Source organism: Pseudomonas sp. IT-P2 (assembly GCF_949767575.1).
Classification (GTDB): domain Bacteria; phylum Pseudomonadota; class Gammaproteobacteria; order Pseudomonadales; family Pseudomonadaceae; genus Aquipseudomonas; species Aquipseudomonas pharyngis.
Genome location: NZ_CATKQA010000044.1, coordinates 280583 through 394938 on the forward strand (window position 1 = coordinate 280583; position 114356 = coordinate 394938).

Genomic DNA, 114356 nt, shown 5'->3' on the forward strand with positions numbered 1-114356 from the left:
AGCACGGTATTCATCTGCTGGGTGTCGACCAGCGCGCCAACGTTGGTGGCCGGATCCAGCGGGTTGCCCGGTTTCCAGGTTTTCAGCGCCTCGATCACCATCGGCAGGAATTTGTCCTTGATCGAACGCTCGACCAGCAGACGGGAACCTGCGGTGCAGACTTCGCCCTGGTTGAAGGCGATGGCGCTGGCGGCGGATTCGGCAGCGGCTTGCAGATCCGGCGCATCGGCAAACACGATGTTCGGGCTCTTGCCGCCGGCTTCCAGCCAGACGCGCTTCATGTTCGATTCGCCGGAGTAGATCATCAGCTGCTTGGCGATCTTGGTCGAACCGGTGAACACCAGGGTATCGACGTCGTTATGCAGCGCGAGCGCCTTGCCGACGGTGTGACCGTAACCCGGCAGCACGTTCAGCACGCCCTTCGGAATGCCGGCCTCGACTGCCAGTTCGGCGATGCGGATGGCGGTCAGCGGGGATTTTTCCGACGGTTTGAGGATCACCGAGTTACCGGTCGACAACGCCGGCCCGAGTTTCCAGCAGGCCATCATCAGCGGGAAGTTCCACGGCACGATGGCCCCGACCACGCCCACTGGTTCGCGGGTTACCAGACCCAGTTGGTCGTGCGGGGTGGCGGCAACTTCGTCGTAGATCTTGTCGATCGCCTCACCGCTCCAGCTCAGCGCTTGCGCGGCACCCGGCACGTCGATGTACAGCGAATCGCTGATCGGTTTGCCCATGTCGAGGGTTTCGAGCAGGGCCAGTTCTTCGGCGTGCTGCTTGAGCAGGCCGGCGAAACGGATCATGGTGGCTTTGCGTTTGGTCGGCGCCAGGCGCGACCAGACGCCGGAGTTGAACGTGGCGCGGGCGTTTTCCACGGCGCGGTGGGCGTCTTCGGCATCACAGCTGGCAATCTTGCCCAGCAGACGGCCATCGACCGGGCTGATGCACTCGAAGGTCTCGCCGGAGACGGCATCGGTGTACTCGCCATTGAGGAAGGCGCGGCCTTCGATCTTCAGGTCGCGGGCGCGTTGTTCCCAGTCGGCACGAGTCAGGGTGGTCATTCGAGTGTCCTCCTCTTGTTCAATACGAGCGCCGCGATCGTCGCGGTCGTTCTCGGGGATACTGCCCGGCCAGCCTGCTTTTCGGCCCGAGGCATCCGCCACCCTAAACCAGCGGCCGGGGTTGTTTCAATATATTTGACATAAGGCGGTTATAGCGCCTTGCGGCGTTCAATTTAATCAACATAGACTTTGGCCCTTTCAAGCCACCGCGCCGTCATCACGGGAGAAAACAACAATGAACATCCAGAACGTCGTCGACATCAGCCTGACCACAACCGAAGCCGAACGCTATCGCCCGGACCCGGCCAAAGTGCTCAAGGGCGATCCCGAGCAGTTGGTGTTCAATCAGTACGACAGCCCTTGCGGGCAAATGGGTGTCGGCGTGTGGGAAGGTGCGGTCGGGCAGTGGACGGTGAATTACACCGAGCACGAATACTGCGAAATCCTGCAGGGCGTTTCGGTATTGCGTGACAACGATGGGAACGCCAAGACTCTGCGTGTCGGCGACCGCTTCGTGATTCCGGCCGGTTTCCGTGGCACCTGGGAAGTGCTGGAGGCTTGTCGCAAGGTCTATGTGATCTTCGAAGCAAAAAAATAACTAAGTAGTGCATGACCAGGCGTTGAGGGATTGAAAATCGGGTCGTCCATAAGGACGTCTCAATCATGCATAAGGAGATGCAGCGTGATCCACATTGAAATCTTCAACAAAATTCACCACTTGATCGGCACGCCGTACGTGGAGTCGGTAGAAGTCTACATCGCCGAGCTGACCGGCTTTCGTGTCGAAAAGCAAAGGTTAGTAGACAATGCCATGAAGAAGTATCAGCTCGTGCAAATCGTCACTCGTGACGACAAGATCGTGTGGTTTGAAATCTTCAAATGATGATCAGAGGTTGAAGCCCCCCCCTGCAACAAGGCCTGCACAGCAATGTGGGGGCCTTGTTGCACATAAATATATACCGCACCGGGCACCTGCCCAGACGGAGTACTGAATGGCCCGGACGGACTCGACATTCAATCAAAAGGATTAAAGAACATGACCAATGAACAGGTCCTGCAACAAATTCGACATTTGGCAGGCAGCCGCTATGTAGTGAGCGTCAAACGTTACATCACCGAGTTGACCGGCCGCATGCAAGTGATTGGCCCCAGGGATCTGATGAGTCGCGAGTTGAATCCTGAGCGTATAGTCATCAGGGTCAATAAGGCAGGCAATATCGAATCATTCAGCTTTGGCTAAACGGCTGGCAAATCTATATTCGAAGGCACAAAAAAGGCCCGTATCGTGAGATACGGGCCTTTTTCGTAAGTCGGGAAAAATCAATTACTTGATTTTGCCTTCCTTGTAGATCACGTGCTTGCGAACAACCGGATCATATTTCTTGATCTCGATTTTGTCCGGAGTAGTGCGCTTGTTCTTGTCGGTAGTGTAGAAGTGACCAGTACCGGCGCTCGAAATCAAACGAATCAATTCACGCATGATTAGCTCCCTTAGATCTTGCCAGCTTTGCGGAGTTCGGCCAGCACGACAGTGATGCCACGCTTGTCGATGATACGCATGCCTTTGGCAGATACGCGCAGACGCACGAAACGTTTCTCTTCTTCAACCCAGAAGCGGTGATGCTGCAGGTTCGGCAGGAAACGACGACGGGTTTTGTTGTTTGCGTGGGAAATGTTGTTCCCAGTCACCGGACCCTTACCGGTAACTTGACATACTCTAGACATGCCTCAGCCCTCTAAAACCACATGCCCAACCCGGCATGGGTTGGCCGCTTAATCTCTAGTCATTGTGGCGCCAGGCGCCGCGATTCTTTAGAGGTCTTACCGGCTACACCTACAAGCGAAGGAACCGGGCCCCTAGAAAAGAGCGCTGCTTTATACCAGAAAGACCACGGAGCAACAACTTTCCGTGCGCAAAGAATGGCTAAAAAGCCGCTTTTCCCGGCCGCAAGCGCCTTGGGCAAAGGCTGCCGGCAATTTTTACCATTCGTCGAAGAAAATCGGCCATGCCCGCAATCGAGACTTTTCCTACCGTCTGTTCCGACAAATCCTCAGCCGCGCAGCTCCGAAAATGCAAAAAGGGGATAGTCATTTGCAATCGCGACCACTAGGGTAGGCCTTTTCCAGACTGCACTTGCAGATGGGCCTTCGATCTGTAAAGGAAGCCGACCATGCGCCTCGCTGCCCTCCCCCTGCTCTTCGCCCCGCTGTTACTGAGTCCACTGGCCCAGGCCGCCGCCCTGAGCGTCTGCACCGAGGCCAGCCCCGAGGGCTTCGACGTGGTGCAGTACAACTCGCTGACCACCACCAACGCATCGGCCGACGTGCTGATGAATCGCCTGGTGGACTTCGACACCGCCAGCGGCAAGGTGGTCCCGAGCCTGGCCGCCAGCTGGGAAGTCAGCACCGACGGCCTGACCTACGTCTTCAAGCTGCACCCGCAGGTGAAGTTCCACACCACCGACTACTTCAAGCCGACCCGCGAGCTGACTGCCGAAGACGTCAAATTCAGTTTCGACCGCATGCTCGACCCGGCCAACCCGTGGCACAAAGTCGCCCAGAGCGGCTTCCCACACGCCCAGTCGATGCAGTTGCCGAGCCTGATCAAGAAGATCGACGCACTGGATCCGCTGACCGTGCGCTTCACTCTCGATCATCCGGACTCGACGTTCCTCGCGACCCTGAGCATGGGCTTCGCCTCGATTTATTCTGCTGAATACGCCGACAAGCTGTTGAAGGCCGGCGCCACCGACAAGCTCAACAGCCAGCCGGTCGGCACCGGGCCGTTCGTCTTCACCCGGTTCCAGAAAGACGCCTCGATCCGCTACAAGGCCAACCCGGATTACTTCCGCGGCAAACCTGCGGTGGACCCACTGATCTTCGCCATCACCCCGGACGCCAACGTGCGGCTGCAAAAGCTGCGGCGCAACGAGTGCCAGATTGCCCTGTCGCCAAAACCACTGGACGTACAGGCTGCCAAGCAAGAGCCGACGCTGAAAGTCGAAAAGACTGACGCGTTCATGACTGCTTTCGTAGGCATCAACAGCCAGCATCCGCCCTTGGACAAAGCGGAAGTGCGTCAGGCGATCAACCTCGCCTTCGACAAGGCCAACTACCTGAAAGCCGTGTTCGAGGACACCGCCGAAGCCGCCAACGGCCCGTACCCGCCGAACACCTGGAGCTACGCGAAGAACCTGCCGGGTTACGCCCACGACGTGAACAAGGCCAAGGCCCTGCTGGCCAAGGCCGGATTGAAGGACGGTTTCCAGACCACCATCTGGACGCGCCCGTCCGGCAGCCTGCTCAACCCGAACCCGAGCCTCGGCGCGCAGCTCCTGCAATCGGATCTGGCAGAAATCGGCATTCAAGCGGAAATCCGCGTGATCGAATGGGGCGAACTGATCCGTCGCGCCAAGGCTGGCGAACATGACTTGCTGTTCATGGGCTGGGCCGGCGACAACGGTGACCCGGACAACTTCCTCACGCCGCAGTTTTCCTGCGCGGCGGTCAAATCCGGCACCAACTTCGCCCGCTACTGCAATGCCGACCTGGACAAGCTGATCAGCGCCGGCAAGACCACCAGCGAACAAGGCGTACGCACCAAGCTGTATGAGCAGGCGCAGGCGCAGATCCAGCAGCAGGCGCTGTGGCTGCCGCTGGCTCATCCGACGGCATATGCGCTGACGCGTAAGGACGTGCAGGGTTACTCGGTGAGCCCGTTTGGGCGGCAGGATTACTCCAGGGTCACCCTGAAGTAATCCGCCACAACACAAAACCTGTGGGAGCTGGCTTGCCAGCGATAGCGGACTGACAGACAACATTGTGCTGAATGTGCCGCCGTCATCGCTTGCAAGCCAGCTCCCACAGGGTTTTGCATTCTCCCTTCGGAGCTACATCCAGCCGCACTCAGCCATCGACAACGGCTCGCCATCGCCAACGATGAAGTGATCCAGCACCCGCACGTCGATCAGCTCCAAAGCCTTCTGCAAACGCTTGGTCAATAATCGATCAGCCTGACTCGGATCGCTGTTCCCCGACGGATGGTTGTGGCACAGGATCACCGCCGCCGCGTTGTTGGCCAGCGAACGCTTCACGACTTCCCGGGGGTGCACGGCCGTGTTGTCGATGGAGCCGCGAAACAGCGTCTCGAAGGTCAGCACCTGATGTTTGGAATCCAGAAACAGGCAACCGAACACCTCGTGCGGCTCGTGGCGCAGCATGGCCTTGAGGTAATCACGCACGACCTGCGGGTTTTCCAGCGCCGTTTTCTGGCGCATGCGCTCGGCCAAGTGTCGCCGCCCCATCTCCAACACGGCCTGCAATTGAGCAAATTTCGCCGGTCCCAGTCCCAATTGCTCGCTGAACGCCCCGAGATCAGCCTCCAGTAACGCTCGCAGGCTGCCGAACTGATTCAACAAGTGTCGCGCCAGATCCACCGCACTTTTGCCGGATACCCCGGTGCGCAGAAAAATCGCCAGCAACTCGGCATCGGAAAGACTTCCCGAGCCCTGCTCCAACAGCTTCTCCCGCGGCCTTTCCGCCGCCGGCCAATCGCGAATACTCATACACCTTCCTTGTCTGTGGGCGCCGCTGTTCCGTAGCGGTCGCTGTGATATCGTAGCCCATCTTTTTTGCGGGCGAATTCACCCTGGGGAGGGGGTTCGCCACGTATGTCACCAACGAAATGAAAGGCAGACCTATGCAGCGGCTGTATCGGAAACGCATCGTTCTGGGCGTCGGCGGCGGCATTGCTGCCTACAAGAGCGCCGACCTTGTGCGCCGCCTGATCGATCAGGGCGCCGAAGTGCGCGTGGTCATGACCCGTGGCGGCAGCGAATTCATCACCCCGCTGACCATGCAGGCGTTGTCCGGCCACCCGGTTCACCTGGACTTGCTCGACCCGGCCGCCGAAGCGGCGATGGGCCACATCGAACTGGCCAAATGGGCCGATCTGGTGCTGATCGCCCCGGCCACCGCCGACTTGCTGGCCCGTCTGGCCCAAGGCATTGCCAACGATTTGCTGACCACCCTGGTGCTGGCCACCGACGCCATCGTGGCCGTCGCCCCGGCCATGAACCAGGCCATGTGGCGCGACCCGGCGACCCAGGCCAACCTGCAACTCCTTGAAAGCCGTGGCCTGAAGACCTTCGGCCCGGCCTCCGGCAGCCAGGCCTGCGGCGACGTCGGCATGGGCCGCATGATGGAAGCCACCGATCTGGCTCAACTCGCGGCGGATTGCTTCCAGCGTCAGGCGCTGACCGGCAAGCACGTGGTCATCACCGCCGGCCCAACCCAGGAAAACATCGACCCGGTGCGCTACATCACCAACCACAGCTCCGGAAAAATGGGCTTCGCTCTGGCCGAAGCGGCGGTGGAAGCCGGCGCCCGCGTGACCCTGATCAGCGGCCCGGTGCATTTGCCGACGCCAGATCGTGTGACCCGGATCGACGTGGTCAGCGCCCGCGACATGCTCGCCGCGTGTGAAGCCGCGATCCCTTGCGACATCTTTATCGCCTCGGCGGCGGTGGCGGACTACCGTCCGGAAGTCGTCGCCCCGCAGAAATTGAAGAAAGACCCTACGAGCGGCGACGGCTTCGTCCTGCAAATGGTGCGCAACCCGGACATCCTGGCCACCATCGCGACCCGTCCCGACCGTCCGTTCAGTGTCGGCTTCGCCGCCGAGACCGAACACCTGCTCGACTACGCTGCGCGCAAGCTGAAGGACAAGAATCTCGATCTGATCGTCGCCAACGACGTCGCCAACCCGAGCATCGGTTTCAACAGCGAAGAAAACGCCTGCAGCGTCATCGACCGTGCGCTGCACGCCACGCTTTTCGCCCAGACCAGCAAGAGCAAGATCGCTCGCCAACTGGTCACTTTTATCGCCGAACGTCTGAACCAGGTTTAATTTACATGCACGCTTTGCAAGCCAAGATCCTCGACCCACGCATCGGTACCGAATTCCCGCTGCCGCAATACGCCACACCGGGCTCCGCCGGCCTCGACCTGCGCGCCATGCTGCAAGAGGACATCGTGATCAAGCCGGGTGAAACGGTGCTGATCCCCACCGGTCTGTCGGTCTACATCGGCGATCCGAACCTCGCCGCGCTGATCCTGCCGCGCTCGGGCATGGGCCATAAGCACGGCATCGTGCTGGGCAATCTGGTCGGCCTGATCGACTCCGACTACCAGGGCCCGCTGATGGTGTCCTGCTGGAACCGTGGCCAGACCGAATTCACCATGCCGGTCGGCGAGCGCCTGGCGCAGCTGGTGCTGGTGCCGGTGGTTCAGGCGCACTTCGAAATGGTTGAAGAGTTCGTCGAAACCGAACGCGGCGCTGGCGGTTTCGGCCATTCCGGCACCAAGTGATTGGTTTTATGGCGAGGGAGCCTGCTCCTTCGCCATAAAAATAGGCAGATTCATCTGAAAGCTTTACCGCTGAAAATCAAGGCATTGACAGGTCAAAGCCACGCCGTACGTGGCGTCATGGCCCTTTCACACCACGAACTCTCTGTGAAAACCGCCGTCATACCCTTCAGTTTGAGCTTGCCGTCGAATAGTCGTCGGTGTGTCCAGCCACTTTCGAGATGGAGCATTTTTGCAGATGAGCACCCCCGCCCAAGTCGCCCCGAAGCTTCCCGACAGCATCTTCCGCGCCTATGACATTCGCGGCACCGTGCCGGAATTCCTCAATGGCGAAACCGCCTACTGGATCGGTCGCGCCATTGGCTCCCAAAGCCTGGCCCAGGGCGAACCGAACGTGTCCGTCGGTCGTGACGGCCGTCTGTCCGGCCCGGAACTGGTTGCCGAACTGATCCGCGGCATCGCCGAAAGCGGCTGCCATGTCAGCGACGTCGGCCTGGTGCCGACGCCTGCGCTGTACTACGCCGCCAACGTGCTGGCCGGCAAATCCGGCGTGATGCTCACCGGCAGCCACAACCCGTCGAACTACAACGGCTTCAAGATCGTGATCGCCGGCGACACCCTCGCCAACGAACAGATCCAGGTCCTGCATGAGCGCATCAAGACCGGCAACCTGAGCAGCGGCACGGGCAGCGTGACCCAGGTCGAGATTCTCGACCGCTACACCACCGAAATCGTCCAGGACATCAAACTGGCCCGCCGCCTGAAAGTCGTGGTCGACTGCGGCAACGGCGCAGCCGGCGTGATCGCCCCGCAACTGATCGAAGCGCTGAACTGCGAAGTCATCCCGCTGTTCTGCGAAGTCGACGGCAACTTCCCGAACCATCACCCGGACCCGGGCAAGCCTGAGAACCTCGTCGACCTGATCGCCAAGGTCAAGGAAACCAACGCCGACATCGGCCTGGCCTTTGACGGTGACGGTGACCGCGTCGGCGTGGTGACCAACACCGGCACCATTGTGTTCCCGGATCGCCTGCTTATGCTGTTCGCCCGTGACGTGGTGGCGCGCAACCCGGACGCGGAGATCATCTTCGACGTCAAATGCACCCGTCGCCTGATCCCGCTGATCAAGGAATATGGCGGTCGGCCGCTAATGTGGAAGACCGGTCACTCGTTGATCAAAAAGAAAATGAAACAGTCCGGCGCACTGTTGGCCGGCGAGATGAGCGGGCACATTTTCTTCAAGGAACGCTGGTTCGGTTTCGACGACGGCATTTACAGCGCCGCACGGCTGCTGGAAATCCTCAGCAAGGAAAAATCTTCGGCCGAGGAGCTGTTCGCGACCTTCCCGAACGATATTTCCACGCCGGAAATCAATATCCATGTGACCGAAGAGAGCAAATTCAGCATCATTGATGCACTGCACGATGCCCAGTGGGGCCCAGGCGCCGACCTGACCACCATTGACGGCGTGCGGGTCGACTACGCCAAAGGCTGGGGCCTGGTGCGCGCGTCCAACACCACACCGGTGCTGGTGCTGCGCTTCGAGGCCGATGACGAGGCGGAACTGCAGCGCATCAAGGCTGTGTTCCATGCCCAACTGAAACGCGTTGCACCTGATCTCCAACTACCGTTCTGATTGCTGATTCACCCGGAGCCCTGAATGACCCTCGAACGCGATGCCGCCGCCAACACTGCCAAGGTCCTGTCCGAAGCGCTGCCTTACATCCGCCGATACGTCGGCAAGACCCTGGTGATCAAATACGGCGGCAACGCGATGGAAAGCGAGGAGCTGAAAACCGGCTTCGCCCGCGACATCGTGCTGATGAAGGCCGTGGGCATCAACCCGGTGGTCGTGCACGGCGGTGGCCCGCAGATCGGTGATCTGCTCAAGCGTCTGTCGATCGAAAGCCACTTCGTCGACGGCATGCGCGTTACCGACGCCGCGACCATGGATGTGGTGGAAATGGTCCTCGGCGGTCAGGTCAACAAAAGCATCGTCAACCTGATCAACCGTCACGGCGGCAGCGCCATCGGCCTGACCGGTAAAGACGCCGGGCTGATTCGCGCGAAGAAGCTCACCGTCACCCGCCAGACCCCGGAGATGACCCAACCGGAAATCATCGACATCGGCCATGTGGGCGAAGTGGTCGGGATCAACACCGAACTGCTGAACCTGCTGGTCAAAGGCAACTTCATCCCGGTGATCGCGCCGATCGGTGTGGGTGAAAACGGCGAGTCGTACAACATCAACGCGGACTTGGTGGCTGGCAAGGTTGCCGAAGCGCTGAAAGCCGAGAAGCTGATGCTGCTGACCAACATCGCCGGCCTGATGGACAAGTCGGGCACCGTACTGACCGGCCTGAGCACCCAGCAGGTCGACGACCTGATCGCCGACGGCACCATCTACGGCGGCATGCTGCCGAAGATTCGCTGTGCACTGGAAGCGGTTCAGGGCGGCGTGGGCAGCTCGCTGATTATCGACGGCCGCGTTCCGAATGCGATCCTGCTGGAAATCTTCACCGATACCGGTGTGGGTACGCTGATCAGCAATCGCAAGCGTCCATAAGCGCTCGCGCAAATAAAAAGACCCCGCTCAGCCTGGCTGAGCGGGGTCTTTATTTTGCCTGAAGCTGCGATCAGACGCCGAACTGGGCGCGATAGGCTTCAACGGCCGGCAGGTGCTGCTTGAGCTGCGGGTCGTCTGCCAGGAATTCCAGCACTTGGTTCAGCGACACGATGCTGATGACCGGAATGCCGAAATCACGTTCGACTTCCTGAATGGCCGACAGCTCACCGTTGCCGCGCTCCTGACGGTTCAGGGCGATCAGCACGCCGGCAGCCTTGGCGCCGTCCTGGGAAGCGATGATCTGCATCACTTCACGGATCGCGGTGCCGGCGGTGATCACGTCGTCGATGATCAGCACGTCGCCGGTCAACGGCGCGCCGACCAGGCTGCCGCCTTCGCCGTGGGCCTTGGCTTCCTTGCGGTTGAAGCACCAAGGCAGGTCACGGTTGTGGTGCTCGGCCAGCGCCACAGCAGTAGTTGCCGCCAGCGGGATGCCTTTGTAGGCCGGGCCGAACAGCACGTCGAACGGAATGCCGGTCTCGGCGATGGCTGCGGCGTAGAAACGACCCAGCTGCGCCAGCGCGGAACCCGAGTTGAACAGGCCGGCATTGAAGAAGTAAGGACTGGTGCGCCCGGACTTCAGGGTGAACTCACCGAAGCGCAAAACGCCGCGATCGATGGCAAAACGAATGAAATCGCGCTGATACGCTTGCATGAAAAAAACCCCAAATACCACGGATTTAGCTAATTAGCTTGACGCCGTGTATCATACACGCACGCGATTTTTGGGGCCATTTATGCGGATCATCAGTGTGAACGTCAATGGTATTCAGGCTGCAGTCGAGCGCGGTTTGCTCAGTTGGCTGCAGGCACAGAATGCCGACGTCATCTGCCTGCAGGACACCCGTGCCTCCGCCTTTGAACTGGACGACCCAGCCTTCCAACTGGATGGCTACTTCCTTTATGCCTGCGATGCTGAAGTCCCTGCCCAAGGCGGCGTGGCTTTGTATTCGCGGTTGCAACCGAAGGCTGTCATCAGCGGTCTCGGATTCGAGACGGCCGACCGCTACGGGCGCTACCTGCAAGCAGATTTCGACAAAGTCAGTATTGCCACCTTGCTGCTTCCTTCGGGGATGAACGGCGATGAGGACTTGAACCAGAAGTTCAAGCTCATGGACGACTTCGGCAAGTACCTGGACAAACAGCGGCGCAAACGTCGCGAGTACATTTATTGTGGCTCGCTGTACGTCGCGCAGCAGAAGCTCGACATCAAGAACTGGCGCGACAGCCAGCAATCACCGGGCTTCCTGGCGCCGGAACGCGCCTGGATGGACGAGATTGTCGGCAACATGGGCTACGTAGATGCCCTGCGCGAAGTCAGCCGCGAAGGTGACCAGTACAGCTGGTGGCCGGACAACGAACAGGCCGAGATGCTGAATCTGGGCTGGCGCTTCGACTACCAGATCCTGACTCCGGGCCTGCGGCGCTTCGTGCGCAGTGCACGCCTGCCGCGTCAGCCTCGGTTCTCGCAGCACGCGCCGCTGATCGTCGACTACGACTGGACGCTGACCATCTAAGCGGCCTTTCGCAGACACAAAAAAACCGACTTCACCGTCGGTTTTTTTGTGGGCGATCGTTCGTTATTTGATCAACCGCCAGGTGAACGGATAACGATAAGGGAAGCCTTCGTTGGCTTTCACTCCGCCGATAATCGTCAGCACCAGCGCCGCAATGGCCAGCAGGCCAAACAGCACGAACCCGATAAGCAACAGCATCAGAACGAAGCAGACCATCGAAGCAATCGCCACGGTGATCTGGAAATTCAACGCTTCCTTGCCCTGGGCGTCGATGAACGGATCGGTCTCGCGCTTCATCTGCCACAGGACCAGCGGCCCAATCAGCGTGCCGAACGGAATCCAGATCCCCAGCAAGGCGGACAAGTGACAAAACATGGCCCATTGACGAACCTCCTGGCTCGGCTTGGGCAGCAACTCTTGCTCATCACTCATCGCGTCCTCCTTGCGGGTTACGAACCTGCTCAGTCGGCCAGTGCAGCCTTTTGCAGTTCGAAGATCTCGTTCATGCCTTTCTTGGCCAGCTCCAGCATCGCGTTCAGCTCTTCAGGCTGGAACGGCGCGCCTTCGGCGGTGCCCTGCACTTCGATGAAGCCACCAGTGCTGGTCATCACCACGTTGAGGTCGGTCTCGGCAGCGGAATCTTCAAGATAGTCCAGATCCAGCACCGGCTCGCCCTGGTACATGCCCACGGAAACGGCGCCGATCATTTGCTTGAGCGGGTCGCCGCCTTTCAGGCCGCCACGCTTCTTGATCACTTTCAGTGCATCGACCAGCGCAACCATGGCGCCGGTGATCGACGCGGTGCGGGTACCGCCATCGGCCTGGATCACGTCGCAGTCGACGTACAGGGTGACGTCGCCCAGCTTGGACATGTCCAGCGCGGCGCGCAGGGAACGGCCGATCAGGCGCTGTATTTCCAGGGTACGACCGCCCTGCTTGCCACGGCTCGCTTCACGCTGGTTACGCTCGCCGGTGGCGCGCGGCAGCATGCCGTATTCGGCGGTCAGCCAACCCTGGCCCTGGCCTTTGAGAAAACGCGGCACGCCGTTTTCGACGCTGACGGTGCAGATGACTTTGGTATCACCGAATTCGACCAGTACCGATCCCTCGGCGTGTTTGGTGTAGTTGCGGGTAATGCGGATCGAGCGGAGCTGATCGGCAGCGCGACCACTTGGACGTTTCATAGGAGATACCTGTACTGGGGACGGAAAACTGCGGACCATTATAGAGCCGCGCACCGCGCCTGGGCACTCGTTAAAAAATCCGGCCGACGACCGAAGGCCCTGAAACGCGCTTCGCCGACGGCCTGCAGCCCTTTGTCACACCGTGTGTTTGGGCGCATCTGCCGCACTGCGCTACAATCCTGCGCCTTTGCTGCCAGTCGGCTTAAATTCATTGATATCGAGCTGCGGAGCTTCAATTCGCGCCGATCTGTATCGCGAGGTCACCCCATGGTGCACAGCATGACCGCCTTCGCCCGCGTCGAAAAAGCCGGCGTCCAGGGCACCCTGAGCTGGGAACTGCGCTCGGTCAACAGCCGTTACCTGGAACCCCACTTGCGCCTGCCGGAGTCGTTTCGCGACCTCGAAGGCGCTGTCCGCGAAGCCCTGCGCCAGGGCCTGTCGCGCGGCAAACTGGAATGCACCCTGCGTTTCACCGAGGAAAGCACCGGCAAGCCGCTGCAGGTGGATCGCGAGCGCGCCGCGCAACTGGTCGCCGCTGCCGAAACCGTTGCTGACCTGATCAAGAACCCGGCGGCGCTGAACCCGCTGGAAGTGTTGGCCTGGCCGGGCGTACTGGTGGCCGACGCCTCCGATCCGCAGGCGCTGAACGCCGAGGCGCTGGCCCTGTTCAATCAGGGCCTGAAAGACCTCAAGGCCGGCCGCGAGCGCGAAGGCGCGGAGCTGGCACGCCTGATCAACGATCGCCTGACCTCCATCGAAGAAGATGTAGTGACCCTGCGCGAACTGGTTCCGCAGATGCTCGCCACCCAGCGCCAGAAAGTCCTCGACCGCTTCGCCGACATGAAGGCCGAGATGGACCCGCAGCGTCTGGAACAGGAAATGGTCATGCTCGCGCAAAAGAGCGACGTGGCCGAAGAACTGGATCGCCTGAGCACCCACATCATCGAAGTTCGCCGGGTGCTCAAGTCCGGCGGTGCCGCCGGCCGGCGCCTGGACTTCCTGATGCAGGAGCTCAACCGCGAAGCCAACACACTGGGCTCCAAGGCCTTCGACCCGCGCAGCACCCAGGCGGCGGTCAACCTCAAGGTGTTGATCGAGCAGATGCGCGAACAAGTGCAGAATATTGAGTAAGGCTACCCCCGACATGACCCACAGCACCGGCACCCTGTACATCATTTCCGCCCCTTCGGGCGCGGGCAAGAGCAGTCTGGTCAAGGCCCTGACCGACGCCAACCCGGAAATCCGCGTTTCGATTTCCCACACCACCCGCGCCATGCGCCCGGGCGAAGTGGATGGCGTGAACTATCACTTCGTGACCCGCGAAGAGTTCGTGAAGATGGGTGAGCACGGCGACTTCCTGGAACGCGCCGAAGTTTTCGGCAACTTCTACGGCACCTCGCAAAGCCGCCTGCAGCAGACCCTGGACGAAGGCCACGACCTGATTCTGGAAATCGACTGGCAAGGCGCCGAGCAAGTGCGCAAGCTGATGCCGCAGGCCCGTTCGATCTTCATTCTGCCGCCATCGCTGCAGGCCCTGCACCAGCGCCTGACCAACCGTGGCCAGGACAGCGACGACATCATCGACGGCCGGATGCGTGAAGCGGTCAGCGAGATGAGCCACTACGTCGAGTACGACTACCTGATCATCAACGACGATTTCGCCCACGCGCTGGACGATCTGAAGGCGATTTTCCGCGCCAATCAGCTGCAACAGAAACGCCAACAAGTGCGTTTCGGCAAATTGCTGGCTGAATTGCTGGGCTGAAACAGCACTTCCCAAAACCGCTGCAAGGGCTTTACATTGGCACTTGCAGCGCGTTGAAGAGTCTGGTCAAAAAATCAGCGCTTCCCTAATCGCTGGTGATTTTTTAAACTGTTGAGTCCGCTCGCCCAACCGGGCAGCGCGCATATTGCATTCGCTCCGAGGAATACCATGGCCCGCGTAACCGTTGAAGACTGCCTAGAACACGTGGAAAACCGCTTTGAGCTGGTCATGCTCTCTACCAAGCGTGCCCGTCAACTGGCCACCGGCGGCAAAGAGCCCCTGGTTCAGTGGGAAAACGACAAACCGACCGTAGTTGCGCTGCGTGAAATCGCTGAAGGCCTGATGAGCTACGAGTTCATCGCCGAGCAGGAAATCGTCCACGAAGACCCTGTCTTCGCTGCGTTCGAGGACGAGTCCAACGAGGCCGTCTAAGCCTATGCCTGGTCGACGTAGCACGGCGCGGGATCACAGCCTACGGCAGGAGACATCATGCCGAGCATAGACGCCCTCGCCGATCGCTTATCGACCTACCTCGGCAACGACCAGGTCAACCTGGTCCGCCGAGCGTATTTCTACGCCGAACAAGCCCACGACGGCCAACGCCGCCGTAGCGGCGAGGCGTACGTCACGCATCCTCTTGCCGTGGCAAATATTCTTGCCGACATGCACATGGACCATCAGAGCCTGATGGCTGCGATGCTGCATGACGTGATCGAAGACACCGGTATCGCCAAGGAAGCGCTGCAAGCGCAGTTCGGTGAAACCGTGGCCGAACTGGTCGACGGGGTCAGCAAACTGACCCAGATGAACTTCGAGACCAAGGCCGAAGCCCAGGCGGAAAACTTCCAGAAGATGGCCATGGCCATGGCGCGCGACATTCGCGTGATCCTGGTCAAGCTTGCCGACCGCCTGCACAACATGCGCACGCTGGAAGTGCTGTCCGGCGAAAAACGCCGGCGTATCGCCAAGGAAACCCTCGAGATCTACGCACCCATCGCCAACCGGCTGGGCATGCACGCGATCCGCATCGAATTCGAAGACCTCGGCTTCAAGGCGATGCACCCGATGCGTTCCGCGCGGATCTACCAGGCCGTCAAACGCGCCCGGGGCAACCGCAAGGAAATCGTCAACAAGATCGAAGAATCCCTCGGCCACTGCCTCGCCATCGACGGCATCCAGGGTGAAGTCAGCGGCCGCCAGAAACACCTTTACGGCATCTACAAGAAAATGCGCGGCAAGCGTCGGGCCTTCAACGAGATCATGGACGTCTATGCGTTCCGGATCATCGTCGACAAGGTCGATACCTGCTACCGCGTGCTGGGTGCTGTACATAATTTGTACAAACCGTTGCCGGGGCGCTTCAAGGATTACATCGCGATCCCCAAGGCCAACGGCTATCAGTCGCTGCACACCACGCTGTTCGGCATGCACGGCGTCCCGATCGAAATCCAGATCCGCACCCGTGAAATGGAAGAGATGGCCAACAACGGCATCGCCGCCCATTGGCTGTACAAATCCAGCGGTGACGAGCAGCCGAAAGGCACCCACGCCCGCGCCCGTCAGTGGGTCAAGGGCGTGCTGGAAATGCAGCAACGCGCCGGCAACTCGCTGGAATTCATCGAGAGCGTGAAGATCGACCTGTTCCCGGACGAGGTCTACGTGTTCACGCCCAAAGGCCGGATCATGGAGCTGCCCAAAGGCTCCACGGCTGTGGACTTCGCCTACGCGGTGCACACCGACGTCGGCAACAGCTGCATCGCCTGCCGGATCAACCGTCGTCTCGCACCGCTGTCCGAACCGCTGCAAAGCGGCTCCACGGTCGAGATCGTCAGCGCTCCCGGCGCACGGCCGAACCCGGCGTGGCTCAACTTCGTGGTCACCGGCAAGGCGCGGACGCACATCCGCCATGCGCTGAAACTGCAACGCCGGTCCGAATCCATCAGCCTCGGCGAACGCCTGCTGAACAAGGTGCTCAACGGCTTCGACAGCGCGCTGGAACAGATTCCGGCCGAGCGTGTGAAGGCGATGCTCACCGAGTACCGCCTCGAACTGATCGAAGACCTGCTCGAAGACATCGGCCTGGGCAACCGCATGGCCTACGTCGTGGCGCGCCGCCTGCTCGGCGAAGGCGAACAACTGCCAAGCCCGGAAGGCCCGCTGGCGATTCGCGGCACCGAAGGCCTGGTCCTCAGCTACGCCAAATGCTGTACGCCGATCCCGGGCGACCCGATTGTCGGTCACCTGTCAGCAGGCAAAGGCATGGTCGTGCACCTGGACAACTGCCGCAACATCAGCGAAATCAGGCACAACCCGGAAAAATGCATCCAGCTCTCATGGGCCAAGGATGTCACCGGCGAATTCAACGTCGAACTGCGCGTCGAGCTGGAGCACCAGCGCGGCCTGATCGCCCTGCTGGCCAGCAGCGTCAACGCAGCCGACGGCAATATCGAGAAGATCAGCATGGACGAACGCGATGGTCGCATCAGCGTTGTCCAGTTGGTGGTCAGCGTCCACGACCGTGTGCACCTGGCCCGCGTGATCAAGAAACTGCGCGCCCTGACCGGGGTGATCCGCATCACCCGCATGCGTGCATAACTCAATCATTACAAGGAGTCATACATGACCAAGACTGTTATCACCAGCGACAAGGCCCCGGCCGCCATCGGCACTTACTCCCAGGCGATCAAGGCCGGTAACACCGTTTATATGTCGGGTCAGATTCCCCTCGATCCAAAAACCATGGAACTGGTCGAAGGCTTCGAAGCCCAGACCGTCCAGGTGTTCGAGAACCTGAAAGCCGTGGCCGAAGCCGCCGGCGGTTCGTTCAAGGACATCGTCAAGCTGAACATCTTCCTCACCGACCTGAGCCACTTCGCCAAGGTCAACGAGATCATGGGCAAGTACTTCGACCAGCCGTACCCGGCGCGCGCCGCCATCGGCGTGGCAGCCCTGCCAAAGGGTTCGCAGGTTGAAATGGATGCCATTCTGGTCATCGAGTAATGCGCACGGCGCGGCTTCAGACGCCGCGCCGACTGCTCTGCGGTAAAGAAAAGGTTTTGAAAGGATTCCACCATGCGCAAAGCGCTTGCTCTCTCGCTGCTCGCCATTTTCCTCGGCGGTTGCGCCAGCAACCCTGCCGACCGTGACATCAGCGGCACCTGGATCAATCAGGTCGCCATCGATGCCGCTGCCAAGGGCGGCCCCCTGCGCGAAGCGCTTCAGGCTTACGGCCCGAACCTGGAGTGGGACGTCAACACCAAGGCCGGTCAGGCCCGCTACACCAACGGTTTCGAAAACGTCGAAGGTCGCTTGCTCGGCGAACAGTCCGGCGCCTGGAAAGTCGACTTCTATGGCAGCTCCGCCAGCGAGCTGAAACGCGACGGCGGCCAACTGCAACAAGCTGCCAACGAAAATGAACCGGAACAAGTCTTCGACCGCGCACAGATCCCGGTGCCGGACGGCGCACCGATCGGCGCCAGCTTCGAACGCGCGCTGTATTCCGCTTATCTGGGCGGCAACTGGACGATCACCAGCGGCCAGGGCGAAGGCGCCACCGTGCAGTTCCAGGCGGACGGTCAAGTCTCCGGCCTGCCGGGTGCCGACCGCTATGCGCTGTGCCTCGCAGGCGATTGCGCATCGATGAGCAGCGGCAACGACAGCATGTGGTTGCAGCAGAACGGCCAGGGCAACAACTGGATCTTTGTTCGCAAGGGCAAAGAGCTGGAAATCCTGCAGGCCGTGAACACGGCACTGGCGGACGAACAACCGCAGTTCACCCCGGGTGAACGCAAGTGGTTGCTCGAGAAGCAGTGATCGGCGCTTGAGACAAAAAAGGCGGGAGCAAGCATTTGCTCCCGCCTTTTTTACGCCTGAAGATCAGCAGCGCCCCTCAAGAATCGCGGCATACCCCTCGCGATAACTCGGATACTTCGGCACCCATCCCAGCGCCTTCGCCCGGGCATTGCTGCAACGTTTGCTGCCGGTGCGACGCACGCTCTCGTCTTCCGACCACTCGGTGACACCCAGATACTCACGCAGCCACGCTACCACCTCGGCCAGCGGCGCCGGCGCATCGTCCACGCCGATATAGATGTCATCCAGCGCCCCGCCTCTGCGAGCCGCTTCCAGCAGAAACGCCATCAACCCCGCCGCGTCATCGGCATGGATGCGATTGCCATACAGCGGCGGATCGACCGCCACGCGATAACCCCGACGCACCTGGGTCAGCAGCCATTCACGACCAGGGCCATAAATACCCGTCAGGCGCACGATGCTCGCAGGAATGCCGCTGTTGAGCGCAACCTGCTCGGCCTCCAGCATCACCCGACCGGAATAACCCGCAGCGACGGTTTCGGATTTTTCATCAACCCATTCGCCGTTTTGCTGGCCATAAACACTGCTGCTGGAAACGAACAGCAGCCGCTCCGGCTCCTGACCGTAATCGTTAAGCCAACCCAGCACATGCTGCAAACCCTGCACATAAGCCGCGCGATAACCGACCTCATCGTGATCGGTGGCCGCCGCGCTATACACCAGGTAATCGATAGCGCCCACCGGCCAGGTCTCGGGGCAATCTTCATTGAACAAGTCACCGGCGACACCGATAACGCCGTCCGGCAAACGCGAAATATCACGGCGCAGGCCATAGACCTGGAAGCCGACAGCCAGCAATTGCGTGGCCAGACGGCTGCCGACATCACCGCAACCGGCGATCAAAACAGAAGGCGCGGACATCAAAAATCTCCCATCGGAAAGCGACAGACTAGCCTCGGCAAGGGACGAGCGGCTAGCAATGAAGGAAAAAAAGCAACTCTATTACTTCTGTTAACAAGAATTACTTGCAATAATGCACGCCACTTTTGTTCTCGGCCTCACGAGGCCTGGAAGAGCATTACCGTTTTTCTATCTCAGGTCCGGCCAGCATGACACGCATTCAAAACTCCGCTTCGCCAACCAACCGACCTCGCGCCTGGAGCGCCGTGGCTGCCCTGCTGCTCAGCCTGATGCTGGCGCCGGTCGCCGCCTTCGCTGACGCACAAGCCCCGGCCGCGCCAGCCGCCACCGAGCAAAACGCTCCGGCCGCTGCACCTGCCGCGACCGACCCGGTGCAGGCCGTCGAGGCCGGCGCTGCCGACGCGCCGGAAGTCCTCGAAGCCGACAACACCCTGGGCATGGCCCACGACCTGTCGCCATGGGGCATGTACCAGAACGCCGACGTCATCGTTAAAGCCGTGATGATCGGTCTGGCCATCGCCTCGATCATCACCTGGACCATCTGGATCGCCAAGGGCTTCGAGCTGATGGGCGCCAAACGCCGTCTGCGCGGTGAGATCGCCAACCTGAAAAAAGCCGCTTCCCTCAAGGAAGCCAGCGCCACCGCCGCGAAAGAAGGCACGCTGGCCAACCTGCTGGTGCACGACGCGCTCGAAGAAATGCGCCTGTCCGCCAATGCCCGCGAGAAGGAAGGCATCAAGGAACGCGTCAGCTTCCGCCTCGAGCGTCTGGTTGCCGCCTGTGGCCGCAACATGAGCAGCGGCACCGGCGTCCTCGCCACCATCGGTTCCACCGCACCGTTCGTCGGTCTGTTCGGTACCGTGTGGGGCATCATGAACAGCTTCATCGGCATCGCCAAAACCCAGACCACCAACCTTGCCGTCGTAGCACCAGGTATCGCTGAAGCGCTGCTGGCTACCGCACTGGGTCTGGTAGCCGCGATTCCTGCCGTGGTCATCTACAACGTCTTTGCCCGCTCCATCGCCGGTTACAAGGCTCAGGTGTCCGATGCATCAGCTCAGGTGCTGCTGCTGGTCAGCCGCGACCTCGACCACCAGCCTGAGCGCAACAGCTCGCAACCGCACATGGTGAAAGTGGGGTAATCGGCCATGGGCCTGCATTTGAAAGAAGGCGCAGACGACGATCTGGCCGAGAACCACGAAATCAACGTCACGCCGTTCATCGACGTGATGCTGGTGCTGTTGATCATCTTCATGGTGGCCGCGCCGCTGGCCACCGTGGACATCAAGGTTGACCTGCCTGCCTCGACCGCCAAACCGGCGCCGCGGCCGGAGAAACCGGTGTTCCTCAGCGTGAAGGCTGACCAGCGCCTGTTCATTGGCGATGACGAAGTGAAAGCCGAAACCCTCGGCGCCGTCCTTGACGCCAAGACCCAGGGCAAGAAAGACACGACGATCTTCTTCCAGGCCGACAAAGGTGTGGATTACGGCGACCTGATGAGCGTGATGGATAACCTGCGCGCTGCCGGTTACCTGAAGGTCGGTCTGGTCGGACTCGAGAGCGCAGTCAAGAAATGATCACCACGCGCCATAAGCTGACGCGTTACAGCGGTAGCCTGGCCGTGGTGCTGGGTGTTCACGCGCTGGCCATCGCGCTGGCGCTGAACTGGAACGTCCGCCCGCCCATCGAATTGCCGCCGCAGGCAATGATGGTCGAGCTGGCACCGGTTCCGGCCCCGCCACCGCCCGCACCGCCGAAAGTCGTCACGCCACCGCAGCCACCGGCTCCGGCTGAGGAACTGCCGATCCCGAAACTGGCCGAAGCGCCGAAAGCCGAGATCGCGGTGCCCAACCCCAAGCCCAAGCCGAAACCCAAACCGCCGAAGCCGATCAAGAAGAAACTGCCCGATCCGCCGAAGGAGAAACCGTCCGAAGAGAAGCCGGCCGATACCCAGCCGACTCAGGCCCCGACGGAGAAATCCGCCCAGCCTGCACCGGGCCCGTCGCCTGCACAATTGGCCGCCAAGGCCAGCTGGCAAGGCACCCTGCTCGCGCATCTGGCCAAGTACAAGAAGTACCCGGCCAGCGCTCAGGCACGGGGCAAGGAAGGCTTGAACCGGTTGCGTTTCGTGGTTGATGGCGAAGGCAACGTGCTGTCGTTCGAACTGGTGAGCCGCTCCGGCAACGCCGATCTGGACCGGGCCACGCTGGAAATGATCCGCCGCGCCCAGCCGCTGCCCAAGCCACCGGCGGACATGCTGACCAATGGCGCGATCGAAATCGTTGCGCCGTTTGTGTACTCGCTGGAGCGCCGCCGCTGATTCGCACTCGCGAAGCCCGGCCTGATCCAGCCCAAAAGGCACCGAAAGGTGCCTTTCGCTTATCCATCCACGGCAAACCGGCATTGCCCGGTGTCGCATTCATCACTCAGTCTGATAACGTGCGTCTATCGATTGCAGCCGGTATGCTTGGCCCGCATCTTCATGGACGCTTGCTATGACTCTCACAGAATTACGCTACATCGTTACCCTCGCCCAAGAGCAGCATTTCGGCCACGCGGCCGAGCGTTGCCACGTCAGCCAGCCGACCCTGTCGGTGGGCGTGAAAAAGCTTGAAGACGAACTCGGTGTGCTGATTTTCGAGCGCAGCAAAAGCGCCGTGCGCCTGACCCCGGTCGGTGAAGGCATCGTCGCCCAGGCGCAGAAAGTGCTGGAGCAGGCCCAGGGCATCCGCGAACTGGCCCAGGCCGGCAAGAACCAGCTGACCGCCCCGCTGAAAGTCGGCGCGATCTACACCGTCGGCCCGTACCTGTTCCCGCACCTGATTCCACAACTGCACCGGGTCGCCCCGCAGATGCCGTTGTACATCGAAGAAAACTTCACCCACGTGCTGCGCGACAAACTGCGCAACGGCGAGCTGGACGCGATCATCATCGCCCTGCCGTTCAACGAAGCCGACGTGCTGACCCTGCAACTCTACGACGAGCCGTTCTACGTCCTGATGCCGGCCCAGCACCCGTGGACCCAGAAAGAATCCATCGACGCCGCGCTGCTCAACGACAAGAGCCTGCTGCTGCTCGGCGAAGGCCACTGCTTCCGCGATCAAGTGCTGGAAGCCTGCCCGACCCTGACCAAGGGCAACGACGGCGCCAAGCACACCACGGTCGAATCCAGCTCACTGGAAACCATTCGCCACATGGTCGCGTCCGGTCTGGGCATCTCGATCCTGCCGCTGTCAGCGGTGGACAGCCACCACTACGCCCCCGGCGTGATCGAAGTGCGCCCGCTGTCGGCACCGGTGCCGTTCCGCACCGTGGCCATCGCCTGGCGTGCGAGCTTCCCACGGCCGAAAGCCATCGAGATCCTCGCCGACTCCATACGCCTGTGCTCGGTCGCCAAGCCTGCCGCGCCGGTCACGGCCGGTTAAGCCAGCGTCATGACGGAGCTGTCGCAGGTCTCGGTCACCGCACTCAAGGGTGTCGGTGAAGCCATGGCCGAGAAACTGGCCAAGGTCGGTCTGGAAAACCTCCAGGACGTACTGTTCCACCTGCCGCTGCGTTATCAGGATCGCACCCGCGTGGTGCCGATCGGCGCATTGCGGCCGGGACAGGACGCCGTGGTCGAAGGCACCGTCAGCGGCGCCGACGTGGTCATGGGCCGGCGTCGCAGCCTCGTCGTGCGTTTGCAGGACGGCACCGGCGGACTGAGCCTGCGCTTCTACCACTTCAGCAACGCGCAGAAAGAAGGCCTCAAGCGCGGCACGCGGATTCGCTGCTACGGTGAAGCCCGGCCCGGCGCCTCGGGGCTGGAGATCTACCACCCGGAATACCGCGCCATCAACGGCGACGAACCGCCACCGGTGGATGAAACCCTGACCCCGGTCTACCCGCTGACCGAAGGCCTGACACAGGCGCGTCTGCGCCAGTTGTGCATGCAGACCCTGACCCTGCTCAAGCCATCCACCCTGCCCGACTGGCTGCCGACCGAACTGGCCCGCGACTATCAACTGGCGCCGCTGGCCGACGCGATCCGCTACCTGCACAACCCGCCCGCCGATGCCGACGTCGACGAACTCGCCCTCGGCCATCACTGGGCCCAGCATCGCCTGGCTTTCGAAGAACTGCTGACCCACCAACTATCGCAGCAGCGCCTGCGCGAAAGCATGCGCTCCCTGCGCGCGCCGACGATGCCGAAAGCCACCAAGCTGCCGGCGAAATACCTGGCCAACCTCGGCTTCAATCCGACCGGCGCTCAGCAACGAGTCGGCAACGAAATCGCCTACGACCTCAGCCAGCACGAGCCGATGCTGCGGCTGATTCAGGGCGATGTTGGCGCGGGTAAAACCGTGGTCGCCGCCCTCGCCGCGCTGCAAGCGCTGGAGGCTGGCTACCAGGTCGCGCTGATGGCGCCGACCGAGATCCTCGCCGAGCAGCACTTCATCACCTTCAAGCGCTGGCTCGAACCGCTGGGCATCGACGTGGCGTGGCTGGCCGGCAAGCTCAAGGGCAAGAACCGCGTCGCCGCGCTGGAACAGATCGCCAGCGGCACGCCGATGGTGGTCGGCACCCACGCGCTGTTCCAGGACGAAGTGCAGTTCAAGAACCTCGCGCTGGTGATCATCGACGAACAACACCGCTTCGGCGTGCAGCAACGTCTGGCGCTGCGGCAGAAAGGCGTCGGCGGGCGCATGTGCCCGCATCAACTGATCATGACCGCCACGCCGATTCCGCGAACACTGGCGATGAGCGCCTACGCCGACCTCGACACCTCGATCCTCGACGAACTGCCGCCCGGCCGAACCCCGGTCAACACCGTGCTGGTCACCGACACCCGCCGCGTCGAAGTCATCGAGCGGGTGCGCAGCGCCTGCGCCGAGGGCCGTCAGGCCTATTGGGTGTGCACGCTGATCGAAGAGTCCGAAGAGCTGACCTGCCAGGCCGCCGAAACCACGTTTGAAGACCTGACCGCCGCCCTCGGCGAACTGAAGGTCGGGCTGATCCACGGCCGCATGAAACCCGCCGAGAAAGCCGCCGTCATGGCCGAATTCAAGGCCGGCAACCTGCAACTGCTGGTCGCCACCACCGTGATCGAAGTCGGTGTCGACGTGCCCAACGCCAGCCTGATGATCATCGAAAACCCCGAGCGCCTGGGCCTTGCGCAACTGCACCAGTTGCGCGGTCGCGTCGGCCGGGGCAGCGCGGTCAGCCATTGCGTGCTGCTCTACCATCCGCCGCTGTCGCAGATCGGCCGCCAGCGCCTGGGCATCATGCGCGAGACCAACGACGGTTTCGTCATCGCCGAAAAAGACCTCGAACTGCGCGGCCCCGGCGAAATGCTCGGCACCCGCCAGACCGGCCTGCTGCAATTCAAGGTCGCCGACCTGATGCGCGACGCCGATCTGCTGCCTGCCGTACGCGATGCCGCCCAGGCCTTGCTCGAACGCTGGCCCACCCACGTCAGCCCGTTGCTCGACCGCTGGCTGCGACACGGGCAGCAATACGGCCAAGTGTGAGCACCGTCTCAGTTTCTGACAGCTCGTTCCAACCAAGCTGGTTATACTCCTGCAATTGTTTCAAAAACGGATACAGACCATGACCGAAGCTGCTCTCGCCCCCGAATCACCGCACGCTCCGTCTGTTATTCGGCTGCTGCTCAACAAGCTGGGCGTCGCCTACGAAGAAGTGCTCGACCACCACGGCCTCAACGCCTCGCGCAAAGTGCAGGCGGTGTTGCTGGACGACGCGGTCGGTGCGCTGATGGTGCTGTTTCCACAGAGTCAGTTGCTGGATCTCAACCGCCTCGCCGAGCTGACGGGCCGTCGCCTGACCGCCGTGTCCACCGAGCGCCTGGAAAAGATGCTCGGCAAACACAGCCTGAGCCTGCTGCCGGGCCTGCCGGCGCTGACCAGCTCGCCGTGCCTCTACGAAGAAGGCCTGCTGCGCGAGCCGAAGTTGCTGATCAACTCCGGCGAGCCGGGCCTGCTGCTGGAAATCGCCAGCGAAGACTTCAAGACCATGCTGACCAAGGCCAGCGCCGCCAACTTCGGCGAAGCCCTGAGCAGCATCCGTCCGAACCTCGACCGCCCGGACGATGACCGCGAGGAAATCACCCAGGCCGTGCAGGCGTTCACCGCGCGACGCATCCAGCAGCGTCTGGAAGCGACCATCGAAATTCCGCCGCTGGCCGAAACCGCACAAAAAATCATCAAGCTGCGCGTCGACCCCAACGCCACCATCGACGACATCACCGGCGTGGTCGAAACCGACCCGGCACTGGCCGCGCAAGTGGTGAGCTGGGCGGCGTCGCCGTACTACGCCTCGCCGGGCAAAATCCGTTCGGTGGAAGACGCGATCGTCCGCGTGCTGGGCTTCGATCTGGTGATCAACCTGGCGCTGGGCCTGGCCCTCGGCAAGACCCTGAGCCTGCCCAAGGATCACCCGCAACACACCACGCCGTACTGGCAACAGTCGATCTACACCGCCGCCGTCATCGAAGGCCTGACCCGCGCCATGCCGCGTGCCCAGCGCCCGGAATCCGGCCTGACCTACCTCGCTGGCCTGCTGCACAACTTCGGCTACCTGCTGCTGGCCCACGTGTTCCCGCCGCACTTCTCGCTGATCTGCCGCCACCTGGAGGTCAACCCGCACCTGTGCCACAGCTATGTCGAGCAACACCTGCTGGGCATCAGTCGTGAACAGATCGGCTCCTGGCTGATGCGCTACTGGGACATGCCGGACGAACTGGCCACCGCCCTGCGCTTCCAGCACGACCCGAACTACGACGGCGCCTACGCCGAATACCCGAACCTCGTCTGCCTGGCCGTGCGCCTGCTGCGCAGTCGCGGGATCGGCTCCGGCCCGGATGAAGACATTCCGGATGCGCTGCTGGAACGCGTTGGCCTGACTCGTGACAAGGCCAATGATGTGGTCAGCAAAGTCCTGGAAGCCGAAGTCCTGCTGCGTGAACTGGCTTCGCAGTTCAGCCAGGCTTAAAGCATTCTTCGGAACGTCAACCAGGGCCTGTTTTGATTGCAGATTGGGCCCTGGCTCCACAGATTTCGGCCACTTTGCCAGCAACGACAGCAAACAAGCGCCCTGCTATGATTTGACGGCATTCAGAGGAATTTCCGATGACCCAAACAGATGCTGTCAGCGTTGCGAGCGAAGTGCGCAAGCTTGCCAAAGACAACAAGGTTACAGCCAGTCGTGACGGCATGAGTCGTATGGCCGTGGGGATTACCCGCTTGTCTGGCGATGTCGTCGAGCTGGATGGCATCGAACAGTTGCTCGTCAATCTCAAGCGAAAAGGCGTTCTGAGCAAATCTGAAATCCTGGCGCTCCAAGGGCGCTATCTTCAGGAAAGGCGTGCACAGAAACGTAGCGCATGACTTTTGATCCGTTCGGCGACTTCGACAAGGCTGGATATCTTCAAAACTCGCTGCAACTGAAAGATCCCGTTGAAGTAAAAGAGTCAGAGCATCTTTCGTTCGAATTGAGTATCGAAGAGGCGCTTGCCTATCTGGCCAAGAAAAAGCCAATCGATTACCAGACTGTACTCAAGGTTCACGAAATCCTGTTCTCCGGCTTCTATCACTGGGCAGGAAAAGACCGGAACGAGCTTGTCCCCCACCTGGCAGTCTTCAAGGGCTCTCTCGACGACCCTCGCAGCACCGTCTTCGAGCGCCCGGACTCCATCAAAATGTCTGTCGACTATGCGCTCAAGCTCGCATCAGACAAAAAACGCTTCAGAGACCATCCCGGTGGAGTGATGGGCCAACTGGCTTTCGCACACCCCTTCCTGGACGGCAATGGACGCGCGATTCTATTGGTCTTCATGGAACTCTGTTATCGAGCCGGGTTCGCCATCGACTGGTCAAGAACAAACAAAGACGACTACTTGCGGGCACTCAGCGACGAGATCCGAGAACCTCGCGAAAGGCATCTCGATAACTACCTCAACCCGTTCGTAGTCGATATATCCAGTCGTGACGAATGGCCAGAGACCATTAGTGGCATCCGAGGCCTGGATGGCCTTGACAAGGAAGACATCGCTTACGAGAAGCTGGACAACCCGAAAGTCCAGCAGATCTACAAGACATACCGGGGCCAGCCACTGGACGCCGAGCCTCCCGAGCCCGAAAGCTGAAGAGGCAGGCCTGTCCCGACAAGCTGCCTGAAAGCCCTATGACTTCGGCTTGGCCTTCCGCGGCTTCAAATACTTCATCAACCCCTGAAACCACATCACCAGCGCCGGATTTCCCTTCAGCTGTATCGACTTGTCCTGAATCCCCTGCATGAACGCCAGCTGCTTGTTCTTCGCCTGCATCGTGGCAAACCCGAACGCCGCGTCTTTAAAGGCAATCGCAAACGCCGGCTCCGCCACCACCCCGGACTTGCTGGTAATGCGCTGGTCCTTCACCACGAAATGCCGCGCCACCTTCCCGTCCAGAGTCTGCAGCTGAAACACCAGATCCTTGTCACCCAACTGCTGCTGGAACGCAGGATTTGTCCGACTGGCCTTACCCATCAACAGACCCAGCATCCACAGAAGAAAACGAAATTTCATGCGCACAGCCTCAAAAGGAAAATGAACGGCTGGGGGAGTGTAAGGGATTCGGATGAATTCGCCACTATCCTGGATTGATAGAAGACGATGCAGGTCTTTTCTCGCATGATGACTACCAAGTCACGCTTCCAAACCCTTGAGCCTGATCGTTCCCACGCTCCGCGTGGGAATGCCTCCCGTGACGCTCCGCGTCACACCATCCCCCCGTCCTACACCTGAAGAAACACATTCCTGTAGGAGCTGCCGATAGCAATGGTTTCTTGTTCCTCTAACCCGCAAATCCTTGGGAAATGTCCTTCAAACTGCGGTGCTGTCCATGAACTAGGCAGGCTGGACCATCGTCGATAGCCTCTGTGTGTCACCGCAAAATCGGTGACCGGATGTGCAAGTCCGAAAACCGGAGCAAATCTTTCCAACTCAAAAGGATTTACACCGATGATCGACCCAACCTTCACTGACGAAGAAGTTTCCCCTTACGAATTCCCAGACTCGAAGAAACTCCACGAAGCCGCCGAACGCGCCCTCGACCACCATTTCAAACCCAGCGCCCCACGCCCAAAACGCCTGGGTGGCCTGTTCGCCCTCTGCCCCAACGCCGACGCCGAAGCCCTCATGGCCAACGCCTCCGAAGACCTCCTGTCCATCAGCGCCTTCGCCGCCCACCTGGCCGACGACCTCGACGGCCCCCGCCGCTCGATGGCACTGGGCCTGAGCAGAATGGCGGACGGCGTGCGGTTGATGGTGGAAGGCACGCTCGATCACATTGAGTTTCGGGAGTATCAGGCCAAGCCGTAGCTGAATCGCGGGCGGAAAAAAGGGGACGATGAGTCCCCTTTTCCAACTGACCAATTCCTCACCACTGACAGCCCGTCTCCGATGAGAAATCCATACTGAAATCGTGTTCGAAGGAGTACTTCTTCCCGGTTTTGTAGTTCGTATAAGTCATGCCATAGACCCGGGCACCCTGACTCACCATTTCATACTCACCCGTCAGCGCGCCCTCCGATACCTCAACCCAAGTCGTAGTGAACTGATACGGACGATCCTCTGCCAGAATTTCTTGCTCGGTATTCCGATACACCAGAGAAATGGCCTTCTTTGACTTGCTGTACCTGACAGCCGCTCCGCTCCATTTGGAGAAGGAGTCGTAATAAGTTCTGAGTTCGAAATTGATGCTTTTGGCGCTTTCTTGCGAACGGAAGCAATAAATCTCCGTCGAGACCTCACTGTGCGCCGCCATAGGAAAGAGAACAAACAGTGCAGCAGATAAAACTCGCAGTGACTTCAATCTGATCATTCCTTCAACGATTCAGAGGCAACTGAAAACGCATTCGCACTGCGCAGTTAGCGATGTCCTCCCGGAACACGCGCTCACTCATTTCACAGTGCCCATCGACGTATTGCCGCCACAACGGATCATCGAAGTTGTCACCCCCCAATCGCTCCATCGAAGCAACCAGACCTTTTTCTCGATCCTGCCCCGCCATGGCCGATGCAGCTTTATAAAACCGTCCAGGGGTAACCCAGTCTGCAGAGCAACCAATTCCCCCAGCCGGGCATTGGTTGTTTGCACCAGGCACCCAAGCTTTTCGATGGGCGCCTCTGCACCGGGCAAGGCCGACTGATAAATATCCTCGCAATACGCCTCTTTGAAGCGCACCCACTTCTTTTGCACGTCAGTCAGTTGCTTCTTGTCGGCGGGCGCCAAACTGACCAGCGCTTTCTTGTATTGCTCATTCAACACTGCGTCGACTTTCTTGAAAGTCTGCTGACCGCAAATGACCAAATCGGGATTGGAAAAGCTGTCGGGATTGCAGGTTTCCTGGGCATGCGCAGGAACCAGCAAAGCAGTCAAAGAAACACCTGCGATCAGCCCAAAGAACGCCTTGAGTTTGATCATGATCCGGATACTCCGGCACTGCGCTCAGCAACCCGAGCGGGAATCTTCGAAGCCTTTCCCGCGTCCGACATACGCGATGCATATTGCTTGTACGCCGGCACCGCCCGCTCTTTATCGTTCATGGCCCAATAGCTATCTGCGAGATTCAGGTAAGCCACCGTCCGTTCCGGGTTGTGGGCAATCACCGCATTCAGCAACTGGACAGACTCCGTGTAGTAACCCGCCTCGCCCAGCAGAAAACCGACGTCGTTGGACCAACCAGGCTGCTGCGAGAAGAAGTACTTTCCGACGATATAACTTTCCGGAGAGCACGCGCCATGCGAATCATTTCCCATCAACATATTACTCATCACTTCCTTGAACGAGCTGCTGTCGCCCTTTCGATAGGCTGCCAGCGCTTTATCCAGCAGGTCAGCCGAACCGACTGTCATCAGTTTTTTATAACCGCCCTGAGGGCTGCCAACGTTTGCTGCCCGCAACTTTTTAAGCGCTTCGAGGCCATTGAATGAAGCCAGAGTGGTTGAGCCCAACGTCTCAATCGGCAGCTCCGCGATGCTCACAAGCGAGCGATCGCAGGAGTCGTTATTAACCACTTGCAGCACCTTTTTCAGCTCGAACTGCTTTGAGCCTTTATTGAAGATGAACAAAAGATTGAAGTTATAAACAGCGTTGTCTTCTTCGTTGGTCACCAGCGCAATGTAGTCCCCCGCCTCAACGAACCGCTGTTTGACCAGGACCTCTTCCTCTTGTGGATCCACAACCGTCATGGCCCCAGGCCGGCCGTTGAAAACCCGCACGCTAAAACTATCCAGAAGATCAGACGAGTACTGACTCTTCGTAAGAGGCAAAGCCGTGGACGTATCGAGCAATATGTCCTCATTGCGCCCTTGAACCGGCGCGATCAACAACCGGTTGGATGCCTCGTCCGCGTCTCCCGCCAGAACGAACACGTTTTGTCGTGATCCATCCCCCAACAGGCTTGCCGGGATTTCCTTGAGGACTTGGGGTGCCGCAAGCGCGTGTGCGGCGAAAGCCACGGATGTGGCAATGGCCAAGAGGCCACCGAGTAGAACTGAACATCCTTTCACGCTGTAACTCCATTCGGTTATTGCAGGCTGAGTCAAAAGCTATGCTGCGCACCTGTTCAAATCAGCGCCATTGAAAACCGGCAAGGTGTCATGTCTACCGCAGCTTCGGTAGGCCCTTGCGCGATCTGCGACTGACCCGACGCATTGCCCACCGAGACAACACTTGCGGCGGCATGACTGGCCTGCGCGAACGCAGCAACGCTGATCAGCAATACCCGCAGAAATCGAGGCCTCACGAAACCCGGTATCGACAAGTCAGGCACAGTTCCACTCACTTGGAATTTAACGGCAAAGAATCGCGACACATCCGCGCTCCGAGTTTCAAATGCAATGGCTCGCCTTGATCGGCTCTGGAACTTGCGACTTCAATCGCGCCACACTGTCGACGCCCGACCGATAACCTTTGTCAGCCGCCATTTGATAACAGGCTAACGCCCGGGACATATCTTTCGTTCCCAACTCGCCCCCCTCAAGGGTAGATGCCAGATAAAACATCGCTTCCTTTGAGCCCATGGTAATCGCCCGAATGACCTGCTCTTCTGCCTGCTTGGGATGAAGGCAAGGACCGTTATAGTTGGTGGAGTTTCCTGAACAAAGAAACGTGGCGTAGCCCAACGCACCACTCGGTATTTTCGAAGCCGCTTTGAACAACGCTTCAACCTTGCTGGTTTCCAACTGAGACGCCATCTGCGAAAGACTCAAGCTCGCCGCTGACAGGCTCGCCTCTGGATCACCCGACTCAGCCGCACAGACATAATTTTCCAGGGACGCTTCTAACAATTCCGCAGTCAGACGGTATTGCTCGAGCGAACCCAGCCCTCCCAAAGCCTCGGCACGTTGATCACAGAAGTTCTCGGCACGGCTCATTGCAGGGTTACGTGTTGCGACAAGATCCTTCTCGCTGATCGACCAGTCTTCAACGCCTTCAAGCACCCAGCACGCCTGACGAGAGAAATTGAAGATTTTTACATTACTGTTGCCCGCCCGCTTATCGACCACGTTGACGTGACTGTCATCGACCTCTTCAATCTCGACTCCGGGTGTCTTGCCAGGTGTGATGGCAGCCATCAGCGGGTAGGTGAAGGAAGCTCCGCTGACGCCCGAGGTCGAAGGCTCAAAGGCTCAAAGGCACTACGGTCCTTCTCCACAACCGGCTTCAGCACAAGCGACTTGACCGTCATCGCAGTGAGACGACGCTGTGATTCACTGTTGGCGGAAAACGCTGTCAGGAACGCTGGGAATTCCTCCGAAGGACAAGCGCCGTTGGCCGGCGCCGTCGAAGTGCTCTTGTCGGATGCAAGAGCAGGAACGATCTTGTCCAGGTACGCCGAGCGCTCGCGACTCATTCTGGCGATGCACGAGTTGACCGTGACCACATGCGCTGGCATTCCCGTCTCGATCTCGAATGCCTCCAACGGACAATTCGCATCGCGCAATTTCAGCCACGCACGTTGCGACTCTTTAACCTTCGCCGCGTACTCCGCGCCCAATGCCGGATCCGCTCGATAGTCAGACTCAAGCCGCGCCATCAATTGCTTATAGCTGACGTTCAGCTGCGTATCGGCAGCCTTCATTGCCGATTCGGAACAGGGCACCATTTCCAGACTCGAAGTAACCTGAGTGCAGCCATCCTGCGCATACACCGCCGAAGCCGGCAGCAAAAACCCGCCGATAAACGCAAAAAAAAAACGCTTCACTGTGTTTAATCCTTGATTCATTCAGGTCATCACGCTTCGCGCTTTGCAAAACGGATTGCTTGGCGGCGGTCATTTCCCTCGCCATTCAAACCCTAATTTTTTGCCCTGTTCATAGTCCCGTGATATCAGCATCCATCCGCATCACCACATAAGATCCATCCGCGAATTTCTTTACCTTTTGGTGTTTTGAACATAACCGAGAGCCAGCCAGCCTCAACAGCTTCCTGCTGGACCTTGTCCCCAGCGATCAGATACATACGAGTGACATCGTCAAAAACCGGAGAACTATAAATTTTGGCTTTTTTGTTTATCGTCAGCTGAACAGGAATACCGTCATTCCATTTAGAAAAAGCCGTGGTAGCAAGTTTATTACTGACAGATAATTGATCCTTGTAAGGAAACACGTACAAAAACCCCTTATAGTCATCCGTCAATATATCCCCACCCTCACCAAAATACTTGGAAATCCGCTCATCCCTTGAGTAACCATCATCGCTCTTTTTGTAAACATGCACACTGTAGTACTCGCCAGAGTACTTAACTCCGGTATCAGAATGTATTCCCACACTGTGAATTACAAATAGTTCACTTTCAGAGCCGCCTTTTACATCAGCAAAAAAAGCCGCACGGACTTGTCCTGTATCTGCCAAATACGGTAACTGCCCGACCAATGTCTTAGCCCTACTCGCACAATCAATATAGTTAACATCTATACCCATTTGACTGTTTGATCCGTCACTACTCGCCTCACCCTCTATGGGAACCAGATCAAAAACAATCGCACCGTCTTTTGTTGAGATCGAATGGTAAGCTTGACTCTCAGGGACATCGCAAGCAAATGAAGCTACCGAATACAGACAAAATGAAATTAGAAATCCCGACTTAAACAAAGCTCTCATAACGAACAGCCTCCAAATCCAGCCTTAAATTTTTCAGCAATCTCTTTCGTGTACTTCTCTCGTTTATCAAGCTCTTTCAGCCCAGAGTTGATAACCCTAGTTACAGACTTAATCTTGGCATCTATATCAGATGAGCTAGCATCCGCAAGCGCACCGATACCTTTCGACTTCCAAAACCACAGACCAGACTCTATTGCGACTTTCATATTGTCTTGTGCCAGGTTTGGATTAGCATCGATATTCACACCTATCGCCACAGCGCATTCACGATAGTTAGCATAGTGAGTCAAATGAAGAAGACCTCTACCCCTGTAGTCGTTATGAGGGTACTGATTGCTACCAAAGCTATGTTTACCGTACGCTGGATCGTTTTCAATCAAATGCTGATCTATATACTCAAGTTTTTCCTCTCTGGTTAGTGACATTCCCAGCCTTGCAAAACCATCATTAATAGCGGTCGGTGCCATTCTATAGAGTTTTTCGGCAGTATAACTACGGCGAGTATAATTTAGACTCTCTCTGAAAGCAGAAAATTGAAAAGTTTCGTGCTTACCCTGCCCCATTAAAGAACGATCGGGACAGATCTATTTTTTCCCAAGCAAAGTCCAAGACCACCCGGTCAAAAAAAAATCTGCCCATTAATACAACATATAAATTCGCCTCCTTTAGTTATCTACTATTTAATATTACATTCCGGCTCGCCAAGCACTTCACCTTCAACCTTAAAACTGCACACTTCAATAACATCTGCACCTTCAGTCAGAGGCATAAGCTTCATGGTGAGCGAAAGATCTTCCTTCGAAAATTCCCCACGTTCCAAAACAACTTCAGAAAAGTCATCACTAAAATTTTTTCCTGAGATATTGCAGAATTTTCTTGAATTACTGGCCTCCCCCCCTCCACCCGGTTTCAAAATCTGAACCATAACGCAGGGGCTAGCAAAAGTCTGATAATAGCGAACCAACTTGCCAGCGACCATGGCCGTATCTGCTTTATATACGTCCGTGGCTACCTTTTTCTCCTCTGTAGCCAATGCACAGCTTGAGAAGGCTAAGCCAATCAATAGCGCAATATTTTTCATTTTCAACCTCAGAGATAGTTTTTTCGTGCAGAAAATCTGGCAGCAGGAACACCAGGCCAATTGCCTTCAAGGGACATGACAGCCTTCAACTCAGCTTTATTATTTTCAACAAACGGTCGCTGAACAATTTCCCTTGATGAAGGCTTATAATCGCCACGATAAATCAAGTCCACAATCATATCTTGGATCTTTGTATCAACAGAATCCCAGTTAAGCGCACCATAATGACCGACGTTGAAAGATTGCTCAGAAATCGTTATGACTCTATTCTTCATAATTTCATAGACAGAAACAAACAACTTATATTGCTGTTTGCGCGTAATGAATGTTTTCCGAATTTCAGGACTCGCGCTATTAAGATAATCCCGTGCAGCAGTACCACTTAGACCTTTTGCTCCAACTAACCAACTCAACAATGGTTCCGTAATACCTACCGCAGTTAGATCACCCATTGGATCTGATTTTTGACCAAGATCATATCCTCTCCCGATCGTAATACCGGATGCTCCGCCAGGCCAATGCGCTTTACGACTGAAATACATATGCAAAGAATTCGACGAATCCTCTATATCATTACCTTCCACATCAAAAGTCAGCTGTCCCTTCTCAACCTTTAGCCACTTCAGATCATTATCATCCTCCATCGCGAGAAAATTTGAAACGAAGCCTATAGGGTGAAAATGGTAAATCAATCCCGTACCCGCTGGGGTTTTATCAGTCAATTTATCCCAGAAGATGAATGAATCTATTCTTTCCTTTTCATGCTTCAGTAACTTTTCAGAATCTTCTAAAAGAGTATCCAATCTCTTCCATTTTTCTGATTTTGTATCATCCTTCCACTCCGTAGGATGGTGTGCTACTAACTTTGTCCAATGCTGCCGCGTCTCCGTACTTTTCAATGCATCAGCAAGTTCAGATGACTCTATCTCTCCATCATGATTTTTGTCTATTTTTTTCAAAAGATCTTTAAAAAAATCAGGCATATCATCGGGATCGAGAAAGCCGTCAGCTGCGGAATTGTTTTCCTCAACCAGCTGAAACCCCATTTTAGTCCAATCGTGTGGAGTGATAAATTTCGCGTCAGATTTTTTCACCAACCCAGAAATCGGTTGGTCTTCATCAATCACGGAAATCTCATACCAATCCTCATTGCCTTCCTTTATAACCGGCACCTTGCCTAGATCAATTGCGTGTTCTTCTTTTAAAGGATCACTCGTTCCAGTAGCTGGAGATTTTTTCTTAAGCCGCTCACCCTTCGGCAAATGTAAATACTGACGTCCGACTTTTAATGCAGCGACATTATCTAGAAAGTCTTTCACTTCAGCCTGAGCTGTAAATATCTCAATATGAACTTGAAATTTACTATCAGTAAGACCGCTTTCATTTACTAAATTTTCAGCTTTACCTAAATAACCAATTGGATCACCGGCCTTGATTCCGATGCTAGTCGTGACAACTTCAAAATCTGTAGGAGTGAGCGACTCCCATTGCGTGTACTGACTATCCTTCTCGCTTTCGATAATCGCCCAAAAACTACTTGGTACAGCCCCATTATCATTCCAAATACTGGCATCCACTGGGGTGCAGGGCGCCATACGCCTTAGTTTATTACCGACCACCAAATTCACTACATCTTTGCTATCGAACTCAATGATACTGCCTACTGTGATTTCTCGATTGCTTTCAATGCGTGCACCTGCAGGTTGCCCGTTCGCAGGGTTCGTCGGCGCATCGAACATAGCTAAACGCTGAGTGGTTTTAGCTTTTACCTTGCCTTGCCAATATTTCGGTTTGGCGCGCTCGGGTAGAACATCTGCTACCCAAATAGCATTGTGACTAGAGTTTTGATATGGTTCATTATTTTTTAAGTACGCAAACCATACCTCTTGCCCTGCTTCGCGAACTTTTGTTGATCCATGCTTTACACTACCCGAGAGTATTTTCCCCTTAGCGTAGGTAATATTTTCAACTGAGCGTTTTTCCAAAATCTCAAGTTTTGTGTGCTTCGCTAACTTTCCTGGAGATGGAAAATTATTCGTATCGGGAAAGTCATCATACGCCTTAAAATCATTTACAGTCATCGTCACTATCGGATTTGGCTTTTCATTGTCCGCTAGAGGATAGTGCTTATAAGGCAAAAGATGCATATATAAGCTATAGAAAACCAGTTCGTTTTGCTTTCCTTTGCTTGGTCCATCTTCAGGATTTGGCGCAGATTTGTACTCATGTCGCACGAGACAGAAGGAGCTGGAATAATCCAGTTTTTTAGCCGTTTCTCCTGTGCCGAATGTCGATTTTTGATAGTCCTCGTTAAGGCGATAGGCCACGACTTCACCATCAGCCATACAGCGAATCGGTTCGTTCAAAATACATTGAGGCGCGCTGGCATTGCTGATGTGAATCCCACCATGCCAGAACTTGTTACTTCCCAACAAATAATGCCCGGATGTTTCATTCTCGAGCAACTTGTATATTTCTTCTACATCAGAAAACTGTTTACCGTCTGCTTTTCGAAATGGATATTGAAAGTTTATTAGCGGCACTGTTGTAGATGGAGCAGGTGCAGGTGCAGGGTTTGTACCTGTTCGAAAACTTTCCTTTGCTCTTAAGAATTTTGTAGCTTTCGGCCAATAGTGGCTGGGTGGTTTGGGGCCAAATATTGTTATCGCTGGCCCTGTACTATTTTGAGCACCGAATATGTGCCCAACTTCTGTAGCGGGGTTGTAGTCCTCGATTATCCCTGTATGAAAAATCGGATCACCTGGTTTGTTAGGAGTGGCATTGATCCATAAGGCGATATCACCTCGCTTTACGTTCTGTGGCTCAATCGTTGTGTAGTAACTGGAGGTATCCATGTTACGGGTGTCTTCATATGGAATATTATATCCAGCGCCTGTCAGCAGCAGATTTACCATATGAGAGCAGTCAATTTTTTTCTTACCAGCGGCGTTCGTTTGAAAACCATCACCGCCCATTTTGTAAACGTAGTCGCCACCGGTGTAGTTACTTTTTAAATCAAGTGGTTCAGTCATTTCTGCTTCCTGCAAATTAGTAGCAATAGCTGCTGGCTTCAGCTGATTGCGCTTTCAATCGATTAAAATTTTTCAGGGCAGTTTCATTACCTTTATCCGCTGCCAAGCGATAGCACGCTAATGCTCTTGATAAATCTCGAGTTACTAGCCCTCCCGTTTCGAAGGAGTAACCTAAATAGTTCATTGCATCCCTCGATCCCATTGAGGCAGAGCGAATAAGTTCTTTTTCGGCCTCATCGGGGTGTTGGCACGCACCTTCTGCAGATGGGTTGTTTCCGTAACAATAAAATGTCGATAGAGAAGCGGCGCCATCCGCGAGGGTTGTTGCCGCAGCTTTGAAAAGCGACTCAACCTTGCCTGTTTCCAACTGCGGTGCCATGCCAGAGAGACTCAAACTCGCAGCATCCAAACTCGCCTGAGGATCCCCCGAAGCAGCGGCGCAAACATAGTTTTCCAACGCTGCCTCGAAAAACTCTCCTGTCAGATAATACTTTTCCAGTCCACCTAGACCCTCGAAATTCCGCGCGCGTTGATAGCAGATGCTCTCTGCCGTACTCATGGTCGGAGAACCCGATATAACAAGGTCTTTCTCGCTAATCGACCAATCCTCAACGCCCTCCAGAACCCAACACGCCTGGCGAGAAAAGTTAAAGATCTTGATGTTGCTGTTACCTGCACGCTTATCAACAACGTTGAAATGACTGTCATCAACCGCTTCGACTTCGACGCCTTCTGCCTTGCCTGTGGCTATGGGTGCCATCAGTGGAAAGGCCAATGTCGAGCTATTGACTCCCTTCGTTTGCGGCTCAAAATTTCCATTCTCCCCAGTAGGTTTCAAAACCAGCGACTTCACCGTCATCGCAGTCAACCGCTGCTGAGTTTCAGCATTCGCAGAGAACGCCGGCAGGAATTGGGAAAAGTCCTCAGACGGACACTCATCCGCATAAACGCTGCCATGGAACAGGCTCAGCAGCGAGGCGGTGAAAGCCGCTACGGCGAAGCCATTCCTCTTCTTCAAAAAACCATTCATGTCGATCACTCAGAAAACACAAAAAAAGCCTTCGGCTTAACCTTCTCAGGCGGCGCATTCAACAACGCCTGATCCATCAAACTCCCCGCCTTATCCTTATCCGCCGCCCCCGGCAGCACCGGCGGTTTGATCCCGATCCCGGTGCCACTTCCCGCCGAACCGCCAGCATTAATCTTCACCACCGGCCCAACCACGGTCACACCACCACCATCGAGCTTGATGAAACTGCCGCCGCCGAGAATCGTCAGCTCAGTCCCCGCCTCAATGACAATCTTGTCCCCGGCCTTGATATGAATCTCTTTCCCGACACTGGTCAGTTGCGCCGTCCCGAGCTTCACATGCTGGCTCTCGCCAATAGTCAGGTGGTCGTCCATCCGCGCTTCGACTTTGCGATCGGAAATCGTGGTGCGATGTTCTTCAGCCTTCAGCTCGGTGTAGCTGTTCTTCACCACCGTGTCGTGACGTTCATTCCCGACCCGAATCTTCTGATCGTGCTCAACGTTTTCATCCCAGTCCCGCTGGGCGTGGATGAAGATTTGTTCGGCGCCTTTTTTGTCTTCGATGCGCAGTTCGTTGTAGCCACCGCCGCCCGGGGAGCTGAGGGTTTTGAAGACGCTGCGGGTTTTGTTCGCCGGCAGGGCGTAGGGCACCGGGTTTTCCTTGTGATACAGGCAGCCGGTGACGAGGGGCTGGTCAGGGTCGCCTTCGAGGAAGGTGACGAGGACTTCCATGCCGATGCGCGGGATGGAGATGGCGCCGTAGCGGTCGCCGGCCCAGGAGCTGGAGACGCGCAGCCAGCAGCTGGTTTTGTCGTCGGCCAGGCCTTCGCGGTCCCAGTGGAATTGCACCTTGATGCGGCCGTATTGGTCGCAGTGAATTTCTTCGCCTTTGGGGCCGGTGACCATGGCGGTCTGGCTGCCGAGCACGCGCGGTTTCGGGTGCTCCAGCGCTGGGCGGTAGAACACGTCCCACGGGGTGGCGAGGAAGCGGTTGCGGTAGCCCTGGTGGAAGTCGTCCTTGTGGTCGGTGGTGTCGCTGGTCACCGATTCTTCGAGGACTTGCGGCTGTTTGCCTTCGTGGAAGATTTCGGTGAGCAGCCACAGGTCGTTCCACTCGCTGCGCGGGTGGTCGGACATTTCCATGAAGTGGCCGCTGACCAGTCTGGTCTGGTCGCCGCGACCTTCGGCCTGGCGGTAATCGGCGCGGTGGCGCTCGAGGGCGCGCTGGCTGAGGAACTTGCCGCGGGCGCGGTCGATGAAGCGGCCGGGGTAGTCGTAGTCTTCGAGATCCGGTTCAGTGCTCTCGCCGTCCGGTTTGTACGCGGCTTCCATTTGCAGGCGCGGTTTTTCGAAGTCGTAGTCGCGGCGGGTGGTGCGGCTGGTGCGGGTTTCCAGGCGCAGCTTGAAGCCTTTGATCACCGGTTCTTCGGCGACCATGCCGCTGCCCTGCACATACGCGGTCGGTTGGCCGAGGTTCGGGAACACGGTCTGGTCATCGCCGAACACCAGCAGATGGCCTTTCTTGCTGTGCTGGAAGTGGTAGTGAATGCCTTCTTCTTCGCACAGGCGCTGGACGAAGTGCAGATCGGTTTCGTCGTACTGCACGCAGTAGTCGCGATCCGGGCACGGCTGGCTGAGCTGGAAGCTGTAGGCGTTGCCCTTGATGCCGTGCTCGTCGAGGATCAGCGCGATGATTTTCGGCGCCGACATCTGCTGGTAGATGCGCTGGTTGGTGCGGTGATGCAGGTATTGCAGCTGCGGCACCAGCGAAACCTTGTAGCGGGTCAGGCGCTTGCCGGCATCGCCCTGGGCCACGCGGTAGATCTGGCCGTGGATGCCGGAGCCCTGCGGATCGAGGGCGAGGAAGGCCTGTTTGTGCAGGAGTTTTTCCAGGTCCAGATCCGGGTTTTCGCTGACCAGTTCGATGTCGAAACGAAACGGCTGGCTGATGCCTTCGGTGCCGGTGAACGACAGGACTTGCAGGTCGCCTACGTAATCTTCAACAGTCAGGCTGAAGTGCGTTTCGTTAGCTGGGTTGAACATAAAGTGCTCCCTGTTCGAATGTCATCCGTTACGCCCTCAGCCGCAAACGCTGCAGCCAGGACGAAGTGGCGCCCAAGGCGTCACGCAATTGGTCGGCAGTGATGGTGCGCTCTGCCGCGTCAAAGGCCAGCGCGGTGCGCAGTGCGGGCCAGCAGTGTGTCGGTAGATTTGCCGGGGCTTGCAGCTCGCGCTCCAGGTGTTCGTCACGGGCCTGGGTCGAGGGCAAGCGGCGGAACGGGTGTTTGCCGCCCGCCAGTTCATAGATCACGCAGGCCACGCCGTACACGTCCGCGCTGGCCGACAGCGGTTGGCCCTCAAGCAGTTCGGGGGCGGCGTAGCCCGGGGTCCACGCGTTGAAGCGCTCGCGGCTCAGGTGCGGCAGGCCGGGCAGGATGCCCTCCTCGGCCTGCCCGAGACCGAAGTCAAAGAGGCGCACGCCGTCTTCGCTGAGCATGACGTTGCTCGGTTTCATGTCACCGTGCAGCACGCCGCGACGGTGGGCGTAGGCCAGCGCGTCGAGCAGCGGCAGCGCGATGTCGCGCAGTTCTTTCCACGGCAGGCCCAGCGGCCGCTCGCAGAGCAGTTTGTCCAGGGTCAGGCCACGCATGAGTTCCATGGTGATGAAGGCCCGCTGGCAATCGGTGTCCACTTCGAACGTGTGCGGTCGCAGCACGTTGTCGTGGCGCAGGCGTCGGGTCAGGGCGAACTCGCTGTAGAGCAAGGCACTGGCGTCCGGCGACTCGGCAAATTCTTCGCTGAGGATTTTCAGCGCAATGTAAGGATCGGGATCGCCGAACTGCTCGTGCAGGAGATCCCGGGCCCGGTAAACCGCACCCATGCCACCGGCCCCGAGCAGACGCTCGAGGTGGTAGCGGCCTGCCAGAACATCCGACAGTGCGCCGACGCTGGCCTTGGTTGGCGCCAGCGCGGGTTCGGCGTTGTGCTGCTTTGCAAAAGCGAAATAGGTCAGGTTGTTGGCCTGCTCCTCGCTCATCAGCAAGTCATCGACTGAGGATTCGATTTCAGTCATTGGCGGATCACCACGGCCGTCAGATTGTCCCGTGCGGCGCCCCGCAGGGCACCGTCGAACAGACGTTCCAGCGCCACATGTGGCGCCGCCAGGCTGAGGGCGTTGCCGAGGGCATCGCTGCTCAGGCCTTGATACAAACCATCGCTGCACAGCAGGAACACATCACCGGGATAGACCTCGAGTTCCAGCACATCCAGGGTCAACTGTTCCGCCGCGCCGACCGCCCGGGTCAACGCCTGGGCTGCCGGGTGCGCCGCCGCCTGTTCGACACTCATCTGCTGCTCATCGATCAGTTGCTGTTGCAGCGAATGGTCCTTCGACAGCTGATACAACCGCTGCCCGCGCCACATATAACAACGACTGTCGCCGGCCCAGATGCAGGCCGCGCGATTGCCTTCCACCAGCAGCGCCACGACGGTGCTGCCCATGATGCTGTCGTGACGCCCGGCGGTGACGGTCAACTCCTGCCCCAGGCGCCGGTTCAGCCAGTGCAGGCACTGGCGGATGGCTTTGAGGCGTTCGTCGAAGTCTTCGTGCTGCGGCAGTTCAGCCAGGCTGGCGACGATCAACTGGCTGGCGATGTCGCCACCCTGATGACCGCCCATGCCGTCCGCGACCACCCACAGCCCATGCTGCGGGGTGTCGAGGAAGGCATCTTCGTTGCGCGACCGCACCTTGCCCGGGTCGGTTCGCGCCGCGCTGCGCCAGGGGCTGGCCACCAGCATCAGAGCTGCACCGGCATACGGAAGGTGCGCAGCACGCCCATGTCGAACGGGTTCGGCGTGCGCTGGCTGGTCAGCAGGTAGTTGGCGCGCAGGCCACCCACGTCGGCTTTGAGCACCAGCACGTCGCGACCGGTCAGGTACTCGGTCTGCATCAGGTCGAACAGACGGAACAGCGACCACGGGCCGGAGTTCTTCTCGATGCCGATCGGGCGCCCGGCCATCTTGTCCATGACCAGGCTGGTGCGACCGTCTTCAGCATCGGTCGGCCACTTGAAACTCATGGGCAGGATCGGACCGTGGCGGTACTCCATGGTCTTGTCGCCGAACTTGAACTCGGAACGGCTCACCGCCGGATCGAGGGTGTACGGCTCCAGCTTGAACTGCACGGTCGGTTCGGCCGGGTTGATCGAGAAGAAGCTCTGGCGAATGTTCAGGGCCGCCGCCATCTGGTCGAGGAAGACCTTCGACACCGGCAGGCTGCGGCCGTCGACGCTGCGCATCCGGTAGTTGCCCGGATCACCGCTGACGAACGGACGCATGTAGCTGTCGAAGAAGCGGTCGATGGTGCCTTGAGCCCGGAAGAACTCGCGGAAATCGCTGATCGCCACGTCGCTGGTGCTCGAGGCGCTGAACGGGTAACGCTTGTTGATGGTTTTGCCATACACGCTGTACAGCTCGTTCTGATAACGGCCGTTCAGGTACTGGTAGGCATCGTTGAGCACCAGGCGCCACGAGTCTTCGGCCAGCACGTTGAACCACACGCTCAGCGGACGCGGCAGACGACCGGACGCATTGCGCAGGTTGGTCAGCGCATCACGCTGGCCGCTCATGCGGGTCTTGGCCAGCTCGAACGCGGCCTGCTCCGGCGTGCTGGAACGGGCGAGGCCCGCCAGCTGCAGTTGCAGGTCGTTGAGCGCGGTGAAGGCCGGGGTCAGGTCAGCGGCCGGGCCATTGTTGTCGTCGAGCAATTTGTGCAGCGGCTCGAAGCGACGTTGCAGGGACTTCTTGGCGGTGTCCGGCAGGTTCTTCGCCACGTTCAGGGCCGAGGCCTTGTCCGCTGCCGCCGCGGCGAGTTTGCCCACCTTGCCCAGTTTGCCTTTCTGTCCGGCCAGCGCATCAGCCGCGTCACCCGCCTCGTCCACCGGATCGGCAGCGGCCGGGAAACGAGTGTTCTCGCGCACTTCAGTCAGCAGCGCCAGCACCGGCGAGTTGGCCGAGGTCAGGCCCGCCAGTTGCTCGGCGCCTTCACCGGCATCGCTGATCGGCGGCAGCGCCACCTGGCCAACGGCTTCGCTCCAGTAGTTGGCGTAGTCACGGAAGTACAGTTGCTCCAGCTCGACCATCAGGCGACGCAAGTCCATGTCGCTGATGCCGGCGCCTTCGCCCAGCACCCAGTTGTCACGCAGGATGTCGGTCACCAGCGACGCGCCTTGGACCGAGAAATACTGCTGATATCCGGTCTGGGTGTAGAAGCCCGGAATCACGTATTCAGTGCCGATGAACAGCGAGCCCTGCGGCCCGAGGTGCTGGCTGAAACGGTAATCCGGCAGGTTGCGCGCCTGCTCGCGGAGCATGCGGTAAACCACGGTCGCCAGCGACTCGCTGCGCAGGATCTGACGCGCCTGGGCCACCAGTTGCTCGTTGAGCGGATAGATAAACGGCTGCTGCAACAGACGCTCGAGGTGCGTGTTCAGACCGTTCTGCACTGCGGTGTTGCCGGTGTAACGCTGCGACCAGTCCGCCGCGATCCAGTCCTTGAGCCATGCCGCGTCGCGACGATCCTTCATGTTCAGCATCAGGTACGCGCGCAGGCTGTTGATCAGCTTTTCGCGGTCCTTCATGTTGGCGCGGATCTGGCCTTCAAGCATCGTCGCGACGCGTGGCAGCAGTTGCTTTTCAAGCTCGCGCTCGTAAGCCTCCTTGACCACCGGATTGACGTCCTGGCCCTGATACAGACCCATCCGTTCGTGGTAGGCAGCGTCGCCCTTCTTCGGGAACACCTGAGTCGCGGCGTAGCTGGTGTCGAGGGTTTTCAGTGCGCCCATGGCGTCATCGCGCGGCGACAGTGCCGTGCGTTGCTGCGTCCAGTTCTGCGCCAGATTGCGCAGGTTTTCCAGACGTTCGTAGTTGGCCGAGAAACCACCGGCCCAGAGCATGCCGAACAGGACCAGCGCACCCAGTGCGCCGACGTACAACGCACGCTGACCCCAGTGGATGCGGCTGCGCTCGCGCTTGTCCAGACCGGCCAGATCGGCCTCGGGGAAAATCACCCGGCTGAGCAAGTGATGGATGAAACGCGAACGACCGCTGCGCAGCGTCGGCAGCACGCCGGCGCTCATGCCCAGACTCGCGCCGATGCCGGCGGTGGTCGAATCCATTTCCTGAGTCAGGTGCGGTGCGCTGGTCAGGTAGAAACCACGCAGTTGCGTCGCACGCTGGTAGCGGTTGCCGGTGAACGCCATGTCGACCAGCAGGCACAGACGCTCGCCGATCTGGCCCATCTGGTGCGGGAAGTCGAGGATGCGGCCACGGCGCTGGGTGTCGCGCTCGGAGTGCATGCGCATGATCACCTGGCTGTTGAGGCGACGCAGCAGCTCTTCGAACTCGTTGCGCAGCACCGTCACGTCGGTGCCGACCTGATCCTTGCGGAAACTGGTGCCCAGCACCTGATCGCTTTCTTCGCGGGTCAGTTGATCGAAGAACTCGTCGAAGCCCAGCAGCTTGTCGGCCTTGCTCAGCACCAGATACACCGGCACATCGACGTGCAGCTTCTGATAGACGTCTTGCAGACGCGCACGCACTTGGCGGGCCAGGGTTTCGATGTCCTGTTCGCTGCCACCGGTCAGGGTTTCCACCGGAATGGTCACCAGCACGCCGTTCAGCGGACGACCGCGACGACGCTTGCGCAGCAACTCCAGCAAGGTGGTCCAGGCGCTGCCGTCGACTTCCGCATCCGGCTGGGTCAGGTAGCGGCCGGCGGTGTCGATCAGCACACCGTGGTCGGCGAAGTACCAGTCGCAATGACGGGTTCCGTGGGTGTCACGGGTCAGCTTGCGATCGATCTTGTTGATCGGGAATTCCAGCCCGGAGAAGTCCAGCAGGCTGGTCTTGCCGCTGGCCTGCGGGCCGATCAGCAAGTACCACGGCAAGTCATTGCGCCAGCGCTCGCTGCGGCCGCGATACAGGCTCGAAGTCTTGAGGGTTTTCAGGGCGTCCTTGAAACGCTCCTTCAACTCTTTCTGCTCTTCGTCGATCAACTCTTCGCGGCGGATACGGTCCTGGCCGTCTTCGGTTTCTTCGACGGCTTTCTTGCGGATACCGGCGCGCCAGCTGACGAAGACCATGGTCAGGCCCCAGATCAGGAACAGCACGCTGATGGTCAGCAGACGCGACGTCGCGCTTTCCCAGAACTTGTAGTCATCCACTGCCAACAACGGGCCGACGAACCACACCAGCAGCGCCACGAACAGCACCAGCAGCAAGGTCCAGACCCAGGTCTGGCGCAGGAAGGCGCCGACTTTCTTGAAAAACTTTTTCATCACACGTCCCTGTTTACGGCTGCGACTGCGGCTGGGCCGCGGCCGGATCAAGCGGCTGATAAGGTTGCAGAACGGTGTCGCGCTGCTCGCCCAAGACCCAGGCGAAGCCCGAATACATCATCACCAGACAGACGAAGGTGAACAGCACCACCATCCACGCCGGCACGATGCGCACCAGGTTGCGGCGCTGATCGTTGAGGCCTTCCCACTGCGGCGACAATTCGCGCGGCACGTCGCCACGCAACTGACGGATCTGCCGGTACAGGGCGTCGCGGATGCCTTCGAGTTCCAGCATGCCGCGCGCCTGCACGCGGTACTTGCCCTCGAAACCGAGGGACAGGCACAGGTACATCAGCTCCAGCATCGGCAGGTGCTTGACCGGGTTTTTCGACAGCCGATCGAGCAGCTGGAAGAACTTCTCGCCACCGAAGGTTTCGTTGTGGAAGCTGCTGAGCAGGCTCATCTGCGACCACTCGCTTTCGTTGCCCCACGGCGTGGTCACGACGGCTTCGTCGACCACGGTGCAGAGCACGTAACGAGCGGCCATCACCTGGCTGCTTTCGGCGCCGTTGTGCAGGGCGCGTACTTCAAACAGCTTGAGCCCGGCGGTCAGGCGCTCGTTGAGCGCGTAGAGGTCTTCGCGGGTTTCGCTGTGCTTGAGGCGCACCACTTCCGACAGCAGTTCGGACGACGCCGCCACCAGCGAATTGAGGCTGATGTTGAAGGCCTCCGCCGGGCGCAGGCGCGCGGCGTAGATCATCCGTTCTTCCAGTTGCTCGAAGCGCGGTGGCGCGGCGAAGTCGGTCAGCGGACTCGCCGCCGGGCCATGGCCCTGACGGTCGAGCAGGACGGTTTTGTCGTCCTGGTTGTGTTCCATGTCCTTGATCATGTCGGTCAGTTCCTGATGGCCCAGAATTTCAGTTCAAGCTCGGCGAATTCTCCGGACACATGGAACGCGAAGCCGCCGGAGCGCTCGAGTTGTGCCAGGTCTTCGGAACTGAGTTCGAGGATGAAATAGGTTTTGTTGGAGTGGAACGCGATCTGCCGCGGGGCCACCGGCAACGGTTTGACCTTGATCCCCGGCAGGTGCAGGTTGACCAGTTGGCGGATGCGCTCCACCGGGCCGACCTTGAGGTGCGCAGGCAAGCGGTTGCGCAGTTCTTCGGAGTCACAGTTGGCACTGGCTGCCAGCACGAACGACGCCGAGCCCAGCAGTTTGTGGTCGTGCAGCGGCGACACGATGATCCCGTACTGACGCGCTTGCAGGATCAGTTCGATGGCGTGCTGTTCCAGCACCATCGACAGCACCTGACGGATCGACTCCATCAGTTTGCGGAAACTCGCACCCTGGTCGGCGTGGGAGTAACGGCTGTCCAGACGCGGCCGTTTGCTGTCGCTGGAGAAGGTCGCCAGATCGCCGAGCATGGTCAGCAGCGTGCGGTACAACTCTTCCGGGTGAACCTGCTCCAGACCCAGGTAGTGGCGCAGCAGCAGTTCGGTGCGGTTGATCAGTTGCAGCATCATGAAGTCGCCGATTTCCGCGCCGCCGACCTTGCCGTTCGAACGAATCCGTTCGGCAATGGTGTCGCCCCGGTGACCGAGCATGCTGATCACTTCTTTCAGGCACGACAGCAGGTAGCTGGAGGCGTGGGCCTGAATGTAGGTCGGCACGAAATCCGGATCGAGGCTGATCACGCCGTCCGGCGTGGTGTCGAGCACGTCGCAGATCTTCAGCTTCACGTAGGCCTGGTCGCTCTGCTGCTCGCCGAGCAACAGCTTGAAGTCCGGGCGACCGCAACTGACCTGGCTGGCGGAATCATCACCGGCGTTGGAGTCGGCCACTTCGGCGTCATATGCGGTGTAACGCGCCAGCACGTCGGACTGCTCCGGGCGACGGGCCTCGATGTGGTTACCGGTGACCAGTGGCAGCGCCAGGTAGATCGGCGTGTTGCCGGTGTTCGGCGGCACGTCCAGCGCCAGCGGTTCGGTGTTGCCGCCGAGTTCGAACAGGCTGCCGTCCGGCAGAATTCCCGAGGCTTCACTGATTACCAGTTTGCCCATGTTGAGGAACTGCAAGTCGATCTCAAGGTTCAGGAAACCCCAGGTGTAGCCGCCCAGCAACCGGGTGCGGGTCTTCATCTGGTGATCGTAGTAGCGGTCGTTGTGCTGGAAGTGCTGCGGACGCAGCAGCATGCCTTCCTGCCAGATGACTTTATGGGTATTCATGATCAGTCATCCGCCTTGGCGAGCACTTCGTTGGTCTTGCGGATACCGGCCTGATCCAGGGTCAGATCGGCTTCGGTGACTTCCAGCGGTGTGATCGGGAACGTGTGGCGCCATTTGGTTTCCGGCAGGTCGCGGTACGCGGCGAGGATGCCGATGAAGCGGCTGCCCTCCTCCACGCTGAGTTTCAGTTCCACGGTTTCACCCGGGCGCAGTTCGAGTTCTTCGCTGGCCACCAGATCCGGGTTGAGGGATTCCTTGGCGCGCTCGTAGAGGCTGAAGAAATCGGCGTTCTCGAAGGTCACCGGGTGCTTGAGTTCGAACAGGCGCACCACGATCGGCGACGGACGACCATTGAGATCCGGGTTCAGCTGATCGCTGCCGGTCAGCTTCAGGTTGATCTTGGTCACTTTCGAATACGGCGACAGCGACGAACAACCGGCGAGCAGCACCAACAGGGTGAGCGCGGTCAGCGTCTTGAAAAAAGCGGTCGAGCGGCGAGACATGCGCATCATCCTTGGTGGTCGGTGTGGAGGGTGGAGATCAGGCGGATCTGTTCTTCGTAGGCCTGGGCGAAGTCGCGGGCCAGCAGGCGCTCGCTCCAGTCGTCGTCCTGACGCAGCGCATGGTGGTAACGGTTGAACGCTCTCCAGCGCCCGCCGGCGGTGGCGAGCAACGGCTTGTTGTCGCGCTCGAAACGCAGGGTCAACTGCTCCGGCGAGAAGTGCTCCAGAGTGCCGCGCACCGCCGCGCGGCTGGCGGTCAGCAGCGCCACCTGATGCGCCTGCAAATCGCGGAACGCCCGGGAGATCGCCTGCTCGGCCGGCAAATGGCCCGGCTTGTGCGGTTGCAACAGGATGTCCAGCGCCTCGCTCGGATCGACGGCGAATTTCAGCGGATTCTTGTTGGTGCCTTGTACGGTGGTCTGGGCCAGACGCAGTTCGTTTTTCAGCTCCGAACGGGTGCGCAGGCTCTGTTGCAGACCGCCGATGCTCTGGCGCAGCAGACGTGCAGCGTTCAGCGCAAGCGCTTCACGCTCGTCGTGGCTGAGGTTCTTCACGTTCACGCCAAGGGCCGCGCCGAATTTATCCCAGAAGGTTTCGCTCTGACGCTCGACCGCTTTCGGCGCCGGCGCAGGCTCAGGCGTGGGCTCGACGATCAGCTCCGGCACCATCAGGCTTTCCATGTCGATGCGCGCGTAGTCGGCGCGCTGACGGGAGTCTTCAGGGTCGGTCACCGGTGCGAGCATTTCCTCGAATTCCGAGTACACGCGCTCTTGCTGCTCCAGCGACTTAAGCGGGTCGAGGTCGAGGAACGCGTCGTCCGGGATGATGCTGCCGGCGGCACGTGGCAGGCCGACTTCACCGTCGAAGGTCGCCGGGTCGCGCACCAGGCGCGCACGAATCTCGAAGTCGCCCAGCACGTAGGTGCTGCCGTGCTCGATACGCACCGGTTCGCCCTTGTGCAGGCGTGCGCCGCTGTCGCCGTCCTGCACACCGTTGCTGCTGGTGTCGGTCAGGAAGAACGAACCCTCGCGATAGCTGACGATCGCGTGGTGGTTGGACAAGTGCCGCTTGCGGTCAGGGATGATCCAGTCGCAGTCCTCGCCCCGCCCGATCACGCCACCGGCCTGTTTGAAGGTCCGCTGGCACAGCTCGGTGGGCACGAACTGCTTGGTGTTCAGCATTTCGAAAACCAATTCCATGTTTGATGCTCCTTGCGGTCACTTGCCGCGATTGACCGCCTGCGGATCACCCAACGGGCGGTAATCGTTATCGTTGAATTTGTAATTGCCGCTGCAACCGCCGAGGCCGCATAGAACGACGAGGGTCAGCAGGACAGCGTGCCAGTGACGAACAGACATCAGAGGGTCTCCAGGTGTAGACAAAGCACAAAGCGCCGACCCTTGCGGGCGGCGCTGACATAGGTGTTCGAGGTGAATCCGACGGACTTTCGCCTACCCATCGAAATCACCCAGATTGATGTTCAAGCGGCCGAGCCGGTACAGCAGCGTGCGGCGCGGCAGGCCCAGTTCGCGGGCGGCGAGCGTCTGGTTGCCGTCGTTCTTGCGCAGGCAATCGAGCAGCAGATTGCGTTCGACCGCTTCCAGTCGTTCGCGCAGATTGAGGCCGCAGTGGTCTTCCGGCACCGACGCCGATTCCAGACGCAGCGAGAAATGTTCGGCCAGCAACTCGCCGCCCTCGCACAACAGCACCGCCCGCTCGACCAGGCCTTTGAGTTCACGCACGTTGCCGGGGAAGGTGTAACCGGACAGGTGTTCAAGCGCCGCGTCCGACCAGCGCACCGGATCACGTTGCAGGAAAGTGCAGGCCTTATCGGCAAAGTGCTTGGCCAGGTCGAGGATGTCGCCTTCGCGCTGACGCAGGGCCGGCAATTCGATCGGGAATTGCGCGAGACGGTAGTACAGGTCCTCGCGGAATTTGCCTTCGCTGACCAGCACCGACAGATCGCGGTGCGTTGCAGCGATGATGCGCACGTCGATCTTGTGGGTGTCGTTGGAACCCAGCGGACGGATCTCGCCTTCCTGCAACACGCGCAGCAACTTGGCTTGCAGCGACAGCGGCATGTCACCGATTTCGTCGAGCAACAGGGTGCCGCCGTTGGCCGCGTCGAACAGCCCGGCGCGGTCACGGTCGGCGCCGGTGAACGCACCTTTGCGATAGCCGAACAGCTCGCTTTCCAGCAGGTTTTCCGGGAACGCCGCGCAGTTCTGCACGATGAACGCCTGGGACCGGCGCGGGCCGCAATCGTGGATCGCCCGCGCCACCACTTCCTTGCCGGTGCCGGTCTCGCCACGCAACAGCACGGTGTACGGGCTGTGCAGGACTTTGCTGATCAGCGAGTAGGTCTGACGCATTGCCGCGCTCTTGCCGATCAGGCCGTAGCCGCTGGCACTCGGCAGACTGCGCACGACCGGCGCGGCCGCATCCACTGGCTGGCGCAGACGTTGCAGCAGATGCAGCTGACCCAGCACGAACGAGCCGAGCTGACCGAGGGAATCGGCGAAGCCTTGCAGGTCGATGTGCCGACGACTGGCGCACAACAACAGGCCTTCGACGGCCTTTTGCTGATTGACCAGCGGCACGCACAGCAGCGACTGCCACGGCGCGGACGACGCCGGCAGAAAACTGGTTTCGTGCAGGCTGCCGCCCAGGTCGTCGAAGCACACCACGCGGTTCTGGCACAGGGCGAATTGCAACAGTTGCTCGCCGTTGTAGTCCGCCGGCAGACTCGCCGCGCTGCGCGGTTGCAGCACGCCGTCCAGGCATTCGGCGTTCATCCCCAGCGACGTGTGCGTGGCATCCAGCAAGTACAGCTGCGTCAGTTCGCAACCGCTCAGCCCGGCCAGACCGCGCACGAAGTCACCCAGCAGCGCAGCACCGTCCGCCGCGCGCGACAGGCTGGCGAACTGCGCCAGCAAGGCTTCGGCATAGAGCAGTGGCTGCGGCACTTGAGTGAACATCACACTCACCTCAGGCGAACTCGCAGGTCACGCTGGCTTCACCGTCGAGCGTCGCATGCACGCGCTTGAGGCTTTCACCGGTGGCCATGGCGTCGAGCAAGCGGTCGGCCACCAGCGGCAGCACGTGCTGATCGAGCAAGTGGTCGATCAGGCGTGCACCGCTTTCGCTTTGCGTGCATCGCTCGGACAGGTGATCGACGAGGTTCTGGCACCAGGTGAAGTCCAGCTGGCGACGGTTCAGACGTTCGCCCAGACGACCGAGCTTGATCTCGATCAGCTCGCGCAGCACCGGGCCACCGACCGGGTAGTACGGCACCACTTTCATCCGCGCCAGCAGCGCCGGTTTGAAGTGTTTGCTGAGCACCGGGCGAATGGTTTCTTCCAGCACTTCGGCGGTCGGACGCGCGCCGTCTTCGCAGAGGTCGCTGATCTTGTCGCTGCCCAGGTTCGAGGTCATCAGGATCAGCGTATTGCGGAAGTCGATCTCGCGCCCTTCGCCGTCGTTGGCCACGCCTTTGTCGAAGATTTGGTAGAACAGATTGAGCACGTCCGGATCGGCCTTCTCGACTTCATCGAGCAGCACCACCGAATACGGCTTCTGGCGCACGGCTTCGGTGAGCATGCCACCCTCGCCGTAACCGACGTAGCCTGGCGGTGCACCGATCAGACGGGAAACGGTGTGCTTCTCCTGGAACTCGGACATGTTGATGGTGGTGATGAAACGGTCGCCGCCGTATAGCAGGTCGGCGAGTGCCAGTGCGGTTTCGGTCTTGCCGACGCCGCTCGGGCCGACCAGCAGGAACACGCCGACCGGTGCGTCAGGCTTGTTCAGGCCGGCAGCGGTGGCGCGCATCGAGCGATCCAGTGCGTGCACGGCTTGTTCCTGACCACGGATGCGGGTGCGCAGGTCGGTGGCGAAGCTGGCGACCTTGGCGTTGTGTTCGCGGGCCAGTTGCGCCAGTGGCACGCCGGTCCAGGCGCTGATCACTTCGGCCACCAGACGCGGGCAGACTTCGAAGCTGACCAGACGCTCCTTGACCTGAGCGGCGGTCAGGGCGCTATGAGTTTCGTTGAGTTGCGCTTCCAGCGCCTCGACGCTGAGGGCTTCGTCGATGTCGGCGGCGTGGGTTTCGATCACGGTGCCTTCGGCGTCTTCCTCAACGGTGACCACCGGCTCGACCGCAGCGGCTTCACGGGCCTTGGCCAGTTGCTGACGCAGTTCCAGCAGGCGCTCGGCCAGTTGTTTCTGCTCGGTCCACTGGGTTTCCAGTGCGACCCTTTCCGCTTCGGCTTCGTCCAGACGCGCTTCCAGTGCCTCCAGCGCTTCGTGGTCGATCAGCAGACCGGCTTCGGCATCGCGGCGCAGGGCCTGACGCTGACGGCCACCTTCAGCCAGCTCACCACGCAGGCGTTCCAGGCTTTCCGGAGCCGCAGCGAGGCTGATGCGAACACGGGCGCACGCGGTGTCGAGCACATCGACAGCCTTGTCCGGCAGTTGCCGACCGGCCAGATAACGGGCGGATAGTTCCGCTGCCGAAACCACCGCGTCATCGCGCAGGTAAATGCCGTGGCTCTTTTCGTAGACCTGAGCCAGGCCACGCAGGATGGTCACCGCTTCGCTCACGGTCGGTTCGTGCAGTTGAACCGGTTGGAAGCGACGGGCCAGCGCCGGGTCTTTCTCGAAGTATTTCTTGTACTCGGCCCAGGTGGTCGCGGCGATGGTGCGCAGCTCGCCACGGGCCAGCGCCGGTTTCAGCAGGTTGGCCGCGTCGGAACCGCCGGCATTGCCGCCCGCGCCGATCAGGGTGTGGGCTTCGTCGATGAACAGGATGATCGGCTTCGGCGAGGCTTTGACCTCGTCGATCACGCCTTTCAGACGACGCTCGAATTCACCTTTGACGCTGGCGCCGGCCTGCAACAGGCCCATGTCCAGCGACAGCAGCTCGACGCCCTTGAGCACCTGCGGTACTTCACCGGCAGCGATGCGCGAGGCCAGGCCTTCGACGATGGCGGTTTTACCGACACCGGCTTCACCGACCACGATCGGGTTGTTCTTGCGGCGACGGGCGAGGATGTCGACCATCTGGCGGATCGCGCCATCGCGGCACAGCACCGGGTCGAGTTTGCCGTCGCGGGCCTGTTGGGTCAGGTTGTGGGTGAAGCGCTCGAGCAGCGATTCGCCCTGGGCGGCCGGTTTGCCGTTGGCCGCTGCCTGAGGTTGTTGCGACAGGGCAAATTCCTTCAGGCGATCGATGTTCAGTTTGGCGAGCAACGGCTGGTAGCGGCTGCCGGCGTAACGCATCGGGTTGCGCAGCAGCGCGAGGATCAGCGCCGCGTCTTCGACCGAGGTCTGGCCCAGTTCAAGGTTGGCCACCAGCAGCGCGTCCTGCAGCCACTGCACCAGTTCCGGAGCGAACACCGGGTTGCGCGAAGCGCTGTGCTCGACCCGCGATTGCAGCGCGGCGCTCAGTTCGCCGGCATCAACGTCGGCATCCTGCAGCGCACGGGAGAGCAGACCGTTCGGGCGCTCCAGCAGGCCGAGCAGCAAGTCTTCGACCAGAATCTTGCTGCCGCCACGGGCCACGCAGCGCTCGGCCGAACGCTCCAGATCGCGACGGGTTTCGGCGTCCAGCGCCTGGATGAGTTGTTGCAGGTCTACGTTGATCATGGCTCACGTCCTTAATGAATTTTGCTGCCCAGGGTCACCACGCCGTCTGCTTTTTCGCAGCCCAGCCAACTGGTCCACCCCAGGCGACAGTCGTTCTTCTCGCCAATGCGCAGTTCGCGGATTTCTTCCGGGCGCAGCACCAGGCGAATGTCGTAATCGAGCGGGTCACGCAGGGTGAACCGCACCAGCGCGCAGAGCGGCTGGTAACCGAAACCGATGGGCAGGAATTCGTGGAAGCGTTCCCAGTCGAGTTCGGTGATGTGAATGCGGAATTTGCCGCTGCGATCGCGCACGCGTTCGCCCAGCACCAGGTCTTCACCCAGCACGCTGTTGGCGAAGCCGAGGCGGTTGCGCTGTTCTTCGAGGATTTCCACGCGGCGCTCGATGCACTGCTCGATGACCAGGTCTTCGTGCTTGAAGTAGTAACGCAGCACCGCTTCGATCAGCGCCGCCGAGTGCGCCCGCAAACTGAGCAGGCCGAGGTACGGCAGCAGGCGTTTCCAGTTCAGCTCCTTGGCCTTGCGGATCTCGTCACCGCCGAGGCCGATCAGGGCGAACAGCTGCGAGGAGAACGGATCGACCGCGCCGCTCTGGAAGCTCGCGCGATAGCGGTACTTGCGCCAGATCGGCAGCATCAGCCGTTGCAGGCGATGGTGGAACAGGTCGAGGAAGTTGCGCGTCGGGTTGCCGTCTTCGCTGTCGCCCAGGGCTTGCTCGCCGTAGAACGCCGGCAGCGGCGAACCGGAACCGACCAGGCCGATCAGGTTGAACCGCAGGCGCGCGCGCATCTGCCCGTGCTCTTCGAAAAACTCCACGCGATCGACGTCGCTGCGCGGAAATCCGAGGCTCGGGTTGGCCTGGAATTCCAGCTGGTCGTACAGGTCGTCTTCGCTCAGGTACGGGTGCGCATCGCGCAGCCGGTCGATCACCAGCAGCACGGCCTGAAACAGCGAGTACTCGCGTATTACCTTCGTCAGCCCGCTTAAAGCAGGGGCTGCAGGCCCATACGTGGTGTCCATTGGTACACCTCTCCCTGTGTGCTTTTTACCCGCAGCTCGTGGAATGAATTGAGACTGGCGTAAAGCGCGAAAAACTCGTTGAGAACCGAGGCGAAGACGAACAGATCGCCCTCACCGATATACCCTTCCGGGTCGATGGTCAGTTCGGTGCGCAGACCGCGTACCGGCAAACCACGGTGCAAGCGATCCACGTGGTGATGCTTGATGTGCTTGAGGCCGCCGAGCAGGCGTTTGCTGACCTTCTCCGCGTGCTGGTCGTAGTAGCGCGGCAGGTCGTAGGTTTCGAGAATCACCTTCAGTGCATTGACGTCGGCCAGCGACAGATAGTTAAGCGACATGTTGCTGATCAGCTTCCACAGGAAGTCACGGTTCAGCGGCGGCGCGAAACTGGAAGTGGCCGGGGTGATGTTGCGGAAACTGAGGAACTCCGGGGTCTCTTCGCAGGCCATGCAGATCTGCCCGAGCTTGAGTTTGCGCGGCAGGTTCTGATTGGTGCAGACCAGCTCGATCGACAGGGTTTCATGGGCTTCGGTGTGGCGGATGCCGAAGCTCAGGTAGGTGTCGAGGCCGTCGTGCAGCAGCGACGAACGCTGACGGATGCTGTAATGCGGACGGCTGTTGGGCACGTCGAAACTCGGATCGTGCTCGAAGGATTCGAACGGCACGTACTCCTGATAACCGAGGCCGCCGGGTTTCCAGCCGGTCACGGTCTCCACCGAGAACACGCCGCAGTTTTCCAGATCGTATTCGGCCGGCAGCAGCAGGTATTCGTCCTGTTTGCCGTCGAGGCGGATCGGCAGTGCGTCGTGCTTGAACAGGTTGACGATCGGCGTGCAGAACAGCTTCACGTTATCCAGGGTCGGACGCATGCGCATGATGCCGCTCTTGCGGATGTCGAAGCGCAATTCCAGGCCACGCATCTGCTTGAGCGTGTCTTCCGGCAGCGCCTTGAGAATGTCCAGACCGTGGACATCAACGAACAGGAACTTGTCCTGGAAGGCGAAGTATTCCTGCAGATAGCGATAGCCGCGGAAGGTGTTCAGCGGATACGGGATCAACGCTTCTTCTTCGGCAAAGCCCACCGGTTTGACCCGGTCGCCCGGAATCTTGAACGCCATCGGCTTGCCGCTCACGCCATCGATCGGCTTGCCGGCGCCGTCGAGCGGGATCAGTTCGATGCCTTCGAGGTTGCGCAGCAGGCTCAGGTAGAGCATCTGGCTGATGTAGCGCTCGCCGGCAAAGTGCAGGCGCAGTTTGCTCAGCTCCAGCTCGCCGAGGTGGCCGTCGGCACTCATCTCCAGGCGCAGGCTGAGCAACGAACCGTCGCCCTTCACCGAGTAGTTCAGCGCGGCCAGATCCAGGGCCATGACTTCGGTCGGGTAGCAGGTGCGGAAGCGGCAGCGCACGTCTTCGATCGGCACGCTCTCGATCGGCGTGTCACGCTCGACCTTCAGCGCCGGCCCGGAACGCTTGAGCGGGTCGAACTGCAGAATGCTGAACGCCGGCAGCGGGCGCATGTAGTTCGGCCACAACAACTGCATCAGGGAATGGCTGAGCTCCGGCAACTCGTCATCGAGCTTCTGACGCAGCCGCCCGGTCAGAAACGCAAAGCCTTCCAGCAACCGCTCCACATCCGGATCCCGCCCGGCCTGCCCCAGGAACGGCGCCAACGCCGGACTACGCTCGGCGAAACGGCGGCCCAGTTGGCGCAGTGCGGTGAGTTCGCTTTGGTAGTAGTGGTTAAAGGACACGGGTTACCTGCCTGGTAGTGGAACTCATGGAATAACTGTCCTGCGGATTACGCTCGATGCCCGACTTGGCCGCTGCACGTAACCTGCAGGTTGGCTTGAACCGGCACGCTGGTTCATACGGGAGCTCAGTTTTCAATGTGTTCATATGGGGTGTTGCTGATAAATATATTCAGCCAATGCGATTCCCATTGGGGCATGGCAATATCGAACGTTTTCTTGTCCCGATTGAAATAAATCCAGGCGATGCCGACAGTTTCACCATCTTCGGTCACTCGCATATCCAGTGATTGAGTGTCGTACAGAGGTGTTCGGTAAACCTCTTGCGGAGCTTGCCTGTCAATTACCCTCAAATAAGCCATTCCTCCGAGAGTGAGTACTTTACCAACCCTGACGTTCTCTAAAATGTACCGACCTGAAGGGCTGATCACTGTCGAGCTGGCTGGATAATTTTTCATCGCGGCAACTACGTAAAACAGCAGCGCAAAAATAACCATGAGTAAAGCAATTGCAATGCGAATGCCTTTACGGTGCTTATGAACCAACAAACCGAACACGGATATCATTTTCCACTCTCATCAAGATGCTCTATGGAATACGGTGCATTACTCACAAATCGATTCATCCAGTGATCTTTCCATTGTCGAGAGTAAAAAACAAACCTCTTCTCCCCCGTCAGGAACGCAAAATCAGAAATTCTCAATGCGCCCTTATCCTCGCTTAACTGCATTTCCAGCAGCCTTGTTGTTGGATATAGCGGGCTTCGGTAAATATGTTCAGGCGAGTCCTGATCCGTGATTCGAAGATAGGAAAGGGGTTCAGTGAAAAACAAGGAAATAAAAGGTACACGTTCCACTATGTACTGCCTGGAGGAGCTTAGCTCAATAACATCTGGGCGGCGCTGGGATAGACTCTCGACAAAAAAATAAAACACTACCCCCCCGATCAAAAGGAAAGATAGTAAAACCATACATGCGATTTTTAAACGCATTTACTCCACCACCTTTATCAAAACGGGCGGCGTAACACTTTCGTATAAAACGTCGGAATAGACAGTAAAATCTCCCCCTTTCCCATGTTTTTCTCGATACTCGATAAAATCACTATTTTGAATCAGGTGATAACGTTTACCATCGATATCCTTGAACGCAGCTTGCACATCCTCCCCGCGCATAGCAGCCGTCCTGGCCATTTCCGCTTTGCCAATTGCCGAGAGAAAGTTGGAACCATTGCTTGTTACCGGGTCGTCCACGCCGTCATAGTTCCAATAACCTAGCGGCTGACTGAAGCGCGTGCCTACATCGCTAAAATCGTAGCTATCGTCGATGTAATACCCTAGGCGGTTAACCAGAAAGCTGATTTTTCCTGAGGCAATAATAATTTCTCCCTCAGCAATCACTCTCATATTGAAATTTGCAAGAGCGCCTCTCAACTCATCCAGAAGGAACATATTTAAATTTGAAGTCTGGACCGGAACCGTATTGGTATAGCCAAATTTTTCCGCTTCTCTGGCACTTGCAAACTTCTGCTGATAAGCACCATCAACCTTGCCTGCAAGTTTCGCTGGAAGTTCCTTGCGCATTCTAATTAATGCATTCGGACTATTCCATTTTGCCTTTAACTCATTGAATGCTTTATTTGCCCGATCAAACTTCAAGACCCATGCCATTTTTACAATGGAGCTTTCGACGTAGGGGTCGATCGGTTCTTTTTTATGGCTTTTCGTAAGCTCATCCATGCCACCATCTGCGGTGGCCCACGGGCTCCCCTCAAACCAATAGCGCATCAACTTAGCTGCGACTGGCCAGTTCATCTTATCCATCGCGCCAGGGATATCCGTGACTGCAAACTTACGAGCAGTCACTATCTGCCCGGTCTTCTTGCTCGCCGGCGACATTGTTGCCTTCACTGTCGTGTTTGCCATTTCAACATCCCTGCCGTTATTGCTCGACTGCGCTGCCACTGACAGCAACAAGCCCCATTTTTAGTATTCAATCGATTGCCACTTTAGTTTGCTGCTCAATGATCAGCTCAACTGGCTCGGCTCTGTCCGAATGAATCAACTTTGTCTTTCCATCGGCACCTGTAATACCGGTTACTATTTTTCCGGACGCCGTCTTCAGCGTGTACTCAATTCCGGACAGTGGTTTTCCAGTGTCCTGACAATTGATCACAAAGTGTTCGTTAAACGGCCACTGAATTTCCACAGGCAACGGCGGCACAAACGGCGCCGGCGAATGCGAATTGCCGATAATCACCGTCCCGGATCCAGCCGTGACTTTATTGCCATGAGATCCAACCGAACCGACCGTGGCGGCAGGCTTGCCGTTGATCAGAACCGTCGTCGCCAGATCGCCGACCATCGCACCACCACACGCGGAGGCATCGCCTTCGCGGGCGGCCGGGAGGCCGTCGAAGAACACGTCGCCGGAACCGGCGGCAATCGGGTTGGTGCCGTGGCCGGGGAGCGGGCAAGCGGTGGGGTCGGATACGCGTGCTGCAGGTTTGCCAGACATCGGGGTTCTCCTTAGTTGACCTTCACTTGACCGCTGCCATCCAGGCGCGCGGAGAAACTGACCTGACGCTTGAAACCCTCGACTTCCAGCAGGCCTTCGATGCTGAAGGCCAGGCGGAGCTGATCGTGGTCACGCGGCAGGGAAATGACACGCACGTTGCTCAGGCGCGGCTCGTAGGCTTCGATGAAGCTTTCGATGGCCAGGCGGGCCTGACTCAGGGAGTCGTGCAGGCTCAGGCGCATGTCATTGAGATCGGGCAACCCGTAGTCGGACAGCGTTTGCACGCTGCCGGCCCGGGTGCTGAGCATTTTGGCCAGATGGGCAGCCACCGACGCCATGGCCGAAGCCTCGAGGCTCCTGCCCTTGCGTAGTTCCGCGTCGCCGTTGAGGCGTTCGAAAAGGCTGCCGTATCCGTCCATGAGTCGCTCTTACTCTTTGTCCAGCTTGCCAACCAGCGACAGGGTGAAATCGGCACCCATGTACTTGAAGTGCGGACGCACGTTCAGGCTGACGCGGTACCAGCCCGGCTCGCCTTCAACGTCGCTGACGATCACTTGCGCAGCGCGCAGCGGACGACGGCCACGCACTTCGGCGCTCGGGTTTTCCTGGTCGGCCACGTACTGGCGGATCCACTTGTTCAGTTCCAGCTCGAGGTCGGTACGTTCTTTCCACGAACCGAGCTGCTCGCGCTGCAGCACTTTCAGGTAGTGAGCCAGGCGGTTGACGATCATCATGTACGGCAGTTGGGTGCCGAGCTTGTAGTTCAGCTCTGCAGCCTTGCCTTCTGCGCTGATGCCGAAGAACTTCGGCTTCTGCACCGAGCTTGCGGAGAAGAACGCCGCGTTGTCGGAGCCTTTACGCATGGTCAGGGAGATGAAGCCTTCCTCGGCCAGTTCGTATTCACGACGGTCGGAAACCAGAACCTCGGTAGGAATCTTGGTTTCGATTTCGCCCATGCTTTCGAAGTGGTGCAGAGGCAGGTCTTCAACCGCGCCGCCGCTCTGTGGGCCGATGATGTTCGGGCACCAGCGGAACTTGGCGAAGCTGTCGGTCAGCTTGGTGCCGAACGCGTAAGCGGTGTTGCCCCACAGGTAGTGCTCGTGGCTGTTGGCAACGTTTTCCTTGTACACGAACGATTTGACCGGGTTCTCTTCCGGGTCGTACGGGTTACGCAGCAGGAAGCGCGGCACGGTCAGGCCAACGTAGCGGGAGTCTTCCGAGGTACGGAAGCTCTGCCATTTGGCGAATTGCGGGCCTTCGAAGTGATCTTTCAGATCCTTCAGGTCCGGCAGACCGGTGAAGCTTTCCAGGCCGAAGAATTTCGGGCCGGCGGCGGCGATGAACGGCGCGTGGGACATGCAGGCTACGCTGGACACGTACTGCATCAGCTTCACGTCCGGCGAGCTTGGGGACATGTAGTAGTTGGCAATGATCGCGCCAACCGGCTGACCACCGAACTGGCCGTATTCAGCGGTGTAGATGTGCTTGTACAGGCCCGACTGCATGACTTCCGGCGAGTCTTCGAAATCGTCCAGCAGGTCTTCTTTGGAGACGTTGAGGATTTCGATCTTGATGTTTTCGCGGAAGTTGGTGCGGTCGACCAGCAGTTGCAGGCCACGCCACGACGATTCCAGGGCCTGGAAGTCCGGGTGGTGCAGGATTTCGTCCATCTGACGGCTGAGCTTGGCATCGATCTCGGCGATCATGCGGTCAACCATGGCTTTCTTGACCGGCTCACCGTTGTTCTGCGGCTTGAGCAGCTCTTCGATGAACGCCGACACACCGCGTTTGGCGATGTCGTAGGCTTCGTCGTCCGGCGTCAGGCGGGTTTCGGCGATGATGCTGTCGAGGATGCTGTATTCGCCGTTTTCTGCGGCGTTCTGTTGTGCTGCGCTAGTGCTCATTGTGTTGGCTTCCTTGGCTGCTGGAGTCTCAAGCGTCCGGAGCTGCGGCGTTCAGGCCCAGCTCACCGAGTACGCGACCGCGGGATTCATCGTCGGCGAGCACGCCTTCGATGGCTTTACGGAACGCAGGTGCGTTACCCAGCGGGCCTTTGAGGGCCACCAGCGCGTCGCGCAGTTCCATCAGTTTTTTCAGCTCAGGCACTTGCTCGACCAGGCTGGCCGGGTTGAAGTCCTTCATGGAGTTGACGCGCAGTTGCACAGCCAGCTCGTCGGCCTCGCCATCTTCCTGCAGACGGTTCGGCACGCTCAGCGTCAGACCCAGCTCTTGCTTGGCCAGCACTTCGTCGAAGGTCATCTTGTCGATGCTGATCGGCTTGCGATCCTCGATCTTGCGATCGTCCTTGCGGTGGGTGTAGTCACCGATTGCCAGCAGCTTCAGCGGCAGTTCAATCTCTTCCTGAGCACCGCCGGTGGCGGGTTTGAAGGTGACGTTGATGCGTTCCTTGGGGGCTACCGAGCCTTCTTTGGCCATGGCTTTTCTCCTTGCGGTTGTGGCCCTGGGGCCTATTCGAGTACCACTTCGAGATCGAGGTGGCACAGCCTGCGATAAATCTCTTCCTTGCGTTCACGTACGGCATGGTTCTGCGGTAACAACTCGCAGCAACTGTGCAGCAGGTGCAGCACTTCCAATGCAAGATCGGGCTCCCAGGCGTGCAGGCCTGAGTCCTGTAATGTCTGATCGAGGGTTTCGAGCTGGTTCTTGGCCAGCTCGTATTTCTTGGCCAGGAAACACAGCCGCGCGAGGGCGAACTGCCAGAAGAAGCGTTCGCGGCCGCCGTGCGCCGATTGCAGCCCCTGTTTGAGGATCTGCACCGCGGGCTTGAGGCCTTCCTTGCGCAGGATCGGCTGGACTTCTTCGAGGGCCTTTTCCCAGGCCGGCTGGGTTTCGGCGTTCTCGGTCTCGACCTTGCGCGGCGCACTGGCGCTTTGCAGGTGCGGCATGACGTTGCCGGCGATCCACGCCCGGGTGGACGGATCGGCGAACGGCGCGCCGTCATGGAAACGCAGCTCGATGATGCCGGGCAGGCGTTGAATCAAAAGCGCGAAGTGGATTTCCACTTCGCGCATGGCCAGCTCGGCGTTGAGGTTCTGGAGACATTCCCAGACCATCCTCTGGCCATCGAACCAGAACGGCGCCTTCGCCAGGCTCGCCTCCAGTTCCACCAGCAGGTCGGCGTATTTGCCCTGATCGAAACGGTCCTGATACTGCTTGAGCTTGTCCACCGGCAACCCGCGCAGCACGGTGATCTGCTCGGCGTTGCGCTCGGGCACCGCGTCGATCGTCATCCACAGCAAGGTGCGGTTGAGGCGCAGGGCGCGCAGGTCGGTGGCTTTCTGCTTGAGCCACCAGGCGCACAGCGGGCGGGCGCTTTCCTGCTGGGCGCGCAGGGCCTTGTGGGCTTCTTTCTCGTTGTCGATCGGCGCGCCGGGTGCCAGCAACTGGCTGGCGGCCTGCTTGACCTGCGCCACCGCCGCGCCCACCACACCGGGTGCCGGCTGGTTGTCGGCGGCGCGCTGGATCATGGTTTTCAGGCGGCGGGAGAGCGGCAGCAGCAGCGGCGCATCATCGCCCAGATGCTCGGTGCAGGCGGCGTCGAGACCGGACAGATGCTCGGACAACTGCCGGAACATCGGCAGCTGTTCCTTGATCGCGATATTTTCGGTGATCACCTGCTCAAGACGCGGCACCAGCCAGCCGATGGCGGCGGCCCGGGTGCGGGGTTTGAGCGGGTGAATCTCGGCCCAGTGGTTTTCCGACAAGTGGTGCAGAAAACCGAGGCCGGCCAGCAGGCCGGGGAAGGATTCACGCTGGTACAGCGACCAGGTCAGCCAGGCGCCGACACGCAAATCCTTGGATTGGGTGCGCAGGAGGTTTTCGCTGTTTTCGCGAATTTTCAGCCAGTCGATCTGCCCGCTTTCGTGCATCGACGAGGCTTTGGCCAGCTCGCTTTCCAGGGCCTCGAATTCGCTCGAGAAACGAACGTCTTCGCCCGCAAAATTCTCTTTGGAAACAGAGACTTTAGCGAGTTCGAGGTAATGGGCGGAAAGTTTGCTTGAGTAGGACATCCATGGCCTTTATAAGGATTACGGTCGTGCGCCTATTGGAGTTGCAGCGGCGCGGGACAGTATCGAAGAGCAGTCGGAAGACTCATCCAATTGAGTGTTTGCTCTTTCAAGTGCGCGCATCGTAATCACAATGATGGCCACTAGCAAGCATCCGATTAAACAACAAGACGAACTGTTCATTGGGCGCTGTAGGAGATCGCCCTATATGTCTCAGGGGTTTCCCTGATATCGGCTTATATCAACCGTGCCTTTCAAACCCCGGCGTAACCTGCGTCCCAGAGCGGCTGCCTGAAACCCGCCGACACCTCCTTGAACGCACGTTCCAAAATACGGACGAAAGCATGACAACACTGGAAAGAAAATAAAGTAGGAATCTTCCGAAAACAGATAGGCATCTTTAAACAAATCGAGGAGGACAACTGGTATCAATAAAAGTGCCATCAATTTGATGTCATCGCACACTTTGCATACTTCACAAGACTTCTTTAGCCGCACAATTGCAGGACTTCCCGCAAGGCTCCGTCAATCCATCAAGCCTTCGCCCTGCTTAAGCACACACTTTCGATGTGGATTGTTCTGACAAATGTCGCGGACTGTTCTTACATCAATATATTTCATGCTGCGCACGTGCCTTTATATTGCCAGCCTCAGTCATCAATTGACGGCTTACCACTGATACGGACATTGGCAAATGGATGAAAACAGACGGCCCATCAAGACCCGCTCCGCGGGCTGGGCGAAACGCTTCACGGATGAACTGGTCAAGCGGGACATCTCCCCCAACCAGATCTCCGTCATCAGCATGCTCTTCGCGCTGTTCGGCGCGGTGACGCTGTACATCGATAACGGCGTGGCCGGTTCGATCCTGTGTATCGTCGGCATTCAACTGCGGCTGCTGTGCAATCTGTTCGACGGGATGGTGGCGATCGAAGGCGGCAAGCAGTCGGCCGTTGGCAGCCTGTACAACGAGTTTCCGGATCGAGTAGCCGACAGTCTGCTGATCGTCGGCTTGGGTTTTGCCATCGGCCAGTCCGATCTTGGCTGGTTCGCAGCATTGGCCGCTGCGCTGACAGCGTATGTCCGTGTGTTCGGCGGCGCTCTAGGGCTCACCCAGAGCTTCATGGGACCGATGGCCAAGCAGCACCGGATGGCGGTGATGACCGTGGCGTTGCTGTTGAACGTGTTCGAAACCATTTACTACGCGACCCACTACGCTTTGCTGATCGCGCTGGTGATCATCGCCCTTGGCTCCGTCGCGACCTGCGTGACGCGCACCCTGGCCATCGCCAGACAACTGAAGGGGAAGGCCCATGTGGATCAGTAATGCGCTGATTTCGGTGCTGCGCTTCTTGATCGGCGTGACCGCCCGCTGGGAAAGCCCGCCGGACCTCACGCGCCAGCGCATCTACTACGCCAACCACACCAGCCACATGGACACCCTGGCGATCATCGCCGCACTGCCGCCGGAAGCCCGGTTGAACGTGAAACCGGTGGCCGCCGCCGACTACTGGGGCAAGAACCGCTTTCTATCGTACATCTCGCAGAAAGGCCTGAACGCGGTGCTGATCGAGCGTAATCCGGCACCGGGCACCAATGTGCTGGAGCCGATTTTCGATGTAGTGCGGGCCGGCCACTCGATCATCATTTTCCCCGAAGGTACCCGCTCCACCCAGGCGCTGCCGGGGGAATTCAAGTCCGGGATCTTCCGCCTTGCCGAAACCTTTCCGGACGTCGATCTGGTGCCGATCTACCTGGAAAACCTGCATCGCTCGATGCCAAAAGGCAAACACGTGCCGCTGCCGATCATCTGCACGATCCGCATCGGCGACCCGCTGCAGAGGATTGCCGGTGAGGAGAAACAGGCGTTTCTGGAACGGGCGCGTGACGCCATCGTGAGGTTGTCGAAATGAGTCTGGAAACCAAGTTCCTGTGGTTCTTCGCGGCAATCGCCGGGTTGCTGGCGGTGGCTTCGCTGATTGGCGGCGTACTGGCACGGCGGGCGAAAAGCGAAAGCTCCATCGCGACCATCGAAAACCTCAACCAGCGCGTGAATGCCTGGTGGGGGATGGTCATTATTTTCTTTGTGTCCTGGCTGCTCGGCCCCAATGCGACGGTGGTGCTGTTCGGCTTCATTTCGCTGTTTGCGCTGCGCGAGTTCATAACACTCACGCCGACCGCACGCGGTGACCATAACGCGCTGTTTTCGGCGTTTTTCATCCTGATCCCGCTGCAATACCTGCTGATCGGCACCCATTGGTATTCGATGTTCACCCTGCTGGTGCCGGTGTATGCATTCCTGCTGCTGCCGGCGATTGCCGTGTTGAGCCAGGACACCGAGGGCTTTCTGGAGCGCACGGCGAAGATTCAGTGGGGCGTGATGATCTGCATCTACTGCATCAGCCATGCGCCGGCGCTGCTGTTGCTGGACCTGCAGGGTTTCCAGGGTCAGAACGCCCTGCTGCTGTTCTACCTGGTATTCGTGGTGCAGATGAGCGATGTGCTGCAGTACGTGTTCGGCAAGCTGTTCGGCAAACGCAAAGTTGCGCCGCTGGTGAGCCCGTCAAAAACCGTGGAAGGGCTGGTCGGCGGTGGGCTGTCCGCCACGCTGATCGGTGGTTGCATGTTCTGGATGACGCCGTTCAGCTTCTGGCAGTCGCTGCTGATGTCGCTGGTCATCGTGGTGATGGGCTTCCTCGGCGGCCTGGTCATGTCGGCGATCAAACGCAGCCTGAGCGCCAAGGACTGGGGCACGATGATCAAGGGCCACGGCGGGATGCTCGACCGCATGGACTCGATCTGTTTCGCCGCGCCGATCTTCTTTCACCTGACCCGGTACTTCTTCTCGGCCTGATCCGGCCCCAATCATCGAGCACAAAAAATGGGCATCCGACCGCAATCGGTATGCCCATTTTTCATGCAGCGCGCCCGGCTGACCGGGCGTTTACCGCCATTATGGATTGACGCTGTCTTTCAACGATTTGCCTGGCTTGAACGCAACGGTGTTGCTGGCCTTGATCTTCACCGGTTCACCGGTCTGCGGGTTTTTGCCGGTGCGGGCACCGCGGTGGCGTTGCAGGAAGGTGCCGAAGCCCACCAGCGTGACGCTGTCCTTGCGGTGCAGGGCGCCGGTGATTTCTTCGAGAACGGCGTTGAGAACGCGGTTGGCCTGCTCTTTGGTCAGATCCGCTTTTTCAGCGATTGCAGCGGCGAGTTCTGGTTTACGCATTAGTGAAGCCCCTTTGACGGTTTTTTGTTGTTATGTCCGTGCTGTTCTCGTTGGAACAGCGCCCAAGGCGCCGCAGGCTCTACTCTGCGGCAGACGGGAGTGAGGATGGCACGCGGTTAAGGGCGGCGCCAGTCTCCCCGCGACGTTTGTGGGGGCAAAAGCGGGGTGATTCCGACAGAACGACCGGTATTTACGCCAGCAAGGCCGGAAGCTGTTTGTTCAGTGCGAGTTTTTCCATCACCGCCGCGCCGGTCAGGGCGTAACCGAGCAATTGCCCGTCTGCGTCGTGGCACAGCACCTTGATGTCGGCGCCCTGCCCTTCGACCGTCCAGACGCCTTCGCGGCCCCGTGGCGGCGGGGAAACCACCAGCGGGCAGACCGGGGTTTTCACGGTGATCGGCATCGGTCCGTAGTTCACCACGGTCGGGTTGCCGGCCAGGGTCTGTGCCAGCGCTCGCGCACAACTCATGAGGGGCATGACGTACAGAAGATTCAGCCCGTTGACCTCGGCGCAGTCGCCCAGGGCGTAAATGTTGGCGTGAGAGGTTTGCAGATGACGGTCGACCACCACGCCGCGATTGGTCTGGATGCCGGCGGCCGCCGCCAGATCGATCCGCGGGCGCAGGCCGATGGCCGAGACCACCACATCGCACGGGACAACCTGACCGTCGGACAGGTGCGCTTCCAGCCCATCAGCGACTTTTTGCAGGCGGGTCAGCACCGGGCCGAGATGGAAACGCGCACCGAGGCTTTCCAACCCGGCCTGCACCGCAGCCGCCGCAGCGGGATGCAGCAGGGTCGGCATCACCTGCTCGCACGGTGCAACGAGTTGCACCTCGTAGCCACCCAGAATCAGGTCATTGGCGAACTCGCAGCCGATCAGTCCGGCGCCGAGCAGCAACACTCGGCGCTTGCCAGCGGCTGCGGCGCGAAAGCGCGCGTAGTCTTCGAGATCGTTGATCGGGAACACCAGATCCCCGCCGTCGCCTTCGATCGGCACACGTACGGTTTCCGCGCCCCAGGCGAGGATCAGGTCGCGATAGCTCACTGCTTCCTCGCCGATCCACAGCCGCTTGTGGCCCGGATCTATGCCGCTGATGCGGGTATGGGTGCGGATCTCGGCCTTCAACTGCTCGGCCATCGCGCCCGGCTCGGCCATGCTCAAGCCGTCGGCGTCCTTGTTCTTGCCGAAGCCGGTGGACAGCATCGGCTTGGAGTAGGAGCGACCGTCATCGGCGGTAATCAGCAGCAACGGGGTTTCGCCATCGAGTTTGCGAAACTCGCGAGCCAGGTTGTAACCCGCAAGCCCGGTGCCAACGATTACGACAGGTGCGCTCATGCCCTACTCCTCAGTGTTTTCTCAGTTGATTTCGATCATTTCGAAGTCCATCTTGCCGACGCCGCAGTCCGGGCACAGCCAGTCTTCCGGCACGTCCTGCCACAGGGTGCCCGGCGCAATGCCGTCATCCGGCCAGCCGTCGGCTTCGTTGTAAATCAGGCCGCAGACCACACATTGCCACTTTTTCATTCAGGTACTTCCTCAGGGTTCAGGCTTTAACCGGCGCGGACGGTCGATGGTGCAGCGCTGCCGTCCGGCTCAGGGCGTTTTGTACTGATCGTGCCGGGCAGATGCAAGCCTGTTCGGCGCAGCGGCGACCCGGATCAATCAAACTCGCGGTGCAGCATGGTAAGCTCGCCGCCTCATTTGCTGCCAATAATGACTCATTGTGCAACACACAAACGCTCCGCTGTGGCGCCCGCAAAGCGAACTGACACCCCTCCCCGACACATCCACGCGCGACTGGCTGTTCGACGAAGGCTCCCTGACCCGCCGGCTGACGCGCCTGTCCGATGACGGCTTCAGCGTGACGCCGCTGTTCGAAGGCTGGCAGACCCTGCGAGACGACGAATGCGCCGCGCTGGACCTGGCCGAAGGCAGCGAGGGCTGGGTGCGCGAGGTGTATCTGCGCGGGCATGGCCAGGCCTGGGTGTTCGCCCGCAGCGTGGCGTCGCGCAGTGCCTTGCAGGGCGACGGCTTGCACATGGATGAACTGGGCAGCCGCTCGCTGGGCGAACTGCTGTTTTGCGATCACGCCTTCCAGCGCCGCGCCATCGAAGTCTGTCATTACCCTGAGCACTGGTTGCCCGAAGGTTCCCGGGCTGCCGGCCTGTGGGGACGGCGTTCGCGTTTCGACCGTGGCGCATTGAGTGTGCTGGTGGCGGAGATTTTCCTGCCTACGCTGTGGGAAGCCGTCCGCGCCCGTCCGGAGAACTGCTGATGTACCAAAGCCTGCTCAAATCCCTGAATCGCTTGAACCCGCGTGCCTGGGACTTCATCCAGCTGACCCGGATGGACAAGCCGATCGGCATTTACCTGCTGCTGTGGCCGACGCTCTGGGCGCTGTGGATTGCCGGCAAAGGCTCGCCGTCGCTGGCCAATATCGTGATTTTCGTCCTCGGCGTGGTGCTGACCCGTGCCGGCGGCTGCGTGATCAACGACTGGGCCGACCGCAAGGTCGACGGCCACGTCAAACGCACTGCGCAGCGACCTATCGCTGCCGGCAGGATCAGCTCGAAAGAGGCGCTGATGTTCTTCGCGCTGCTGATGGGCGTGAGTTTCCTGCTGGTGCTGTGCACCAACGCCGCGACCATCTGGCTGTCGCTGGGCGGTCTGGCGCTGGCGTTCACCTACCCGTTCATGAAGCGTTACACCTATTACCCGCAAGTGGTGCTGGGCGCGGCGTTCTCCTGGGGCATGCCGATGGCGTTCACCGCCGAAACCGGTGAGCTGCCGGCAACCGCCTGGCTGCTGTGGATCGCCAATCTGCTGTGGACGGTGGGCTACGACACTTATTACGCAATGACCGACCGCGACGATGACCTGAAGATCGGCGTGAAATCCACGGCGATCCTGTTCGGCGATGCAGACCGGGTGATCATCCTGACCTTGCAGGCACTGTCGCTGGGCTGTCTGCTGCTGGCGGGGTCGAAATTCGAGCTGGGGATCTGGTTCCACCTCGGCCTGCTGGTGGCCGCCGGGTGCTACGCCTGGGAGTTCTGGTACACCCGCAGCAAGGACCGGATGCGCTGCTTCGAGGCGTTCCTGCACAACCACTGGGCGGGGCTGGCGATTTTCGTCGGGATCGTGCTGGATTACGCGTTGCGCTGATCGCAAGGAATCGCGGCCCGAGGCAATGCCTGCGAGCCGCGATCCGGTTTCACTGCCAATGGCTTACTTGTGCTCGTGAACCACGTGCCACACGTCCTTCATCTTGTCGCCGGTCATATCGCCCGGCTTCGCATCTTTCACGAAGGTGTACAGCGGCTTGCCGTCGTAGGCGTACTGCATCATGCCGTCATCACGTTTGATGACTGTCCATTTACCTTCTGCCTTGGCATCCGCCGGCGCCATCAACGGCGGCCAGTTCTTGGCGCAATCGCCGTTGCACATCGACTTGCCGCCACTGTCCTTGTCGAACGTGTAAAGCGTCATGCCCTTGTGGTCGACCATCATTCCGTCTTTCATCATGGCCGGCTCGGCCGCCATCGCCAGTCCGGGCAGAGTCAGGGCAGCAGCCATCAGCAAAGCCTTAAAGGAAGCAGTCATTTGAGTCATGGAAACCTTCTCTTGTGGTTGTCAGGATTCGGACTTAGAGCTTAGTTCAGGATTCGCACAATCGCCGCCGGACTAAAATACTGTCACACGACTGCAATAATTCCGTTATCTAATGCGGCGCAAGACAGTTAAATGACAAGAGGATTAAGGCATGGTTGGCAGGAGCATTCTGATCGTCGACGACGAAGCGCCCATTCGCGAAATGATCGCCGTTGCGTTGGAAATGGCCGGCTATGACTGCCTCGAGGCAGAGAACTCGCAGCAGGCCCACGCCATCATCGTCGACCGCAAACCGGACCTGATCCTGCTCGACTGGATGCTGCCCGGCACTTCCGGCATCGAGCTGGCCCGCCGCCTCAAGCGTGACGAACTGACCGGGGACATCCCGATCATCATGCTCACCGCCAAGGGCGAAGAGGACAACAAGATCCAGGGTCTGGAAGTCGGCGCCGACGACTACATCACCAAACCGTTTTCCCCACGTGAACTGGTGGCACGCCTCAAGGCCGTGCTGCGTCGCGCCGGCCCGACCGATGGCGAAGCGCCGATCGAAGTCGGCGGCCTGCTGCTCGACCCGATCAGCCACCGCGTGACCATCGACGGCAAACCTGCCGAGATGGGCCCGACCGAATACCGCCTGCTGCAATTCTTCATGACCCACCAGGAACGCGCCTACACCCGTGGCCAGTTGCTGGACCAGGTCTGGGGCGGCAACGTCTATGTTGAAGAGCGCACCGTCGACGTGCACATCCGGCGCCTGCGCAAGGCTCTCGGCGACGCCTACGAAAATCTGGTACAAACCGTGCGCGGCACCGGCTACCGGTTCTCCACCAAAGCATAAATAGGCAGCTGCAAGCTTCTAGCTACAAGCGGCAAGTAAAAGCCGATCCGCTTTAGCTTGAAGCTTGCAGCTCGACACTCGACGCTGCGTTTAAGGACGTTCCGTGAACCAAAACTGGCATGGCACCCTGATTCGCCACATGCTGTTGCTGGTCACCGGCTGCCTGGTGATCGGCCTGATCACCGGCTACTACGGCTGGAGCCTGGCGGCGGGCTTGGGCCTTTATCTGGCCTGGACGCTCAAGCAACTGCTGCGCCTGCACGAATGGCTGCGCCTGCACCAACCCGATGAAGCACCGCCCGACGGCTACGGCCTGTGGGGCGAGGTGTTCGACAGCATCTACCACCTGCAACGCCGCGACCAACGGGTACGCGGACGCCTGCAAGCGGTGATCGACCGCGTTCAGGAGTCCACCGCCGCGCTGAAAGACGCGGTGATCATGCTCGACAGCGACGGCAACCTGGAGTGGTGGAACCGCGCCGCCGAAACCCTGCTCGGCCTCAAGACCCCGCAGGACAGCGGCCAACCGGTAACCAACCTGGTCCGCCATCCGCGTTTCAAGGAATACTTCGAGCAGGAAAGCTACGCCGAGCCGCTGGAAATCCCTTCGCCGACCAACGATCGCGTACGCATCCAGCTGTACCTCACGCGCTACGGCAACAACGAGCACCTGATGCTGGTCCGCGACGTCACCCGCATCCATCAGTTGGAACAGATGCGCAAGGACTTCATCGCCAACGTCTCCCATGAGCTGCGCACCCCACTGACGGTGATCTGCGGCTACCTGGAAACCCTGCTCGACAACGTCGAGGAAGTGAACCCGCGCTGGAGCCGTGCCCTGCAGCAGATGCAGCAACAGGGCGGACGCATGCAGACCCTGCTCAACGATTTACTGCTGCTGGCCAAACTGGAAGCCACCGACTACCCGTCGGACAACCAGCCGGTGCACATCGACACTTTGTTGCAGTCGATCAAGAGCGACGCCCAGCAGTTGTCCGGCTCAAAGAATCAGCGCATCACCCTCGAAGCCGACACCCGCATCCTGCTCAAGGGCAGCGAGGCGGAACTGCGCAGTGCGTTTTCCAATCTGGTGTTCAACGCGGTCAAATACACCCCGGCCGAAGGCAATATCCGCATCCGCTGGTGGGGCGACGATCAGGGCGCGCACCTGAGCGTGCAGGATTCCGGGATCGGCATCGACAGCAAACACCTGCCGCGCCTGACCGAACGCTTCTACCGCGTCGACTCCAGCCGCAACTCCAACACCGGCGGCACGGGCCTGGGTCTGGCCATCGTCAAACACGTGCTGCTGCGCCATCGCGCCCGGATGGAGATCAGCAGCGTGCCCGGTCATGGCAGCACCTTCACCTGCCATTTCGCCCCGGCGCAGGTCGCTCAGGCACGGGTCATCAGCGCCGCTGAGTAATGCCGGACTAGGCAATCGCCAGGTCAGCCGCTACATTGGCTGACTTGCGCCTGCCTTTCAGGTGCGGATTTTTCTTTCTTTCGAATCACACGGAACCCGCAAAACTCCATCATGGACCCTTCCCCTGGCTTGTCCCTCGCAACAATATTCGCCGATTTCGGCATGATTCTTTTCGCTCTGATCCTGGTTCTGCTCAACGGCTTCTTCGTTGCGGCGGAATTCGCCATGGTCAAACTGCGCTCGACCCGGGTCGAAGCCATCGCTGAACAGCACGGCTGGCGCGGGCACATCCTGCGCACGGTGCACAGTCAGCTCGATGCTTACCTCTCGGCGTGCCAGCTCGGTATCACCCTCGCCTCCCTCGGCCTGGGCTGGGTCGGCGAGCCGGCGTTCGCGCACATTCTCGAACCGCTGCTGAGCGCGGTCGGCGTGCAGTCGGCGGAAGTCGTCAAAGGCATCTCGTTCTTCACCGCGTTCTTCATCATTTCGTACCTGCACATCGTGGTCGGCGAGCTCGCACCCAAATCCTGGGCGATCCGCAAACCCGAGCTGCTGTCGCTGTGGACGGCGGTGCCGCTGTACCTGTTCTACTGGGCCATGTACCCGGCGATCTACCTGCTCAACGCCAGCGCCAACACCATCCTGCGCATTGCAGGACAAGGTGAACCCGGCCCGCATCACGAGCACCATTACAGCCGTGAAGAACTGAAACTGATCCTGCACTCCAGCCGTGGTCAGGACCCGAGCGACCAGGGCATGCGCGTGCTGGCCTCGGCGGTGGAAATGGGCGAACTGGAAGTGGTCGACTGGGCCAACTCCCGGGAAGACCTGATTACCCTCGAATTCAACGCCCCGCTGAAAGAAATCCTGGCGATGTTCCGTCGCCACAAGTTCAGCCGTTATCCGGTGTACGACAGCGAGCGCAAGGAGTTCGTCGGCCTGCTGCACATCAAGGATCTGCTGCTGGAGCTGGCGGCGCTGGATCACATTCCCGAGTCGTTCAACCTCGCCGAACTGACCCGCCCGCTGGAGCGCGTGTCGCGGCACATGCCGCTGTCGCAGCTGCTGGAACAGTTCCGCAAGGGCGGCTCGCACTTCGCTGTGGTCGAAGAGGCCGACGGCAACATCATCGGCTACCTGACCATGGAAGACGTGCTGGAAGTGCTGGTCGGCGACATCCAGGACGAACACCGCAAGGCCGAGCGCGGCATCCTCGCCTACCAGCCGGGCAAGTTGCTGGTGCGGGGCGATACGCCGCTGTTCAAGGTCGAGCGCCTGCTGGGGATCGACCTGGATCACATCGAAGCCGAAACCCTCGCCGGGCTGATCTACGAAACCCTGAAACGGGTGCCGGAAGAGGAAGAAGTGCTGGAAGTCGAAGGCCTGCGGATCATCATCAAAAAGATGAAAGGTCCGAAGATCATTCTGGCCAAGGTGCTGATGCTCGACTGACGGGGTTTACTGCTTGCCCAGCGCAAAGTTGGGCAACGCCCCCAGCGGCCGGTTGAACTGATACGGAATCGACACCAGCCCCATCCCGGTGTTGCGCTGCACCACGAAGTGCAGGTGCGGGCCGCTGCTGTTGCCGGTGTTGCCGGACAGCGCCAGCGGACTGCCCACCGCCACTCGCTGCCCCTCGCGCACACTCACCGACCCTTGTTTGAGATGCAGGTACACGCCCATCGTGCCGTCGTCGTGCAGGATCCGCACGAAGTTGCCGGACGGATCGGTGCCGCGTCCGTTCTGGGAATTCTCGGTCTTCACCACCACCCCGGCCCGCGCCGCGATGATCGGCGTGCCGACCGGCATGGCGATGTCCATCGCATATTTGTTCTTCGGCCCGAAGTGGCTGTAATCGCCATTGGCGCCCTGGCTCAGGCGAAACGGCCCGCCACGCCATGGAAACGGATAACGATAGCCCTGAGCCGCGCCAGCCGGATCGCCGAGGGAATACTGGAACATCGGCGTGTACACCAGCGGTTTGCCACCGGATACCGGCGTCAGCAACGCCAGCCGCGTATTGCTGCGCGCCGGCAGCACCCGGCGAATCGTTTGCGCCGGTGCGCCGCGCACGTTGCTCATCCCGGTAAACGCCAGGGCAACCTCGACCGGCGCATACAGGTCGTTGCGCACGAACACCACGTCCGCGCCCTTCTGCTTCTTGATGTCGAGATAGACCTGGCGCTCCAGGCGCTCGACCATCCGGTCCTGAAACACGAACACCTGGGAGCCTTTGCTCGGACGGTCGCTGTACGAAACCACTCCGTTGGCATCGGTGGATTTGTAGATCGTCATGGCCACCGTCGAGGTGGAGGCCATGAACAGACCACAGAAAAACAGCAGGCGCAGGGGCATGGGCAAAAGTTCTGTCGAGTAAGGCCTGGGAATGAGCCTAGCAGCTGAAGCAGACCAGGCTAGTCGACAGATGTTTCAAAATGGCAGGTGCAGGAGATGATCGTCCCCACGCTCTGCGTGGGGACGCAGCCCGGGACGCTCTGCGTCCCATGCGTGAGGACGCAGAGCGTCCCTTGAGGCATTCCCACGCGGAGCGTGGGAACGATCAGCGTAAAACGACGCTTACGCGCCCGGAACGAAGTGCTTCTGCGCCGTGCCGCGGGCGATCAGGCGGGAGATGTAGTCGAGCTTCTGCGCGTCCTGGTCGACGAAGCGGAAGGTCAGTTGCAGCCAGTCGCTGTCGGGTTTCGGTTCGTGGGCAACGACGGCGTGCAGGTAGCCGTTGAGACGGGCGATTTCGGCGTTGTCGCCCTGCTCCAGATCGAGCACGGCGCTGTCGAGGATCTGCGGCAGGGTGTCGGTGCGTTTCACCACCAGCAGCGCTTCCTTGATGCTCAGGGCCTTGATCACGCATTGCTGGGTGCCGCTTGGCAGGCGCAGTTGACCCTGACCGCGACCGCCGGCCGGAGCGCTGGAGGCTGCCGGGGCTTTCACAGGCGGGCTGTTGAGCAGGCCACGCTGTGGCGCGGCGGCAGGTGCCGGGGCCGCAGCGGCAGGCTTGGCAAACGGATTCACTGCCGCAGCCGTCGGTGGAGAACCAACCACGGCAGCCTTGCCACCGGTCAACGCGCTCAGGGAGTCGTTGCCGAACGCCGAGTTCATCTTGGTCGGGGCGCTGTTCATCAGGGTGTCGAGTTTGCCGACCTTGTTCAGGGCCTGCTTGACCTTGGTCAGCAGTTGCTCGTTGGTGAACGGCTTGCTGACGTAACCGGTGACACCGGCCTGGATCGCCTGCACGACGTTTTCCTTGTCGCCCCGGCTGGTGACCATGATGAATGGCATGGTCTTGAGGTTGTCCTGCTCACGGCACCAGGTCAGCAGTTCGAGACCGGACATTTCCGGCATTTCCCAGTCGCACAGCACCAGGTCGAAGGCTTCCTTGGCCAGCATGGCCTGAGCCTTCTTGCCATTGATGGCGTCCTCGGTGCGGATCCCCGGGAAGTAATTACGCAGGCACTTTTTCACCAGGTCACGAATGAACGATGCATCGTCCACGACCAACACACTGATCTTGCTCATCCAACACCCCTATTAAAATCCCGGCAAGCATAACGCTGGCTGATGGCACATTGCCAAAACTCTTCAGTCACGCCGGGACTTTTCGTTCGCGGGTGCTGCTTTTTATTTCGGTTCTGCCTATGAGAAGCAGAAACAAAAACGCCCGGCCAAAGGGCCGGGCGCTTTTCTCAGGCAATCTTACTTATCGTCAGCATCGCCCGGAACATTAGCGGTTTCGCCACTTGTCCCTTCAACTTCTTCCTTCATGCGCTTGAGGCCCATGTGCCGCACATCGGTGCCGCGCACCAGATAAATCACAAGCTCCGAGATGTTGCGCGCGTGGTCGCCGATCCGCTCCAGCGAACGCAGCACCCAGATAATGCTCAAGACCCGCGAGATAGAGCGCGGGTCTTCCATCATGTAGGTCGCCAGCTCGCGCAGGGCGGTCTTGTATTCGCGGTCGATGATCTTGTCGTACTGCGCCACCGACAACGCCAGGTCGGCGTCGAAGCGTGCAAAGGCGTCCAGCGCATCGCGGACCATGTTGCGCACCTGGTCGCCGATGTGGCGAACCTCGACGTAACCGCGCGGCGCTTCGCCTTCTTCGCACAACTGGATCGCACGGCGGGCGATCTTGGTCGCTTCGTCGCCGATACGCTCCAGGTCGATCACCGACTTGGAGATGCTGATGATCAGACGCAGGTCGGAGGCCGCCGGCTGACGACGGGCCAGAATGCGCAGGCATTCTTCGTCGATGTTGCGTTCCATCTGGTTGATCTGGTCGTCGATCTCGCGCACTTGCTGGGCCAGGCCCGAGTCGGCCTCGATCAGCGCGGTGACCGCGTCGTTGACCTGCTTCTCGACCAGCCCGCCCATGGCCAGCAGGTGGCTGCGCACTTCTTCCAGTTCGGCGTTGAACTGCGCGGAAATGTGATGGGTAAGGCCTTCTTTGGAAATCATGCGTTCGCTCCGAAAAAGCGTTTAACCAAGAGCTGCAAGCTACGAGCTGCAAGCTGTTATGTGGTGTTCCCTGCCGCATCGCTTCTAACTTGCCGCTTGAAGCTTGCCGCTTGCAGCTGTACGGCTAGCCGTATCGCCCTGTGATGTAGTCTTCGGTCTGCTTCTTGGCCGGATTGGTGAACAGGGTATCGGTGTCGCCGAATTCCACCAGTTTGCCCATGTACATGAACGCCGTGTAGTCGGACACCCGCGCCGCCTGTTGCATGTTGTGGGTAACGATGACGATGGTGAACTTGGATTTGAGCTCGTAGATCAGCTCTTCGACTTTCAGGGTCGAGATCGGGTCAAGTGCCGAGCACGGTTCGTCGAGCAGCAGCACTTCCGGTTCCACGGCGATGGTGCGGGCGATCACCAGACGCTGCTGCTGACCACCGGACAGGCCGAGGGCCGAGTCATGCAGACGGTCTTTCACTTCGTCCCACAGGGCCGCACCTTTCAGTGCCCACTCGACGGCTTCGTCGAGGATGCGCTTCTTGTTGATGCCCTGGATGCGCAGGCCGTAGACCACGTTTTCGTAGATGGTCTTGGGGAACGGGTTAGGCTTCTGGAACACCATGCCGACCCGGCGACGCAGCTCGGCCACGTCTTCGCCCTTGCGGTAGATGTTGTTGCCGTACAGGTTGATCGCGCCTTCGACGCGGCAGCCGTCCACCAGGTCGTTCATGCGGTTGAAGGTCCGCAGCAGCGTGGACTTGCCGCAGCCGGACGGGCCGATGAAGGCGGTCACGCGCTGTTTCGGGATGTTCATGCTGACGTCGAACAGCGCCTGTTTCTCGCCGTAGTACAGGCTCAGGCCCGGTACTTCGATGGCCACGGTTTCCTGCTCGAGGTTCAGGCTCTGCTTGTCGCGGCCCAGGGCAGACATGTTGATGCCGTGGGTATGTGTTTCGTGCTGCATGGGTCTCACTCCGTTCGTAGCTGCAAGCTTCTAGCTGCAAGCTGCAAGTTTGAGCAAAAGCGGCTTGTAGCTTGCCGCTTGTGGCTAATGGCTTTAGCTGTCCAGCGCCTTGTACTTCTCGCGCAGGTGGTTACGGATGTACACCGCCGACAGGTTCAGGGTGGCGATCACCAGCACCAGCAACAGCGCCGTGGCGTACACCAGCGGCCGCGCGGCCTCGACGTTCGGGCTCTGGAAGCCGACGTCGTAGATGTGGAAGCCCAGGTGCATGATCTTCTGATCCAGGTGCAGGTACGGGTAGTTGCCGTCCACCGGCAGCGACGGCGCCAGCTTCACCACACCTACCAGCATCAGCGGCGCCACTTCACCGGCGGCGCGAGCCACGGCGAGGATCATGCCGGTCATCATGGCCGGGCTGGCCATCGGCAGAACGATCTTCCACAGGGTTTCAGCCTTGGTCGCGCCGAGGGCCAGTGAGCCTTCACGCACGGTGCGCGGGATACGCGCCAGACCTTCTTCGGTGGCCACGATCACCACCGGTACCGCCAGCAGCGCCAAAGTCAACGAAGCCCAGAGCAGACCCGGCGTACCGAAGGTCGGTGCCGGCAGCGCTTCAGGGAAGAACAGACGGTCGAGCGAGCCACCGAGCACGTAGACGAAGAAGCCCAGACCGAACACGCCGTAAACAATCGCCGGAACACCCGCCAGGTTGTTCACCGCGATCCGGATCACCCGGGTCAGGGTGTTCTGCTTGGCGTATTCACGCAGGTACACCGCCGCCAGCACGCCGAACGGGGTCACGATCATCGCCATGATCAGGGTCATCATCACGGTGCCGAAGATCGCCGGGAAAATCCCGCCTTCGGTGTTCGCTTCACGCGGGTCGTCGGACAGGAATTCCCAGACCTTGCTGAAGTAGAAACCGATCTTGGTGAACGTCCCCATCGCGTTCGGCTGGTAGGCGTGAACCACTTTGCCCAGGCCTATTTCAATTTCCTTGCCGTTCGCATCACGAGCGGTCAAAGCGTCACGGTTGAACTGGGCGTGCAGGTCGGCCAGACGGGCTTCGATGTCCTGATAGCGGGCGTTCAGCTCGGCGCGCTCGGATTCCATGTCCGCTTGCGCGGTGGCGTCGAGTTTGCCTTCCAGCTCCAGTTTGCGACCGTGCAGACGGATGCGCTCGAGGCCGGCGTTGATCGCACCGATATCGACTTTTTCCAGAGTCTTGAGCTGGGCGGCAAGTTTGTTCACGCGATCGATCCGCGCTTGCAGCTCAGGCCAGGCGGCTTCGCCTTCGGCGATCACCTTGCCGTCCTGTTTGACGTTGACCAGGTAGCCGTAGAAGTTGCCCCACTCACGACGCTCCAGCGCCATCAGCTCCGGCGGATTCTTCTGGTCGGTCAGCCACTCGCCGACGATCCAGGTGAAGTCGTTGCCGTTCAGGTCACGGTTGCCGACCTTGATCAGCTCGCGGGTCATGAATTCCGGACCTTCGTCCGGCACCGGCAGGCCGGCGCTCTTCAGACGGGCGCGCGGCACTTCTTCTTTCTGCACCACTTCGCCCACGACCAGATGCTGACCCTGGCCCGGAACGTCATAGCTGGCGTGGATCAGATCCGCCGGCCAGAAGTGACCCAGACCGCGCACGGCGATCACCGCCAGCAGGCCAATGGTCATGATGACCGCGATGGACACCGCGCCGCCGCTGATCCAGACGCCCGGGGCGCCGCTCTTGAACCATCCTTTCAGGGAGTTCTGTTTCACAGACTTCTACCTTTGCTTAAAGCGACGAGTATTTCTTGCGCAGACGCTGACGAATCAGTTCCGCGAGGGTGTTCATGACGAAGGTGAACAACAGCAGCACCAGCGCCGAGAGGAACAGCACGCGGTAGTGGCTGCCGCCGACTTCCGACTCCGGCATTTCCACCGCGACGTTGGCGGCCAGGGTGCGCAGGCCTTCGAACAGGTTCATTTCCATGACCGGGGTGTTGCCGGTGGCCATCAGCACGATCATGGTTTCACCGACTGCACGGCCCATGCCGATCATCAGCGCCGAGAAAATGCCCGGGCTGGCGGTCAGGATGACCACGCGAGTCATGGTCTGCCACGGCGTGGCACCGAGGGCCAGCGAGCCCAGGGTCAGGCCGCGCGGCACGCTGAACACGGCGTCTTCGGCGATCGAGTAGATGTTCGGGATCACCGCAAAACCCATGGCCAGACCGACCACCAGAGCGTTGCGCTGGTCGTAGGTGATGCCCAGGTCGTGAGAGATCCACATGCGCATGTCACCGCCGAAGAACCAGTTCTCCATGAACGGGCTCATGTACAGCGACAGCCAGCCCACGAACAGGATCACCGGAATCAGCAGTGCACTTTCCCAGCCGTCCGGGACTTTCAGGCGGATCGATTCAGGCAGGCGGCTGAAGGTGAAACCGGCGATCAGAATGCCGATCGGCAGCAGCATCAGCAGGCTGAAGATGCCCGGCAGATGCCCTTCTACATACGGTGCGAGGAACAGACCGGCGAAGAAACCGAGGATCACCGTCGGCATCGCTTCCATCAGCTCGATCACCGGTTTGACCTTGCGGCGCATGCCCGGGGCCATGAAGTACGCGGTGTAGATCGCAGCGGCGACGGCCAGCGGTGCAGCAAGCAGCATCGCGTAGAACGCGGCTTTCAGGGTGCCGAAGGTCAGTGGCGACAGGCTCAGTTTCGGTTCGAAATCGGTGTTGGCGGCGGTCGATTGCCAGACGTATTTAGGCTCGTCGTAGTTCTCGTACCAGACCTTGCTCCACAGTGCGCTCCACGAGACTTCCGGGTGCGGGTTGTCGAGCAGCAGCGGTTGCAGCTTGCCGCCGGCTTCGACGATCACGCGGTTGGCGCGCGGCGACAGGCCGAACAGGCCTTGGCCTTCGACGACCTGATCAACCAGTAAGGTGCGATGCGCGGTGCTGTGGAACACGCCGAGCTTGCCGCTGGCATCCAGGGCCAGGAAGCCCTTGCGACGTTCTTCGGCGGAAATTTCAACGATCGGCGTAGTGCCCATCTGGAAGGTGCGGATCTGCTTCAAGCGCAGCTCGCCATCGGTGTCGCGGGCCATGAACCACTGGGCCAGGCCACCTTTGGAGTCACCGACGATCAGCGAGATACCACCGACCAGTTGCGTAGTCGCAGTGACTTCAGCGTCAGCGTTTTCCAGCAGCTTGTAGCGACCGTTGAGGCTCTTGTCGCGCAGGCTGAACACGTCGGCCTGGGCACGTCCGTTGACCACGTACAGCCATTGCTGGCGCGGGTCGACGAAGATGTTTTTTACGGGCTCGGTCATCTGCGGCAGATCGATACGCTTCTGCTCGTTGGTGACTTCGCCGGTCATCATGTTTTCTTCGCTGGTCAGCGACAGCACATTCAGTTGCGAACCGGTGGAGCCGACCAGCATCAGGGTCGAATCGGTGGCATTGAGGCTGACGTGCTCCAGCGCACCGCCGCTTTCGTTCAGCGCGATCGGTGTCTCGCCGTACGGATACTCGATGGCCGGAGTGATGGTCTTCTTGCCATCCGGGTAGCTGACTTTATAAGTGTGACGGAACACCAGCGCCTGGCCGTTGGACAGGCCCACGGCCACCAGCGGATGGCCCGGCTGGTCTTCGCCGATGGAGGTCACACTGGCGCCTGCCGGCAAGGGCAGATCGACGCGCTTCAGTTCAGCGCCACTGTCGATGTCGAAGAACAGCGCCTGGCCCTTGTCGGAAACGCGCATGGCCACCTGATTCTGCTCTTCGAGCGAAATCATCAGCGGCTTGCCGGCGTCCTGCATCCAGGCCGGGGTGAGTGCATCTTTCGCGGTCAGGTCGGCACCCTTGAACAGCGGCGCGACCACGTAGGCGAGGAAAAAGAAGATCAGGGTGATGGCTGCCAGTACCGCCAGACCGCCGACGAGGACGTACCAGCGGGTGAAGCGATCCTTGAGCGCGCGAATGCGGCGCTTGCGTTGCAACTCAGGCGTATTGAAGTCAATGCGCTTGGGAGGGTTCGTAGTCATTTTGGAATTGGCCAGATCATTCATGCGCACACCCTAGCGATCCTGTATGACAGAAAGATGACAATGCAGTGACGCACCAAATCCGCCGCCAGCAGGGCACTGGCAGTGGATAGAAGAATTCGGGGAGTGTGGGGGCCGGGCCGCTTGCGGGCCGGGCCCCACACGGGAGTCAGGCGGGGTTCACCCCTGACTCAGTTTGTTACTTTTTTGCGACTTCAGCGCCGCCTTCCTTCAGACCCAGGTCAGCCAGTGCTTTTGCAGCAACCTTGGCTGGCAGCGGGATGTAGCCGTCTTTCACGACCACTTCCTGGCCCTGTTTCGACAGAACCAGTTTCACGAACTCGGCTTCCAGCGGGGCCAGAGGCTTGTTCGGGGCTTTGTTGACGTATACGTACAGGAAACGCGACAGCGGGTACTTGCCGTTCAGGGCGTTTTCTTCGGTGTCTTCGATGAAGTCCGAGCTGCCTTTCTTGGCCAGGGCCACGGTTTTCACGCTGGCGGTCTTGTAGCCGATGCCCGAGTAACCGATGCCGTTCAGCGAGGAGCTGATCGACTGCACGACCGAAGCCGAGCCTGGTTGTTCGTTGACGTTAGGCTTGTAGTCGCCTTTGCACAGGGCTTCTTCCTTGAAGTAGCCGTAGGTGCCGGATACCGAGTTGCGGCCGAACAGTTGAACCGGCTTGTTGGCCAGGTCGCCGGTCACGCCCAGGTCGCCCCAGGTTTTCACGTCGGCTTTGGCGCCGCACAGACGGGTGGACGAGAAGATTGCGTCAACCTGTTCCATGGTCAGGTGCTGGATCGGGTTGTCCTTGTGCACGAAGACAGCCAGGGCGTCCACGGCAACCGGGATAGCGGTTGGCTTGTAGCCGTATTTCTGTTCGAAGGCCGCCAGTTCGGTGTCCTTCATCTTGCGGCTCATCGGGCCCAGGTTGGAGGTGCCTTCAGTCAGCGCAGGTGGTGCGGTGGCGGAGCCAGCGGCCTGAATCTGGATGTTTACGTTCGGGTATTCTTTTTTGTAGTTCTCAGCCCAGAGGGTCATGAGGTTGGCCAGGGTATCGGAGCCGACGCTGGACAGGTTGCCCGACACACCAGTGGTCTTGGTGTAGCTCGGGATCGCAGGGTCAACAGCGGCAACCGCGTTGGCAGTCGCAACGCCAGCAGCGACAAAAGTCATTGCCGCCATCAAACGCTTCAGTTTCATGCCTTACTCCTAGCAGATAGGGTGTGTTAAGTCGGGGCCAAGTATCAGCAGGCCGTGTGAACACTCTATGGCTGAAATATGACAATTGGATGAAAGGCCAGCATCCGAGGTGTCGCAAAAAATGAATTCCGCAGCAGGTTGACAAATCGAATCCAAAAGATAGCCTTGTCAACCACGAGAGGAACTCATGATAAACGACCGAATTCGCCGCGCCCGCCTGCAACGAGGCCTCACCCTAGAGGGTCTGGCGGCCCAGCTTGGCGACATCACCAAACAAGCGTTAAGCAAATATGAGAAAGGGTTGAGCACTCCAAACTCTTCTCGCCTGCTGCAACTGGCCAAGGCACTTCAGGTCAGCCCCGAATATTTTTTCCGCGCGGAGGTTATTCCTCTGGCACCTCTTGAGTTTCGAAAGCTGGCCAGAATGCCCAAGTATCGCCAAGCTCAAGTTGAAGAAAAAATTCGGGAACATCTCGAGCGCTACATTTCACTTGAGCAATGTTTCGATCCTGCAGATATCCAGACCCCTGCTACCCCCGCACAGATGCTCCCTGTTTCAACCCTTGAGGAGGCTGAGCTGGCAGCCGAGAAGCTTCGCCAGTTTTGGGGAATCGGTAGCGATCCCATCGCCAATCTGACTGAGCAACTGGAAGAGCACAGCATCAAGGTTGCAATGCTGAACGGCCCAGATGATTTCGATGGCGCTTGTGCTGCTACCGGTGACGGCGAACATGTACTAATTGCTTTGAATGCTGACCGTCCAGGTGAGCGAATCAGATTTACGGCTGCTCATGAGCTCGGCCATTGGGTTATGGCGTTGCCTGGAGACATGCCGGAGAGAGACAAAGAAAACTGTTGTCACCGTTTTGCCGGCGCATTTCTCTATCCCGCCAAAAGCGTAACCGGCGATTTCGGCAGCCATCCCCGGTCCAGAGTCCATCCACGAGAGCTACTGATCGCCAAACGCCAATACGGAATATCGATGCACGCTGCGTTGAGACGACTGAAGGATCTGAAGCTACTTAGCGAAAGTGGCTACAAATCCCTCACTATTCAATTCAGTGCCAACGGCTGGCGCAAAGCAGAGCCCGAACCTATGCCGTGCAAACCGCCCCAGCGCTTTGATTCCCTGGTGTTCTGGGGATTGGCAGAAGGATTGATCACCAAGTCGCGGGCTGCTGAACTCCTGCGCAAACCAGTGAGCGCACTTGACCCCAATTTCTTGGGCTCACTGGAGAGTGCATGAGTCTGATCTATATCAGTGATACAAATATCTGGATCGACTTCAGAAATGCCGGATTGCTGGAGCAGATGTTCAGCTTGCCGTTTACGCTGTGTTGCACTGACTTCGTAATGTACGAACTCGACGACTTTTCACACGACGAGCTGCTCGACCGAGGGTTGATTGTCGAATCGTTCGATGAGGCAGGTGTAATAAGATTGTCGGGGCTGAGGATCGAGCACAACAACAGCTCTTTAGCCGACGTCTCCTGCTACTTGCTTGCGCAGGAAACGGGCCGTCCTTTACTCACCGGAGATGGCAGGTTGCGCCGTCAGGCCCAAAGAGATGGGTTACAGGTACACGGCGCGCTATGGCTGCTCGATTTAATGGTAGAGCACCAAGTCATCGACGAAACAGAAGCTGCAAATGCTTTGGCTCACATGCTCGAACACGGTGCTCGCCTGCCGATTGGCGAGTGTGAAACAAGGCTTTCGCGCTGGCGAAAGCCCTGAGTTCTGGAACTAAATCAGCGTCCCTTCTTCCACAACCACGCGCCGACCAGGATCCCCATCCCGCACAGCACCGCCACATAGTAGGCCGGCCCCATCGCGCTTTCTTTCAGCAGCAGGCTGACGACCATCGGGGTCAGGCCGCCGAAGATCGCGTAAGCGACGTTATAAGAGAAGGACAGACCGCTGAAGCGCACCACCGGCGGGAAAGCCTTCACCATCACATAAGGCACCGCGCCAATGGTGCCGACCAGGAAACCGGTCAACGCGTACAGCGGGAACAGCCAGTTCGGGTGATCGGCGAGGCTGTGATAGAACGCCCAGGAGCTGGCAAGCAGAGCCGCGCAGCCGAACACAAACACGCGACCGGCGCCGAAGCGATCCGCCAGCGCGCCGGAAATGATGCAGCCAAAGCTCAGGAACACGATCGCCAGGCTGTTGGATTGCAGCGCGGTGGTCGGCGAGAAGTGATAGACCGTTTGCAGCACGGTCGGGGTCATCAGGATCACCACGACGATGCCGGCGGACAGCAGCCAGGTCAGCAGCATCGACACCGCGATGGCTCCGCGATGGTCACGCAGTACGGCGCGCAGCGGCACTTCTTCGGCCAGGGCCTTGCGCAGTTGCAGTTCGGCGAACACCGGGGTCTCGTGCAGCCAGCGACGCAGGTAAACCGAGAACAGGCCGAACACACCGCCGAGCAGGAACGGGATCCGCCAGGCGTAATTCGAAACTTCCGTTGGCGTATAGAGGCTGTTGATCGCGGTGGCGACCAGCGATCCCAGCAGGATGCCTGCCGTCAGGCCGCTGGTCAGGGTGCCGCAGGCGTAGCCGATGTGCTTGCCGGGTACGTGTTCGGAAACGAAGACCCACGCCCCCGGCACCTCACCGCCAATCGCCGCGCCCTGAATCACGCGCATCAACAGCAGCAGGATCGGCGCCCACATGCCGATCTGCGCGTAGGTCGGCAACAGGCCCATGATCAGGGTCGGCACCGCCATCATGAAAATGCTCAGGGTGAACATCTTCTTGCGCCCCAGCAGGTCGCCGAAGTGCGCCATGACGATCCCGCCCAGCGGCCGCGCGAGGTAGCCGGCGGCGAAGATACCGAAGGTCTGCATCAGGCGCAGCCACTCGGGCATGTCGGCCGGGAAGAACAATTTGCCGACCACGGTGGCGAAGAACACGAAGATGATGAAATCGTAAAACTCCAGCGCGCCCCCCAGGGCCGATAGCGACAGAGTCTTGTAGTCATTGCGGGTCAACGGTCGTGCGGGTTGGTCGGGCTGCGCGAGGCTCGAGGGCGCTGTGGTCATGGCAAGGTCTTCTCTTATAGTCGGATCTGCCGCCACAACAACGCTGGCTGTGGCTCGGGCAGGTTCGGCACCATAGCAAATTGTTCGAAAAAGCACATAGAGGTGCGTATTTGCCGGTCGAAATCAGAACCGGACGGTCGTCGCGGAGTCTACCGACCGATATACTCGCAACCTTGCTCCGGTTTGTAGGGGGTTGCTGTGCGAAAACGTCGTTGGCCCGGCCTTTGCTCGGGATTAGCCGGTTTCGCAGAGTTTCTCCTTAGGCGCCTGATGGAAAACGTGACGAACGTAGTATGTTCGGTGCTGAATCGTTTTTCCCGAAGACGGCTACCACCAGCAGCACCAACGAAGAGTCACGGGTCAGAGGCACCCCCGGCATGATAGAGCTCGAACAAGAAGATCCGATCCCGCAAGGCGACCTGGCCCTGCAAATCACCGCACTTCCCCGCGAAACCAACGGCTTCGGCGATATTTTCGGCGGTTGGCTGGTCGCACAGATGGACCTGGCCGGCACGGCCATGGCCAGCCGTGTTGCCGGTGGCCGTGTCGCGACCGTCGCCATCGACCGCATGGCGTTTCTGGTGCCGGTGGCTGTCGGCGCGCAATTGTCCTTTTATACCCAGACCCTGGAAATCGGCCGCAGCTCGATCCAGATGATGGTCGAGGTGTGGAGCGACGACCCGCTGTCCAGCGAGTGGCGCAAAGTGACTGAAGCGGTGTTCGTGTTCGTTGCCATCGATGGCAGCGGTCGCACCCGCTCGGTTCCGCCACGCGCACGTTAAACCTCGCGACCGTTTCACGGTCGATAGTCGTCCAAGTTGCTGATCGAGAGTTGTCCCATGAACACGCCCAACGTTGAAGCCGTGAAACTGGATGAACTGAACTGCTGGCGCATCCGCCACGGTCAGGCCGAAGTGCTGGTGGCCCAGCAAGGCGCGCACATCCTCAGTTATCAGGTGGACGGCCAGCCGCCGATCATCTGGCTGAACGACAAGGCCGTGTTCAAGACCGGCCAGAGCATCCGCGCCGGTGTGCCGGTGTGCTGGCCGTGGTTCGGCAAGTTCGAACGCAACCCGCAGAGCGTGCAGGCCATGTACACAGGTGCGCAACCGGCCGCCGCGCACGGTCTGGTGCGGGCAATGGATTGGGAGCTGGGCGGCATCGAATCAGAGGCTGACGGCGTCAAGGTCGAATTCAGGCTGCCCCACCCCGAAGGCGGACTGCCGGGCTGGCCGCATCAGGTCGACCTGACCCTGACCCTGCATTTGTCCGAGCAATTGCAGTTCAGCCTGACCAGCCACAACCGTGGCAACGACACCGTCAGCCTCAGTCAGGCGTTGCACACGTATTTTTCCGTCAGCGATGTGCGCAACGTGCACGTCGCCGGCGTCGATGGCTTGAATTACATCGAGACCCTGGACGACTGGAAGACCTGCACCCAGCAAGGCGACCTGCACTTTGCCGGCGAAACCGACCGCATTTACCTCGACGCCCCGCCGCAATTGAGCATCGTCGACCCGGCCTGGGAGCGGCGCATTGTGCTGACGGCTACCGGCTCGCGCACGGCGGTAATCTGGAACCCGTGGATCGACCGCGCGGCAGCACTGGCCGACATGGACAACGACGGCTGGCAACGCATGCTGTGCATCGAGACGGCGAACGTGATGGACGACGTGGTGACTTTGGCGCCAGGTGCTAGCCATACGATGGGCGTCAGCGTCGGCAGCAAGCCGCTGTAACCAGTACCCCAAAACAAAATGTGGGAGCGAGCCTGCTCGCGAATGCGTTATGTCAGCCACCCTTCAAGTGTCTGATACACCGCTTTCGCAAGCAGGCTCGCTCCCACAGTTGTTTTGGAGTGACTATTACAGATCAGATTCCTGCACCACCCGCACCTTGTCCGCTTCCAGCGCATACGCCGCATCGGCCAGGTCATTGCTGACCTTTTCGATCTTCAGCGTGCCGGTCACCCATAACGGCGTGTAGATATCGTCCAGCTTCAAACCCTTCGGATAGCGCACCAGCACCAGTTGATTCGGTGGCGGTGGCGGAACATGGATGCACGCGCCCGGGTACGGCACAAGGAAGAACAGCGTGCTGCGACCCTTGGCGTCGGATTCCAGCGGCACCGGATAACCGCCGATGCGGATGTGTTTGTCATTCATCGACGCCACGGTCTTGGTCGAATACATCACCGCCGGCAAACCTTTGGCCTGCTTCATCCCGCCTTTCTGGGTGAAGGTGCCGGTGGCTTCCGGGGAGTTGTGGTCGATTTCAGGCATGGCCTCGAGGGCTTTCTGGTCCGACTTGGGCATCAGTTCCAGCCAGTCGGTTTCCGGCAGTTCGCCGGCGTGGGCCATACCGCTGCCCAGCAAAAGGAGAGTCAACAGAAGACGGCGCATGAAGGTGCTCGGTAAAGGATGCTCGAAAAGGGAGGGGACGCTGAATCGCCGAGCATTTTAGCCCTCCCCGCCGGATTGGCGGAGAGGACTTTGTCGCTTTGAATCAGTTCTTTTTGATCAGGCCGTAGATCACCAGCAATACGATGGCGCCAACCAGCGCACCGATGAAACCTGCGCCCTGACCGGCCTGATAGATGCCCAGGGCCTGGCCGCCGTAGGTGGCTGCCAGCGAACCGCCGATACCGAGCAGGATGGTCATGATCCAGCCCATGCTGTCATCGCCCGGTTTCAGGAACCGCGCCAGCAGGCCGACGATGAGGCCGATAAAGATGGTTCCGATAATTCCCATGGCATTTCCCTCTGAATGGTAGATATGCGATGAAGCCTAGCCAGACTTTCGCATCCTGCCATCAGAGAACGGCGGCCCCGCAATGGTTCCGCCGTTGCCGGATGAAACTGTCGTTACTCGGCGATCAGCGCTTCGACCTTGAGGATCTGCTGCTCGAGGGTCGCCTTGTCCTTGCAGCGCAGGTTGGCGTGACCGACCTTGCGCCCGGCCTTGAAGGCCTTGCCGTAGTGATGCAGGTGGCAATCGTCGATGGCGATGACCTTCTCGACCGGCGGCACCACACCGATGAAGTTGAGCATCGCGCTTTCGCCGACCTTGGCGGTCGAGCCCAGCGGCAGACCGGCAACGGCCCGCAGATGGTTTTCGAACTGGCTGCACTCGGCGCCTTCGGTGGTCCAGTGCCCGGAGTTGTGCACGCGCGGGGCGATTTCGTTGGCCTTGAGGCCACCGTCGACTTCAAAGAACTCGAACGCCATCACACCGACATAATCCAGCTGCTTGAGTACGCGGCTGGAATAGTCTTCGGCCAGGGCCTGCAGCGGGTGATCGGAGCTGGCGACCGACAGCTTGAGAATGCCGCTGTCGTGGGTGTTGTGCACCAGTGGATAGAATTTCGTCTCGCCATCGCGGGCGCGCACGGCGATCAGCGACACTTCACCGGTGAATGGCACGAAGCCTTCCAGCAGGCAAGGCACGCTGCCCAGTTCGGCGAACGTACCGACCACGTCTTCCGGCTTGCGCAGGACTTTCTGGCCCTTGCCGTCGTAACCCAGGGTGCGGGTTTTCAACACGGCCGGCAGGCCGATCGACGCAACGGCGGCGTCCAGGTCGGCTTGCGACTGGATGTCGGCGAACGCCGGGGTCGGAATCCCCAGGTCCTTGAACATGCTCTTTTCGAACCAGCGGTCGCGGGCGATGCGCAGGGCTTCAGCGCTCGGGTAGACCGACACGAATTGCGAAAGGAAAGCTACGGTTTCCGCCGGGACGCTTTCGAACTCGAAGGTCACCAGATCGACTTCATCGGCCAGTTGACGCAGGTGATCCTGATCGCCGTAATCGGCCCGCAGGTGTTCGCCCAGCGCAGCGGCGCAAGCGTCCGGCGCAGGGTCGAGGAAAGCGAAGTTCATGCCCAGCGGAGTACCCGCCAGGGCCAACATGCGACCCAACTGGCCGCCACCGATTACACCGATCTTCATCTCAACAACCTCAGGCAATACGTGGGTCTGGATTGTCCAGGACGCTGTCTGTCTGCTCGGCACGGAAGGTTTTCAGTACCGCGTGGAATTGTGGATGCTTGGCGCCCAGGATGCTCGCCGACAACAGCGCGGCATTGATCGCGCCGGCCTTGCCGATGGCCAGGGTGGCGACCGGAATGCCGGCCGGCATCTGCACGATCGACAGCAGCGAGTCGACGCCCGAAAGCATCGCCGACTGCACCGGCACGCCCAGCACCGGCAGGTGGGTCTTGGCCGCACACATGCCTGGCAGGTGGGCTGCGCCACCGGCACCGGCGATAATCACCTCGATTCCTCGGCCTTCAGCCTCTTCGGCGTACTGGAACAGCAGATCCGGGGTGCGGTGGGCAGAAACCACCTTGACCTCGTACGGGATGCCGAGCTTTTCCAGCATATCGGCGGTGTGGCTAAGGGTGGACCAATCGGACTTGGAGCCCATGATCACGCCAACCAGTGCACTCATCGTCGCGCCTCTTCTCTCTGGGCGCCCGCAGGCGCGTCAAAAACAACAAGCCACGCAGGATGCGTGGCTTGTTGTAGGAAAAATGGCCGGACGAACCGGCCGAAGGCCGCGCAGTATACCGCAAAGAAAGCAATAAACAGCCCCCGTTGCGACCATCTGTCATCTGCCGCAAAAGCCCGGTTTTATTGACTCGAAGGTCAGTGACCGGGACATGTTTCACGCACCGGCCGGACCTTGCGCCGCCCCGCCTTCCAGCTTGCGCCACAACAACCGCACATTGGCCTTGCGCACCAGCGCGCAGCGGTACAGGCGAATCTCCAGCGGCACATGCCATTGCGCACCGCCGCAGACCACCAGTTCGCCCCGGGCCAGTTCGGCCCGCACGCTCAGTTGCGGAACCCAGGCGATACCAAGGCCTTCCAGCGCCATGCTTTTCAGGCTGTCGGCCATGGCGGTTTCATAAATCGTGGTGAAGCGCAGCTGACGCTGGCGCAGCAAGCCATTCACCGAGCGCCCGAGAAACGCCCCGGCGCTGTACGCCAGCAACGGCACACTGCCCTCGCCTTCCAGATCGAACAGCGGTTTGCCATTGGCATCCGCCGCACACACCGGCAGCATCTCGGTCTGGCCCAGGTGCAGCGACGGGAAGATTTCCGGGTCCATCTGCATCGCCGCGTCCGGGTCGTAGAACGCCAGCATCAGATCGCAGCCACCTTCACGCAGCGCGTGCACCGCGTCGCCGACGTTGGTCGCGACCAGCCGGGTGGCGATGTTCAGGCCTTCATTGCGCAGTTGCGCAATCCAGCGCGGGAAGAAACCGAGTGCCAGCGAGTGCGCCGCTGCGACCTGGATCACTTCGCCCTGCCCGCCTTCCAAGTGATGAAGGTGGCGCAGCACTTCACCGAGCTGTTCGACCACGGTGCGCGCGGTTACCAGGAACAATTGCCCCGCCGCCGTCAGCTCGATCGGCGTGCGCGAGCGGTTGACCAGCGTCAGCCCGAGCGCCGCTTCCAGGCTGCGGATCCGCCGGCTGAAGGCCGGCTGGGTCACGAAGCGCCGTTCGGCCGCCTGCGAGAAGCTGCGGGTGGCGGCCAGAGCACTGAAGTCCTCGAGCCATTTGCTTTCCAGATTCATCACGTCCTCCCGGACACGCACCAAAACAGGTCACACGTCTGCCGCGCACGCGGCGTCACACGGGCATTATGCCGAATGTGCATAGGGCAGTGTTTAACAGCATTGGCCCAAAAATTCCCACAAGCCTAGCATTCGCAGCGTTCCGGCACAGACCGGGTCCCTATCGAGATGATTTCTATCATGTCCTCCGCTGCATCATTCCGCACAGAAAACGACCTGCTTGGCACCCTCGAAGTCCCTGCTCAAGCGTATTACGGCATCCAGACCCTGCGAGCGGTGAACAACTTCCGTCTCTCGGGCGTTCCGATTTCGCACTACCCGAAGCTGGTTGTCGGTCTGGCAATGGTCAAACAGGCCGCTGCTGACGCCAACCGCGAGCTGGGTCACCTGAGCGAAGCCAAGCACGCTGCCATCAGCGAAGCCTGTGCCCGTCTGATCCGCGGCGATTTCCACGAAGAGTTCGTGGTCGACATGATTCAAGGTGGCGCCGGTACCTCCACCAACATGAACGCCAACGAAGTGATCGCCAACATTGCTCTTGAAGCGATGGGTCACCAGAAAGGCGAATACCAGTACCTGCACCCGAACGACGACGTGAACATGGCGCAGTCGACCAACGACGCCTACCCGACCGCGATCCGCCTGGGTCTGCTGCTGGGTCACGACGCACTGCTGGCCAGCCTCGACAGCCTGATTCAGGCGTTCGCGGCCAAGGGTGAAGAATTCAACCACGTCCTGAAGATGGGTCGTACCCAGCTGCAAGACGCCGTGCCGATGACCCTGGGTCAGGAATTCCGTGCTTTCGCCACCACCATGGGCGAAGACCTGGCCCGTCTGAAGACGCTGGCCCCGGAACTGCTGACCGAAGTGAACCTGGGCGGCACCGCGATCGGCACCGGCATCAACGCCGACCCGCGCTACCAGGCCCTGGCCGTACAGCGTCTGGCGCTGATCAGCGGTCAACCGCTGGTTCCAGCCGCCGACCTGATCGAAGCCACTTCCGACATGGGCGCCTTCGTGCTGTTCTCCGGCATGCTCAAGCGCACCGCGGTCAAGCTGTCGAAAATCTGCAACGACCTGCGCCTGCTGTCCAGCGGCCCGCGCACCGGCATCAACGAAATCAACCTGCCGGCGCGTCAGCCAGGCAGCTCGATCATGCCAGGCAAGGTCAACCCGGTGATCCCGGAAGCCGTGAACCAGGTGGCATTCCAGGTCATCGGTAACGATCTGGCGCTGACCATGGCAGCCGAAGGCGGCCAGCTGCAACTGAACGTGATGGAGCCGCTGATCGCCTTCAAGATCCTCGACTCGATCCGCCTGCTGCAACGCGCCATGGACATGCTGCGCGAGCACTGCATCGTCGGCATCACCGCCAACGAAGCGCGCTGCCGCGAACTGGTCGAACACTCGATCGGTCTGGTCACTGCACTGAACCCGTACATCGGCTACAAAAACGCCACCCGCATCGCCCGTATCGCCCTTGAAAGCGGCCGCGGCGTGCTGGAACTGGTGCGCGAAGAAGGTCTGCTCGACGAAGCCATGCTCGCCGACATCCTGCGCCCGGAAAACATGATTGCTCCGCGTCTGGTTCCGCTCAAAGCCTGAGCCGACGCGTGACTTGTAGCACCGCTCACCAGGTCGAGGGACTAGACACCTCTCACCTTTTGAGGGCTTGGGGATGATTCCCCGAGCCCTTTTTTTTAACTGTTTGAACCTGAGAACCGTATGTATGGAAGCTGGCTGCAAACCGGCTCCCAGACAAGCCCGACGCCGGTAACGTCGGGTGTTTCAAAGCTTCGTTTCGTCGCTTGCACCACAACCGTGCAGACGGGCGCCGCACTGATCGGTATAGTGCCGCCCCTCTTCGCGTGAGCGGTCGTCGGTAACGAGGCCATAACCCATGCGAAACCCGAACTAATAACAAACCCGCGATATGGATCCGGGACGAACCCTCGCCTCGCCCGTTGTGCCGCGCGCACACCGGTGTAACGCGATGTTTCTGACCATCCAGCATTTGCTTAAACAATAAACAGCGAGGAAAAATCCATGCTCGAAGTCATCAACGACTTCCTCTCAGGGAAAGTACTGATCGTGCTCATTGTCGGGCTCGGTAGCTACTTCACGATTCGCTCGCGTTTCGTTCAATTGCGCCACTTCTTCCACATGTTCGCGGTGTTCCGCGACAGCCTCAAGGGCAGCGCCGGGCAACTCAGCTCGTTCCAGGCCCTGATGCTCAGCCTCGCCGGCCGCGTCGGTGCAGGCAACATCGCCGGTGTCGGCATCGCCGTGACCCTGGGTGGTCCGGGTGCAGTGTTCTGGATGTGGGTGACCGCGCTGGTCGGCATGTCCAGCAGCTTCTTCGAATGTACGCTGGCCCAGGTCTACAAGCGCGCCGATGGCGACGGTTTGTACCGTGGCGGCCCGGCTTACTACATCCAGCACGGCCTGAAGCTCAAAGGCATGGCGGTGGTGTTCTCGATCCTGCTGCTGGTCACTTACGGCTTCGCCTTCATCGGCCTGCAGTCCTACACCGTGACCCACTCGCTGCAGAACGCTTTTGCCTTCGACCCGCAACACACCGGCATCGTCCTGGCGGTGCTGCTGGCCATTACCTTCATCGGTGGCATCAAGCGTATTGCTTCGGTGTCCGACCTGCTGGTACCGATCAAGACCCTGGCCTACATCGGTGTGACCCTGTACGTGATCGGCACCCAGATCGAACACGTGCCAGCCATGCTGGTGACCATCTTCAAAAGCGCCTTCGGTCTCGACCCGGCTTTCGGCGGCCTGCTCGGCAGCGCGATCGTGATGGGCGTGAAGCGTGGCGTGTTCGCCAACGAAGCGGGCCTGGGCAGTGCGCCGAACGTCGCCGCCGTGGCCGCCGTGAAGCACCCGGGTGCTCAGGGCGTGGTTCAGGCGTTCAGCGTGTTCCTCGACACCTTCGTGATCTGCACCTGCACCGCGCTGCTGATTCTGTTGTCGGGCTTCTACACCCCGGGCTTCGAAGGTGACGGCATCGTCCTGACCCAGAACTCGCTGGCCGCCGTGGTCGGTGACTGGGGCCGCATGTTCGTCAGCGTCGCACTGTCGCTGTTCGTCTTCACGTGCATCCTCTACAACTACTACCTGGGCGAAAACAGCCTGCAGTTCCTCACCCGCAACCGCGCTGCGCTGATGACGTTCCGCGGCCTGGTGCTGGCGCTGGTGGTCTGGGGCTCGATGCAGGACCTGTCGACCGTGTTCGCCTTCGCCGACATCACCATGACCTGCCTGGCCTTCGTCAACCTGATGGCCCTGGCCCTGCTGTTCAAGGTCGGCATGCGCGTGATGCGCGACTACGATGCGCAGCGCCGCGCAGGCGTCGACCAGCCGGTGTTCGACTCCAGCAAGTTCAGCGACCTGGATCTGGACCTGAAGGCCTGGCCCGCCAATCCGACGGCCGACACTCAGGCCAACGCTCAGCCGCAAGGCATCCCCGCAGCGCAACGCTGATCGGGTAAAAACCGGGCGCAGTTCTTGCGCCCGGCGTGACACAAGCAGCGGTCGGCGTCATGCTCGACCGCATGCTGTCCTCGTTCAGGAGAACTCCCCATGAATTCCTCGACCTACCCTGCCGCCCAGCACGTCATGGTGCTGTACACCGGTGGCACCATCGGCATGCAGGCCAGCGCCAATGGCCTGGCCCCGGCGTCCGGTTTCGAAGCGCGGATGCGCGATTACCTGCACAGCCAGCCAGAGCTGGTGGTGCCGCAGTGGCGCTTTCGCGAGATGTCGCCGCTGATCGACAGCGCCAACATGACCCCGGCCTACTGGCAGCAACTGCGAGAAGCGGTGGTCGACGCCGTCGATGTGCAAGGCTGCGACAGCGTACTGATCCTGCACGGCACCGACACCCTGGCCTACAGCGCCGCCGCCATGAGCTTCCAATTGCTCGGCCTGCATGCCCGCGTGTGCTTCACCGGTTCGATGCTGCCGGCCGGCGTCACCGACAGCGACGCCTGGGAAAACCTCAGCGGCGCACTGGTCGCCCTCGGCCACGGCCTGGCGCCGGGCGTGCATCTGTATTTCCACGGCGAACTGCTGGCCCCGACCCGCTGCGCGAAAGTGCGCAGCTTCGGCCGTCATCCGTTCAAACGCCTGGAGCGTCAGGGCGGCGGCGTGAAAGCCACTTCCTTGCCGGCCGCGCTGAACTACAACCAACCGAAGCAACTGGCCAAGGTTGCGGTGTTGCCGCTGTTCCCAGGCATTGGCGCCGAGATCATCGACGGCCTGCTCGACAGCGGCATTCAGGGTCTGGTGCTGGAATGCTACGGCAGCGGCACCGGGCCGAGCGATAACCCGCAATTCCTCGCCAGCCTCGGCCGGGCGCGGGACAACGGCGTGGTCGTGGTTGCGGTCACGCAGTGCCATGAAGGCGGCGTGGAGCTGGATGTCTACGAAGCGGGCAGCCGCTTGCGTGGTGTTGGCGTGTTGTCTGGTGGCGGGATGACTCGCGAGGCAGCGTTCGGCAAGTTGAACGGATTGCTTGGTGCGAGTCTTGAGACAGCTGAAGTGCGGCGACTGGTCGAACTCGATCTGTGCGGCGAACTCATCTGATCAGGGCTGTAAATACAATTTTTTAACATCAATTGACCTTCCTGCAGAACTTCTGCAGGAAGGTTTTAAAACAATCAATCTTACGTAAATGCAAATCCTCCTAGCGTGAGTTTGGAGTTACCCTTCTGATCACACTCCAAAAGTACCCACCTTTCCATACTACTCATTGAGGGAATACTACATCAAAAACCCCTTTATCCAGGCTTGTCGATCCCTCCGCAATTTTCGCATGAAAAACCCCATGATATGAATTAGGTTCTGTACCCTCATATAGGGTCACACCGCCTTCACTTGGATACTGAATACCTTCAGGCGTTACAAATTGCAGAACGGTGTCACTCCAGATATCAAAGGGTATTTCTACACCATATTCCTTAATGCAGAAAATATTGATCTTTATGTCTTCATACTTGTAAATGATAAACATGCTGCTCTCATAGTTGGAACCCTTAGTCGTACTAAATACTTTTTCCAGACCATTAATCCTTACCTTCATACTCCCCTCGGCCGGACCCATTTTCAAACCTTTAAATTTATCGGCAATGATGTCGTCAAAGTCTGCTTTCTTGCTCATTTCAATCTCCTTTGCTTTCCAGCGAATCAAAAATGGTCGCATTCCAACTGCTGACTTCGGGCGGGGCGACAACTTTCACAATAGAAGTCAAAAAATTCATGTCAAATAGAATTCGAGAATTTAAATTAACCGACAAGCGGTCGTATTTATAGATCCGACCTGTAATTTCTGACAGTGGTTAGCTCACAATCAAGCATGTAAATTGAAGCCCCCAGCTCTGACTTTATATTTTTAATCCAACAACTCAGAATATTTCCGCTGTGAACATTTACGAAATATTAAAACTCCACGTAAAAAACTTAAACCAACTATCATCCGGCGCTCTCGCCAAACCCAAATTGCCCGGCACGCAACTTGCACCAATACAGTTCTTTTCAGCCCGGATTGCCCCATGCTCCACTCCCACCTCACCACCCTCAACGCTGTCTCCCTGGTGCTCAACACCTTCAGGGATCAGGGCCTGTCCAGCGAAGCGCTGCTGGCCGGCAGCGGCATCAGCGCGGCGGATCTGAGCCGGGCCGACACTCGCATCACCACCAACCAGGAGATGCAGGTCTGCGCCAATGCAGTCGCGCTCAAGCATGACATCGGTCTGGAACTGGGCCGGCGCATGCACGTTTCCTGCTACGGCATCCTCGGTTACGCGCTGCTGACCTGTGCCACCTTCGGTGACGCTTTGCGCCTGGCGATCCGGTATCCGGCGCTGCTGGGAACACTTTTCGAACTGAGCCTGGAGGACGACGGCGAGCGCGTCTGGTTCGTCGCTGCCGATTACCGCGAAAGCCCGGCGATGGCGGTGTTCAATGCCGAATTCTGTCTGGTGTCGCTGAAAGTCATCTGCGACGACCTGCTCGGCCATCCGCTGCCATTGCTGGCCACCCGCTTTGAACACACCGCGCCGGATTACCGCGACAGCTACGCCGAACTCTTCAAGGCGCCGCTGCACTTTGGCGCCAAGGACAATGCCTTCGCCTTCGACCGGCGCTGGCTCGATCAGCCGCTGCCGCTGGCTGACATCATCACCCACCAGGCCATGGCCGAACGCTGCCGCAAGCAGAACACCGAGTTCACCGGCCGTCAGGCGTGGCTGGGGCGAATCCGCCAGTTGCTCAGCGCTCAGCTCAACGCCGCACCGGGGCTGGAAGGTTTGGCGCAGCAGATGAACTGCTCGCCGCGTACCTTGCGCCGGCATCTGAAGGACATGGGTTGCAGCTACCAGGAGCTGCTCGACGAACTGCGTTTCGAGCGGGCCAAGCAGATGCTTTGCGAGGATCAGTTGCCGATCTACCGCATCGCCGAAACCCTGGGCTTCAGCGAGACCGCGAGCTTCCGCCATGCCTTCGTGCGCTGGAGCGGCGTGGCGCCGAGTCAGTTCCGACCACACGGTTAAACCGTCGAGGGGCGATATCAGGTCAGTATTTTTGGCCACATCGATCCCCTTTTGGCCTCTCTGGCCGTTCTCCGATTCGCTCCACGCCGCAACACTGGAGCCAACCGAATCAGCCCCTGCGGAGAACAACAAATGCTGACGATCTACTCTGACGATCACCACCTGCACCATGGCCGTTGCGAATTGATCGACGGGCAACTCAAGCCTTGCTTCGAGATGCCGTCGCGCGCCGACCACGTGCTGCAGCGGGTGAAAAACCAAAACCTCGGCCCGGTCGAGGCGCCGAAGGATTTCGGCCTCGGGCCGATCGAGCGCATCCACAGCCGCGACTACCTCGACTTCTTCAAAGGTGCCTGGGCGCGCTGGACCGAATTCAACACCGACGGCGACTTGCTGCCCTACACCTGGCCGGCGCGCACCTTGCGTCAGGTCAAGCCGACCAGCCTGCACGGCCAGCTCGGTTATTACAGCTTCGACGGCGGCGCGCCGATCACCGCCGGCACCTGGCAAGCGGCGTACAGCGCGGCGCAGGTGGCGCTGACCGCACAAGCGGAAATCCAGCGTGGCGCCCGGGGTGCCTTCGCCCTGTGCCGTCCACCGGGACACCACGCTGCCGGCGACTTGATGGGCGGTTATTGCTACCTCAACAACGCCGCCATCGCCGCGCAGGCATTCCTCGATCAGGGCCACAAGAAGGTCGCGATCCTCGACGTCGACTACCACCACGGCAACGGCACCCAGTCAATTTTCTACGAGCGCAGCGACGTGCTGTTCACCTCGATCCACGGCCACCCGGAAGCGGAATTCCCGTTCTTCCTCGGCTACGAGGATGAACGCGGCGAAGGCGCCGGTGAAGGCTTCAACTTCAACTATCCGCTGCCGGCCGGTTCCGGCTGGGATGTCTGGAGTGCGGCGCTGGATCAAGCCTGCCAGGAGATCGACAACTACGGCGCCGACATCATCGTCGTGTCGCTGGGCGTCGACACCTTCAAGGACGACCCGATCTCGCAGTTCAAACTCGACAGTCCGGATTACCTGGCGATGGGCAAACGCATCGCGGCGCTCGGCAAACCGACTCTGTTCGTCATGGAAGGTGGCTACGCGGTAGAAGAAATCGGCATCAACGCGGTGAACGTGCTCGAAGGTTTCGAACAATGAGCAGAATCAAGCACCTCATCGCGCCAGCGTTGTGCGCGGCGCTGCTGAGCGGCGCCGCACACGCGGATGAACGCACCCTGCGCGTCTACAACTGGTTCGACTACATCACCCCCAAGGCACTGGAAGATTTCAAGGCGCAGAACAGCCAGACCAAACTGGTCTACGACATCTTCGACACCAACGAAGCGCTGGAGGCCAAGCTGCTGACCGGCAACTCCGGCTATGACGTGGTGGTCCCGTCCAACGTGTTCCTCGCCAAGCAAATCGAGGCCGGGGTGTTCCAACCGCTGGATCGCAGCCAGTTGCCGAACTGGAACCACCTCGACCCGAAACTGATGAAGCTGATCGAGGCCAACGACCCGGGCAACCAGTTCGCCGTGCCGTACATGTACGGCACCATCCTGATCGGCTTCAACCCGGCCAAGGTCAAGGCAGCGCTGGGTGACAGCGCGCCAGTGGACAGCTGGGACCTGATTTTCAAGGAAGAGAACATCAGCAAGCTCAAGCAGTGCGGCGTGGCCCTGCTCGATTCGCCTTCGGAGATCCTGCCGCTGGCCCTGCAACACCTTGGCCTGGATCCCAATAGCAAGAACCCGGCGGACTACGCCAAGGCTGAAGCGCTGCTGATGAAGATCCGTCCATATGTGACCTACTTCCATTCGTCCAAGTACATGGCCGATATCGCCAACGGTGACATCTGCGTCGCGGTCGGTTATTCAGGCAGCTTCTCGCAAGCCGCCAACCGCGCCAGGGAAGCGAAGAACGGCGTGGTGGTCGACATGCGCCTGCCGAAGGAAGGCGCGCCGATCTGGTTCGACATGCTCGCGATCCCGAAAGGCGCGAAGAATCCCCAGGACGCCTACACCTTCATCAACTACCTGCTGCAACCGCAGGTGATTGCGCCGGTCAGCGATTTTGTCGGCTATCCGAACCCGAACAAGGACGCTACCGAACTTGTCGACCCGGCAATTCGCAACAATCCCAATCTGTACCCGACCGATGCGGTGATGAACACGCTCTACACCCTGCAACCGTTGCCGCGCGATGCGGAACGGGCACGCACGCGGGCGTGGACCAAAATCAAGTCCGGCACCTGAAACCTGACAACCTGAACAGACCCGCCTTCGCGGGTCTTTTTTTGCCTGCAAGATTTATGTACCCCACTGCGTCGCGACCGAGGTTCTAGTGTCCGGATTTTTCCCATGGACATGACCATGACAGAATCTCCCGCCATCGTTGTACCCAGTGTTTCCCCTCCCCTGTTGAAACAGAGCCTGCTGGCTGAACTGATCGGCCAGGGTTACTCGCTGCATCAGGTCGCCTCGGCGTTATTGCGCGAAGCGCTGAGCAAAAACCATCCCGAGCAACACATCGATCCGGATCGAACCCTGCTTGCGACGCCCCTGCGCGAATCCGATCCCTTGCAGAGCCCCTCCAGAGCCTTCGCCTACGAGTCCCTGACTCACGCCTTTATCCAGCACTGCCTGCACAAGACCAAGGCTGATTATCTTGACGGGGAGCACTTCCTGACCCGATCACCCGAAGCCGTCCCGCCGATTCTCCTGCCGGTGAGCATGGACGACATCACTTCGCTGATGAACGATCACGCCCCGTTTCTGTTCCTCGAATACCAGCAGCGCCAGCTTGATTACTGGAACGAATCGCCCGGCAGCCGGCCACGCTGGCAAGAGCTGTCCGATCTTGTGTGTTCGGCTGCGAATGTGCAGACGGCCAGCGGCTGGGGCGCCGACGATTGCGCACTGGCACGATTTGTCGCGCAGCACCCGGACCGGGCCGGACGATCGGGCGTGAACAGCGATTACGTCGGGCTCAAGGCCTGCCTGATGGATATCGACCTGGTCGAAGGCGACGACAGCACACACCTGATCATCGCCGGCGCGCTGGTGCTGACCGCGACCGTCAAACAGCGGCAACGCGTCTTGATGTACACCGTTGCCGATGGCTATGAGTCATTTGATTCACTGACCGAGCTGGGTGAAACGCTCCCGCAGCGGATCGCCCCGGAGCTGGCCGGTCGCTCACTGAAATGGCGCCTGATCGAACCTGAAGGGAATATTTTCGATGCCGTGGCACAAGCGCTGATCAGCAATCAGCTCGAAGCCATCGAGGCGCTGGATCCCGCCAGCTCGTCAATCAGTGCCCGCGCCGGTTCCGCGCGACAAAGCCGTGCACGTTTCAGTTCGCTCGAGCGAGCCCGTCTCGACAAACTGGAAGAGGTCATTCCCGACTGGTTGCAAGCCGGCTCTGCTGATGATCTGCAAGACTACAGTCGCTACATTGCCGAGCTCGGAACCTTGCGCAACGAATCCGAGAATGGCGTGTTCAAGGAAGACGACATCCCGCTGATCGAACCCTATGCCGAACGCCGGATGCGCGAAGCGATCATCGCCGACAAAAGCGCCACCGGAGCTGCCGACCTGCCTTTTGAACACTTGCGCATCATCGTCACCCACAGCTTCGAAACCGGCGGCTTCACGCTGCCCAACCCGTTTGACCGGACTCACGAAACCCTGGGCGAATTCGCCCTGCAAAACGCTCCGCCCTATCAAGCCACAATCGCCTTCGACAATGGCCGGGCCGTGCCTGCCTGGCTGACTGTGGATTTTCTGAGCGGCATCGCGCAAAAGGTCGACATCGGCGGTCACTACCCGCAAGTGATCAAACGCGCGTTGATTGATGACCCGATCCGTTCGGCTGCGCAAAAGACCCGCTACCTGCGCCAATTGCCGACGCTTCTGCCGCTGCTGGCGCTGGAGTGCAAACTCAAGCAGCAGGGCGGCGTCGATGAACACGGTTATGCGTATGTCTGCCAATTGGTGGATGCCATCACCCGCAAACTGCCGACACCCGAACATCCGGTCACCATCCGTCCTCTGGCGTTTGTCCCTCGCCGCCGTTTGAGCCGGCGTTCGGACGTAGTCACCAACATGTTCATCATTTGCCCGCGCGTACACACCCAGGGGCCTTGCCTGCTATACCGTCCGCTGCTGGACACGCCATTGATGCAGTTCGCGTCTTTGCAGAACCTTATGTATGCGCTTTATCAGGATGGCGAATTGCGCAGCTCGGTACTGGCCTGGCTGGACAACGCGGCGCGGAGCTTCGAGTACTCGCAGTACGCCTTCCCGGTCGGTCTGCCCTCGCCATGGATCATCACCCAACTGGGCACCGAACCCTTCATGCACCTCGACCTGACCGGTCCGATCGAACTGGAGAACGCACCACTCCACGGGGACATTCTCGCGTCGCTGTACGCGGCGAACAGTCAGGCGCTGGTTGAACTTGCGAACCGCCAGTCACAGTCCAACAGCGAGCGCCGCTGGGCGCTTCTGACGGACAGTGGCTGGGCAGCCTTCAATGTCGCCGCAAACTTCATGAGCGGCGCGGCGGGCACCGCCGTCTGGGTCTGGCAGACCATCACGCAGATCCAGCAGGCGATCGATGCCCATGAACGTGACGACACTGTGGTGGCGTGGAAATCCACCGGCGATGTGCTGCTGACGCTCGGCATCATCCTGACCCAGCACGTCGTGGCGCGACGCAATCATTCGTGGCTGCCGCGCCTGAAACAGCAGGACGAAGCCGTCCGATTGCCTGCGCAGAAAACAGAACCCGCCCCGGAAGAGGCCACGCCATCCGTCACACTCGATCCAACACCCCTTATCGGAGAAGTGCCTGCCGCACATCTCACTCAAATCGAACAGGGGGCACTGCTGCGACCGGACAACAGCACACGCTTCATCAAGATGCTCGACCGGTTCCAGATCCCCAAACCTGACTTGATCGGCAAACAACCCTCGCCGCACACTCATCTGTACACCCTGAAGGGCAAGACCTGCGTCCAGGTCGGCACGCGCTGGTTCCAGGTCAGCGCCGAAAAAGACGAGCCGGTGCACCTTGTCGATCCGGTCGATCCGCTGCATATCGGCATGGCCGTGAAATATGACGAGACAACCGGACAATGGCACTGGGATCCGAAGTTGCGCTTGCGCGGGGGCATGCCGAAAAGCCGGATCGAGGCCTTCCGTCGCTCCAAAAAGCAGACGATGGACGCCGCCTGGACCAAGCTGGAGCAATTCGAAGCGCGTGAAACCCAGGAAAAAACACGACTTCTGCAAGCGCTGGTATCCCTTCCAAAAGATACCAGCGAGGCCGGATTCGAGCGCGCTGCTTCCACTTATCTGGACAGGGCCACGAAACTGGGCAACGACTACACCCAGGCCCTGGCCCAACTCGAACTCTGGCGCCAGTCAGGAGGCGGCGGTTCACTGCATCAGGCCAAACTGATGACGCTGACCCTGGGTCAGCATCGCTGCTTTGGCTCCTGGCTGCGGGTGAAGATGCGGATCTACGCCAAAACCACACAGATATTCGTCGACAGTGTGAACCACCGGACACCGCTACCGCGCAAGCAACAGATCGAGATCGCCACCGTCGCCACCGCGTTGAGCGATCAAATGATTGTCAACCTGGAGACGCTGGATCACTCACTGCAAGTCTTGAGCGGCCATTCGAGCAAGGCCCGGAAGGTGGCAGAGAAGCTGGAGCTTCTACTGCCGGACTTCACCCCGCTGGACCTGAAAGCCAATGAAATCGGCATGTCCTACGAACGCTGTGTCGTGGAGCAACCGGGGGCCGCCATGAATGAAGCCCGCGTCGCGATCGGGATCATTACGGCCACCGCTGCCGACGCTGCTCATGAGTTGAGCCTGCTGAGCAAAACAGAGGTGGCGGCGGATGGGCAGCCGGCACGTATCGAACGTTTGTCGCGATGGAACGACCTGTTCGCCAGTCTCGGAGAACGCGTCGAACAGCTGCCCGCCGAGCACCCCGGTCAGTTCGTCCAGGCAAGGCTCGACAGGATCCGCGAACTGATAGGCGAATTCCGTGCGGTCGCCCGCGAGCGCCTGACCACGGAGTTGCCCGAACCGCAAGAGCGACCGACGCCCGTCAAGTCCCGGCCGCAGCCGTCCACATCGCAATCCAAAGTGAAAATCACCAAGAGTCGTCCACGCCCTGAGGTGGACGAACAGGCTTCGACCGCCCCGGAAGGCGACGCCGACAGCGAGACCGCATTCGTCAAATTTTCCACCCAACGGCCTGAACCGAAAGCGCCTGCCGATGACGAAGACCTTATTTCATCAGCCATGCAGCTTGCAGCAGACATCGACCGTTTCAACCGCAAGACCCGCGAGGACGCCATGCGGCCAGGGCGTATTCCCGCAGACATCCGCGACATGTTCGAGCAGCAGGTCGAACGCCTCAAAAAAGCGGCCAGCGATGTCGACGAAGCGATCATCCGCAGAAAAAACGCGAAAAAGGATCCGTGGCCCGTCACTTCGTTGAGCGGCGATCTGCGCGAAGCTGCCACCCGCACCCACGCTGAAGGTATTGCGGCCTATGCGGCCATGCTTAAACAACGCAAACCTCGGGAAGCCTACTTCCTTTGGCTGCACGACCATGGGCAGCTCAAGGTCAGCAAGGATCCACGCGGTCGTATTCGCACCCGCCATCGCGGAGACTACTTCCAGGAGTATCGAATTCTCGACAAGTCCCGGGCGGACAAGCCGTTGTGGGTGGCGCATTTCCACTACGACCAGCTCAAGGATGCCGATGAGCAGTACACCATCGCCCATCTGAAACCGGCCGATGCCTATCTGCAGACGCTCGATGAAAAATCCCGTCAGACACTGAGCACCTTCGATGCCGTCGATAATGCACTACGGCGTATTGTCGATCCGCAGGTACGCGATCTGTTCCTCAAACCACAGCCGGAGCCGGAGCCGGAGCCTCAACCGAAAGACGAATAACGGCGCCACACTTCATGCAAACGGACCAGAGCCGACTCGATCGCCGGCTCCGGCACCGCCGCAAAACCCAGCACCAGGCCGGCACGCTGATCGAGCGGCGTCGTCGAATCCGGCAGCCAGTATTTGCTCAGGCCATGGATCTCCACCTCCACGCTGGCGGCCTGTTCGATCAGTTGTTGTTCGCGGGCCACGCTGTCGACCGCCACGGTGAGATGCAGTCCGGCCGACACCGCCGGCAGTTCGCCGACACCCGCCAGGCCTAGCGGCCAACCGTTGATCAAAGTGTTGCGCCGGCTCAGCGCTGCCCGGCGCATCCGTCGGATGTGCCGCTGGAAATGCCCGGCTGCCATGAACTCGGCCATCACCGCTTGAGTGCTCACTTCGGAATGCCGGACATCCACCGCCCGCCGCTGCGCAAAGGCGTCCACCAGTCCCGGCGGCAACACCAGATACCCCAGGCGCAGCGCCGGGAACGCAACTTTGCCGAAAGTGCCGACGTACAACACGCGACCCTGGCGGTCGAGCGCAGCCAGCGGGGCCAAGGGCGCGCCGGTGTAGCGATACTCGCCGTCGTAGTCGTCCTCGACGATCCAGCCGCCGGTGCGCTCGGCCCAGGCCAGCAGTTCCAGACGTCGCGCCAGACTCATCACCACCCCCGTCGGGTACTGATGAGACGGCGTGACATAAGCCACCCGGCAATCTTCGACGGCCGCCAGTGCCGCGCAGTCGATACCCTCTTCGTCCACGGCAATACCTTGCAATCGACCACCGGCCAGCGCAAAGGCATGACCGGCTGCGCGGTAGCCGGGATTCTCGATACCCACCCCGGCGCCCGGCTCCACCAGCAACTGTGCACAAAGGCTGATTCCCTGTTGCGCGCCACTGGTGATCACAATTTGCTCAGCCGAGCACTGCATACCCCGCGAACTGCGCAAATAAGCGGCAATCAGACCGCGCAGGCGCGCATCGCCTGCCGGATCGCCGTAACACAGTTGCTGCAAATCGGGTTTGCGCCAGAACGCCGCGTTCAGCTTGGCCCAGACGTCGAAAGGGAACAGATCGAAGGCCGGAACACCGACCCGGAATGCTCGCGGCGGACCGCTCGGTGGCGTCGGTAAATGGTTCTGCTCAAGCCGCTGCAACGCACGGCTGTGGATAACTTTGCTGGATAAATTCCCAGTGGAATTGTCCGAAATTGTGGATAAGGCTGTGGGTAAGCCTGTTGAAAACCCTGTGGATACTTTTGTGGATAGTTTTTTCGCGGGCGCCAGCGATTGCGGTAATTGCGCCACGTAAGTGCCGTCCCCGACCCGCCCTTCGATAAAGCCTTCGGCATACAACTGATCGTAGGCACGCACCACGCTGTTGCGGGAAATCGCCAGTGCTGCCGCCAGATCGCGGCTCGCCGGCAACCGCGTGCCGCTGGCCAGGCGCCCGTCGAGTACCCGCAGGCGCAAGGCCTGGTAGAGCTGGCGGCTCAAGCCTTTGCGGCGGTCGAGTTCGATACCGGCAGGGTTGAACGGCAGCGACAGCGTGGTCGAATCGGGCATGACAATGGACCTATGAAATTGGTCATCAATGGCTCTTACAACAGACCAATAGCCTGCCTACGATGCAGGCATTCGCCAAGGAAATTTTCTCCATGTACACACCCCGCGCCTTTGCCATCGATGACCTGTCCCAACTCCACGAACTGATCCTCGCCACCCGCCTCGCCATTCTGGTGACCCACGGCGAACAAGGCTTGCAGGCCAGTCATGTGCCGGTGCTGCTGCATCGTGAACAAGGTCCGAACGGTACGCTGTACGGGCATCTGGCCAAGGCCAATCCGCAGTGGAAAGACCTGCGCGACGGCGCCGAGGCCCTGCTGATTTTCCCCGGTGCCGATGCCTACGTCAGCCCGGGCTTTTACCCGAGCAAGGCCGAGCACGGCAAAGTCGTGCCGACCTGGAACTACGTCGCCGTGCACGCCTACGGTCACGCCGAAACCTTCAGCGACGGTGGTCGCCTGCTGGACATCGTCAGCACCCTCACCAATCGCCATGAAGCGGGCCGCGCCCAGCCCTGGTCGGTCGACGATGCCCCGGCCGATTACATCGACGGCATGCTCAAGGCCATCGTCGGGTTCGCCATTCCGATCGACCGCCTCGAAGGCAAGCGCAAGCTCAGCCAGAACCGCAGCGCCGAAGACATCGCCGGCGTGCGCGAAGGCCTGTCTGCCAGCTCCGACATCAACGATCAAACCCTCGCTCACTTGATGCGTTAAGGAAATCACCATGAGTCAGATCGACATCCGTCCGGTCAGCGCCGCCGATCACGCCGCCTGGCTGCCGCTGTGGCAGGCCTACCTGCGCTTCTACAACACGGAATTGCCGGACGCCGTCAGCCAAAGCACCTGGCAGCGCTTTCTCGACCCGAACGAACCGACCCACGCCGCCCTCGCCTGGGCCGACGGCAAAGCGGTGGGCATGGTGCATTTCATCTACCATCGTTCGAACTGGAGCATCGAAAACTCCTGCTACCTGCAAGACCTGCTGGTGGAGCCGCAAACCCGTGGCACCGGCGTCGGTCGCCTGCTGATCGAACATGTCTACGCCACGGCCAAGGCCGATCGTTGCTGCAAGGTGCACTGGCTGACCCACGAAACCAACGCCACGGCGATCCAGCTCTACGAGCGCATCGCCGAGCGCCCGGGTTTCATCCAGTTTCGCAAAGCCATTTAAGGAGCCACATGCATGACGACTTCCCTCGCCGACTGGAAAGGTGTGCCGCCGCCCTCCACCACCCTGATCGAAGGCCGCTTCATCCGCCTCGAAAAGCTCGACCCGGCGCGCCACGGCGACGACCTGTTCAACGCCCTGCAAGGCCCCGGCGCCGACCCGAAACTCTGGGATTACTTGCCCTACGGGCCGTTTCCGGAACGCAGCGTCTTCAATGACTGGCTGAACAACCACGCCGCCCACAGCGACCCGTATTTCTTCAGTGTCATCGACCGCGTCAGCGGCCAGGTGCAAGGCATCCTCAGCCTGATGTCGATCGTCCCGGCCCAGGGCCGCATCGAAATCGGCCACGTCACCTTCGGCGCCCCGATGCAGCGCTCGCCGAAAAGCACCGAGGCGGTCTACCTGCTGGCCAAAGAATCCTTCGTTCTCGGCTACCGCCGCCTGGAATGGAAATGCAACAACGGCAACGCCCGCTCCAAATACGCGGCCGAGCGCCTGGGCTTCAGCTTCGAAGGCGTGTTCCGCCAGCACATGGTGGTCAAGGGCCAGAACCGCGATACCGCGTGGTACTCGATTCTGGACTCGGAATGGCCGGCGATTGCGGCGGGGTTCGAACGCTGGTTGAGCGATGAGAATCAGACGGCGGATGGGCAGGTGAGAGGGTTGGTTGAGTGCCGCGCTTGAAACTTGCTCGACACTAAGCGGGTTGCGGGTTCAGCTGTTGTTTCGCCGAACCCGTACCACGCCCATTTTCAGCCCGAACGGGCGGAACACGGCATTCAGGGATTTCAGTGTCTGATTACCCTCGCCGTGTTCGATGTGCACCAGCGTGCGTACCGAAATCTTGCACATCTTTGCGAACTGGGTCTGATGCAGCCCGGTCACCTCCACGCGTAAACGGCGAACGGCTTCACCGATTTCTACGGTTCCTTCAGCCAGCGCTTCTTGAATGCTTTCGATGAGCACGGTGCGCTCGGCGACGGTCATGCTCATTTCAGATCCCACTCTTTCAATCGTTGCTCCAGGTTTTTCAGGTGGACGCCCGGATGATTCATTGTCCGGTCAGGCAAACCGCTGGCGCTCAAAATGTCCGGCAACTCGGCCAGGCACTGCGCATCTTCACGCAGGCGTTCGAAAGATTCCGGCGCGTCGGACAACCCTGCCAAGGGGTCATCCGGATCGGAAATATCCGCCAATGCGCGACAAACCCCTCGCCAATCGACATCTCCCGCCCTCTCCAGCTCTTTTGGCCATTTGGTCGTGCGGGTCACACCTTCGGCATCCATGACCATGGGGGCCAGGTCATAAATGGGGGCCAGACGATACGAGCCCTCGTCACGAATGATTGCGGTATTGCGACCGTGGTTATCCGAGTTGCCAAGAATCTTGTTGATCAGGTCCCGACGTAAATAGTCCGCCACCAGTGCCGGAATCTGATCCGCTTGCCCCGCATTGCGCCAGAGCTCGGCGAGCATGCGAATGACTTCCATATGGTTCATCGCGCTTCCCGGCGTCGTCACTTCGGCCAACGAGTAAATCGACTCCACGGCAAAACGCTCTACCCCACGGCTCGTCACCTGGCGATCAAAACGCTGCATCCACAAGCTGGGTTTGTTCGCCTCCTCTAACGCCAGACCTTCTGCCGCGACGGTTTCGATACCCAGTGCCTGAAGCGCCTGGTAGTAGTGGAATTCGCTGCGCAGGATGTCTTGATCGGTTTGACTTCCCTTATTCCGGGCGAACTTCACAAACCAGTGCTGATGGACGTTTTCATCATCCAGCACGGCATCGGGGTACAAAAGACCGGCATGATCCTCGGCCAGGAGAATCTTGGGAGCCTCACCTCCGGCCCCAGTCGCCCCACCAATCGCAGCTCCCATTTCATAGGCATATTCAAGGAAGCGGTGGTCACGGCTGACGACCTCCTGACGCTGAAACCCGATGGGCTTGCGCTCGTCGACAGCCTCGGCCGACTCTTTTATCCGCATGTTGCCGATCGGAGCCGGAGTGCAGCGACCGAGCAGGTAAAGATCGGCACTGATGCCTGCAGGTTTCTCCTGCCCAAGACGTGCGAGAAGAAACCTTTTAGCGGCGCCTGCCGGCGCGATGTCATGCACGAATGCAGGGGTGATGGATCGCCGGCCTTCCCAATCAAGTGGGAACAGCGCACTCACGGCCTTGGAAAAAGGCGAGCCGATAGCCTCAATGTTTTCGACCAGATACGCCGACTCGTAGCCAAAACTGCAGCGGCTTTCGAAGCCTTTTTCGGGCGAGTCGAAACTCAACACCATCGCGTCATGCCATTTGCCGGCGTCGAATATCTGCAATGTCAGGTTGTGCATGCGGCTCTCATCTGCAATTAAATGCATTAATGCGGTCGTTTGGTGAACTATAAGTGCAATATAGTGCATTTCAGAAGATAGAGAGATTCATTAATCTGCAATAAAGTGCAGATTAAGAAATAAAACCTCGAAATAAACGCAAAATAATGCGGATGCCGCTGAGTTCGCCACGGACATCATTCTGTAAAAACCCTCCGCTATACAGGACGCCCCGCTTATAACAAAAAGGACGTTCTGCCCATGCCCTTCCCGCCCCAGCGCCTGTCGTTTGCCATTGCCCTGCTGATCGCCACCAGCGCCGCCCACGGCAAGACCGTGCAGATCGACACCGCCACGACGGCATCGCAGACATTGGGTGGCGGCGACACACTGACGATTTCGGCGCCGGGCAGCATCACCAACAGCGGCAAGGCTGTGAGCCTCAAGGACGGCACCAGCGGCGTCGGTGTGATCATCGATAACGCCGGCAAGATCATTTCCAGCGGCGGCCGGGCTATCGACAGCAGCGGCGATCTGACCCAGGCACGCAACTACGCGATCTACAACCGCAGCGGCGGGCAGATTCTCGGTTCCAACGATGCGATTCGCATCGACAGCAACTTTGTCAGCGGCAGCCTGTTGATCGACAACAGTGGCACCATTCGCTCGACCACCGGCCAAGGCCTGGATCTGGATGCGTTGCGCAGCGACGGGGTAAAAACCACGATCATCAACCGCGCGGGCGGGCTGATTCGTGGCGACGCCAGCGACGGCATGAAAACCGGCGCCAATGCGACCATCAGCAACTACGGCGAGATCTCCACCGGTGACTCGCACAACGCCGACCAGAAGTTCGACGGCATCGATATCGACACCGCGACCGGCGTCAGCGTGACCAACTACGGCGTGATTTCCGGCGGGCGGCATGGCATCACCACTGACCTGGGAGCGACGCTGGTCAACTACGGGCAGATCACCGGGCGCAACGGCTCCGGTTTCGGTTCCGATGGCGACGGCACGGTGATCAACCACGGCACCATCACTGGCGCGTATTCCGGGCTGCAACCCAATGGTGACGGCGACGGCGTGGACATCGACAACATCGCTCACATCGAAAACTACGGCATCATCCAGGGCGTCGGTGCCGGCGGTGTGGACAAGGGTGGTTTCGCCAATGGCAGTGAAGGCATTGCCCTGGGCGGCGGTTACATTCTCAACGCCAAGGATGCACTGATCAGCGGCGCCAACAGCGCCATTCTGGTGGATGACGGCAGCGGCGGTTCGGGGCTGGCGGCCACCACGCTGGAGAACTACGGCACTATCCAGGGCCTCGACGGCTTCGGCGTGAAATTCGTCGGAGAGTTCGCCGACAGCGTGATCAACGGCGGCACGATCAGCGGCAGCAACGGCCTGGCGCTGGACCTGGGTGGTGGCAATGACAGCCTGACCCTGCGCAGCGGCAGCCGCTTTGTCGGCGTGGTCGATGGCGGCAGCGGTTACGACCGCGTAGTGATGGATGACGCAGCCGGCGGCAGCTTCGGTGCCAGCCGCAACTTTGAATGGCTGGAAGTCAAGCAAGGCGCCTGGACGCTCACCGGTAGCGGCGACTTCAGCGACGGCGGTGCCGTGCGCAGCGGCGCCACGCTGATAAACCAGGGCGGTATCGCCGGCAACCTGACCGTGGACGCCGGAGGTGTGTATGCGGGTGGTGGTTCGGTGGGCAACCTCAACGTGAATGGCACGTTGCGTACTGACTCCCGCCTCGGCACCGCGACCGTCGCGCACGACTTGAACATGGGCAGCGCATCCACCCTCGCCTACGGCGTCAACGCCGATGGCAGCAGCGCGCCAGTCCAGATCGGCGGCACGGCCAACCTCAACGGCGCAACGCTGGCGGTCAATCCCGGCAGCGGCACTTATCCGTGGCAGAGCCATTACACGGTGCTGCAGGCAGCGCGGGTCAACGGCACGTTCGGCGCGGTCACCAGCGACTACGCGTTCCTCACACCGACCCTCGCTTACACGCCGACTCAGGTCGATCTGACCTACACCCGCAATGACGTGGCCTTCAACGAATTCGCCGCCACCGGCAACGGCAGCAACGCCGCCAACAGCCTGGCCTCGATCGGCAAGAACAATGCGCTGTACAACGCCTTGCTCAACACCACTCAAAGCAGTGCAGGCGCGGCCATCGAGCAATTGGCCGGCGCCAGCAACGCCAACCTGACCAGCGCCACCCTCGGCGCCAGCAGCCAGGTCGGCAGCAGCATGCTCTCGGCCATGCAGCAAATGGGTGGCAGTCCCGGCATGATGGTCGGTCTTGATCAGCGTGATACGCCGATCCTCGCGGCTAACGGCGTTCCGTCAGAAGCGCGAAACCTTAATGACCCGAACGCTCGGGGCCGGCTCTGGCTGCAGGCCATCGGCGGCTACGGCAAGCTGGATGGCGAACACGGCAGCAGCGGTCTGGAACAGCGCACCAAGGGCAGCGTGCTCGGTGCCGACTGGGCACTCAATCCACAATGGCGTCTGGGCGTGCTCGGCGGCTATTCGAAGACCGACCTTGACGCCACCGGTGTCGACGGCAATGTCGAGAGCTGGCACGCCGGTGTTTATGCGCTGCATCAAAACGGCCCGCTGGCCCTGCGCCTCGGCGCGGCTTACAGCGGCCATCAGGGCGAAAGCAAACGCACCATCGCGTTCAATGGTTTCAGCGATCGCCCCAAAGGTGATTACGACGCCGACAGCCAACAAGCCTTCGCCGAACTCGGCTATGCCATGGGCAGCGGCCGACTGAGCGCCGAACCGTTCGCCAGCCTCGGCTACCAGCGCTATCACCGCGAGCGCTATCAGGAAAAGGGTGGCGCGGCGGCCTTGCAGGTCGACAGCCAGACCCAGGACAACTTCAGCAGCACCTTCGGTGTACGCCTGGCGCACCTCAGCTCGCTGGACAATGGCATGAGCCTCACCCCGCGCATGGCCGCCGGCTGGAAGCACACCTATGGCGATGTCAGCAGCTCGACCCGTCAGGCCTTCGTCGTGGGTGGCACGGCGTTCAACGTCGATGGCAGTTCACTGGATCGTGACAGTCTGGTGCTGGAAGCAGGGCTGGATCTGGGCATTTCCGCGCGGCATACGCTGGGGCTGGGATACAGCGGCGAGATTGGCAGCAACAGCCGTAATCACGGGTTGATCGGGCAGTGGCAGATGAGTTTTTGAGATTTCGCCAATCCGGATTTCAGCGGGAGCTGTAGGTAAAGGCGTCTGGTCGATCGGGTAATCATGGCGGGTTCATTACCTGCCAGCGCTCGGGCTACAAAAGCAGACGTCATCGCCTGCACACGGTTCGGAATTGCCCGGCATCGGCGCACCGGCATCGACTTTTACAGTTTGGCCTCATTTCACCTGAGGCGAACGGAATGCCCATCCAATGCAAATACAAGCTCCAACATCTTGTCCTGGCGGTCGCGCTGGTAGTCGGTTGCGTGGAGTTTTCTATGGCAGAGCAGTCGGAGCCCGACGCGCCCGTCGTGGACGAAGTGAAACCCAAGCCTGCGCGCAAGAAGAAAGAAAAACCTGCTCCGCCCAGTCTCGCTCCAGAGCCACTGCTTGCAGAAAGTATCGCTCCGACGCCAGAAACATTTCCGGTCAGCACTGAGATTCCAGCGGCACCCCTTCCTGCACCCGATGACATTCCCTCTGAGAAAGTCGCCACGACGCAAAGCGGCAGCGCACTCAAAGAAAGCCTGGAAAAACCAGCGCCCTTACCGGAATCGGTTCTGGCC

At 59.8% G+C, this 114356-nt stretch carries 106 protein-coding genes and 2 pseudogenes (2 of these 108 running past the window's edge); 48 read left to right on the plus strand and 60 right to left on the minus strand.

Annotated features, from left to right (window positions below; translation table 11 throughout):
* On the minus strand, positions 1 to 1061 hold the 5' portion of the coding sequence (locus ACM6JM_RS20675; RefSeq protein WP_414882427.1) for an aldehyde dehydrogenase. Its footprint begins 433 nt before the window's first position; the window shows 1061 of its 1494 coding nt (coding positions 1–1061); the start codon lies at positions 1059 to 1061; the stop codon falls past the left edge of the window.
* Between the two features lie 235 nt (positions 1062 to 1296).
* Between ACM6JM_RS20675 and ACM6JM_RS20680 the strand changes: the two genes are divergently transcribed.
* The 3 genes from ACM6JM_RS20680 to ACM6JM_RS20690 all read left to right on the plus strand — a co-directional run bounded on the left by ACM6JM_RS20680 (position 1297) and on the right by ACM6JM_RS20690 (position 2301).
* Positions 1297 to 1659 carry a cupin domain-containing protein gene (locus ACM6JM_RS20680; protein ID WP_414882428.1) on the plus strand — a complete coding sequence of 121 codons (363 nt, stop codon included), beginning with the start codon at positions 1297 to 1299 and terminating at the stop codon, positions 1657 to 1659.
* Positions 1660 to 1743: 84 nt separating this feature from the next.
* Complete coding sequence (locus tag ACM6JM_RS20685) at positions 1744 to 1944, plus strand: hypothetical protein (protein ID WP_039765219.1); 201 nt, start codon at positions 1744 to 1746, stop codon at positions 1942 to 1944.
* A 153-nt stretch (positions 1945 to 2097) separates the two neighbouring features.
* The gene (locus ACM6JM_RS20690; protein WP_039765218.1) at positions 2098 to 2301 is read left to right on the plus strand and encodes an I78 family peptidase inhibitor; all 204 of its coding nucleotides are present in this window, start codon (positions 2098 to 2100) and stop codon (positions 2299 to 2301) included.
* 84 nt (positions 2302 to 2385) lie between these two features.
* Here the strand turns inward: ACM6JM_RS20690 and rpmG are convergent, their stop codons facing one another.
* Together rpmG and rpmB are read right to left on the minus strand one after the other, a co-directional pair.
* Entirely contained in the window at positions 2386 to 2541 is a 156-nt protein-coding gene (rpmG, locus tag ACM6JM_RS20695) for a 50S ribosomal protein L33 (RefSeq protein WP_003177274.1), read from the minus strand.
* 11 nt (positions 2542 to 2552) lie between these two features.
* Positions 2553 to 2786, minus strand: coding sequence for a 50S ribosomal protein L28 (gene rpmB / locus ACM6JM_RS20700; protein ID WP_039765213.1), 234 nt, complete (start codon positions 2784 to 2786; stop codon positions 2553 to 2555).
* Between the two features lie 446 nt (positions 2787 to 3232).
* Here rpmB and ACM6JM_RS20705 point away from each other — a divergent pair, with 446 nt between their 5' ends.
* Positions 3233 to 4819, plus strand: a complete 1587-nt coding sequence (locus ACM6JM_RS20705; protein ID WP_414882429.1) for an ABC transporter substrate-binding protein — start codon at positions 3233 to 3235, stop codon at positions 4817 to 4819.
* Between the two features lie 132 nt (positions 4820 to 4951).
* On the opposite strand, the gene radC is transcribed toward ACM6JM_RS20705, so the two are convergent.
* Positions 4952 to 5626, minus strand: coding sequence for a RadC family protein (gene radC, locus ACM6JM_RS20710; protein ID WP_039765208.1), 675 nt, complete (start codon positions 5624 to 5626; stop codon positions 4952 to 4954).
* A gap of 134 nt (positions 5627 to 5760) precedes the next feature.
* Here radC and coaBC point away from each other — a divergent pair, with 134 nt between their 5' ends.
* The 4 genes and pseudogenes from coaBC (at position 5761) to argB (ending at position 9993) form a co-directional block, all read left to right on the plus strand.
* Positions 5761 to 6969, plus strand: coding sequence for a bifunctional phosphopantothenoylcysteine decarboxylase/phosphopantothenate--cysteine ligase CoaBC (coaBC, locus tag ACM6JM_RS20715; RefSeq protein ID WP_039765205.1), 1209 nt, complete (start codon positions 5761 to 5763; stop codon positions 6967 to 6969).
* A 5-nt stretch (positions 6970 to 6974) separates the two neighbouring features.
* Complete coding sequence (dut, locus tag ACM6JM_RS20720; RefSeq protein WP_007954445.1) at positions 6975 to 7430, plus strand: dUTP diphosphatase; 456 nt, start codon at positions 6975 to 6977, stop codon at positions 7428 to 7430.
* Between the two features lie 256 nt (positions 7431 to 7686).
* A pseudogene (locus tag ACM6JM_RS20725) lies at positions 7687 to 9063 on the plus strand (phosphomannomutase/phosphoglucomutase); the annotation flags it as partial.
* 24 nt (positions 9064 to 9087) lie between these two features.
* On the plus strand, positions 9088 to 9993 hold the full coding sequence (gene argB / locus ACM6JM_RS20730; RefSeq protein ID WP_007954443.1) for an acetylglutamate kinase: 906 nt from the start codon (positions 9088 to 9090) through the stop codon (positions 9991 to 9993).
* Between the two features lie 70 nt (positions 9994 to 10063).
* Here argB and pyrE read toward each other — a convergent pair whose 3' ends face one another.
* Complete coding sequence (gene pyrE / locus ACM6JM_RS20735) at positions 10064 to 10708, minus strand: orotate phosphoribosyltransferase (protein WP_414882430.1); 645 nt, start codon at positions 10706 to 10708, stop codon at positions 10064 to 10066.
* A gap of 82 nt (positions 10709 to 10790) precedes the next feature.
* On the opposite strand from pyrE, the gene ACM6JM_RS20740 reads away from it, so the two are divergent.
* A complete protein-coding gene (locus ACM6JM_RS20740; protein WP_007920349.1) occupies positions 10791 to 11570 on the plus strand; it encodes an exodeoxyribonuclease III in 780 nt (259 codons plus the stop codon).
* Positions 11571 to 11633: 63 nt separating this feature from the next.
* On the opposite strand, the gene ACM6JM_RS20745 is transcribed toward ACM6JM_RS20740, so the two are convergent.
* A complete protein-coding gene (locus tag ACM6JM_RS20745; RefSeq protein ID WP_039765199.1) occupies positions 11634 to 12002 on the minus strand; it encodes a DUF4870 domain-containing protein in 369 nt (122 codons plus the stop codon).
* Positions 12003 to 12031: 29 nt separating this feature from the next.
* Positions 12032 to 12754 carry a ribonuclease PH gene (rph, locus tag ACM6JM_RS20750; RefSeq protein WP_003229494.1) on the minus strand — a complete coding sequence of 241 codons (723 nt, stop codon included), beginning with the start codon at positions 12752 to 12754 and terminating at the stop codon, positions 12032 to 12034.
* Positions 12755 to 13021: 267 nt separating this feature from the next.
* On the opposite strand from rph, the gene ACM6JM_RS20755 reads away from it, so the two are divergent.
* The 6 genes from ACM6JM_RS20755 (at position 13022) to ACM6JM_RS20780 (ending at position 18332) form a co-directional block, all read left to right on the plus strand.
* Positions 13022 to 13885, plus strand: a complete 864-nt coding sequence (locus tag ACM6JM_RS20755) for a YicC/YloC family endoribonuclease (protein WP_039765196.1) — start codon at positions 13022 to 13024, stop codon at positions 13883 to 13885.
* A gap of 13 nt (positions 13886 to 13898) precedes the next feature.
* Positions 13899 to 14519, plus strand: coding sequence for a guanylate kinase (gmk, locus tag ACM6JM_RS20760; RefSeq protein ID WP_236187573.1), 621 nt, complete (start codon positions 13899 to 13901; stop codon positions 14517 to 14519).
* 168 nt (positions 14520 to 14687) lie between these two features.
* Positions 14688 to 14951 carry a DNA-directed RNA polymerase subunit omega gene (gene rpoZ, locus ACM6JM_RS20765; protein ID WP_003229503.1) on the plus strand — a complete coding sequence of 88 codons (264 nt, stop codon included), beginning with the start codon at positions 14688 to 14690 and terminating at the stop codon, positions 14949 to 14951.
* Positions 14952 to 15008: 57 nt separating this feature from the next.
* Positions 15009 to 17114 carry a bifunctional GTP diphosphokinase/guanosine-3',5'-bis pyrophosphate 3'-pyrophosphohydrolase gene (spoT, locus tag ACM6JM_RS20770; protein WP_007954439.1) on the plus strand — a complete coding sequence of 702 codons (2106 nt, stop codon included), beginning with the start codon at positions 15009 to 15011 and terminating at the stop codon, positions 17112 to 17114.
* A gap of 24 nt (positions 17115 to 17138) precedes the next feature.
* A complete protein-coding gene (locus ACM6JM_RS20775; RefSeq protein ID WP_003229509.1) occupies positions 17139 to 17519 on the plus strand; it encodes a RidA family protein in 381 nt (126 codons plus the stop codon).
* Between the two features lie 72 nt (positions 17520 to 17591).
* Positions 17592 to 18332, plus strand: a complete 741-nt coding sequence (locus ACM6JM_RS20780) for a hypothetical protein (RefSeq protein ID WP_074689978.1) — start codon at positions 17592 to 17594, stop codon at positions 18330 to 18332.
* A 63-nt stretch (positions 18333 to 18395) separates the two neighbouring features.
* Here ACM6JM_RS20780 and ACM6JM_RS20785 read toward each other — a convergent pair whose 3' ends face one another.
* Complete coding sequence (locus tag ACM6JM_RS20785) at positions 18396 to 19253, minus strand: SDR family oxidoreductase (protein WP_414882431.1); 858 nt, start codon at positions 19251 to 19253, stop codon at positions 18396 to 18398.
* Positions 19254 to 19441: 188 nt separating this feature from the next.
* On the opposite strand from ACM6JM_RS20785, the gene exbB reads away from it, so the two are divergent.
* The 8 genes from exbB (at position 19442) to ACM6JM_RS20825 (ending at position 27396) form a co-directional block, all read left to right on the plus strand.
* Positions 19442 to 20395 carry a tonB-system energizer ExbB gene (gene exbB / locus ACM6JM_RS20790; RefSeq protein WP_039765187.1) on the plus strand — a complete coding sequence of 318 codons (954 nt, stop codon included), beginning with the start codon at positions 19442 to 19444 and terminating at the stop codon, positions 20393 to 20395.
* 6 nt (positions 20396 to 20401) lie between these two features.
* The gene (gene exbD, locus ACM6JM_RS20795) at positions 20402 to 20830 is read left to right on the plus strand and encodes a TonB system transport protein ExbD (protein WP_039765185.1); all 429 of its coding nucleotides are present in this window, start codon (positions 20402 to 20404) and stop codon (positions 20828 to 20830) included.
* The gene (locus ACM6JM_RS20800) at positions 20827 to 21573 is read left to right on the plus strand and encodes an energy transducer TonB family protein (RefSeq protein ID WP_414882432.1); all 747 of its coding nucleotides are present in this window, start codon (positions 20827 to 20829) and stop codon (positions 21571 to 21573) included. The genes exbD and ACM6JM_RS20800 overlap by 4 nt, the downstream gene beginning before the upstream one ends.
* 175 nt (positions 21574 to 21748) lie before the next feature.
* Positions 21749 to 22678: a hydrogen peroxide-inducible genes activator gene (locus ACM6JM_RS20805; protein WP_007954418.1), complete on the plus strand. Its 930-nt coding sequence runs from the start codon at positions 21749 to 21751 to the stop codon at positions 22676 to 22678.
* Positions 22679 to 22687: 9 nt separating this feature from the next.
* Positions 22688 to 24763, plus strand: coding sequence for an ATP-dependent DNA helicase RecG (gene recG, locus ACM6JM_RS20810; RefSeq protein ID WP_414882433.1), 2076 nt, complete (start codon positions 22688 to 22690; stop codon positions 24761 to 24763).
* A gap of 79 nt (positions 24764 to 24842) precedes the next feature.
* The gene (locus ACM6JM_RS20815; RefSeq protein WP_039765182.1) at positions 24843 to 26243 is read left to right on the plus strand and encodes an aminoacyl-tRNA deacylase and HDOD domain-containing protein; all 1401 of its coding nucleotides are present in this window, start codon (positions 24843 to 24845) and stop codon (positions 26241 to 26243) included.
* Between the two features lie 137 nt (positions 26244 to 26380).
* Positions 26381 to 26638: a hypothetical protein gene (locus ACM6JM_RS20820; protein WP_039765180.1), complete on the plus strand. Its 258-nt coding sequence runs from the start codon at positions 26381 to 26383 to the stop codon at positions 26636 to 26638.
* Positions 26635 to 27396 carry a Fic/DOC family protein gene (locus ACM6JM_RS20825; protein ID WP_103385862.1) on the plus strand — a complete coding sequence of 254 codons (762 nt, stop codon included), beginning with the start codon at positions 26635 to 26637 and terminating at the stop codon, positions 27394 to 27396. Before ACM6JM_RS20820 ends, ACM6JM_RS20825 begins: the two co-directional genes overlap by 4 nt.
* A 36-nt stretch (positions 27397 to 27432) precedes the next feature.
* Here the strand turns inward: ACM6JM_RS20825 and ACM6JM_RS20830 are convergent, their stop codons facing one another.
* Positions 27433 to 27816: an SCP2 sterol-binding domain-containing protein gene (locus ACM6JM_RS20830; RefSeq protein WP_039765176.1), complete on the minus strand. Its 384-nt coding sequence runs from the start codon at positions 27814 to 27816 to the stop codon at positions 27433 to 27435.
* A 435-nt stretch (positions 27817 to 28251) separates the two neighbouring features.
* On the opposite strand from ACM6JM_RS20830, the gene ACM6JM_RS20835 reads away from it, so the two are divergent.
* Entirely contained in the window at positions 28252 to 28611 is a 360-nt protein-coding gene (locus tag ACM6JM_RS20835) for a DUF6124 family protein (protein ID WP_108563571.1), read from the plus strand.
* Positions 28612 to 28669: 58 nt separating this feature from the next.
* Here ACM6JM_RS20835 and ACM6JM_RS20840 read toward each other — a convergent pair whose 3' ends face one another.
* The 30 genes and pseudogenes from ACM6JM_RS20840 to tssA all read right to left on the minus strand — a co-directional run bounded on the left by ACM6JM_RS20840 (position 28670) and on the right by tssA (position 63568).
* Positions 28670 to 29104: a hypothetical protein gene (locus ACM6JM_RS20840; RefSeq protein WP_309295773.1), complete on the minus strand. Its 435-nt coding sequence runs from the start codon at positions 29102 to 29104 to the stop codon at positions 28670 to 28672.
* A gap of 87 nt (positions 29105 to 29191) precedes the next feature.
* Positions 29192 to 29716, minus strand: coding sequence for a lysozyme inhibitor LprI family protein (locus ACM6JM_RS20845; protein ID WP_234420594.1), 525 nt, complete (start codon positions 29714 to 29716; stop codon positions 29192 to 29194).
* A complete protein-coding gene (locus ACM6JM_RS20850; RefSeq protein WP_234420595.1) occupies positions 29713 to 30804 on the minus strand; it encodes a tetratricopeptide repeat protein in 1092 nt (363 codons plus the stop codon). The genes ACM6JM_RS20845 and ACM6JM_RS20850 overlap by 4 nt, the downstream gene beginning before the upstream one ends.
* A gap of 321 nt (positions 30805 to 31125) precedes the next feature.
* Positions 31126 to 32522 (minus strand): annotated as a pseudogene (locus ACM6JM_RS20855) (lysozyme inhibitor LprI family protein).
* 104 nt (positions 32523 to 32626) lie between these two features.
* Positions 32627 to 33400: a hypothetical protein gene (locus tag ACM6JM_RS20860; RefSeq protein WP_064379824.1), complete on the minus strand. Its 774-nt coding sequence runs from the start codon at positions 33398 to 33400 to the stop codon at positions 32627 to 32629.
* Complete coding sequence (locus ACM6JM_RS20865; RefSeq protein ID WP_414882434.1) at positions 33397 to 33867, minus strand: glycoside hydrolase family 19 protein; 471 nt, start codon at positions 33865 to 33867, stop codon at positions 33397 to 33399. The genes ACM6JM_RS20860 and ACM6JM_RS20865 overlap by 4 nt, the downstream gene beginning before the upstream one ends.
* A 209-nt stretch (positions 33868 to 34076) precedes the next feature.
* A complete protein-coding gene (locus tag ACM6JM_RS20870; RefSeq protein WP_074689954.1) occupies positions 34077 to 34481 on the minus strand; it encodes a hypothetical protein in 405 nt (134 codons plus the stop codon).
* Positions 34482 to 34489: 8 nt separating this feature from the next.
* On the minus strand, positions 34490 to 37513 hold the full coding sequence (locus tag ACM6JM_RS20875; RefSeq protein WP_134334180.1) for a hypothetical protein: 3024 nt from the start codon (positions 37511 to 37513) through the stop codon (positions 34490 to 34492).
* Positions 37514 to 37529: 16 nt separating this feature from the next.
* Positions 37530 to 38543, minus strand: coding sequence for a tetratricopeptide repeat protein (locus ACM6JM_RS20880; protein ID WP_074689948.1), 1014 nt, complete (start codon positions 38541 to 38543; stop codon positions 37530 to 37532).
* A 5-nt stretch (positions 38544 to 38548) separates the two neighbouring features.
* Positions 38549 to 40585, minus strand: a complete 2037-nt coding sequence (locus tag ACM6JM_RS20885; protein WP_414882435.1) for a type VI secretion system tip protein VgrG — start codon at positions 40583 to 40585, stop codon at positions 38549 to 38551.
* A 28-nt stretch (positions 40586 to 40613) separates the two neighbouring features.
* On the minus strand, positions 40614 to 41615 hold the full coding sequence (locus ACM6JM_RS20890) for a serine/threonine-protein kinase (RefSeq protein WP_414882436.1): 1002 nt from the start codon (positions 41613 to 41615) through the stop codon (positions 40614 to 40616).
* Positions 41612 to 42340, minus strand: a complete 729-nt coding sequence (locus ACM6JM_RS20895; protein ID WP_039765158.1) for a PP2C family protein-serine/threonine phosphatase — start codon at positions 42338 to 42340, stop codon at positions 41612 to 41614. The genes ACM6JM_RS20890 and ACM6JM_RS20895 overlap by 4 nt, the downstream gene beginning before the upstream one ends.
* Positions 42340 to 45879: a type VI secretion system membrane subunit TssM gene (gene tssM / locus ACM6JM_RS20900; protein ID WP_039765157.1), complete on the minus strand. Its 3540-nt coding sequence runs from the start codon at positions 45877 to 45879 to the stop codon at positions 42340 to 42342. Before tssM ends, ACM6JM_RS20895 begins: the two co-directional genes overlap by 1 nt.
* Before the next feature lie 13 nt (positions 45880 to 45892).
* The gene (gene icmH / locus ACM6JM_RS20905) at positions 45893 to 46768 is read right to left on the minus strand and encodes a type IVB secretion system protein IcmH/DotU (protein WP_011336585.1); all 876 of its coding nucleotides are present in this window, start codon (positions 46766 to 46768) and stop codon (positions 45893 to 45895) included.
* Positions 46769 to 46773: 5 nt separating this feature from the next.
* On the minus strand, positions 46774 to 48105 hold the full coding sequence (tssK, locus tag ACM6JM_RS20910) for a type VI secretion system baseplate subunit TssK (RefSeq protein WP_039765155.1): 1332 nt from the start codon (positions 48103 to 48105) through the stop codon (positions 46774 to 46776).
* Positions 48106 to 48107: 2 nt separating this feature from the next.
* The gene (gene tssJ, locus ACM6JM_RS20915; protein ID WP_011336587.1) at positions 48108 to 48608 is read right to left on the minus strand and encodes a type VI secretion system lipoprotein TssJ; all 501 of its coding nucleotides are present in this window, start codon (positions 48606 to 48608) and stop codon (positions 48108 to 48110) included.
* 5 nt (positions 48609 to 48613) lie between these two features.
* Positions 48614 to 49807 (minus strand): type VI secretion system-associated FHA domain protein TagH, encoded by a 1194-nt coding sequence (gene tagH / locus ACM6JM_RS20920; RefSeq protein ID WP_039765152.1) that lies wholly within the window; start codon positions 49805 to 49807, stop codon positions 48614 to 48616.
* Positions 49808 to 49825: 18 nt separating this feature from the next.
* A complete protein-coding gene (locus ACM6JM_RS20925) occupies positions 49826 to 49966 on the minus strand; it encodes a hypothetical protein (RefSeq protein WP_003229566.1) in 141 nt (46 codons plus the stop codon).
* 93 nt (positions 49967 to 50059) lie between these two features.
* Positions 50060 to 51586 carry a sigma-54 interaction domain-containing protein gene (locus ACM6JM_RS20930; RefSeq protein ID WP_103385854.1) on the minus strand — a complete coding sequence of 509 codons (1527 nt, stop codon included), beginning with the start codon at positions 51584 to 51586 and terminating at the stop codon, positions 50060 to 50062.
* Positions 51587 to 51596: 10 nt separating this feature from the next.
* Positions 51597 to 54254, minus strand: coding sequence for a type VI secretion system ATPase TssH (gene tssH / locus ACM6JM_RS20935; protein WP_074689942.1), 2658 nt, complete (start codon positions 54252 to 54254; stop codon positions 51597 to 51599).
* A gap of 11 nt (positions 54255 to 54265) precedes the next feature.
* A complete protein-coding gene (gene tssG / locus ACM6JM_RS20940; protein WP_039765146.1) occupies positions 54266 to 55273 on the minus strand; it encodes a type VI secretion system baseplate subunit TssG in 1008 nt (335 codons plus the stop codon).
* A complete protein-coding gene (tssF, locus tag ACM6JM_RS20945; RefSeq protein ID WP_039765144.1) occupies positions 55237 to 57024 on the minus strand; it encodes a type VI secretion system baseplate subunit TssF in 1788 nt (595 codons plus the stop codon). The genes tssG and tssF overlap by 37 nt, the downstream gene beginning before the upstream one ends.
* A 125-nt stretch (positions 57025 to 57149) precedes the next feature.
* Positions 57150 to 57578, minus strand: coding sequence for a hypothetical protein (locus ACM6JM_RS20950; protein ID WP_210710271.1), 429 nt, complete (start codon positions 57576 to 57578; stop codon positions 57150 to 57152).
* Between the two features lie 5 nt (positions 57579 to 57583).
* Positions 57584 to 58012, minus strand: a complete 429-nt coding sequence (locus tag ACM6JM_RS20955; protein ID WP_039765140.1) for a hypothetical protein — start codon at positions 58010 to 58012, stop codon at positions 57584 to 57586.
* A complete protein-coding gene (locus ACM6JM_RS20960) occupies positions 58013 to 58945 on the minus strand; it encodes a DUF6402 family protein (protein ID WP_039765139.1) in 933 nt (310 codons plus the stop codon).
* Positions 58946 to 59012: 67 nt separating this feature from the next.
* On the minus strand, positions 59013 to 59537 hold the full coding sequence (locus ACM6JM_RS20965; RefSeq protein ID WP_039765137.1) for a PAAR domain-containing protein: 525 nt from the start codon (positions 59535 to 59537) through the stop codon (positions 59013 to 59015).
* 11 nt (positions 59538 to 59548) lie between these two features.
* Positions 59549 to 59956, minus strand: a complete 408-nt coding sequence (gene tssE, locus ACM6JM_RS20970; RefSeq protein WP_039765135.1) for a type VI secretion system baseplate subunit TssE — start codon at positions 59954 to 59956, stop codon at positions 59549 to 59551.
* Between the two features lie 9 nt (positions 59957 to 59965).
* Positions 59966 to 61441: a type VI secretion system contractile sheath large subunit gene (tssC, locus tag ACM6JM_RS20975; protein WP_011336600.1), complete on the minus strand. Its 1476-nt coding sequence runs from the start codon at positions 61439 to 61441 to the stop codon at positions 59966 to 59968.
* 28 nt (positions 61442 to 61469) lie between these two features.
* Positions 61470 to 61973, minus strand: coding sequence for a type VI secretion system contractile sheath small subunit (gene tssB, locus ACM6JM_RS20980; RefSeq protein WP_003229587.1), 504 nt, complete (start codon positions 61971 to 61973; stop codon positions 61470 to 61472).
* Positions 61974 to 62005: 32 nt separating this feature from the next.
* Entirely contained in the window at positions 62006 to 63568 is a 1563-nt protein-coding gene (gene tssA, locus ACM6JM_RS20985) for a type VI secretion system protein TssA (protein ID WP_039765132.1), read from the minus strand.
* A 691-nt stretch (positions 63569 to 64259) separates the two neighbouring features.
* Between tssA and ACM6JM_RS20990 the strand changes: the two genes are divergently transcribed.
* Genes ACM6JM_RS20990 through ACM6JM_RS21000 form a run of 3 tightly spaced genes read left to right on the plus strand, consistent with a single transcriptional unit; the run spans position 64260 to position 66419 of the window.
* On the plus strand, positions 64260 to 64892 hold the full coding sequence (locus ACM6JM_RS20990) for a CDP-alcohol phosphatidyltransferase family protein (protein ID WP_039765131.1): 633 nt from the start codon (positions 64260 to 64262) through the stop codon (positions 64890 to 64892).
* Positions 64879 to 65478, plus strand: a complete 600-nt coding sequence (locus ACM6JM_RS20995) for a lysophospholipid acyltransferase family protein (protein ID WP_039765129.1) — start codon at positions 64879 to 64881, stop codon at positions 65476 to 65478. Before ACM6JM_RS20990 ends, ACM6JM_RS20995 begins: the two co-directional genes overlap by 14 nt.
* Positions 65475 to 66419 carry a phosphatidate cytidylyltransferase gene (locus ACM6JM_RS21000; protein ID WP_039765128.1) on the plus strand — a complete coding sequence of 315 codons (945 nt, stop codon included), beginning with the start codon at positions 65475 to 65477 and terminating at the stop codon, positions 66417 to 66419. The genes ACM6JM_RS20995 and ACM6JM_RS21000 overlap by 4 nt, the downstream gene beginning before the upstream one ends.
* 99 nt (positions 66420 to 66518) lie before the next feature.
* Here ACM6JM_RS21000 and ACM6JM_RS21005 read toward each other — a convergent pair whose 3' ends face one another.
* The 3 genes from ACM6JM_RS21005 to ACM6JM_RS21015 form a co-directional block, all read right to left on the minus strand.
* The gene (locus tag ACM6JM_RS21005; protein WP_003213368.1) at positions 66519 to 66794 is read right to left on the minus strand and encodes an HU family DNA-binding protein; all 276 of its coding nucleotides are present in this window, start codon (positions 66792 to 66794) and stop codon (positions 66519 to 66521) included.
* Between the two features lie 190 nt (positions 66795 to 66984).
* A complete protein-coding gene (locus tag ACM6JM_RS21010; protein ID WP_210710273.1) occupies positions 66985 to 68133 on the minus strand; it encodes an NAD(P)/FAD-dependent oxidoreductase in 1149 nt (382 codons plus the stop codon).
* A 21-nt stretch (positions 68134 to 68154) separates the two neighbouring features.
* Positions 68155 to 68322, minus strand: coding sequence for a rubredoxin (locus ACM6JM_RS21015; RefSeq protein WP_007954349.1), 168 nt, complete (start codon positions 68320 to 68322; stop codon positions 68155 to 68157).
* 199 nt (positions 68323 to 68521) lie between these two features.
* Between ACM6JM_RS21015 and ACM6JM_RS21020 the strand changes: the two genes are divergently transcribed.
* Positions 68522 to 69073 carry a chorismate--pyruvate lyase family protein gene (locus tag ACM6JM_RS21020; protein WP_039765124.1) on the plus strand — a complete coding sequence of 184 codons (552 nt, stop codon included), beginning with the start codon at positions 68522 to 68524 and terminating at the stop codon, positions 69071 to 69073.
* Positions 69073 to 69963, plus strand: a complete 891-nt coding sequence (gene ubiA, locus ACM6JM_RS21025) for a 4-hydroxybenzoate octaprenyltransferase (protein ID WP_414882437.1) — start codon at positions 69073 to 69075, stop codon at positions 69961 to 69963. The genes ACM6JM_RS21020 and ubiA overlap by 1 nt, the downstream gene beginning before the upstream one ends.
* 63 nt (positions 69964 to 70026) lie before the next feature.
* On the opposite strand, the gene ACM6JM_RS21030 is transcribed toward ubiA, so the two are convergent.
* Positions 70027 to 70410 (minus strand): hypothetical protein, encoded by a 384-nt coding sequence (locus ACM6JM_RS21030; RefSeq protein WP_007954346.1) that lies wholly within the window; start codon positions 70408 to 70410, stop codon positions 70027 to 70029.
* A 151-nt stretch (positions 70411 to 70561) separates the two neighbouring features.
* On the opposite strand from ACM6JM_RS21030, the gene phoB reads away from it, so the two are divergent.
* From phoB to ACM6JM_RS21045, 3 genes are all read left to right on the plus strand, one after another.
* On the plus strand, positions 70562 to 71251 hold the full coding sequence (phoB, locus tag ACM6JM_RS21035) for a phosphate regulon transcriptional regulator PhoB (protein WP_007896474.1): 690 nt from the start codon (positions 70562 to 70564) through the stop codon (positions 71249 to 71251).
* A gap of 139 nt (positions 71252 to 71390) precedes the next feature.
* Entirely contained in the window at positions 71391 to 72677 is a 1287-nt protein-coding gene (phoR, locus tag ACM6JM_RS21040; RefSeq protein WP_236187695.1) for a phosphate regulon sensor histidine kinase PhoR, read from the plus strand.
* A 111-nt stretch (positions 72678 to 72788) separates the two neighbouring features.
* Positions 72789 to 74129 carry a hemolysin family protein gene (locus tag ACM6JM_RS21045; protein ID WP_007954342.1) on the plus strand — a complete coding sequence of 447 codons (1341 nt, stop codon included), beginning with the start codon at positions 72789 to 72791 and terminating at the stop codon, positions 74127 to 74129.
* A gap of 6 nt (positions 74130 to 74135) precedes the next feature.
* Here the strand turns inward: ACM6JM_RS21045 and ACM6JM_RS21050 are convergent, their stop codons facing one another.
* The 7 genes from ACM6JM_RS21050 to ACM6JM_RS21080 form a co-directional block, all read right to left on the minus strand.
* A complete protein-coding gene (locus tag ACM6JM_RS21050) occupies positions 74136 to 75032 on the minus strand; it encodes a peptidoglycan DD-metalloendopeptidase family protein (RefSeq protein WP_039765119.1) in 897 nt (298 codons plus the stop codon).
* A 222-nt stretch (positions 75033 to 75254) separates the two neighbouring features.
* Positions 75255 to 76211 (minus strand): response regulator, encoded by a 957-nt coding sequence (locus ACM6JM_RS21055; protein WP_039765117.1) that lies wholly within the window; start codon positions 76209 to 76211, stop codon positions 75255 to 75257.
* 177 nt (positions 76212 to 76388) lie between these two features.
* Entirely contained in the window at positions 76389 to 77150 is a 762-nt protein-coding gene (gene phoU, locus ACM6JM_RS21060) for a phosphate signaling complex protein PhoU (protein WP_007954334.1), read from the minus strand.
* Positions 77151 to 77274: 124 nt separating this feature from the next.
* Positions 77275 to 78108, minus strand: a complete 834-nt coding sequence (gene pstB, locus ACM6JM_RS21065; protein ID WP_007954333.1) for a phosphate ABC transporter ATP-binding protein PstB — start codon at positions 78106 to 78108, stop codon at positions 77275 to 77277.
* A gap of 93 nt (positions 78109 to 78201) precedes the next feature.
* Positions 78202 to 79872 (minus strand): phosphate ABC transporter permease PstA, encoded by a 1671-nt coding sequence (pstA, locus tag ACM6JM_RS21070; RefSeq protein WP_011336614.1) that lies wholly within the window; start codon positions 79870 to 79872, stop codon positions 78202 to 78204.
* 16 nt (positions 79873 to 79888) lie between these two features.
* Complete coding sequence (locus ACM6JM_RS21075; RefSeq protein WP_170844920.1) at positions 79889 to 81922, minus strand: ABC transporter permease subunit; 2034 nt, start codon at positions 81920 to 81922, stop codon at positions 79889 to 79891.
* 424 nt (positions 81923 to 82346) lie between these two features.
* A complete protein-coding gene (locus ACM6JM_RS21080) occupies positions 82347 to 83348 on the minus strand; it encodes a phosphate ABC transporter substrate-binding protein PstS (RefSeq protein ID WP_236179795.1) in 1002 nt (333 codons plus the stop codon).
* 187 nt (positions 83349 to 83535) lie between these two features.
* Between ACM6JM_RS21080 and ACM6JM_RS21085 the strand changes: the two genes are divergently transcribed.
* Together ACM6JM_RS21085 and ACM6JM_RS21090 are read left to right on the plus strand one after the other, a co-directional pair.
* Positions 83536 to 84594: a helix-turn-helix domain-containing protein gene (locus tag ACM6JM_RS21085; protein ID WP_039765108.1), complete on the plus strand. Its 1059-nt coding sequence runs from the start codon at positions 83536 to 83538 to the stop codon at positions 84592 to 84594.
* Positions 84591 to 85082, plus strand: coding sequence for a nucleotide-binding protein (locus ACM6JM_RS21090; RefSeq protein ID WP_039765106.1), 492 nt, complete (start codon positions 84591 to 84593; stop codon positions 85080 to 85082). Before ACM6JM_RS21085 ends, ACM6JM_RS21090 begins: the two co-directional genes overlap by 4 nt.
* 14 nt (positions 85083 to 85096) lie before the next feature.
* Here the strand turns inward: ACM6JM_RS21090 and ACM6JM_RS21095 are convergent, their stop codons facing one another.
* A complete protein-coding gene (locus ACM6JM_RS21095) occupies positions 85097 to 86395 on the minus strand; it encodes an MFS transporter (protein WP_414882438.1) in 1299 nt (432 codons plus the stop codon).
* Positions 86396 to 86772: 377 nt separating this feature from the next.
* Between ACM6JM_RS21095 and ACM6JM_RS21100 the strand changes: the two genes are divergently transcribed.
* Complete coding sequence (locus tag ACM6JM_RS21100; protein ID WP_003229628.1) at positions 86773 to 87177, plus strand: acyl-CoA thioesterase; 405 nt, start codon at positions 86773 to 86775, stop codon at positions 87175 to 87177.
* A gap of 57 nt (positions 87178 to 87234) precedes the next feature.
* Positions 87235 to 88134, plus strand: coding sequence for a D-hexose-6-phosphate mutarotase (locus ACM6JM_RS21105; RefSeq protein ID WP_414882439.1), 900 nt, complete (start codon positions 87235 to 87237; stop codon positions 88132 to 88134).
* A gap of 126 nt (positions 88135 to 88260) precedes the next feature.
* On the opposite strand, the gene ACM6JM_RS21110 is transcribed toward ACM6JM_RS21105, so the two are convergent.
* The 5 genes from ACM6JM_RS21110 to ACM6JM_RS21130 all read right to left on the minus strand — a co-directional run bounded on the left by ACM6JM_RS21110 (position 88261) and on the right by ACM6JM_RS21130 (position 91978).
* Positions 88261 to 88797 carry a DUF3299 domain-containing protein gene (locus ACM6JM_RS21110; protein WP_039765102.1) on the minus strand — a complete coding sequence of 179 codons (537 nt, stop codon included), beginning with the start codon at positions 88795 to 88797 and terminating at the stop codon, positions 88261 to 88263.
* Between the two features lie 103 nt (positions 88798 to 88900).
* The gene (locus ACM6JM_RS21115) at positions 88901 to 89146 is read right to left on the minus strand and encodes a GlsB/YeaQ/YmgE family stress response membrane protein (protein WP_003229635.1); all 246 of its coding nucleotides are present in this window, start codon (positions 89144 to 89146) and stop codon (positions 88901 to 88903) included.
* A 113-nt stretch (positions 89147 to 89259) separates the two neighbouring features.
* Positions 89260 to 90342, minus strand: a complete 1083-nt coding sequence (locus tag ACM6JM_RS21120) for a 5-(carboxyamino)imidazole ribonucleotide synthase (RefSeq protein WP_414882440.1) — start codon at positions 90340 to 90342, stop codon at positions 89260 to 89262.
* A 10-nt stretch (positions 90343 to 90352) separates the two neighbouring features.
* Positions 90353 to 90844: a 5-(carboxyamino)imidazole ribonucleotide mutase gene (gene purE / locus ACM6JM_RS21125; protein WP_007954291.1), complete on the minus strand. Its 492-nt coding sequence runs from the start codon at positions 90842 to 90844 to the stop codon at positions 90353 to 90355.
* A gap of 216 nt (positions 90845 to 91060) precedes the next feature.
* Positions 91061 to 91978, minus strand: coding sequence for a LysR substrate-binding domain-containing protein (locus ACM6JM_RS21130; protein ID WP_085667335.1), 918 nt, complete (start codon positions 91976 to 91978; stop codon positions 91061 to 91063).
* 180 nt (positions 91979 to 92158) lie between these two features.
* Between ACM6JM_RS21130 and aspA the strand changes: the two genes are divergently transcribed.
* From aspA to ACM6JM_RS21145, 3 genes are all read left to right on the plus strand, one after another.
* On the plus strand, positions 92159 to 93583 hold the full coding sequence (gene aspA / locus ACM6JM_RS21135) for an aspartate ammonia-lyase (RefSeq protein ID WP_039765095.1): 1425 nt from the start codon (positions 92159 to 92161) through the stop codon (positions 93581 to 93583).
* A 441-nt stretch (positions 93584 to 94024) separates the two neighbouring features.
* Complete coding sequence (locus ACM6JM_RS21140; RefSeq protein ID WP_039765093.1) at positions 94025 to 95470, plus strand: alanine/glycine:cation symporter family protein; 1446 nt, start codon at positions 94025 to 94027, stop codon at positions 95468 to 95470.
* A gap of 99 nt (positions 95471 to 95569) precedes the next feature.
* On the plus strand, positions 95570 to 96574 hold the full coding sequence (locus ACM6JM_RS21145) for an asparaginase (protein WP_039765091.1): 1005 nt from the start codon (positions 95570 to 95572) through the stop codon (positions 96572 to 96574).
* A gap of 163 nt (positions 96575 to 96737) precedes the next feature.
* On the opposite strand, the gene ACM6JM_RS21150 is transcribed toward ACM6JM_RS21145, so the two are convergent.
* On the minus strand, positions 96738 to 97148 hold the full coding sequence (locus ACM6JM_RS21150; protein WP_414882442.1) for a hypothetical protein: 411 nt from the start codon (positions 97146 to 97148) through the stop codon (positions 96738 to 96740).
* Positions 97149 to 97539: 391 nt separating this feature from the next.
* On the opposite strand from ACM6JM_RS21150, the gene ACM6JM_RS21155 reads away from it, so the two are divergent.
* The 4 genes from ACM6JM_RS21155 to ACM6JM_RS21170 all read left to right on the plus strand — a co-directional run bounded on the left by ACM6JM_RS21155 (position 97540) and on the right by ACM6JM_RS21170 (position 105527).
* The gene (locus ACM6JM_RS21155) at positions 97540 to 98538 is read left to right on the plus strand and encodes an AraC family transcriptional regulator (protein ID WP_074689909.1); all 999 of its coding nucleotides are present in this window, start codon (positions 97540 to 97542) and stop codon (positions 98536 to 98538) included.
* A gap of 132 nt (positions 98539 to 98670) precedes the next feature.
* The gene (locus ACM6JM_RS21160; RefSeq protein ID WP_007954279.1) at positions 98671 to 99696 is read left to right on the plus strand and encodes a histone deacetylase family protein; all 1026 of its coding nucleotides are present in this window, start codon (positions 98671 to 98673) and stop codon (positions 99694 to 99696) included.
* A complete protein-coding gene (locus ACM6JM_RS21165; RefSeq protein ID WP_414882443.1) occupies positions 99693 to 100793 on the plus strand; it encodes a polyamine ABC transporter substrate-binding protein in 1101 nt (366 codons plus the stop codon). Before ACM6JM_RS21160 ends, ACM6JM_RS21165 begins: the two co-directional genes overlap by 4 nt.
* 117 nt (positions 100794 to 100910) lie before the next feature.
* Entirely contained in the window at positions 100911 to 105527 is a 4617-nt protein-coding gene (locus ACM6JM_RS21170) for a dermonecrotic toxin domain-containing protein (RefSeq protein ID WP_414882444.1), read from the plus strand.
* Here ACM6JM_RS21170 and ACM6JM_RS21175 read toward each other — a convergent pair.
* Positions 105509 to 107077 (minus strand): PLP-dependent aminotransferase family protein, encoded by a 1569-nt coding sequence (locus tag ACM6JM_RS21175; protein ID WP_414882445.1) that lies wholly within the window; start codon positions 107075 to 107077, stop codon positions 105509 to 105511. The genes ACM6JM_RS21170 and ACM6JM_RS21175 overlap by 19 nt on opposite strands.
* A gap of 92 nt (positions 107078 to 107169) precedes the next feature.
* On the opposite strand from ACM6JM_RS21175, the gene ACM6JM_RS21180 reads away from it, so the two are divergent.
* The 3 genes from ACM6JM_RS21180 to ACM6JM_RS21190 are packed head-to-tail and all read left to right on the plus strand — an operon-like array spanning position 107170 to position 108934.
* Positions 107170 to 107793: an FMN-binding negative transcriptional regulator gene (locus ACM6JM_RS21180; RefSeq protein ID WP_074689903.1), complete on the plus strand. Its 624-nt coding sequence runs from the start codon at positions 107170 to 107172 to the stop codon at positions 107791 to 107793.
* Between the two features lie 10 nt (positions 107794 to 107803).
* Positions 107804 to 108250, plus strand: a complete 447-nt coding sequence (locus tag ACM6JM_RS21185) for a GNAT family N-acetyltransferase (protein WP_039765078.1) — start codon at positions 107804 to 107806, stop codon at positions 108248 to 108250.
* Positions 108251 to 108262: 12 nt separating this feature from the next.
* On the plus strand, positions 108263 to 108934 hold the full coding sequence (locus ACM6JM_RS21190) for a GNAT family N-acetyltransferase (RefSeq protein ID WP_163973745.1): 672 nt from the start codon (positions 108263 to 108265) through the stop codon (positions 108932 to 108934).
* 30 nt (positions 108935 to 108964) lie between these two features.
* Here the strand turns inward: ACM6JM_RS21190 and ACM6JM_RS21195 are convergent, their stop codons facing one another.
* Positions 108965 to 109243, minus strand: coding sequence for a helix-turn-helix domain-containing protein (locus ACM6JM_RS21195; RefSeq protein ID WP_064379753.1), 279 nt, complete (start codon positions 109241 to 109243; stop codon positions 108965 to 108967).
* Entirely contained in the window at positions 109240 to 110592 is a 1353-nt protein-coding gene (locus ACM6JM_RS21200; RefSeq protein WP_103385785.1) for a HipA domain-containing protein, read from the minus strand. Before ACM6JM_RS21200 ends, ACM6JM_RS21195 begins: the two co-directional genes overlap by 4 nt.
* Positions 110593 to 110832: 240 nt before the next feature.
* Here ACM6JM_RS21200 and ACM6JM_RS21205 point away from each other — a divergent pair, with 240 nt between their 5' ends.
* Complete coding sequence (locus tag ACM6JM_RS21205; protein ID WP_414882446.1) at positions 110833 to 113790, plus strand: autotransporter domain-containing protein; 2958 nt, start codon at positions 110833 to 110835, stop codon at positions 113788 to 113790.
* Between the two features lie 278 nt (positions 113791 to 114068).
* On the plus strand, positions 114069 to 114356 hold the 5' portion of the coding sequence (locus ACM6JM_RS21210; protein ID WP_414882447.1) for an autotransporter domain-containing protein. It continues 1101 nt past the right edge of the window; 288 of the gene's 1389 nt are visible here — the first part of the coding sequence; the start codon lies at positions 114069 to 114071; its stop codon lies off the right edge, out of view.

Coding starts and splice junctions, on each gene's coding strand:
- ACM6JM_RS20680 (WP_414882428.1), top strand. CDS start 1,297: ATGAACATCCAGAACGTCGTCGACATCAGCCTGACCACAACCGAAGCC.
- ACM6JM_RS20690 (WP_039765218.1), top strand. CDS start 2,098: ATGACCAATGAACAGGTCCTGCAACAAATTCGACATTTGGCAGGCAGC.
- rpmG (WP_003177274.1), bottom strand. CDS start 2,541: ATGCGTGAATTGATTCGTTTGATTTCGAGCGCCGGTACTGGTCACTTC.
- rpmB (WP_039765213.1), bottom strand. CDS start 2,786: ATGTCTAGAGTATGTCAAGTTACCGGTAAGGGTCCGGTGACTGGGAAC.
- ACM6JM_RS20705 (WP_414882429.1), top strand. CDS start 3,233: ATGCGCCTCGCTGCCCTCCCCCTGCTCTTCGCCCCGCTGTTACTGAGT.
- radC (WP_039765208.1), bottom strand. CDS start 5,626: ATGAGTATTCGCGATTGGCCGGCGGCGGAAAGGCCGCGGGAGAAGCTG.
- coaBC (WP_039765205.1), top strand. CDS start 5,761: ATGCAGCGGCTGTATCGGAAACGCATCGTTCTGGGCGTCGGCGGCGGC.
- dut (WP_007954445.1), top strand. CDS start 6,975: ATGCACGCTTTGCAAGCCAAGATCCTCGACCCACGCATCGGTACCGAA.
- argB (WP_007954443.1), top strand. CDS start 9,088: ATGACCCTCGAACGCGATGCCGCCGCCAACACTGCCAAGGTCCTGTCC.
- pyrE (WP_414882430.1), bottom strand. CDS start 10,708: ATGCAAGCGTATCAGCGCGATTTCATTCGTTTTGCCATCGATCGCGGC.
- ACM6JM_RS20740 (WP_007920349.1), top strand. CDS start 10,791: ATGCGGATCATCAGTGTGAACGTCAATGGTATTCAGGCTGCAGTCGAG.
- ACM6JM_RS20745 (WP_039765199.1), bottom strand. CDS start 12,002: ATGAGTGATGAGCAAGAGTTGCTGCCCAAGCCGAGCCAGGAGGTTCGT.
- rph (WP_003229494.1), bottom strand. CDS start 12,754: ATGAAACGTCCAAGTGGTCGCGCTGCCGATCAGCTCCGCTCGATCCGC.
- ACM6JM_RS20755 (WP_039765196.1), top strand. CDS start 13,022: ATGGTGCACAGCATGACCGCCTTCGCCCGCGTCGAAAAAGCCGGCGTC.
- gmk (WP_236187573.1), top strand. CDS start 13,899: ATGACCCACAGCACCGGCACCCTGTACATCATTTCCGCCCCTTCGGGC.
- rpoZ (WP_003229503.1), top strand. CDS start 14,688: ATGGCCCGCGTAACCGTTGAAGACTGCCTAGAACACGTGGAAAACCGC.
- spoT (WP_007954439.1), top strand. CDS start 15,009: ATGCCGAGCATAGACGCCCTCGCCGATCGCTTATCGACCTACCTCGGC.
- ACM6JM_RS20775 (WP_003229509.1), top strand. CDS start 17,139: ATGACCAAGACTGTTATCACCAGCGACAAGGCCCCGGCCGCCATCGGC.
- ACM6JM_RS20780 (WP_074689978.1), top strand. CDS start 17,592: ATGCGCAAAGCGCTTGCTCTCTCGCTGCTCGCCATTTTCCTCGGCGGT.
- ACM6JM_RS20785 (WP_414882431.1), bottom strand. CDS start 19,253: ATGTCCGCGCCTTCTGTTTTGATCGCCGGTTGCGGTGATGTCGGCAGC.
- exbB (WP_039765187.1), top strand. CDS start 19,442: ATGACACGCATTCAAAACTCCGCTTCGCCAACCAACCGACCTCGCGCC.
- exbD (WP_039765185.1), top strand. CDS start 20,402: ATGGGCCTGCATTTGAAAGAAGGCGCAGACGACGATCTGGCCGAGAAC.
- ACM6JM_RS20800 (WP_414882432.1), top strand. CDS start 20,827: ATGATCACCACGCGCCATAAGCTGACGCGTTACAGCGGTAGCCTGGCC.
- ACM6JM_RS20805 (WP_007954418.1), top strand. CDS start 21,749: ATGACTCTCACAGAATTACGCTACATCGTTACCCTCGCCCAAGAGCAG.
- recG (WP_414882433.1), top strand. CDS start 22,688: ATGACGGAGCTGTCGCAGGTCTCGGTCACCGCACTCAAGGGTGTCGGT.
- ACM6JM_RS20815 (WP_039765182.1), top strand. CDS start 24,843: ATGACCGAAGCTGCTCTCGCCCCCGAATCACCGCACGCTCCGTCTGTT.
- ACM6JM_RS20820 (WP_039765180.1), top strand. CDS start 26,381: ATGACCCAAACAGATGCTGTCAGCGTTGCGAGCGAAGTGCGCAAGCTT.
- ACM6JM_RS20825 (WP_103385862.1), top strand. CDS start 26,635: ATGACTTTTGATCCGTTCGGCGACTTCGACAAGGCTGGATATCTTCAA.
- ACM6JM_RS20830 (WP_039765176.1), bottom strand. CDS start 27,816: ATGAAATTTCGTTTTCTTCTGTGGATGCTGGGTCTGTTGATGGGTAAG.
- ACM6JM_RS20835 (WP_108563571.1), top strand. CDS start 28,252: ATGATCGACCCAACCTTCACTGACGAAGAAGTTTCCCCTTACGAATTC.
- ACM6JM_RS20845 (WP_234420594.1), bottom strand. CDS start 29,716: ATGATCAAACTCAAGGCGTTCTTTGGGCTGATCGCAGGTGTTTCTTTG.
- ACM6JM_RS20860 (WP_064379824.1), bottom strand. CDS start 33,400: ATGAGAGCTTTGTTTAAGTCGGGATTTCTAATTTCATTTTGTCTGTAT.
- ACM6JM_RS20865 (WP_414882434.1), bottom strand. CDS start 33,867: ATGGCACCGACCGCTATTAATGATGGTTTTGCAAGGCTGGGAATGTCA.
- ACM6JM_RS20870 (WP_074689954.1), bottom strand. CDS start 34,481: ATGAAAAATATTGCGCTATTGATTGGCTTAGCCTTCTCAAGCTGTGCA.
- ACM6JM_RS20875 (WP_134334180.1), bottom strand. CDS start 37,513: ATGACTGAACCACTTGATTTAAAAAGTAACTACACCGGTGGCGACTAC.
- ACM6JM_RS20880 (WP_074689948.1), bottom strand. CDS start 38,543: ATGAATGGTTTTTTGAAGAAGAGGAATGGCTTCGCCGTAGCGGCTTTC.
- ACM6JM_RS20885 (WP_414882435.1), bottom strand. CDS start 40,585: ATGTTCAACCCAGCTAACGAAACGCACTTCAGCCTGACTGTTGAAGAT.
- ACM6JM_RS20890 (WP_414882436.1), bottom strand. CDS start 41,615: ATGACTGAAATCGAATCCTCAGTCGATGACTTGCTGATGAGCGAGGAG.
- ACM6JM_RS20895 (WP_039765158.1), bottom strand. CDS start 42,340: ATGCTGGTGGCCAGCCCCTGGCGCAGCGCGGCGCGAACCGACCCGGGC.
- tssM (WP_039765157.1), bottom strand. CDS start 45,879: ATGAAAAAGTTTTTCAAGAAAGTCGGCGCCTTCCTGCGCCAGACCTGG.
- icmH (WP_011336585.1), bottom strand. CDS start 46,768: ATGATCAAGGACATGGAACACAACCAGGACGACAAAACCGTCCTGCTC.
- tssK (WP_039765155.1), bottom strand. CDS start 48,105: ATGAATACCCATAAAGTCATCTGGCAGGAAGGCATGCTGCTGCGTCCG.
- tssJ (WP_011336587.1), bottom strand. CDS start 48,608: ATGTCTCGCCGCTCGACCGCTTTTTTCAAGACGCTGACCGCGCTCACC.
- tagH (WP_039765152.1), bottom strand. CDS start 49,807: ATGGAATTGGTTTTCGAAATGCTGAACACCAAGCAGTTCGTGCCCACC.
- ACM6JM_RS20925 (WP_003229566.1), bottom strand. CDS start 49,966: ATGTCTGTTCGTCACTGGCACGCTGTCCTGCTGACCCTCGTCGTTCTA.
- ACM6JM_RS20930 (WP_103385854.1), bottom strand. CDS start 51,586: ATGTTCACTCAAGTGCCGCAGCCACTGCTCTATGCCGAAGCCTTGCTG.
- tssH (WP_074689942.1), bottom strand. CDS start 54,254: ATGATCAACGTAGACCTGCAACAACTCATCCAGGCGCTGGACGCCGAA.
- tssG (WP_039765146.1), bottom strand. CDS start 55,273: ATGGACACCACGTATGGGCCTGCAGCCCCTGCTTTAAGCGGGCTGACG.
- ACM6JM_RS20955 (WP_039765140.1), bottom strand. CDS start 58,012: ATGCGTTTAAAAATCGCATGTATGGTTTTACTATCTTTCCTTTTGATC.
- ACM6JM_RS20960 (WP_039765139.1), bottom strand. CDS start 58,945: ATGGCAAACACGACAGTGAAGGCAACAATGTCGCCGGCGAGCAAGAAG.
- ACM6JM_RS20965 (WP_039765137.1), bottom strand. CDS start 59,537: ATGTCTGGCAAACCTGCAGCACGCGTATCCGACCCCACCGCTTGCCCG.
- tssE (WP_039765135.1), bottom strand. CDS start 59,956: ATGGACGGATACGGCAGCCTTTTCGAACGCCTCAACGGCGACGCGGAA.
- tssC (WP_011336600.1), bottom strand. CDS start 61,441: ATGAGCACTAGCGCAGCACAACAGAACGCCGCAGAAAACGGCGAATAC.
- tssB (WP_003229587.1), bottom strand. CDS start 61,973: ATGGCCAAAGAAGGCTCGGTAGCCCCCAAGGAACGCATCAACGTCACC.
- tssA (WP_039765132.1), bottom strand. CDS start 63,568: ATGTCCTACTCAAGCAAACTTTCCGCCCATTACCTCGAACTCGCTAAA.
- ACM6JM_RS20990 (WP_039765131.1), top strand. CDS start 64,260: ATGGATGAAAACAGACGGCCCATCAAGACCCGCTCCGCGGGCTGGGCG.
- ACM6JM_RS20995 (WP_039765129.1), top strand. CDS start 64,879: ATGTGGATCAGTAATGCGCTGATTTCGGTGCTGCGCTTCTTGATCGGC.
- ACM6JM_RS21000 (WP_039765128.1), top strand. CDS start 65,475: ATGAGTCTGGAAACCAAGTTCCTGTGGTTCTTCGCGGCAATCGCCGGG.
- ACM6JM_RS21005 (WP_003213368.1), bottom strand. CDS start 66,794: ATGCGTAAACCAGAACTCGCCGCTGCAATCGCTGAAAAAGCGGATCTG.
- ACM6JM_RS21010 (WP_210710273.1), bottom strand. CDS start 68,133: ATGAGCGCACCTGTCGTAATCGTTGGCACCGGGCTTGCGGGTTACAAC.
- ACM6JM_RS21015 (WP_007954349.1), bottom strand. CDS start 68,322: ATGAAAAAGTGGCAATGTGTGGTCTGCGGCCTGATTTACAACGAAGCC.
- ubiA (WP_414882437.1), top strand. CDS start 69,073: ATGTACCAAAGCCTGCTCAAATCCCTGAATCGCTTGAACCCGCGTGCC.
- ACM6JM_RS21030 (WP_007954346.1), bottom strand. CDS start 70,410: ATGACTCAAATGACTGCTTCCTTTAAGGCTTTGCTGATGGCTGCTGCC.
- phoB (WP_007896474.1), top strand. CDS start 70,562: ATGGTTGGCAGGAGCATTCTGATCGTCGACGACGAAGCGCCCATTCGC.
- phoR (WP_236187695.1), top strand. CDS start 71,391: ATGCTGTTGCTGGTCACCGGCTGCCTGGTGATCGGCCTGATCACCGGC.
- ACM6JM_RS21045 (WP_007954342.1), top strand. CDS start 72,789: ATGGACCCTTCCCCTGGCTTGTCCCTCGCAACAATATTCGCCGATTTC.
- ACM6JM_RS21050 (WP_039765119.1), bottom strand. CDS start 75,032: ATGCCCCTGCGCCTGCTGTTTTTCTGTGGTCTGTTCATGGCCTCCACC.
- ACM6JM_RS21055 (WP_039765117.1), bottom strand. CDS start 76,211: ATGAGCAAGATCAGTGTGTTGGTCGTGGACGATGCATCGTTCATTCGT.
- phoU (WP_007954334.1), bottom strand. CDS start 77,150: ATGATTTCCAAAGAAGGCCTTACCCATCACATTTCCGCGCAGTTCAAC.
- pstB (WP_007954333.1), bottom strand. CDS start 78,108: ATGCAGCACGAAACACATACCCACGGCATCAACATGTCTGCCCTGGGC.
- ACM6JM_RS21075 (WP_170844920.1), bottom strand. CDS start 81,922: ATGCAGGACGCCGGCAAGCCGCTGATGATTTCGCTCGAAGAGCAGAAT.
- ACM6JM_RS21080 (WP_236179795.1), bottom strand. CDS start 83,348: ATGAAACTGAAGCGTTTGATGGCGGCAATGACTTTTGTCGCTGCTGGC.
- ACM6JM_RS21085 (WP_039765108.1), top strand. CDS start 83,536: ATGATAAACGACCGAATTCGCCGCGCCCGCCTGCAACGAGGCCTCACC.
- ACM6JM_RS21090 (WP_039765106.1), top strand. CDS start 84,591: ATGAGTCTGATCTATATCAGTGATACAAATATCTGGATCGACTTCAGA.
- ACM6JM_RS21095 (WP_414882438.1), bottom strand. CDS start 86,395: ATGACCACAGCGCCCTCGAGCCTCGCGCAGCCCGACCAACCCGCACGA.
- ACM6JM_RS21100 (WP_003229628.1), top strand. CDS start 86,773: ATGATAGAGCTCGAACAAGAAGATCCGATCCCGCAAGGCGACCTGGCC.
- ACM6JM_RS21105 (WP_414882439.1), top strand. CDS start 87,235: ATGAACACGCCCAACGTTGAAGCCGTGAAACTGGATGAACTGAACTGC.
- ACM6JM_RS21110 (WP_039765102.1), bottom strand. CDS start 88,797: ATGCGCCGTCTTCTGTTGACTCTCCTTTTGCTGGGCAGCGGTATGGCC.
- ACM6JM_RS21115 (WP_003229635.1), bottom strand. CDS start 89,146: ATGGGAATTATCGGAACCATCTTTATCGGCCTCATCGTCGGCCTGCTG.
- ACM6JM_RS21120 (WP_414882440.1), bottom strand. CDS start 90,342: ATGAAGATCGGTGTAATCGGTGGCGGCCAGTTGGGTCGCATGTTGGCC.
- purE (WP_007954291.1), bottom strand. CDS start 90,844: ATGAGTGCACTGGTTGGCGTGATCATGGGCTCCAAGTCCGATTGGTCC.
- ACM6JM_RS21130 (WP_085667335.1), bottom strand. CDS start 91,978: ATGAATCTGGAAAGCAAATGGCTCGAGGACTTCAGTGCTCTGGCCGCC.
- aspA (WP_039765095.1), top strand. CDS start 92,159: ATGTCCTCCGCTGCATCATTCCGCACAGAAAACGACCTGCTTGGCACC.
- ACM6JM_RS21140 (WP_039765093.1), top strand. CDS start 94,025: ATGCTCGAAGTCATCAACGACTTCCTCTCAGGGAAAGTACTGATCGTG.
- ACM6JM_RS21145 (WP_039765091.1), top strand. CDS start 95,570: ATGAATTCCTCGACCTACCCTGCCGCCCAGCACGTCATGGTGCTGTAC.
- ACM6JM_RS21150 (WP_414882442.1), bottom strand. CDS start 97,148: ATGAGCAAGAAAGCAGACTTTGACGACATCATTGCCGATAAATTTAAA.
- ACM6JM_RS21155 (WP_074689909.1), top strand. CDS start 97,540: ATGCTCCACTCCCACCTCACCACCCTCAACGCTGTCTCCCTGGTGCTC.
- ACM6JM_RS21160 (WP_007954279.1), top strand. CDS start 98,671: ATGCTGACGATCTACTCTGACGATCACCACCTGCACCATGGCCGTTGC.
- ACM6JM_RS21165 (WP_414882443.1), top strand. CDS start 99,693: ATGAGCAGAATCAAGCACCTCATCGCGCCAGCGTTGTGCGCGGCGCTG.
- ACM6JM_RS21170 (WP_414882444.1), top strand. CDS start 100,911: ATGACAGAATCTCCCGCCATCGTTGTACCCAGTGTTTCCCCTCCCCTG.
- ACM6JM_RS21175 (WP_414882445.1), bottom strand. CDS start 107,077: ATGCCCGATTCGACCACGCTGTCGCTGCCGTTCAACCCTGCCGGTATC.
- ACM6JM_RS21180 (WP_074689903.1), top strand. CDS start 107,170: ATGTACACACCCCGCGCCTTTGCCATCGATGACCTGTCCCAACTCCAC.
- ACM6JM_RS21185 (WP_039765078.1), top strand. CDS start 107,804: ATGAGTCAGATCGACATCCGTCCGGTCAGCGCCGCCGATCACGCCGCC.
- ACM6JM_RS21190 (WP_163973745.1), top strand. CDS start 108,263: ATGACGACTTCCCTCGCCGACTGGAAAGGTGTGCCGCCGCCCTCCACC.
- ACM6JM_RS21195 (WP_064379753.1), bottom strand. CDS start 109,243: ATGAGCATGACCGTCGCCGAGCGCACCGTGCTCATCGAAAGCATTCAA.
- ACM6JM_RS21200 (WP_103385785.1), bottom strand. CDS start 110,592: ATGCACAACCTGACATTGCAGATATTCGACGCCGGCAAATGGCATGAC.
- ACM6JM_RS21205 (WP_414882446.1), top strand. CDS start 110,833: ATGCCCTTCCCGCCCCAGCGCCTGTCGTTTGCCATTGCCCTGCTGATC.